This is a genomic window from Pseudoalteromonas sp. T1lg65 (assembly GCF_051930985.1).
In the GTDB taxonomy this organism is placed as follows: Bacteria; Pseudomonadota; Gammaproteobacteria; order Enterobacterales; family Alteromonadaceae; genus Pseudoalteromonas.
In genome coordinates this window covers 1,557,574-1,672,916 of the sequence record NZ_CP196837.1, presented here as the reverse complement: position 1 = coordinate 1,672,916, position 115,343 = coordinate 1,557,574, and the positions used below count along the sequence as shown (strand labels likewise).

110 protein-coding genes (2 of these 110 only partly in view) are annotated in these 115,343 nt (G+C 41.7%); 47 read left to right on the top strand and 63 right to left on the bottom strand.

Annotation, left to right across the window (positions count from 1 at the left end; all coding sequences use genetic code 11):
• From ACSLBF_RS07210 to sdhC, 16 genes are all read right to left on the bottom strand, one after another.
• Positions 1–425, bottom strand: partial view of an alanine/glycine:cation symporter family protein gene (locus ACSLBF_RS07210; protein WP_440055930.1) — the 5' end (the start) only. Its footprint begins 1,009 nt before the window's first position; 425 of the gene's 1,434 nt are visible here — the first part of the coding sequence; it begins with the start codon at positions 423–425; its stop codon lies beyond the left edge, outside the window.
• Positions 426–499: 74 nt separating this feature from the next.
• Entirely contained in the window at positions 500–1,735 is a 1,236-nt protein-coding gene (locus tag ACSLBF_RS07205; protein WP_440055929.1) for a DUF418 domain-containing protein, read from the bottom strand.
• A complete protein-coding gene (locus tag ACSLBF_RS07200; protein WP_440055928.1) occupies positions 1,732–3,066 on the bottom strand; it encodes a M23 family metallopeptidase in 1,335 nt (444 codons plus the stop codon). The genes ACSLBF_RS07205 and ACSLBF_RS07200 overlap by 4 nt, the downstream gene beginning before the upstream one ends.
• Positions 3,063–4,406: a peptidoglycan DD-metalloendopeptidase family protein gene (locus tag ACSLBF_RS07195; protein WP_440055927.1), complete on the bottom strand. Its 1,344-nt coding sequence runs from the start codon at positions 4,404–4,406 to the stop codon at positions 3,063–3,065. Before ACSLBF_RS07195 ends, ACSLBF_RS07200 begins: the two co-directional genes overlap by 4 nt.
• Before the next feature lie 12 nt (positions 4,407–4,418).
• Entirely contained in the window at positions 4,419–4,814 is a 396-nt protein-coding gene (locus tag ACSLBF_RS07190) for a BlaI/MecI/CopY family transcriptional regulator (RefSeq protein ID WP_440055926.1), read from the bottom strand.
• 109 nt (positions 4,815–4,923) lie between these two features.
• Positions 4,924–5,856 (bottom strand): polysaccharide deacetylase family protein, encoded by a 933-nt coding sequence (locus ACSLBF_RS07185; protein WP_440055925.1) that lies wholly within the window; start codon positions 5,854–5,856, stop codon positions 4,924–4,926.
• A gap of 367 nt (positions 5,857–6,223) precedes the next feature.
• Positions 6,224–6,427, bottom strand: a complete 204-nt coding sequence (locus ACSLBF_RS07180; RefSeq protein WP_440055924.1) for a hypothetical protein — start codon at positions 6,425–6,427, stop codon at positions 6,224–6,226.
• 390 nt (positions 6,428–6,817) lie between these two features.
• Positions 6,818–7,444: a hypothetical protein gene (locus tag ACSLBF_RS07175; RefSeq protein WP_440055923.1), complete on the bottom strand. Its 627-nt coding sequence runs from the start codon at positions 7,442–7,444 to the stop codon at positions 6,818–6,820.
• Positions 7,445–8,206: 762 nt separating this feature from the next.
• Positions 8,207–9,079 (bottom strand): succinate--CoA ligase subunit alpha, encoded by an 873-nt coding sequence (gene sucD / locus ACSLBF_RS07170; protein ID WP_440055922.1) that lies wholly within the window; start codon positions 9,077–9,079, stop codon positions 8,207–8,209.
• A complete protein-coding gene (sucC, locus tag ACSLBF_RS07165) occupies positions 9,079–10,245 on the bottom strand; it encodes an ADP-forming succinate--CoA ligase subunit beta (protein WP_440055921.1) in 1,167 nt (388 codons plus the stop codon). Before sucC ends, sucD begins: the two co-directional genes overlap by 1 nt.
• Positions 10,246–10,418: 173 nt before the next feature.
• Positions 10,419–11,909 (bottom strand): 2-oxoglutarate dehydrogenase complex dihydrolipoyllysine-residue succinyltransferase, encoded by a 1,491-nt coding sequence (gene odhB, locus ACSLBF_RS07160; protein WP_440055920.1) that lies wholly within the window; start codon positions 11,907–11,909, stop codon positions 10,419–10,421.
• A gap of 10 nt (positions 11,910–11,919) precedes the next feature.
• Positions 11,920–14,733, bottom strand: coding sequence for a 2-oxoglutarate dehydrogenase E1 component (locus ACSLBF_RS07155; protein WP_440055919.1), 2,814 nt, complete (start codon positions 14,731–14,733; stop codon positions 11,920–11,922).
• Positions 14,734–14,818: 85 nt separating this feature from the next.
• Complete coding sequence (locus ACSLBF_RS07150) at positions 14,819–15,538, bottom strand: succinate dehydrogenase iron-sulfur subunit (RefSeq protein ID WP_440055918.1); 720 nt, start codon at positions 15,536–15,538, stop codon at positions 14,819–14,821.
• Positions 15,539–15,548: 10 nt separating this feature from the next.
• Positions 15,549–17,321 carry a succinate dehydrogenase flavoprotein subunit gene (sdhA, locus tag ACSLBF_RS07145; RefSeq protein WP_440055917.1) on the bottom strand — a complete coding sequence of 591 codons (1,773 nt, stop codon included), beginning with the start codon at positions 17,319–17,321 and terminating at the stop codon, positions 15,549–15,551.
• Positions 17,322–17,669 (bottom strand): succinate dehydrogenase, hydrophobic membrane anchor protein, encoded by a 348-nt coding sequence (sdhD, locus tag ACSLBF_RS07140; RefSeq protein ID WP_440055916.1) that lies wholly within the window; start codon positions 17,667–17,669, stop codon positions 17,322–17,324.
• Positions 17,660–18,037 (bottom strand): succinate dehydrogenase, cytochrome b556 subunit, encoded by a 378-nt coding sequence (gene sdhC, locus ACSLBF_RS07135; protein ID WP_440055915.1) that lies wholly within the window; start codon positions 18,035–18,037, stop codon positions 17,660–17,662. Before sdhC ends, sdhD begins: the two co-directional genes overlap by 10 nt.
• Positions 18,038–18,456: 419 nt before the next feature.
• Here sdhC and ACSLBF_RS07130 point away from each other — a divergent pair, with 419 nt between their 5' ends.
• The 3 genes from ACSLBF_RS07130 to ACSLBF_RS07120 all read left to right on the top strand — a co-directional run bounded on the left by ACSLBF_RS07130 (position 18,457) and on the right by ACSLBF_RS07120 (position 21,482).
• Positions 18,457–19,743, top strand: a complete 1,287-nt coding sequence (locus ACSLBF_RS07130; RefSeq protein WP_440055914.1) for a citrate synthase — start codon at positions 18,457–18,459, stop codon at positions 19,741–19,743.
• Positions 19,744–19,849: 106 nt separating this feature from the next.
• Entirely contained in the window at positions 19,850–21,064 is a 1,215-nt protein-coding gene (locus ACSLBF_RS07125; protein WP_440055913.1) for an aminotransferase class V-fold PLP-dependent enzyme, read from the top strand.
• A gap of 10 nt (positions 21,065–21,074) precedes the next feature.
• Complete coding sequence (locus ACSLBF_RS07120; protein ID WP_440056204.1) at positions 21,075–21,482, top strand: SufE family protein; 408 nt, start codon at positions 21,075–21,077, stop codon at positions 21,480–21,482.
• 117 nt (positions 21,483–21,599) lie between these two features.
• Here the strand turns inward: ACSLBF_RS07120 and ACSLBF_RS07115 are convergent, their stop codons facing one another.
• The 8 genes from ACSLBF_RS07115 to ACSLBF_RS07080 all read right to left on the bottom strand — a co-directional run bounded on the left by ACSLBF_RS07115 (position 21,600) and on the right by ACSLBF_RS07080 (position 29,087).
• Complete coding sequence (locus ACSLBF_RS07115; RefSeq protein ID WP_440055912.1) at positions 21,600–21,764, bottom strand: hypothetical protein; 165 nt, start codon at positions 21,762–21,764, stop codon at positions 21,600–21,602.
• A gap of 109 nt (positions 21,765–21,873) precedes the next feature.
• A complete protein-coding gene (gene tcdA, locus ACSLBF_RS07110) occupies positions 21,874–22,671 on the bottom strand; it encodes a tRNA cyclic N6-threonylcarbamoyladenosine(37) synthase TcdA (RefSeq protein ID WP_440055911.1) in 798 nt (265 codons plus the stop codon).
• Between the two features lies 1 nt (position 22,672).
• A complete protein-coding gene (locus ACSLBF_RS07105) occupies positions 22,673–23,338 on the bottom strand; it encodes a TIGR01621 family pseudouridine synthase (RefSeq protein WP_440055910.1) in 666 nt (221 codons plus the stop codon).
• Complete coding sequence (gene kdsB, locus ACSLBF_RS07100; RefSeq protein ID WP_440055909.1) at positions 23,325–24,086, bottom strand: 3-deoxy-manno-octulosonate cytidylyltransferase; 762 nt, start codon at positions 24,084–24,086, stop codon at positions 23,325–23,327. The genes ACSLBF_RS07105 and kdsB overlap by 14 nt, the downstream gene beginning before the upstream one ends.
• Positions 24,074–24,271, bottom strand: a complete 198-nt coding sequence (locus tag ACSLBF_RS07095) for a Trm112 family protein (RefSeq protein ID WP_440055908.1) — start codon at positions 24,269–24,271, stop codon at positions 24,074–24,076. Before ACSLBF_RS07095 ends, kdsB begins: the two co-directional genes overlap by 13 nt.
• A complete protein-coding gene (lpxK, locus tag ACSLBF_RS07090) occupies positions 24,261–25,244 on the bottom strand; it encodes a tetraacyldisaccharide 4'-kinase (RefSeq protein WP_440055907.1) in 984 nt (327 codons plus the stop codon). Before lpxK ends, ACSLBF_RS07095 begins: the two co-directional genes overlap by 11 nt.
• On the bottom strand, positions 25,245–26,984 hold the full coding sequence (gene msbA / locus ACSLBF_RS07085) for a lipid A export permease/ATP-binding protein MsbA (protein ID WP_440055906.1): 1,740 nt from the start codon (positions 26,982–26,984) through the stop codon (positions 25,245–25,247).
• Positions 26,985–27,047: 63 nt separating this feature from the next.
• Positions 27,048–29,087 (bottom strand): DNA internalization-related competence protein ComEC/Rec2, encoded by a 2,040-nt coding sequence (locus tag ACSLBF_RS07080; RefSeq protein ID WP_440055905.1) that lies wholly within the window; start codon positions 29,085–29,087, stop codon positions 27,048–27,050.
• Between the two features lie 177 nt (positions 29,088–29,264).
• On the opposite strand from ACSLBF_RS07080, the gene ACSLBF_RS07075 reads away from it, so the two are divergent.
• Both ACSLBF_RS07075 and ACSLBF_RS07070 read left to right on the top strand, forming a co-directional pair.
• Positions 29,265–29,774 carry a DUF2062 domain-containing protein gene (locus tag ACSLBF_RS07075; RefSeq protein ID WP_440055904.1) on the top strand — a complete coding sequence of 170 codons (510 nt, stop codon included), beginning with the start codon at positions 29,265–29,267 and terminating at the stop codon, positions 29,772–29,774.
• A gap of 234 nt (positions 29,775–30,008) precedes the next feature.
• Complete coding sequence (locus ACSLBF_RS07070) at positions 30,009–30,482, top strand: acyl-CoA thioesterase (protein WP_440055903.1); 474 nt, start codon at positions 30,009–30,011, stop codon at positions 30,480–30,482.
• A gap of 203 nt (positions 30,483–30,685) precedes the next feature.
• Here ACSLBF_RS07070 and ACSLBF_RS07065 read toward each other — a convergent pair whose 3' ends face one another.
• The 5 genes from ACSLBF_RS07065 to ACSLBF_RS07045 all read right to left on the bottom strand — a co-directional run bounded on the left by ACSLBF_RS07065 (position 30,686) and on the right by ACSLBF_RS07045 (position 39,713).
• Positions 30,686–33,364 (bottom strand): ATP-binding protein, encoded by a 2,679-nt coding sequence (locus ACSLBF_RS07065; RefSeq protein ID WP_440055902.1) that lies wholly within the window; start codon positions 33,362–33,364, stop codon positions 30,686–30,688.
• A 32-nt stretch (positions 33,365–33,396) separates the two neighbouring features.
• Positions 33,397–35,640 (bottom strand): TonB-dependent receptor, encoded by a 2,244-nt coding sequence (locus ACSLBF_RS07060; RefSeq protein ID WP_440055901.1) that lies wholly within the window; start codon positions 35,638–35,640, stop codon positions 33,397–33,399.
• 168 nt (positions 35,641–35,808) lie between these two features.
• A complete protein-coding gene (locus ACSLBF_RS07055; protein WP_440055900.1) occupies positions 35,809–38,049 on the bottom strand; it encodes an NAD(P)-binding protein in 2,241 nt (746 codons plus the stop codon).
• Positions 38,050–38,058: 9 nt separating this feature from the next.
• Positions 38,059–39,018 (bottom strand): acetoacetate decarboxylase, encoded by a 960-nt coding sequence (locus ACSLBF_RS07050; protein ID WP_440055899.1) that lies wholly within the window; start codon positions 39,016–39,018, stop codon positions 38,059–38,061.
• 116 nt (positions 39,019–39,134) lie between these two features.
• Positions 39,135–39,713 carry a dienelactone hydrolase family protein gene (locus ACSLBF_RS07045; RefSeq protein ID WP_440055898.1) on the bottom strand — a complete coding sequence of 193 codons (579 nt, stop codon included), beginning with the start codon at positions 39,711–39,713 and terminating at the stop codon, positions 39,135–39,137.
• A gap of 308 nt (positions 39,714–40,021) precedes the next feature.
• Between ACSLBF_RS07045 and ACSLBF_RS07040 the strand changes: the two genes are divergently transcribed.
• Entirely contained in the window at positions 40,022–40,861 is an 840-nt protein-coding gene (locus ACSLBF_RS07040) for a TIGR02285 family protein (protein ID WP_440055897.1), read from the top strand.
• A gap of 2 nt (positions 40,862–40,863) precedes the next feature.
• On the opposite strand, the gene ACSLBF_RS07035 is transcribed toward ACSLBF_RS07040, so the two are convergent.
• From ACSLBF_RS07035 to ACSLBF_RS07020, 4 genes are all read right to left on the bottom strand, one after another.
• Positions 40,864–41,439 (bottom strand): YceI family protein, encoded by a 576-nt coding sequence (locus ACSLBF_RS07035; RefSeq protein ID WP_440055896.1) that lies wholly within the window; start codon positions 41,437–41,439, stop codon positions 40,864–40,866.
• Positions 41,440–41,441: 2 nt separating this feature from the next.
• Positions 41,442–42,005 (bottom strand): cytochrome b, encoded by a 564-nt coding sequence (locus ACSLBF_RS07030; RefSeq protein ID WP_440055895.1) that lies wholly within the window; start codon positions 42,003–42,005, stop codon positions 41,442–41,444.
• Between the two features lie 207 nt (positions 42,006–42,212).
• Complete coding sequence (gene ccoG, locus ACSLBF_RS07025) at positions 42,213–43,598, bottom strand: cytochrome c oxidase accessory protein CcoG (protein WP_440055894.1); 1,386 nt, start codon at positions 43,596–43,598, stop codon at positions 42,213–42,215.
• 147 nt (positions 43,599–43,745) lie between these two features.
• Entirely contained in the window at positions 43,746–45,170 is a 1,425-nt protein-coding gene (locus tag ACSLBF_RS07020) for a sigma-54 interaction domain-containing protein (RefSeq protein WP_440055893.1), read from the bottom strand.
• 225 nt (positions 45,171–45,395) lie between these two features.
• Between ACSLBF_RS07020 and rsmF the strand changes: the two genes are divergently transcribed.
• Positions 45,396–46,838 carry a 16S rRNA (cytosine(1407)-C(5))-methyltransferase RsmF gene (rsmF, locus tag ACSLBF_RS07015; RefSeq protein WP_440056203.1) on the top strand — a complete coding sequence of 481 codons (1,443 nt, stop codon included), beginning with the start codon at positions 45,396–45,398 and terminating at the stop codon, positions 46,836–46,838.
• A 308-nt stretch (positions 46,839–47,146) separates the two neighbouring features.
• Here rsmF and ACSLBF_RS07010 read toward each other — a convergent pair whose 3' ends face one another.
• Positions 47,147–47,395 (bottom strand): YkgJ family cysteine cluster protein, encoded by a 249-nt coding sequence (locus tag ACSLBF_RS07010; RefSeq protein WP_440055892.1) that lies wholly within the window; start codon positions 47,393–47,395, stop codon positions 47,147–47,149.
• A gap of 254 nt (positions 47,396–47,649) precedes the next feature.
• Between ACSLBF_RS07010 and ACSLBF_RS07005 the strand changes: the two genes are divergently transcribed.
• Both ACSLBF_RS07005 and ACSLBF_RS07000 read left to right on the top strand, forming a co-directional pair.
• Positions 47,650–48,825 (top strand): efflux RND transporter periplasmic adaptor subunit, encoded by a 1,176-nt coding sequence (locus ACSLBF_RS07005; protein ID WP_440055891.1) that lies wholly within the window; start codon positions 47,650–47,652, stop codon positions 48,823–48,825.
• Positions 48,826–48,830: 5 nt separating this feature from the next.
• A complete protein-coding gene (locus ACSLBF_RS07000) occupies positions 48,831–51,986 on the top strand; it encodes an efflux RND transporter permease subunit (RefSeq protein WP_440055890.1) in 3,156 nt (1,051 codons plus the stop codon).
• Positions 51,987–52,445: 459 nt separating this feature from the next.
• On the opposite strand, the gene sohB is transcribed toward ACSLBF_RS07000, so the two are convergent.
• Entirely contained in the window at positions 52,446–53,450 is a 1,005-nt protein-coding gene (gene sohB, locus ACSLBF_RS06995) for a protease SohB (protein WP_440055889.1), read from the bottom strand.
• 269 nt (positions 53,451–53,719) lie between these two features.
• Here sohB and ACSLBF_RS06990 point away from each other — a divergent pair, with 269 nt between their 5' ends.
• Positions 53,720–54,118: a hypothetical protein gene (locus ACSLBF_RS06990; RefSeq protein WP_440055888.1), complete on the top strand. Its 399-nt coding sequence runs from the start codon at positions 53,720–53,722 to the stop codon at positions 54,116–54,118.
• A 216-nt stretch (positions 54,119–54,334) separates the two neighbouring features.
• Here the strand turns inward: ACSLBF_RS06990 and ACSLBF_RS06985 are convergent, their stop codons facing one another.
• Positions 54,335–54,817, bottom strand: coding sequence for an NYN domain-containing protein (locus ACSLBF_RS06985; RefSeq protein WP_440055887.1), 483 nt, complete (start codon positions 54,815–54,817; stop codon positions 54,335–54,337).
• Between the two features lie 215 nt (positions 54,818–55,032).
• Between ACSLBF_RS06985 and ACSLBF_RS06980 the strand changes: the two genes are divergently transcribed.
• The 3 genes from ACSLBF_RS06980 (at position 55,033) to ACSLBF_RS06970 (ending at position 56,682) form a co-directional block, all read left to right on the top strand.
• Positions 55,033–55,242, top strand: coding sequence for a hypothetical protein (locus ACSLBF_RS06980; protein ID WP_440055886.1), 210 nt, complete (start codon positions 55,033–55,035; stop codon positions 55,240–55,242).
• A gap of 32 nt (positions 55,243–55,274) precedes the next feature.
• Positions 55,275–55,871, top strand: coding sequence for a hypothetical protein (locus tag ACSLBF_RS06975; RefSeq protein ID WP_440055885.1), 597 nt, complete (start codon positions 55,275–55,277; stop codon positions 55,869–55,871).
• Between the two features lie 88 nt (positions 55,872–55,959).
• Positions 55,960–56,682, top strand: a complete 723-nt coding sequence (locus tag ACSLBF_RS06970) for a substrate-binding periplasmic protein (RefSeq protein WP_440055884.1) — start codon at positions 55,960–55,962, stop codon at positions 56,680–56,682.
• Positions 56,683–56,692: 10 nt separating this feature from the next.
• On the opposite strand, the gene ACSLBF_RS06965 is transcribed toward ACSLBF_RS06970, so the two are convergent.
• Entirely contained in the window at positions 56,693–57,127 is a 435-nt protein-coding gene (locus ACSLBF_RS06965) for an ATP-binding protein (protein ID WP_440055883.1), read from the bottom strand.
• 267 nt (positions 57,128–57,394) lie between these two features.
• Between ACSLBF_RS06965 and asnS the strand changes: the two genes are divergently transcribed.
• Positions 57,395–58,792, top strand: a complete 1,398-nt coding sequence (asnS, locus tag ACSLBF_RS06960) for an asparagine--tRNA ligase (RefSeq protein ID WP_440055882.1) — start codon at positions 57,395–57,397, stop codon at positions 58,790–58,792.
• 150 nt (positions 58,793–58,942) lie between these two features.
• Here the strand turns inward: asnS and ACSLBF_RS06955 are convergent, their stop codons facing one another.
• Positions 58,943–59,557 carry an FKBP-type peptidyl-prolyl cis-trans isomerase gene (locus tag ACSLBF_RS06955; protein WP_440055881.1) on the bottom strand — a complete coding sequence of 205 codons (615 nt, stop codon included), beginning with the start codon at positions 59,555–59,557 and terminating at the stop codon, positions 58,943–58,945.
• A gap of 186 nt (positions 59,558–59,743) precedes the next feature.
• Positions 59,744–62,005: an acyl-CoA dehydrogenase gene (locus tag ACSLBF_RS06950; protein WP_440055880.1), complete on the bottom strand. Its 2,262-nt coding sequence runs from the start codon at positions 62,003–62,005 to the stop codon at positions 59,744–59,746.
• A gap of 264 nt (positions 62,006–62,269) precedes the next feature.
• On the opposite strand from ACSLBF_RS06950, the gene ACSLBF_RS06945 reads away from it, so the two are divergent.
• The 7 genes from ACSLBF_RS06945 to ACSLBF_RS06915 all read left to right on the top strand — a co-directional run bounded on the left by ACSLBF_RS06945 (position 62,270) and on the right by ACSLBF_RS06915 (position 70,066).
• On the top strand, positions 62,270–64,093 hold the full coding sequence (locus ACSLBF_RS06945; RefSeq protein WP_440055879.1) for a M2 family metallopeptidase: 1,824 nt from the start codon (positions 62,270–62,272) through the stop codon (positions 64,091–64,093).
• A gap of 129 nt (positions 64,094–64,222) precedes the next feature.
• Entirely contained in the window at positions 64,223–65,017 is a 795-nt protein-coding gene (locus tag ACSLBF_RS06940; protein WP_440055878.1) for an alpha/beta fold hydrolase, read from the top strand.
• A gap of 199 nt (positions 65,018–65,216) precedes the next feature.
• The gene (locus ACSLBF_RS06935; protein ID WP_440055877.1) at positions 65,217–66,023 is read left to right on the top strand and encodes an ABC transporter permease subunit; all 807 of its coding nucleotides are present in this window, start codon (positions 65,217–65,219) and stop codon (positions 66,021–66,023) included.
• Entirely contained in the window at positions 66,020–66,913 is an 894-nt protein-coding gene (locus ACSLBF_RS06930; RefSeq protein ID WP_440055876.1) for an ABC transporter ATP-binding protein, read from the top strand. Before ACSLBF_RS06935 ends, ACSLBF_RS06930 begins: the two co-directional genes overlap by 4 nt.
• A 259-nt stretch (positions 66,914–67,172) precedes the next feature.
• The gene (locus ACSLBF_RS06925; protein ID WP_440055875.1) at positions 67,173–67,478 is read left to right on the top strand and encodes a helix-turn-helix domain-containing protein; all 306 of its coding nucleotides are present in this window, start codon (positions 67,173–67,175) and stop codon (positions 67,476–67,478) included.
• Between the two features lie 163 nt (positions 67,479–67,641).
• On the top strand, positions 67,642–68,448 hold the full coding sequence (locus ACSLBF_RS06920) for a hypothetical protein (protein ID WP_440055874.1): 807 nt from the start codon (positions 67,642–67,644) through the stop codon (positions 68,446–68,448).
• A 4-nt stretch (positions 68,449–68,452) separates the two neighbouring features.
• Positions 68,453–70,066, top strand: coding sequence for a S1 family peptidase (locus ACSLBF_RS06915; protein ID WP_440055873.1), 1,614 nt, complete (start codon positions 68,453–68,455; stop codon positions 70,064–70,066).
• 71 nt (positions 70,067–70,137) lie between these two features.
• On the opposite strand, the gene rluB is transcribed toward ACSLBF_RS06915, so the two are convergent.
• The 5 genes from rluB to rnm all read right to left on the bottom strand — a co-directional run bounded on the left by rluB (position 70,138) and on the right by rnm (position 73,931).
• Complete coding sequence (rluB, locus tag ACSLBF_RS06910; protein ID WP_440055872.1) at positions 70,138–71,001, bottom strand: 23S rRNA pseudouridine(2605) synthase RluB; 864 nt, start codon at positions 70,999–71,001, stop codon at positions 70,138–70,140.
• A complete protein-coding gene (gene scpB, locus ACSLBF_RS06905) occupies positions 70,998–71,585 on the bottom strand; it encodes an SMC-Scp complex subunit ScpB (RefSeq protein WP_440055871.1) in 588 nt (195 codons plus the stop codon). Before scpB ends, rluB begins: the two co-directional genes overlap by 4 nt.
• A 62-nt stretch (positions 71,586–71,647) precedes the next feature.
• Positions 71,648–72,457 (bottom strand): segregation and condensation protein A, encoded by an 810-nt coding sequence (locus ACSLBF_RS06900; RefSeq protein WP_440055870.1) that lies wholly within the window; start codon positions 72,455–72,457, stop codon positions 71,648–71,650.
• Between the two features lie 2 nt (positions 72,458–72,459).
• Positions 72,460–73,080: an L-threonylcarbamoyladenylate synthase gene (locus tag ACSLBF_RS06895; RefSeq protein WP_440055869.1), complete on the bottom strand. Its 621-nt coding sequence runs from the start codon at positions 73,078–73,080 to the stop codon at positions 72,460–72,462.
• Positions 73,081–73,085: 5 nt separating this feature from the next.
• Positions 73,086–73,931 (bottom strand): RNase RNM, encoded by an 846-nt coding sequence (gene rnm / locus ACSLBF_RS06890; RefSeq protein WP_440055868.1) that lies wholly within the window; start codon positions 73,929–73,931, stop codon positions 73,086–73,088.
• A 433-nt stretch (positions 73,932–74,364) separates the two neighbouring features.
• Between rnm and ACSLBF_RS06885 the strand changes: the two genes are divergently transcribed.
• The 6 genes from ACSLBF_RS06885 to trpA are packed head-to-tail and all read left to right on the top strand — an operon-like array spanning position 74,365 to position 80,885.
• Positions 74,365–75,939, top strand: a complete 1,575-nt coding sequence (locus ACSLBF_RS06885; protein WP_440055867.1) for an anthranilate synthase component 1 — start codon at positions 74,365–74,367, stop codon at positions 75,937–75,939.
• Positions 75,936–76,517: an aminodeoxychorismate/anthranilate synthase component II gene (locus ACSLBF_RS06880; protein ID WP_440055866.1), complete on the top strand. Its 582-nt coding sequence runs from the start codon at positions 75,936–75,938 to the stop codon at positions 76,515–76,517. The genes ACSLBF_RS06885 and ACSLBF_RS06880 overlap by 4 nt, the downstream gene beginning before the upstream one ends.
• 11 nt (positions 76,518–76,528) lie before the next feature.
• Positions 76,529–77,533, top strand: a complete 1,005-nt coding sequence (trpD, locus tag ACSLBF_RS06875; RefSeq protein WP_440055865.1) for an anthranilate phosphoribosyltransferase — start codon at positions 76,529–76,531, stop codon at positions 77,531–77,533.
• The gene (trpCF, locus tag ACSLBF_RS06870) at positions 77,526–78,890 is read left to right on the top strand and encodes a bifunctional indole-3-glycerol-phosphate synthase TrpC/phosphoribosylanthranilate isomerase TrpF (RefSeq protein ID WP_440055864.1); all 1,365 of its coding nucleotides are present in this window, start codon (positions 77,526–77,528) and stop codon (positions 78,888–78,890) included. The genes trpD and trpCF overlap by 8 nt, the downstream gene beginning before the upstream one ends.
• A 7-nt stretch (positions 78,891–78,897) precedes the next feature.
• Complete coding sequence (gene trpB / locus ACSLBF_RS06865) at positions 78,898–80,082, top strand: tryptophan synthase subunit beta (protein WP_440055863.1); 1,185 nt, start codon at positions 78,898–78,900, stop codon at positions 80,080–80,082.
• The gene (gene trpA / locus ACSLBF_RS06860; protein WP_440055862.1) at positions 80,079–80,885 is read left to right on the top strand and encodes a tryptophan synthase subunit alpha; all 807 of its coding nucleotides are present in this window, start codon (positions 80,079–80,081) and stop codon (positions 80,883–80,885) included. The genes trpB and trpA overlap by 4 nt, the downstream gene beginning before the upstream one ends.
• Positions 80,886–80,986: 101 nt before the next feature.
• On the opposite strand, the gene ACSLBF_RS06855 is transcribed toward trpA, so the two are convergent.
• A complete protein-coding gene (locus tag ACSLBF_RS06855; RefSeq protein ID WP_440055861.1) occupies positions 80,987–81,262 on the bottom strand; it encodes an HU family DNA-binding protein in 276 nt (91 codons plus the stop codon).
• Positions 81,263–81,384: 122 nt separating this feature from the next.
• Between ACSLBF_RS06855 and ACSLBF_RS06850 the strand changes: the two genes are divergently transcribed.
• On the top strand, positions 81,385–81,966 hold the full coding sequence (locus ACSLBF_RS06850; protein ID WP_440055860.1) for an inner membrane-spanning protein YciB: 582 nt from the start codon (positions 81,385–81,387) through the stop codon (positions 81,964–81,966).
• A gap of 66 nt (positions 81,967–82,032) precedes the next feature.
• Positions 82,033–82,674, top strand: a complete 642-nt coding sequence (locus ACSLBF_RS06845) for a lysostaphin resistance A-like protein (RefSeq protein ID WP_440055859.1) — start codon at positions 82,033–82,035, stop codon at positions 82,672–82,674.
• A 28-nt stretch (positions 82,675–82,702) separates the two neighbouring features.
• Here the strand turns inward: ACSLBF_RS06845 and ACSLBF_RS06840 are convergent, their stop codons facing one another.
• Positions 82,703–84,127, bottom strand: a complete 1,425-nt coding sequence (locus ACSLBF_RS06840) for a sodium-dependent transporter (protein WP_440055858.1) — start codon at positions 84,125–84,127, stop codon at positions 82,703–82,705.
• Positions 84,128–84,354: 227 nt separating this feature from the next.
• On the opposite strand from ACSLBF_RS06840, the gene ACSLBF_RS06835 reads away from it, so the two are divergent.
• From ACSLBF_RS06835 to ACSLBF_RS06815, 5 genes are all read left to right on the top strand, one after another.
• Entirely contained in the window at positions 84,355–84,654 is a 300-nt protein-coding gene (locus ACSLBF_RS06835; protein ID WP_440055857.1) for a YciI family protein, read from the top strand.
• A 92-nt stretch (positions 84,655–84,746) separates the two neighbouring features.
• Positions 84,747–84,998, top strand: a complete 252-nt coding sequence (locus ACSLBF_RS06830) for a PepSY domain-containing protein (RefSeq protein ID WP_440055856.1) — start codon at positions 84,747–84,749, stop codon at positions 84,996–84,998.
• A gap of 3 nt (positions 84,999–85,001) precedes the next feature.
• Positions 85,002–85,676: a response regulator transcription factor gene (locus ACSLBF_RS06825; protein WP_440055855.1), complete on the top strand. Its 675-nt coding sequence runs from the start codon at positions 85,002–85,004 to the stop codon at positions 85,674–85,676.
• A complete protein-coding gene (locus ACSLBF_RS06820) occupies positions 85,670–87,004 on the top strand; it encodes an ATP-binding protein (protein ID WP_440055854.1) in 1,335 nt (444 codons plus the stop codon). The genes ACSLBF_RS06825 and ACSLBF_RS06820 overlap by 7 nt, the downstream gene beginning before the upstream one ends.
• Complete coding sequence (locus tag ACSLBF_RS06815; RefSeq protein WP_440055853.1) at positions 86,997–87,431, top strand: hypothetical protein; 435 nt, start codon at positions 86,997–86,999, stop codon at positions 87,429–87,431. The genes ACSLBF_RS06820 and ACSLBF_RS06815 overlap by 8 nt, the downstream gene beginning before the upstream one ends.
• A gap of 20 nt (positions 87,432–87,451) precedes the next feature.
• Here the strand turns inward: ACSLBF_RS06815 and ACSLBF_RS06810 are convergent, their stop codons facing one another.
• Entirely contained in the window at positions 87,452–88,489 is a 1,038-nt protein-coding gene (locus tag ACSLBF_RS06810) for an AI-2E family transporter (protein ID WP_440055852.1), read from the bottom strand.
• Between the two features lie 118 nt (positions 88,490–88,607).
• On the opposite strand from ACSLBF_RS06810, the gene ACSLBF_RS06805 reads away from it, so the two are divergent.
• Complete coding sequence (locus ACSLBF_RS06805; RefSeq protein WP_440056201.1) at positions 88,608–89,519, top strand: TIGR01777 family oxidoreductase; 912 nt, start codon at positions 88,608–88,610, stop codon at positions 89,517–89,519.
• A 3-nt stretch (positions 89,520–89,522) separates the two neighbouring features.
• On the opposite strand, the gene ACSLBF_RS06800 is transcribed toward ACSLBF_RS06805, so the two are convergent.
• Entirely contained in the window at positions 89,523–90,878 is a 1,356-nt protein-coding gene (locus tag ACSLBF_RS06800; RefSeq protein ID WP_440055851.1) for a murein transglycosylase domain-containing protein, read from the bottom strand.
• Positions 90,879–90,916: 38 nt separating this feature from the next.
• Positions 90,917–91,495, bottom strand: coding sequence for a hypothetical protein (locus ACSLBF_RS06795; protein ID WP_440055850.1), 579 nt, complete (start codon positions 91,493–91,495; stop codon positions 90,917–90,919).
• Positions 91,496–91,750: 255 nt separating this feature from the next.
• On the opposite strand from ACSLBF_RS06795, the gene ACSLBF_RS06790 reads away from it, so the two are divergent.
• From ACSLBF_RS06790 to ACSLBF_RS06780, 3 genes are read left to right on the top strand one after another with little or no spacing between them, the layout of a single operon-like run.
• Entirely contained in the window at positions 91,751–92,143 is a 393-nt protein-coding gene (locus ACSLBF_RS06790) for a hypothetical protein (protein ID WP_440055849.1), read from the top strand.
• Positions 92,144–92,153: 10 nt separating this feature from the next.
• Complete coding sequence (locus ACSLBF_RS06785) at positions 92,154–92,771, top strand: penicillin-binding protein activator LpoB (RefSeq protein ID WP_440055848.1); 618 nt, start codon at positions 92,154–92,156, stop codon at positions 92,769–92,771.
• Positions 92,719–93,756, top strand: coding sequence for a hypothetical protein (locus tag ACSLBF_RS06780; protein ID WP_440055847.1), 1,038 nt, complete (start codon positions 92,719–92,721; stop codon positions 93,754–93,756). The genes ACSLBF_RS06785 and ACSLBF_RS06780 overlap by 53 nt, the downstream gene beginning before the upstream one ends.
• Positions 93,757–93,813: 57 nt before the next feature.
• On the opposite strand, the gene ACSLBF_RS06775 is transcribed toward ACSLBF_RS06780, so the two are convergent.
• From ACSLBF_RS06775 to yejK, 3 genes are all read right to left on the bottom strand, one after another.
• Positions 93,814–94,218: a phosphate ABC transporter substrate-binding protein gene (locus ACSLBF_RS06775; protein ID WP_440055846.1), complete on the bottom strand. Its 405-nt coding sequence runs from the start codon at positions 94,216–94,218 to the stop codon at positions 93,814–93,816.
• Between the two features lie 11 nt (positions 94,219–94,229).
• Positions 94,230–95,315 carry a porin gene (locus ACSLBF_RS06770; RefSeq protein ID WP_440055845.1) on the bottom strand — a complete coding sequence of 362 codons (1,086 nt, stop codon included), beginning with the start codon at positions 95,313–95,315 and terminating at the stop codon, positions 94,230–94,232.
• Positions 95,316–95,500: 185 nt separating this feature from the next.
• Complete coding sequence (gene yejK, locus ACSLBF_RS06765; RefSeq protein ID WP_440055844.1) at positions 95,501–96,514, bottom strand: nucleoid-associated protein YejK; 1,014 nt, start codon at positions 96,512–96,514, stop codon at positions 95,501–95,503.
• 64 nt (positions 96,515–96,578) lie between these two features.
• On the opposite strand from yejK, the gene ACSLBF_RS06760 reads away from it, so the two are divergent.
• The 7 genes from ACSLBF_RS06760 to ACSLBF_RS06730 all read left to right on the top strand — a co-directional run bounded on the left by ACSLBF_RS06760 (position 96,579) and on the right by ACSLBF_RS06730 (position 102,747).
• Positions 96,579–96,791 carry a DUF1414 domain-containing protein gene (locus ACSLBF_RS06760; protein ID WP_440055843.1) on the top strand — a complete coding sequence of 71 codons (213 nt, stop codon included), beginning with the start codon at positions 96,579–96,581 and terminating at the stop codon, positions 96,789–96,791.
• 3 nt (positions 96,792–96,794) lie between these two features.
• Positions 96,795–98,294 (top strand): DUF3413 domain-containing protein, encoded by a 1,500-nt coding sequence (locus tag ACSLBF_RS06755; RefSeq protein ID WP_440055842.1) that lies wholly within the window; start codon positions 96,795–96,797, stop codon positions 98,292–98,294.
• A 60-nt stretch (positions 98,295–98,354) separates the two neighbouring features.
• Positions 98,355–98,843, top strand: coding sequence for a DUF4124 domain-containing protein (locus ACSLBF_RS06750; RefSeq protein WP_440055841.1), 489 nt, complete (start codon positions 98,355–98,357; stop codon positions 98,841–98,843).
• Positions 98,844–98,984: 141 nt separating this feature from the next.
• Positions 98,985–100,712 carry a bifunctional isocitrate dehydrogenase kinase/phosphatase gene (gene aceK / locus ACSLBF_RS06745; RefSeq protein WP_440055840.1) on the top strand — a complete coding sequence of 576 codons (1,728 nt, stop codon included), beginning with the start codon at positions 98,985–98,987 and terminating at the stop codon, positions 100,710–100,712.
• 18 nt (positions 100,713–100,730) lie between these two features.
• Complete coding sequence (locus tag ACSLBF_RS06740) at positions 100,731–101,669, top strand: LysR family transcriptional regulator (RefSeq protein ID WP_440055839.1); 939 nt, start codon at positions 100,731–100,733, stop codon at positions 101,667–101,669.
• An 83-nt stretch (positions 101,670–101,752) separates the two neighbouring features.
• Positions 101,753–102,133, top strand: a complete 381-nt coding sequence (locus ACSLBF_RS06735) for a hypothetical protein (protein ID WP_440055838.1) — start codon at positions 101,753–101,755, stop codon at positions 102,131–102,133.
• A gap of 146 nt (positions 102,134–102,279) precedes the next feature.
• Positions 102,280–102,747, top strand: a complete 468-nt coding sequence (locus ACSLBF_RS06730; RefSeq protein WP_440055837.1) for a histidine phosphatase family protein — start codon at positions 102,280–102,282, stop codon at positions 102,745–102,747.
• A 310-nt stretch (positions 102,748–103,057) separates the two neighbouring features.
• Here ACSLBF_RS06730 and mltG read toward each other — a convergent pair whose 3' ends face one another.
• The 9 genes from mltG to yceD all read right to left on the bottom strand — a co-directional run bounded on the left by mltG (position 103,058) and on the right by yceD (position 110,182).
• Positions 103,058–104,044, bottom strand: a complete 987-nt coding sequence (gene mltG, locus ACSLBF_RS06725) for an endolytic transglycosylase MltG (protein ID WP_440055836.1) — start codon at positions 104,042–104,044, stop codon at positions 103,058–103,060.
• Positions 104,041–104,829, bottom strand: coding sequence for an aminodeoxychorismate lyase (gene pabC / locus ACSLBF_RS06720; protein WP_440055835.1), 789 nt, complete (start codon positions 104,827–104,829; stop codon positions 104,041–104,043). The genes mltG and pabC overlap by 4 nt, the downstream gene beginning before the upstream one ends.
• Positions 104,830–104,894: 65 nt before the next feature.
• On the bottom strand, positions 104,895–106,133 hold the full coding sequence (gene fabF, locus ACSLBF_RS06715) for a beta-ketoacyl-ACP synthase II (RefSeq protein ID WP_440055834.1): 1,239 nt from the start codon (positions 106,131–106,133) through the stop codon (positions 104,895–104,897).
• Positions 106,134–106,221: 88 nt separating this feature from the next.
• Positions 106,222–106,458 (bottom strand): acyl carrier protein, encoded by a 237-nt coding sequence (acpP, locus tag ACSLBF_RS06710; protein ID WP_440055833.1) that lies wholly within the window; start codon positions 106,456–106,458, stop codon positions 106,222–106,224.
• A 217-nt stretch (positions 106,459–106,675) separates the two neighbouring features.
• The gene (gene fabG, locus ACSLBF_RS06705) at positions 106,676–107,422 is read right to left on the bottom strand and encodes a 3-oxoacyl-ACP reductase FabG (RefSeq protein WP_440055832.1); all 747 of its coding nucleotides are present in this window, start codon (positions 107,420–107,422) and stop codon (positions 106,676–106,678) included.
• A 13-nt stretch (positions 107,423–107,435) separates the two neighbouring features.
• The gene (fabD, locus tag ACSLBF_RS06700; protein WP_440055831.1) at positions 107,436–108,362 is read right to left on the bottom strand and encodes an ACP S-malonyltransferase; all 927 of its coding nucleotides are present in this window, start codon (positions 108,360–108,362) and stop codon (positions 107,436–107,438) included.
• A 45-nt stretch (positions 108,363–108,407) separates the two neighbouring features.
• Complete coding sequence (gene plsX, locus ACSLBF_RS06695; protein ID WP_440055830.1) at positions 108,408–109,463, bottom strand: phosphate acyltransferase PlsX; 1,056 nt, start codon at positions 109,461–109,463, stop codon at positions 108,408–108,410.
• A 13-nt stretch (positions 109,464–109,476) separates the two neighbouring features.
• Complete coding sequence (gene rpmF, locus ACSLBF_RS06690) at positions 109,477–109,647, bottom strand: 50S ribosomal protein L32 (protein ID WP_010374010.1); 171 nt, start codon at positions 109,645–109,647, stop codon at positions 109,477–109,479.
• Between the two features lie 10 nt (positions 109,648–109,657).
• On the bottom strand, positions 109,658–110,182 hold the full coding sequence (gene yceD / locus ACSLBF_RS06685) for a 23S rRNA accumulation protein YceD (RefSeq protein ID WP_440055829.1): 525 nt from the start codon (positions 110,180–110,182) through the stop codon (positions 109,658–109,660).
• A 120-nt stretch (positions 110,183–110,302) separates the two neighbouring features.
• Here yceD and ACSLBF_RS06680 point away from each other — a divergent pair, with 120 nt between their 5' ends.
• Positions 110,303–110,905, top strand: a complete 603-nt coding sequence (locus tag ACSLBF_RS06680) for a Maf family protein (RefSeq protein ID WP_440055828.1) — start codon at positions 110,303–110,305, stop codon at positions 110,903–110,905.
• Here the strand turns inward: ACSLBF_RS06680 and ACSLBF_RS06675 are convergent.
• Positions 110,855–111,520: an HAD family hydrolase gene (locus tag ACSLBF_RS06675; protein WP_440055827.1), complete on the bottom strand. Its 666-nt coding sequence runs from the start codon at positions 111,518–111,520 to the stop codon at positions 110,855–110,857. The genes ACSLBF_RS06680 and ACSLBF_RS06675 overlap by 51 nt on opposite strands.
• A 1-nt stretch (position 111,521) precedes the next feature.
• Positions 111,522–112,475: a 23S rRNA pseudouridine(955/2504/2580) synthase RluC gene (rluC, locus tag ACSLBF_RS06670; protein WP_440055826.1), complete on the bottom strand. Its 954-nt coding sequence runs from the start codon at positions 112,473–112,475 to the stop codon at positions 111,522–111,524.
• A gap of 598 nt (positions 112,476–113,073) precedes the next feature.
• Here rluC and rne point away from each other — a divergent pair.
• Positions 113,074–115,343, top strand: partial view of a ribonuclease E gene (gene rne, locus ACSLBF_RS06665; RefSeq protein WP_440055825.1) — the 5' portion only. The gene runs 1,084 nt beyond the window's last position; 2,270 of the gene's 3,354 nt are visible here — the first part of the coding sequence; its start codon is at positions 113,074–113,076; its stop codon lies off the right edge, out of view.

The window sequence follows — 115,343 nt, the reverse complement described above, 5'->3', positions numbered from 1 at the left end:
AAACCATTTTGGATGTAATAAGCTGGCCCGCCTCGAAACTCACCATTACGGTCTCTTACTTTGTAAACTTGACCAAGCACACTTTCAGCAAACCCAGTTGCCATGCCTAAAATTGCAATCACCCACATCCAGAATACAGCGCCACTGCCCCCCAGAGAAATTGCCACAGCAACCCCCGCCAGGTTTCCCGTGCCGACGCGTGCAGAAAGTCCAGTACATAATGCTTGGAAAGAGCTGATTTGTTCACTTGTTCCTTGAGTACTGCCCTTCAACAAAGTAAACATGTGCCTAAAGTGGGTGATTTGAATTGCTTTTAAGGTAACTGAAAACCATATTCCAGCGAATAATAAAATATAAATGAGCAACTGCCCGTTACCCCAAAGCAAGTTATTCAATGATGTGACTATTTGCTGAATAAATTCCATTTTGGCTCTCTTATTATTGTTCTGAAGTAACTACCATAATGGCAATACTACAAGACAACAGCAACTTTTCAGTCTTATCGCTCTAATCGTGTCGCTATTACTCGACTAAACGTGCTCAATAGCTTTTCTAACGGTCCCATCGAAAAACGTTTCATCACCAACCAAGAGCAGACTAGCTGCAACGTCATGATAGCGCCGCATATCGGCAACAATTCACTACGACCAATATTGTTGTAGAGCCCATAGACATAAAATACAAATGTCAGCATTACAGACTGAAAAACATAATTACTCAGTGCGGTTTTACCGACATGGCGAATAACGGTTGCAAAGCCAAATGAATGAATATATTTCTGGTACAGTACCGACAGCAACAATACGTATAACGTCGCTTGGATCTCTTTATTAAACCCAGTTATCAGCGCAATAAAATAAGACAAGTTAGGTTCATGTGGCGTGTATGTCCAAGTCGTAAACCTGAAATAGCTCGACGTGACCGATAAAACCAACAACATCACTAACCAAAGTTTAAAAGACTTTACCTTTCGGTAATCGTGGAAAAGCTTTAAATGGAATAACAATGCACCAATCAACATCAGCGACAATGTGGGCCAAAAAATAATACTATAAAAGACCTTACCTCGATGAACTTCGGGTTTCGCGAAATTGTCCTTCCAATGATCTATAAACGTGAGTTGATACTCAGACTCTGTGTGTCTGGGCGCGCGAACTCGGGTTTTTCGTTCCCAAGTCGTCATTGCGTTGTGGTGTATTTCAGTTCGTTCAGCTTCGTCTAGCTTTTTTGCTACAACATATGCTTGATACTGATTATTCGCGTCGTATGTACGAACCAATTTATGAGAGATGCTGAGCACTAAACTAATGCATAGCATCACCAAAATTGCCCTATTTCCCAACATGATAATCGACAAAGCAAAGACGCCAACGGCGGCGTAGTGATAAAGAATATCTCCGCTCCAAATCAAATAAGCGTGTAACACCCCGAGCAAAAACAAGCCAAAAAGCCTGGCTAAATTTACCCTAAGTGCTTGCTCAATACTTGGCTGCTTTGCCACGATAATGCTTAGACTGGCACCAAATAAAATGGCTAATACGCCATAAAACTTACCTTGGAAAATCGAATAGACCCAAAACCGAGTATCAACATCAAGTTCTGTTATAAATCCATATAGATAGTTGCTCCAAGGTCTTGGGTACGCAAAGCTTTCAATGTTGATAACCACAATCGCTAAAATGGCAATACCACGCATAAAGTCCATGGTATGTAGGCGATGATTACAGTTGCTCACAATGCTGTGCCTACAGAGTTTTGATTATGATTGTCCGCTAGCTGTTCTTCATTCTCTTTAGTGAGATATCCGATTATCTGATCTCGCTGCGCTTGAAATGCCAGCAGTTGTTCATTAACTAATTTAATATTTTTTGGCTGTTTCAAGGTTAGCGGATTGATTGCCTTACCATTTTTGTGGACTTCGTAATGCAGATGCCTTGCTTCAGACAATCCCGTATTGCCTAAGTAGCCGATGATGTCACCTTGTTTTACTCGTGCACCGGATTTAATTCCTTTTGCAAAGCCATTCAGGTGCGCATACAAAGTTTGATAGCCTTTCCCATGATCAATCACAATGCGATTACCAAAACTTCCTCCCCACCCTGCTTTAACGACCTTTCCACCTCCGGCTGCCATAATCGGCGTTCCGACGGGCGCACCAAAATCAATTCCTTTATGCATTCTGCTGTAGCCCAATACAGGATGATGTCGTTTACCAAATTTTGACGAGAGCCGCGCACCATTCAGAGGCGTCTTCATCAAGAAGCTTTGTGCCAAAGTACCATCTGCATGGTAAAACGCCGCAACACCATCCGCATCGGAAAATTGATAGAGCTGATACTGAGTATTAGCCGACAATAATGATACATTAAGTAGTTTTAGGGCTTGGCTACTCCTACTCAATATCACGTTTTCTTCTACAACAGTTGCTAGTTGAAATACCAGCTCCAACTTGTCTCCTGGTTGAATTTCTCTCTGAAAATCGACCAAATGAGACAAAGCAATTATCGCTTTGTTAGTAATATCATGAGGTACTGCCGAATTACTTGCTGCAATATAAAAACTTGATTCAATGGTTGTACTGACAGTTTTAACGTCCAGTTTTGTCGTAAGTGGCAATCTGCTGGCTCGCCACTGGTTTTCATCTCGAGTTAATTGCGTTAATTCAGCAAAGCCCGACTCGAACCGTATGATGTTAACTTGGTCATCCTTTAGCTCGATTTCAATTTTTTGCCCAGCTTGTAGGCGCGTTAAAGAAGTCCATTTTTTTACCGCTTGTTCGGCTAACCAACTATCTTTTTGGGTAAACTGATATTCCTCTAACAATGCAGCTAGGCTTTGTCCTTGCTTTAGTTCTACTACTTCTTTGACCACACGTTTTGGTACTTGTAAAACTGACGAAACAGCTTCAACTTGTAGTGAGTTAGCGACATCATCTCGTTCATTTTGTATTGCAGATTGTTTTTCTAAGTCACTAATTGGTTCATTTGCTTCGGTGGCTTTTTCCGGCTGTTTTACACAGCTTAAAAGTGTGCATAGCCCTGCACATAACAGTATTTTTCTAATCATTCTTTTCTCAATAGACTCATCGGGTCTAATCGCTTTTCATTGTGGAGAATTTCTAAATGTAAATGGGGACCTGTCACGCGACCGGACTCACCAACCGTTCCTATTTGTTCGCCATTGAAGACTTTCTGACCTTGCTCTACGAACACTTCATCCAAATGCGCATAAACGCTCTGGTACCCATTTGCATGATTAATCACCACGACATTGCCATAGTTTTCGGGTAGTGTTTGACTATCAGCAACGGCAACTCGACCAGTTTGTATTGCCAGTACAGGATCACCAATATGACCATGGAAATCTGTCCCACCATGGGGTCGATTGTTTCTAAAACTGCTCACATGACCAAAGTTTGCGTTCACCTTGAGTGTTTTCACAGGCACATGCCAACCTGTTTCGGTACTGTAAGCAAGATTACTGATGTAAAACTGAACCAGTAATGAGGTGACTAACGCCGTGCTCATAAATAACTTGCCGACTAGTTGATTTTTATTCCCTATCAAAGTCGACTCTGTTGCGATCATCGAGAATCGTCGTTTGTAATCTGCCAAACTCATTTCACTGGAAGTAAAACTGGTTGTCACTGGGCTTGATTGAGATTGTGCTATGGATCGTTTAAGTGAATTAAGCATCGAACGAACGTAAACAAGAGGATCAAGTTGATGAGTTGCTACCGTGAGCGAATCACAACGATACTCCATTGCCCGCACGAATTGCGCTTCCATTTTAGCGATAAACGGATTAAACCAAGCTAAGATAGTAACTAACCGCCATATAAACACTGCAATATGGTCTTTTTGACGAATATGGGTTAATTCGTGCAAAAGCAACACTTCCTGCTCAGCTTTAGCCAAAGACCGAAAATCTCTAGGAAGATAGATCCTTGGATTTATTAGGCCATAAACAAAGGGAGACAAGTTAAGTGGCAACAAGAACAACTTTGCTGGTGAATTTGTATCATCGACTTTTTCTGCACATGCCAAAAGCGCATGTAACTTAGTTATATTCTTAACCAACTGAGTTACTTTGTGGACAACAACACAAGCATAAAGCGATGCAAGCACTATCAACAAGATGTGTTGCCAATCTATTGTTTGCTGGAGCTGTTGCGGGATAAATTGGCTTTGCAGCAAAACACTTGCTGAGCCTATTTCAAAAAGCTCAGGGATCACATACTGGTTGTAACTCCACTCAAATGGGAGCAGTGGGATAAATGATGCACCTAAAACAACCCACCATAAACACACATTTGTGGGAGATTTCTTAGCAACAGTTTTGCCAATAAGAAACAGTACTGCCGTTAAGCTCTGCCAGATAAGCATGACAATAAAAAAACGTTCCATAAAATTGTCAGCCTAGTTTGTATCTTTATCTTGCTGTTGTTTTTCTAGATCATTCAGTGCTTGCTCCAATTCATCGAGTTCTTCGACATCAATCAATCGACTGTCACTAAACATAGCTACAGGCACAGGCCCATCAACTTCGAGCACCTGTTTTACGAACTCTTGAGCATAAAGTGCCAAGGTGGGCAACTTTGCAACCTCTGCGGTATAGATTTTCTTATTAGCTTGTTTTGTCTCTGACAGTAATCCTTTATCACACATTCGTTCTAAGGTTTTTCGCGTTGACGAATATCCCCAAGAAAAGAACGACTCTAAGTCATCGTGAATATCTCGGGCGCTGCGAGGCTCCCTTTTCCAGAGTAGCTTAAGGATTGTCAGCTCAGTGGCATTGGGTTTTAATTTAGACATAGTTGGAGACCAATCTGCGACATTTGTCACAGACTAACAAAAAGCGAAGTGCGACACAAGTCACACCTTGTTAATATTGGGTATTATTGAGTTGTAAACTTTTGAGATGCTATTCGCTAAATACCTGAGCTTGCTTCAGCTTTAGGTCAATCGCGTCAGTACTTTCCATGCGGTGTCGTAATAGTTTTACATAAACACCATTAGCATGTAGTAATGCAGCTATTCTACCCTGCCCATTAAAGTTAAACTCGGGTGAATAGGATGAAAGGGTCGTATCTGAATAGGCTTCAACGGGTGAGATTATTTTCCACCCTTGGCTTTTAATGTGCGCTACTAAATCGCCAATAAATAAAGCTGCTAGCTCATTTTCATGCAACAGCAATACGTGTTTTACCGGTTTACCAAGATGACGTTCAGCGAGTTGGTCATAAAATCTAATTGCCTCCCAAATGGTGTCGATATACACCGTTTTGAGCTTTTTAAAGTCAATTTTCTTGCCTGCATTGGCCGCAGCTTGCAACCGACCATTGATATACCAATCAAAATTATCGACGGTCACATAACCAATTTTATAACCTAATTCGTTAAAACGATTTAAAACGAATGCTCGCTTTTCCTTGGTCTTGCCATAATGTAAATAAGGGAAACGATGAAATTTGAGAACATTGTCGTAACTCTGTAAAACAAGGTGAGATTGGTAAAAATCCAATAGATAGGATTGCACATCCAATTTATTCAATGACCTGTGCTGATGGCTATGGTTACCAAGGTGATAGCCAGCTTTAGTATAGGCTTGCAAACGCGCAACCTCCTCATCATCACGTATATTGCCAGTCGTAACAAAAAAAAGAGCATCACTAACTTGTTGTGACTGTAATCCTTCAATAATTTTTGCTGTTTTTTCCTTACCAGACATAACTGCACTACCCGCAAGAGGTGCATCATCAAAGGTAATAGCAATTTCTTTTGCTTGAGTACCTAATGCGGCAGAACACAGAGTAAATAGAAATAATACCGTAACTTTCCGAAATTTAGACATCATATTTATTATTGCTCAAGGCCAACGGCACACCCAATATATGCTAGAGTCTTAAAAAAGATCAACTGGTTATACCAATCCTCTTAATTTGTTGATCAATTTTGAGTCGAGAAAAGCTAGTTGATAACACCGCTCTCGCGTCCTGCTAACGCTTAGGTACCTACATCCATTTAGGCAAGGCAAAATTTTTGCTATTTAGTCGCTCTAAATGAGAAATTTTTAACGCAGTTAGCAGCAGGTTTTATCTCTCAAATTGACCAGATATTTAAGCGGATTGGTATTATCTACAGCAGAGGTAAGCTAGGTAATAGGATAGATCTGTATTTGAGAGAACAAGCACCCGAAGGTGCTAATTCTCAAGTGGCGTCACTTATGCAACAGGTCCACACGTGTCACCTAATCCACAAGAATATGCCCAATCAAGCGTCTGCTTAGGGCAAGTATTTAGGTATTTGGTTGGAGTGGTATCTAAGATTGGACCTCTACCACCGACTACTGCAGGCGTTGCATTTTGTGAAAGACTCGCATTCTTAGACAAGTTTTTAATGTTTGATTTATTTAGTTTTAGTTTCATTTGTAATTTCCTTTTCCCCTAACCATTTAGGGCAACACAATAAAATCACAAAAACAAAACACAAAACAACAACAATATTAACACCAACACAAAACATAACAACTGGATAATATTTTTAAACATTATCAGTTCAAAACAAACCCGCTGTTAACATTATGACAATTCGATACCAGCGCCTGACACTCCATAACATATTGAAGTTAAAAGTAAAATAATTTATATAAAGGTATTGAAAATCGGAAGATAGTGTAATTGCAATCTAGACTTTATAAAGTGTTAGAATGCTGGTAAATAAGCTTTTTCTTTGTTTGTTCTGTGTGCGCAACGCAAAATGAATTGCTCAGCCACCTTCAATATAGGCAGCTTAAACGCTGCCTATAGTCAAGTATATTACTTCTGTTCAATTTGTCCCATTGGTGTTAATGGCTGTCCTGAAGGATCGGTTGGCAATTCTATGTCTTTGTAACGTGCCAACGCTTCTTCTGACAATTGCAAGCCGATCTCATCATCATAAGACTCACCTATGCCTTTTTGATAAGAAGCAGTTTGCCGACTAATGCTACAATACCCTTTTCTTTCGAAATAAGCGTTGCCGAAAAACCATAAACTACCGAATGCGCTGTTTTCAACCCATTCATGCCAGTGACCTGCACCAACTTCTAATCTCGCGCTGTCTTTAACCTGAGTAACAAGCTCCCACTCCATACCGTCGTGTCCGCGTTCGTTCCAAAAGTCACCATACATAAAGACTTGATCACCTTCTTTCTCTGCTACACCATTCCAGTTAGGATAGGTATTTGAAACCCAACGATAGACTTCATGTGTGCCATTCATACCTACAAAATAAAAGCATAAACCTTGAGTTGCCCATCTTGCATGTATAGAAGATCTGTCATCATTAAAGGTAATAAACCATTGGTTCCCTTCTTGGGTTAAAGTTGGCTTATATATTTGCGCTTGCACAGACATAGAGGATAAAGCCCCCACCGCCAAGCATACTGATAATAAATGTTTCATAATTACTCTCCTTAATTTGTGTCAAGTAAGCTCCTCCTAGGAGTTCTTGTTTGCACTTGCGTGCGCACTAAGTTTGGTTCAATGACTAGTAAATCAAAGTCGAGTTCAAGAATAATTTATTAGGTACTAAGGATGGTGTAATCATCTTTTTACTATTTAAAACCTACTTAATGGAGTAGTAGGCTAGAAAATAACGCAAATCTATCAAAAAATGTTAGTTGTAGATATAACCCTCTGTTATTGAGACTAGTTATTATCTCGGCAAGATGTGATCTAAAAGCGAACGTTTATAGGTGGGCTGTTTATATCTTTTTATCATACTGAACTTCACTTGAAATATATGAAGCAATGCGTAGTTTTGCGATCGTGCACCATAGATTCCAGTAGCACTACAATTGACGTTTTTCATTACTAATACTGGAAGTAAGATCCTCACAGTGAGTATCACACTTAAACATCTTGATCGATTCTCAACTTAAGGGCAATTCACTTAATGAAGTGATGTATTTTGAGGCAAGAAAAACTTGTCGATAGCACCGCTCTCGCGTCCTGCTACCGCGTAGGTACCTAGGTCCGTGTATGCAAGTCAAGAGTTTCGCTATTTAGTTGTTCTAGATGAGAAATTTTTAACGCTGCTAACGTCAAGTTTAGCTCCTCAAAATGATTATTTATTAATGAGGATTGGTATAAAACCATGTTGACTAAAAATAGCTCAACAAAAAAGGCTCCAGAAGGAGCCTTTTTAGAACCGATAATTCTAGATTACCAGCCTGTTTTCTCTTTTAGTGCAGAACCTATTTCCGCAAGAGAGCGAACTGTTTTAACGCCAGCTGCTTCAAGTGCTGCGAATTTCTCATCAGCTGTACCTTTACCGCCTGCGATAATTGCACCAGCGTGACCCATACGCTTACCTGGAGGAGCTGTAACACCTGCAATGTAAGATACTACAGGCTTAGTTACGTTGTGCTTGATGTACTCAGCCGCTTCTTCTTCAGCATTACCGCCGATCTCACCGATCATAACGATAGCTTCAGTTTGCGGATCGTTCTGGAACATCTCTAGTACGTCGATAAAGTTAGTTCCTGGAATTGGATCACCACCGATACCAACACAGGTAGACTGACCAAAACCTGCATCCGTTGTTTGCTTAACCGCTTCGTAAGTCAAAGTACCAGAACGTGATACGATACCTACTTTACCTGGTAAGTGGATGTGACCTGGCATGATACCGATCTTGGTTTCACCTGGCGTGATAACACCTGGGCAGTTAGGACCGATCATACGAACGCCAGTTTGCTCAAGCTTAACTTTAACATCAACCATATCTAATGTAGGGATGCCTTCAGTGATACATACGATAAGCTCGATACCTGCGTCGATTGCTTCCAAGATAGCATCTTTACAGAACGCTGCTGGTACATAGATAACAGATGCAGTTGCACCTGTTGATTCTACAGCTTCACGTACAGTGTTAAATACAGGTAGACCAAGGTGAGTAGTACCGCCTTTACCAGGAGAAACACCACCAACCATTTGAGTTCCGTACTGGATTGCTTGCTCAGAGTGGAAAGTACCTTGACCACCAGTGAAACCCTGACAGATTACTTTAGTATCTTTATTAATAAGTACAGACATTATTTGCCCTCCGCAGCAGCTACTACTTTCTCAGCAGCGTCAGTAAGTGACTCAGCTGCAATGATGTCAAGACCAGAGTTAGCAAGTACTTCACGACCTAGTTCAGAGTTAGTACCTTCTAAACGTACAACTACTGGCACGTTTACACCAACTTCTTTAACTGCACCGATAATACCTTCTGCGATCATGTCACAACGTACGATACCACCGAAGATGTTTACTAGTACCGCTTTAACATTGTCATCAGAAAGAATGATCTTGAATGCTTCAGCAACACGCTCTTTAGTTGCACCGCCACCTACATCTAGGAAGTTAGCAGGCTTACCACCGTGTAGGTTTACGATGTCCATTGTACCCATCGCAAGACCAGCACCGTTAACCATACAACCAACGTTTCCGTCTAGTGCTACATAGTTAAGCTCGAAGCTTGCTGCGTGAGCTTCACGCGCATCTTCTTGTGAAGGATCGTGGAATTCACGGATTTTAGGCTGACGGAACAACGCGTTACCATCAACACCGATTTTACCGTCTAGACAGTGAAGGTTACCTGCGTCTGTGATTACTAGAGGGTTAATTTCTAGTAGTGCAAAGTCGTGGTTGATAAACATGTTACCAAGACCTAGGAAGATCTTTGTAAATTGCTTGATTTGAGTTGGGTTCAAACCTAGTTTGAAGCCAAGTTCACGACCTTGATAAGCTTGAGGACCTACTAGTGGATCGATCTCAGCTTTGTGAATTAGTTCCGGTGTTTCTTCTGCAACTTGTTCAATTTCTACACCGCCTTCAGTTGATGCCATGAACACGATTTTACGTGAACTACGGTCAACAACAGCACCTAGGTATAGCTCATTTGCAATATCAGTGCAGCTTTCGACTAAGATTTTAGCAACTGGCTGACCTTTTTCGTCAGTTTGGTAAGTAACTAAGTTTTTACCTAACCAGTTTTCAGCGAATGCGCGGATTTCGTCTTTGCTGTCAGCTAGCTTTACGCCACCTGCTTTACCACGGCCACCGGCGTGTACTTGACATTTAACAACCCACTTGTCACCACCGATTTTACCAGCAGCTTCTACTGCTTCTTGAGGTGTATCACAAGCATAGCCTTCTGATACAGGTAGACCATATTCGGCAAAAAGTTGTTTTGCCTGATACTCATGCAAATTCATGATGCTTTATCCAATTTCTTATACTAAAAGAGCTGAATATTTATGCAAATAATCAGCTATCCCAAATTGCGCCCATAGTATAGATCTCAAGAGTTTGGAATTAAACCCCACTAAGACCAAAGGCGCAAAAAAAAAGCTGCATGTCATAATGCAGCTTGTTTTTTAAACTAATATTAAACGTCTAGAAGTAGACGTGTCGGATCTTCCAACAATTCTTTAATAGTCACCAAGAAGCCTACTGACTCTTTACCATCAATTTGACGGTGGTCGTAAGAAAGCGCTAGGTACATCATTGGAAGAATTTCCACTTTACCGTTCACTGCCATTGGGCGATCTTGGATTTTGTGCATACCCAAAATAGATGACTGAGGCAAATTAATGATCGGTGTTGAAAGCAACGAACCAAACACACCACCGTTGGTGATGGTGAAGTTACCACCTGTCATGTCTTCTACGGTTAATTTTCCATCACGGCCTTTGATCGCAAGCTCTTTGATACCCTTTTCAATTTCAGAAACTGAAAGTTTATCACAGTCGCGAAGTACAGGTGTTACTAGACCGCGAGGTGTAGAAACCGCAATACTGACATCAAAGTAGTTGTGATAAACGATATCATCGCCATCAATTGAAGCGTTAACTTCAGGGAAACGCTTAAGCGCTTCAACCACCGCCTTCACGTAGAAAGACATAAAGCCTAAACGGATACCATGACGTTTCTCAAATACTTCTTGGTACTGCTTACGAAGATCCATGATAGGTTTCATGTTTACTTCGTTGAAAGTGGTCAACATTGCTGTTGAGTTCTTTGCTTCAAGCAGACGGTTAGCGATAGTCTTACGGAGACGTGTCATTGGAACACGTTTCTGTGTACGATCACCTACCGGTGCAGCTGGAGTAGACGTTTGTGCAGCAGGCTTAGCAGCAGGGGCTTTCAAGAATGCATCAACATCTTCTTTGGTGATACGACCACCCTTACCAGAACCTTTGATCTTTGAAGCATCTAGGCCCTTTTCAGCGATTAAACGACGAACTGATGGGGTCAGTACATCTGAACTCTCGTCTGATGAAGCTTGCTCAGCAGCAGGTGCAGATGATTCAGCTTTTGCAGCTGCTGGCGCAGCGCCCGCAACTAGCTTACCAATAATTTGTTCACCTAATACTGTGTCACCTTCTGCGTGAATGTGTTCACCCATTACACCATCTTCTGGTGCAACAACTTCAAGTACAACTTTGTCAGTTTCAATATCAACCAAGTTTTGGTCGCGGCTAACCGCTTCACCTGGTTGAACGTGCCAAGTTGCGATAGTAGCATCTGCTACTGATTCAGGAAGTACAGGTACTTTAATGTCCACTTCTTTACCTTCTGATGCTGGCGCCGACGATGGCGCTGCTGATGTTTCATTTGCTTTTGCAGATGCTACAGCGTCTGCTGCTCCCAATAGCGCGATAACTTGCTCGCCTAGAACTGTTGCGCCCTCTTGCTCAGAGATTTCGGTGATAACACCGTCTTCAGGTGCAACCACTTCTAAAACAACTTTATCTGTTTCAATATCAACTAGGTTTTGATCACGAGTAACTTTGTCGCCAACGCTTACATGCCAAGTAGCAACCGTTGCATCCGCAACAGACTCAGGAAGAACAGGAACCTTAATTTCGGTTGTCATCTCTTATTCCTTATTTTTTAATTGTTAAAGCGTCAGCTATTAACGCGTTTTGTTCTTTAGTATGGGTAGACATATAACCGCAAGCAGGCGCTGCTGATGCTTTACGTCCAGCGTAAGTCAAATTGGCTCCTGCCGGAATTGCTTCCCAGAAGTGATGTTGAGAGCAGTACCAAGCACCTTGGTTCTGAGGCTCTTCTTGACACCAAACGAAATCTTTTACGTGCTGATAACGAGCCATAATCTCATCCATCTCTTTGTGTGGGAATGGATATAACTGCTCTACACGCACGATAGCAACGTTATTTAGTTCAAGCTTACGACGTTCTTGTAGAAGTTCGTAATACACTTTACCGCTGCAGAAAACCACACGTTCAACATTTTCTGGATTGATGTCATCAATCTCGTCAATCATGTTGTTGAATACGCCCTCTGAAAGCTCTTCTAAACTAGATATAGCAAGCGGATGACGAAGTAATGATTTTGGTGTCATTACGATCAGCGGACGACGTAGTGGACGCACCGATTGACGACGTAACATTGCGTAAACTTGGGCCGGTGTAGATGGCACACAAACTTGCATATTGTGGTCAGCACACAGCTGTAAGTAACGCTCTAAACGTGCTGAGCTGTGCTCAGGGCCTTGGCCTTCATAACCGTGAGGAAGTAGCAGCGTCAAACCACATAAGCGTCCCCACTTCTGTTCGCCAGAGCTTAGGAATTGGTCAAAAACAACCTGCGCACCATTAGCAAAGTCACCAAACTGCGCTTCCCAAAGTACCAGTGACGTAGGCTCTGCCGTTGCGTAACCGTACTCAAATGCAAGAACCGCTTCTTCAGATAGTACTGAATCGTAAACTTCAAATGCCCCTTGACCTTCGCGAATATTTTGCAATGGTAAGTAGGTTGAAGCATCCGCTTGATTATGAACAACCGCGTGACGGTGGAAGAAAGTACCACGACCAGAGTCTTGACCAGTTAAGCGAATATCTGTGCCTTGGTCAACCAAAGTAGCGTAAGCAAGTGTCTCAGCCATACCCCAATCTAGTGGTTTTTCGCCTTTCGCCATCGCTTTGCGATCATCGTAGATCTTTTTAACTCGGGATTGTGCTTTATGATCTTCAGGATAAGTTGCAATTTTCTCAGCTAAATCTCGAAGCTTTTCGACGGGTACGCTTGCTTCATAAGGCGTATCCCAGTCGTGACCAACATACTTGGACCAATCTGAAGAATGCTTTGTTTCTTTTTGAATTTCATCAACAACACAAAGGCCTTTGTCCAGACCATTTCTGTACTCGTCTGCGATTTGCGAAGCTTGCTCTTCTGTTATAACACCTTGCTTAACCAGCTTTTCTGCGTAAATCAAACGCGGCACAGGATGCTTTTTAATCTTTTGATACATCAACGGTTGTGTTGCGTTTGGTTCGTCGGCTTCGTTATGTCCATGACGGCGATAACACACTAAATCGATTACCACATCACGTTTGAATTTATTTCTGAAATCCAATGCAACTTGCGTTACAAAAGCCACTGCTTCTGGATCATCAGAGTTAACGTGGAAAATTGGTGCCTGAACCATTTTAGCAATGTCAGTACAGTACTCTGTTGAACGAGTATCTTCACGTTTAGAAGTGGTGAAACCAACTTGGTTATTCACAACGATACGGATTGTGCCACCAACACCGTACGCACGTGTTTGTGACAAGTTGAAGGTTTCTTGAACAACGCCCTGACCCGCAATGGCTGAGTCACCATGAATCGTGATAGGTAGTGCTTTAGAACCACTTTGGCAACCTAAACGGTCAAGACGAGCACGTACAGAGCCCATTACCACTGGGTTAACAATCTCAAGATGTGATGGGTTAAACGCCAACGCCATATGAACATTGCCACCTTTGGTAGCAAAGTCGGATGAATAACCCATGTGATATTTAACGTCACCTGAGCCTGCTAGCTCGCCGTATTTACCCGCAAATTCATCAAACAATACTTGCGGATTTTTACCTAAAACATTAACAAGTACGTTTAAACGACCTCGGTGCGCCATCCCAATAACAGCTTCTTGCTGTCCGCTTTCACCTGCGCGGTGAATCAGCTCTCGCAGCATTGGAACTAGTGCGTCACCGCCCTCTAGTGAGAAACGTTTTGCACCAGGGAACTTAGCACCGAGGTATTTCTCTAGACCATCAGCAGCGGTCAGACCTTTAAAAATACGTAGTTTAGTTTCTTTATCAAACTCAGGGTTTGTGAAGGTTGATTCAAGGCGTTGCTGAATCCAACGTTTTTCTTCAGTCGAAGTGATGTGCATGTATTCAGCACCAATAGAACCACAATAGGTTTCTTTCAGTGCCGTGTATAAGTCTTTCAACTTCATGGTATCTTTACCACAAGCGAAAGAACCTACATTAAATTCTTTATCTAGGTCTGAGTCAGTTAGATCATGAAAAGCCAAATCCAATTCACGTACTCGTTCTCTTTCCCATAAACCTAAAGGATCAAGATTGGCGTTTTGGTGGCCTCTGAATCTGAATGCATTTATTAACTGCAGAACTTTTACTTGCTTTGCATCAGCTGCACCTTCAGCTGAAACAATTACTTCTCTGTGTTTGTTTTTAGCAAGTTCGGCAAATTGCGCTCTCACTTCTGAATGTTTAATATCAACATCCACACCATCAACTTTTGGCAGTTGATCAAACACTTCTCGCCATTCTTCTGGCACTGAAGCAGCATCATCAAGATACGCTTCATACAAATCTTCAACATAGGCAACATTGCCGCCATTGAAATGCGAAGATTCTAGCCATGCCTTCATCACACCTTCGTGCATTTATTAGCCCTTTTATCTAGCGCAGAAACTTAAACAAAAACAAGATGGCAAGCGAGCGCTTGCCATCTTAGCTAGTAAGTATGTGTTACACCGAACGGTTTAACAACATTGATTTAATATGTCCAATAGCCTTTGTTGGATTTAGACCTTTTGGACAAACGTTTACACAGTTCATGATACCGTGACAGCGGAATACACTGAACGCATCATCAAGGTCCGCAAGACGTTCTTCTGTAGCAGTATCTCGGCTATCAGCCAAGAAACGATACGCATGAAGAAGACCAGCTGGGCCTACGAACTTATCTGGGTTCCACCAGAATGAAGGACATGACGTTGAACAACAAGCGCATAAAATACACTCGTATAAACCATCCAACTTTTCACGTTCTTCAATAGACTGTAAGCGTTCTTCACCGCCTGTTGGCTTATCATTAATGAGGAACGGCTTTACTTTCTCGTATTGCGTGTAGAACTGGCTCATATCGATAACCAAGTCACGCACAACAGGAAGCCCTGGTAGCGGACGAATTACGATTTTGCCTTTACCACCTTTCTGAAGAGCAGAAATAGGTGTGATACAGGCTAGACCGTTTTTACCATTCATATTAATCCCGTCTGAGCCACACACCCCTTCACGGCATGAGCGACGGAAAGATAAAGATGGGTCCTGTTCTTTCAGCTGCATCAACGCATCAAGAACCATCATGTCACGACCTTCCTCTACTTCTAGAGAATAGTCCTGCATGTGTGGTGCCGCATCTTCATCAGGATTATAACGATAAACAGATAATTCTAAAGTTGCCATCGTTTAGCTCCTAGTATGTACGTGCTTTAGGTGGGAAAGCTTCGCGAGTCTTAGGCGCGTAGTTAACATCACGCTTAGTCATAGACTCAGTTTCTGGGTTGTATATTGAGTGACACAACCAATTCTCATCATCACGATCTGGGTAATCAAAGCGCGAGTGAGCACCACGGCTTTCCGTACGGAAATTCGCTGCAACAGCGGTTGAATAAGCTGTTTCCATCAAGTTGTCTAATTCCAGACACTCGATACGCTGCGTGTTGAATTCTGAAGATTTATCATCAAGACGCGCGTACTGTAAACGTTCGCGAATTTCTTTAAGCTCTTTAAGACCTTCTGCCATCGCGTCACCTTCACGGAATACCGAGAAGTTAAGCTGCATACAACGTTGTAGATCTTTCTTGATCTGAACCGGATCTTCACCTTGGCCTTTAGCTGATGTTTCCCAACGATTAGTACGCGCAAGTGCTGCGTCTACGTTATCTTTGCTTGCTTCTTTAGCAATTTCAGCATCTTTCAAGTAAGTGCCAAGGAAGTTACCCGCTGCACGACCAAACACAACCAGGTCAAGTAGTGAGTTACCACCTAGACGATTTGCACCGTGTACAGATACACACGCGATCTCACCTACTGCGAACAAGCCTTCAACGATCTTCTCGTTGCCTTGGCCGTCTACGTTCAGTACCTGACCGTTTACGTTTGTAGGCACACCACCCATCATATAATGACAGGTTGGGATAACCGGAATTGGCTCTTCAGCAGGATCTACGTGAGCAAATGTTTTAGCTAGGTCACACACACCCGGTAGACGAAGGTTAAGCGTTTCTGCACCTAAGTGGTCAAGCTTGAGCTTGATATGCGGACCCCAAGGACCGTCACAGCCACGGCCTTCGCGGATCTCAGTCATCATTGAACGAGCAACAACGTCACGAGAAGCGAGGTCTTTAGCATTTGGAGCATAGCGCTCCATAAAGCGTTCACCGTCTTTGTTTAGAAGGTAACCACCTTCACCACGACAACCTTCCGTTACCAACACACCAGCGCCTGCGATGCCTGTTGGATGGAACTGCCACATTTCCATGTCTTGCATAGAAATACCTGCGCGAACCGCCATACCGACGCCATCACCTGTATTGATGTGTGCGTTAGTGGTAGATGCATAAATACGACCAGCACCACCAGTTGCAAGTACTACCGCTTTTGATTTGAAATAAGTGATTTCACCAGTTTCAATATCGATAGCAGTCACACCGACAACATCACCATTGTCATTTTTCACTAAATCTAGTGCGTACCATTCTGAAAAAACGTTAGTTTTGTTTTTTACGTTTTGCTGATACAAGCAGTGAAGCAACGCGTGACCTGTACGGTCAGCAGCAGCCGCCGTACGCGCAGCTTGCTCGCCGCCAAAATTCTTTGATTGACCACCGAAAGGACGCTGATAAACACGGCCATTCTCAAAACGAGAGAAAGGAAGACCCATATTTTCAAGTTCAGTGATCGCTTCTGGACCCGTTTTACACATATATTCAATGGCGTCCTGGTCACCGATATAATCAGAACCTTTAACCGTATCGTACATGTGCCATTCCCAGTTATCTTCATGCGAGTTACCAAGCGCTACGGTTATGCCACCTTGCGCTGATACTGTATGAGAACGGGTTGGAAATACTTTTGAAATAAGTGCGCAAGTTTTACCTGACTCAGATATCGCTAGTGCAGCACGCATGCCAGCACCACCGGCCCCAACTACAACTGCGTCGAATTCACGTACGTTATATTTCACTTAAACACCCCACAGAACAAACATGCCAATAGCTACGTAAGCCAAAGCAATTAGGTTTAATACGAAGCCAAGAACAGCACGTAGTGACGAGTTTTTAACGTAGTCGGTTAGAACCTGCCAAAGACCAATTCGTGCGTGAACCATGATGCATACTAAAGTTACGATCGTTGCCGCTTTTACAGCTAGGTTTGAAAACAAACCAGTCCAAGCTTCGTAAGTTAGTTCAGGAGTAATAAGTAAATAGCCAACGATAAAAATCGCATAAGCTAATATAACTAACGCCGTAGTACGTAATGACACGTAATCTTGTACGCCATCACGCTTTAGAGTTGCTTGATTTAAGACCATATCCACACCCCAGCTAAAATTGCAGTAATAACCCAAAGTGCCAGTGCAACTTTTGCACTGTTGTTACCTGATTCTAGTTCTTCCCAGCATCCCATATCTTGGATCATGTGACGGATACCACCAATGATATGGTATGACAATGCAGTCAAAGAGCCCCATGCGATAAATTTCGCAATAAAGCCAGACATCAATTCTTTTACGAATTGGAAGCCTTCAGGAGAAGAAAGAGATTCAGACCATGCCCAAATCACAAAGGTCAAAGCGAAGAAGAAAGCTACACCAGTGATACGGTGTAGAATCGACGCTTTAGCCGTTGCCGGCATTGATATAGTCGTTAGATCTAGATTTACAGGTCTTTGCTTTTTCACAGTTACTTGCCCATCTTTGCCCCACAAGGAGCTCATCTACTTGTTTTTATGAAACCCGGCCGCGCAGTTGGATGCCCAGCCGGCACACTCTAGATAAACCAATTTGGACACCACAACGATCAGTTGAGCGCAAAAAAATGATGTAAAAATAGGTTTACCCACAGACGATACGGTATAAAACCGTTGACAGTATATAAGGCTGAACGTCCTTTTACAATTCTTGTTTAGTTAGAGAAGCTTGCGAATTAGCCAATGGTATAATATTTAAACGCCGCAGAATAATTATTATACATCTATGCATAAATCACAGAAAAATTGACTTTCTACCCAGTTTATAAGTTACAATGATCGGAATTTGCTTAACATTAGTATCACAACATAACAATCAGAATAATTGTTATAAAATAGGAGACAATTAGATGGCAGATAAGAAAGCCACAGTCCATATAGATGGTCACGATCCGATTGAGCTACCAATCTATCAAGGTACCGCTGGTCAAGACGTAGTTGACGTTCGTACCCTAGGAGCTCACGGCCTTTTCACGTATGACCCAGGATTCATGTCAACTGCCTCTTGTGACTCGTCTATCACATACATCGACGGTGCTAAAGGTGTATTACTTCACCGAGGTTACCCGATTGAACAGCTTGCAGAAAAATCAAATTACATCGAGTTATGTTATTTGCTCCTAAATGGAGAACTTCCAAGCGCACAGCAGCTTTCTGAATTTACAGAAGAAATCACTCACAACACAATGCTTCATGAAAAAATTGCGGCATTTTTCCAAGGCTTCAGAGTTGACGCTCACCCAATGGCGATGCTTTGCGGCGTAGTCGGTGCGCTATCTTCTTTCTATCACTCTGATCTTGACATAGCAGACGAAGAACAGCGTATGCGCTGCGCTATTAAGCTAGTTGCGAAGCTGCCAACTATCGCAGCGATGGCGTACAAATACAACGTAGGTCAGCCGTTTGTTTATCCACGTAATGACCTTAGCTATGCAGAAAACTTCCTACACATGATGTTCTCTGTGCCAGCTGAAGATTACGAAGTTAATCCTGTACTTGCCAAAGCAATGGACCGCATCTTCATGCTTCACGCTGACCATGAGCAAAACGCGTCAACTTCAACAGTTCGTCTTGCTGGTTCTTCAGGTGCAAATCCCTATGCTTGTATCGCTGCTGGTATTGCTTCACTTTGGGGCCCAGCGCACGGTGGTGCCAACGAAGCATGTTTGACGATGTTAGAAGAAATCGGCTCAGTTGATCGCATCGATGAATACATTGCTAAAGCCAAAGATAAGAACGACCCATTCCGTTTAATGGGCTTTGGTCATCGCGTATACAAAAACTTCGACCCTCGTGCGACAGTAATGCGTCAAACCTGTCACGAAGTGCTTAAAGAATTAAACATTCAAGACCCGCTTCTAGACGTAGCAATGAGACTTGAGCAAATCGCGCTTGAAGACCCATATTTTGTTGAAAAGAAACTTTATCCGAATGTAGATTTCTACTCAGGTATCATTCTTAAAGCAATTGGTATCCCAACAAGCATGTTCACGGTTATTTTCGCGATGTCTCGTACCGTTGGTTGGATTTCACATTGGAACGAGATGCTGTCTCAGCCTGGCCATAAGATTGGTCGTCCTCGTCAGCTTTATAAAGGCTATACATCTCGCGACTATAAAAGCGAAGGCAACAGATAATTAGCTTTGCTATCTAACGCTAGAGGCCGCAAATTGCGGCCTTTTTATTTTAAATTGCGTAAATTTTCGTTAAAATCGCGATCGCAACAACCCTTGAAGATAACCGATGAACGATATTGCACAACTTCGCAGTGACTTTCCCATTTTTGATGTAGCCGTCGATGGGAACCCTTTGTGTTATTTAGACTCTGCAGCCACCTCACAAAAGCCACAGGCTGTCATAGATGTCATAAAAAATTATTACTCTCAAGAGAATGCAAACGTACATCGTGGTTTACATACATTAAGCCAACGTGCCACACAACGTTACGAAATGGCCAGAGAAACTCTGGCTGAATTCCTGAATGTAACTAGTCGAGAAATCGTGTGGACCAGTGGCGCCACTGAATCATTGAATCTATTAGCATTTGGACTCACAGCTTCCTTCATCGGTAGGGAAGTTATTTTACTTAGTCCTTTTGAACATCATGCGAATATTGTGCCCTGGCAAGAGGCGGCAAAGCGCACTGGTGCGCGCATCGAAATATTACCCATAACTGAGCAAGGTATTTTAGACTTACCCGCTTCGTTGAAAATGATTGAACAACTACGTCCAGCTGTGCTCAGTATCGCTCAAGCTTCTAATACTTTGGGGAATATACATCCCATAGAGCCACTCATAGAAGCGTGTAAAAAATTGGGCACAATCACTGTGATTGACGGCGCGCAGTCACTTTTACATTTGCAACCTGATTTAACCAAATTAGGCTGTGATTTCTTTGTGTTTTCTGCACATAAAGCGTTGGGTCCTACTGGGGTTGGCGGATTATTTGGCCGTTATGAGTTGCTTAATGCACTACCGGTGTATAAAACCGGGGGTGAAATGATCGCTACCGTTCGTTTTTCTGATAGTACATACCGAGATGCACCAGAAAAATTTGAGCCTGGAACACCAAACATCTCGGGTGTAATAGCCTTTTCTGAAGCGATTAAGTACCTGCAAGCAATCGATAAAGTCGCATTGCATCAATACGAACAAAAACTTTATCGCGAACTTCTGCAACAACTCACTGCCATCGACGGAGTCACAGTTCACGGTGATACTAACAATAACATTGGTATTGTGAGTTTCAGCTACAAAAATGAGCACCACTATGATCTTGCTACATTGCTCAATAGCTTCGGTGTCGCTGTGCGTAGCGGCCATCACTGTACTCAACCTTTGATGGCACAGTTAGGGCTAGATGGGACTATTCGAGCTAGTCTTGCCTTTTACAACAATAACCAAGATATAAATAGATTTATTAATGCGTTAGAAGCGTCCATCGACATTTTAGATTAACAACAACATGATGAATATTGAACAAATTAAAGCGAAATTAAACAGCCTGACTGGATGGCAAGCAAAGTACCGAGAAATAATGTTACTTGGTAAGCATCTGCCTGCGTTACCCGAGGCACTAAAAACCGATGATCACCTAGTACAGGGTTGTGAAAGTAAAGTATGGCTTTATTTAGACCTTGATGATTCAATGCAACATCTCGTCATCGTTGCTGACTCGGATACGCGCATTGTTAAAGGGCTACTGGCGGTTATTATTTCGATGTATTCAGGGTTAACACCGAGTCAGGCATCTTCAGTCGATGCTTATGAACAATTTGATGCATTGGGTTTAATATCTCACTTAAGTCCTTCTAGAGGAAATGGTGTCAAAGCCATTGTAGAAAAGATTCAAAGTCACTGCTCTAACCTTTGCTAATTTAGATCCATTTATATGTCGGTGTTTCTAGTTAACGGTTAAATACCTTGTTAACAAGCACTTCTACATTGCCAACATGGAAACTGATAAAGTCCGCGAAGGCGGACTCTGAAGGTTTTAGTTACACCACTTCCAAGAGTAACAAGCATTTCTGTCAGTATCGCAACCTGTAAGTGTATTCGGATACACGCCACCGCCAATCTGATTTGTACGTTCAACTGGCAAGCTAGCTTTGTCATTGCTTAATGTTTTTAACTTTTTTCTATTTAGTTGGATTTTCATAAGTCTTCCTTCTAATAATCACACGAGTTTATTCTCGCGTCACAACCAATAGAACAAAAAACGAACCACCCGTCAACATACTGCTTACAAATACTACATATTCAGAAACTTAAAAATGGTTGAGGTGTTTATCTAAGAACTTCCTAATCGCCTTTGATGCGGCAAAAAAACCAAAACTGCCAGTCACCATGGTGGCAGAGCCAAACCCTGTTGCACAGTCCATATTTTTTCCACCTTCAGCTTGCTGTTTGGCTTTACAAACCGTGCCATCTCCCGATGGGTAAACCAGCTGTTCTGTAGAGTAAACACAATCTACGCCAAACTTACGCTTGGGATTATCGCTAAAATTGTACTGTTTTCTAAGTATATATCGCACTTTTGCCAACAACGGGTCATGGGTTGTTTTTGCGACATCCCCGAATTGAATTTGACTTGGATCGGTTTGGCCACCAGCTCCACCAGTGGTAATGATAGGGATCTTATTACGCTTACAATGCGCTATAAGGGCTGCTTTTTCCTTTACAGCGTCAATGCAGTCGATAACGTAATCAAAATCTTTAATGTACTCTCTGATGTTATCCAACATTAAAAAGTCATCGATGAGTGTGACATTGCAATCTGGGTTTATCGCCAGGCAGCGGGCTTTCATGGCTTCAATTTTTTGTTGGCCCACGCTGTCTGTGACAGCATGTAGTTGACGATTTATATTGGTCACACAAATATCATCCATATCGATCAAAGTCAGTTTACCGACACCACTTCGAACTAACGCCTCTGCAGCCCAACTTCCTACACCACCAATACCAATAACGCAAAAGTGTGCTTTTTCGAGGGCTGACAAAGCTGCCGTGCCATACAAACGCCCGATCCCACCAAACCTTAATGCTTTATCATTTTGCTCTGACATACTACCACTCTAATTGACTCGGCTCGCACCAAGCCTTAAATTCTTCGCTTTCTACTAACTTTTTGAACAAAACGCCGGTGTTTGGCTCCGCTTTCGCTCTAAACTTTTCTCCACACCACACAAACTCAAGGCCATAAGCATGTAAATAGACTCTGTCTGATGTTTCCCCTGCATATGCCTCGTCACCAATAATTGGCGCTCCAAGACTTTTTAATGCAACACGGATTTGATGCGTTTTACCAGAAAACGGTTTTATTATCCACGCTCTAAAGTTGCCACCTATACTTTGCGAATAAAGACGGGTAATAGCAGGATTGAGTCTGCTCTGAAGCAATTTGTAGGTGCCACGACGAGATTTGGCCATATCTCCTTTCACCCAACCTTGCTTCTTTTTAGGTTTGCCTTTAGTCAGCGCGAGATAATACTTGTCGATTTCTCTTGCACTAAAGAGCTGAGTAAATTGCGCGGCGGCCTGAGTGCTTTTTGCAAACAAAATCAAACCAGAAGTAACTTTATCTAAGCGATGTACTGGGAATAACGCATAACCAAGCTGTCTGCTCAGTATGCGAACCAGTCCTTCGCCTTGTTCACTATGAAAGCTGACCCCTTCTGGCTTATATACGACGATGAAATCTTCATGCTCAATGACAATGTCAATTTTTTGCATTTAAAATCTCTTGTACTCGCTGCAAATCTTCTGGCGTATCAACACCGGCATGGACAGGTTTTACCGCTTTAGCTACTTGGATACGGTAACCATGGTATAACACCCGCAATTGCTCAAGCGACTCTTGCAATTCTAAGGGTGATACCGACAAGCTAAGATAGGTTTTAATAAAGCCAGCTCGATAGCCATAAATACCTACATGGCGATTGAAGTTGTTCACTGGGATGGTCAACTTATCCATGTTCATCATACTATCACGCTGAAACGGAATAGTTGCTCTTGAGAAATACAGCGCATTGCCATTGATGTCTGATATCACTTTTACCGCATTGGGATTTAATACTTCTTCAACGTCTTCAATATCGACACTGAGCGTCGCCATCGGTGCATCAGATTGATGAAGCATATTCGCAACTTGCACTATATTGTCTGGCTCAAGCAAAGGTTCATCGCCTTGCACATTAACAATGATAGTATCATCGTCAAGTTCTAACTGCTCGACCACTTCCGCTAAACGTTCGGTGCCTGATTGATGGTGCTCGCTGGTCATTAATACGTTGTGAGTAAATTCACTCGCCGCTTGAAACACTAAATCATGATCTGTGGCAATATAAACCGCTTTTGCACCTGATTGACTGGCCTGTTCAAAAACGTGCTGGATCATAGGCTTGCCAGCAATATCTGCAAGCGGCTTTCCCGGTAGTCTGCTTGATGCATAACGCGCCGGAATAACGACTACGAATTCCACTTTTCAACCTCTTCGAGACTGAGTTCTCTGGCTTCGTTTTCAAGCATCACCGGAATATCATCACGGATGGGGTAAGCTAGCTTGGCTGCGGTGCTGATCAATTCGCTATTTTCTTTGTCATAGCGCAACTTACCTTTGCAAACTGGGCAAGCAATAATTTCTAGAAGCTTAGTGTCAAATGCCATGAATAATCTCTTTATTTTTTAATAACTCTAAAATGGCGTGCTGTAACTCAGCGGTAGGCTCAGCACTCACCTTCAAATAATACCAATTGTCTTTGGCGAAAGCACGGCACTTTACCGCGTCTTTTTCAGTCATAAATACCGACTGAGCATGCCATCGCGCAAAGTCGGATTCGCTATATTTATGATGATCTACAAAATGCGCAGAATTTGTAATTTGGATGCCCTGCTGTGTTAGCGACTGTTCAAATCTTCGCGGATTTCCAATGGCACACACGGCAATACCCTCGCCATCAACTCGTTGCACAGGTTGATCGTTCGAGACCCGGAAAAAACCGTCAACTTTTAATTGATAGGAAAACGCTGATTGGCCGCCGTTATAAACACACAAGTCAACGGTGTTTAATCGCTTTGGTAGTTCTCGCAATGGTCCAGCTGGCAACACGAACCCATTGCCAAAATTTCTTTGTGCATCGACGATACATAGTTCAATGTCTCGTGCCAGCTTATAGTGCTGCAACCCATCATCACTGACAATAATGTCTATATCATCGTTTGCCAATAAATATTCAATACTCGCTTTTCTATCTGAGCCGATAACCACTGAACAATCTAAACGCTGTGCTAACAGGCATGGCTCATCACCACCGACCTGTGGAGAAGTACTTTTTTCCACCAGAAACGGGCTGTGTGGTGGTTTTGCACCATAGCCGCGACTGATAACAGCGACTTTTAACCCCAAGCTTTGCAAATACGGAACCAACCAAAGCACAAAAGGAGTTTTTCCGTTACCACCCACACCTATATTCCCTACGATTATCACAGGAACAGGTGCTCGATAGTTGGATAACACACCAATTTGATATAAGTAGCGCCGAAGCACTGAAATTAGCCAAAAAACTCCACTAAACGGCAACAACAACGCTGTCAGCAAACTTGGTTTACGATACCAAGTTTGTTCGATTCGATTACTCACTTATTGACTACCATATTGCATCTGACAAAGCGCTTGATAAACCCCTTTTTGCTCTATCAATTCTCTGTGCGTACCCGACTCTACAATTTCACCTTTTTCCAACACATAAATACGGTCACAATGTTCTATCGTGGATAATCTGTGAGCAATAATAATGCAGGTTTTATTTTCCATTAATTGCTCCAGCGCATCTTGGATCAACCTTTCAGATTCCGTGTCTAACGCGGATGTTGCTTCATCGAGTATAAGAATTGGCGCATCTTTGACAATCGCTCTGGCGATCGCCAAACGCTGCCTTTGGCCTCCCGAGAGCATCACGCCATTTTCGCCAATTTCGGTATTAAGCCCATCCGGGAGATCTTTAACGAACTCCCAAACATGCGCCTGTTTCGCAACCAGCTCTAACTCTTCAGTAGTTAAAGGCTCTTGACGAGAATACATTATGTTATTAGCAATCGTATCGTTAAACAGAACTACTTGCTGTGACACTATAGAGAACTGCGCGCGTAAATCCTTAAGCTTAAAGTCAGCAATGTTTTGCCCATCTAGCAGAATGTCACCAGAATCAATGTTGTAATACCTTGGTAACAGATGAGATAACGTTGACTTACCCGACCCGCTCCTGCCCACCAAAGCGATACTTTGACCGGCTGGGATCTTAAGATTCATTGATTTAATTACCGGTTCAGCTTTTCCTGGGTATGTAAATGTCAAATCACGAATCGCCAGCTCTCCTTTGGCGCGCATGAGTGGTTTTGTACCTGTGTCTTTCTCTAGCCGTTGATCTAATACTGCAAAAATACTCGTCGCCGCAGAAATACCACGCTGTAAGTCACTGTTGACATTCGCTAATTGCTTTAATGGACGCAACATCATCATCATTGATGTAATCAGAGCCATAAATACACCCGATGATATCTTTTCCGCCATTGAGGGCATTGCGACTATCGCTAAAATGACTGCCATGGCGCTCGCTGCAATAACTTGAATTATTGACACACTCAAAGCCTTTGTAGCATCCATTTTGACACGTTGTTGACGGTTATGATTGTTCACTTGGGCAAACTGATTGATGGTTTTTTCTTGACCACCAAAACCATGGATCACTTTGTGGCCAGACAACATTTGCTCCGAGCTTCGCGTCACCTGCCCCATGGCATTTTGAATATTTTTAGAAATCGTTTTAAAGCGTTTCGAAACCACAGCAACAATGACAGCCACAAGTGGCACGATAACCAGGAAAACCAGAGACAGGCGCCAATTAGCGTTAAACATGTTAAGCAAAAGAAGTAGCACAAATGCGCCTTCTCTGACCATCACCTGTACCGCCCTAGTCACGGCTTGTTGCACTTGTTCTGTTTCAAAGGTGATTTTAGATATTAGCTCACCATTAGCGTGTTTATCGTGAAAGCTTACAGGTAGGAACAGCATATGCTCAAACAGTTGTTGACGAAGTTTGCGAACAACTTGAGAACCCACATAACTCAAACAATATGATGCCATGTAATTAAACAAACCGCGCCCAAGCACCAGCGCAATGACCACAAATGGCGCCATTTGCAGGATTTCTTTATTTCCTGCAGTCAACCCGTCATCAATAAATGGGTCCATCAGTGCGACAAAGGAAGCATCCATCGCGGCATAGCCGATCATGCCAATAACGGAAAATATTGCTGCTAGCTTATATTCTTTTACGTAGCTCAACAATCGTAGATATATTTGTTTATCACTTGGTTGCATTGCCAACCTCTTTAACTTGCTCTGTTGTGTATTGTATCTTTCTATCGCCTAAAACTGAATGAATTATCGTAAAAACCAATACTTTTGAAGACTTTTCGCGGTTTCAACTTGATAACGGTTTTCATATACCTTGATACGAACGTGCCCATCTATGGCCGTATCATAAATTTGGGCATCTATTCGCTGATATCTTTCTACTACTTTTGGGTGTGGAATTAACCAAGGTGAGTAATACGCTCTGGAAAAAACGCTCACTTCGGGGGACACCGCTTGAATAAATGCAGTGGACGAAGAGCTACCACTGCCATGATGTGGAACCAATAGAAAATTGGCTGACAATTGCTGATGATATCTTTCGACTAGCTTGGACTCAGCACTCGCCTCTATATCTCCAGGTAACAGTAAACTAAATCGTCCATCCGAAACTTTGACCACACAAGAATTGTTATTGTCTGAGCCTTGAGGCTGAAGCGGCCAGATAGATTCTAAATGCAAGCCATAAAAGCTTATGCTACGCAGCTGACAACCGTTGAAGAATGCATTGTCGTGAAACTCAGCCAAAGATGACGTCCCTTGAGCGCGAATAAAGTCGTGTAATCCGCCATTGTGGTCACTATCTTGATGACTGATAATTGTATACTTCACAGCTAAGTGATTTCGCTTCATATAAGGTTCAATCACTAGATTATATATGGAATAAGTTGAAAAGAACTTAGCACCAAGATCGTATAAGATTGCCTGCTTTCCCTTACTCACCAGTACAGCACTGCCATGGCCCACATCAAATATGTCGATTTGCCACTGGGGTTCTGGTGTCAGAGCATGATTAATCACACAAGCAACGACAGGCAAAGCACATACTCCCCTACGAAATAACGCAAGTAACAATACAGAGGTGTAAATAGCCAGCACCCACTGATTATTTAGTGATGCCCATGTCACCCAATCCACAGGAAATTGGCTAAATAGAGCAAGTACCCAAGCCAACAATCGATCCATAAAAACCAGTAAATCTAATGAACTTGACGCCATTATCAATAGCATTGCTGGAAATATAATGAAGGTTAACATCGGTATAATTACTATGTTCACTATCAGGCCAATAAGACTAAAACCTGAAAAGTAATAGAGGCTTAAAGGAAGTAAACCGATGCAGAGCAACAATTGTAATTCTGCTAACACAGCGACTTTTGATTTTTTTGGTATGTTATTGCGATGCATCAGATAAGCAAATATGAGCGCTACCGCAATGAATGAAAAATACAATCCGGGGTTAAGAAAGGCGAATGCATCAACAAGAACCAACGATGCTAACGCGTAAATAAGCACATTTATGCCATTTAACTTTGTTCGATATAGATAGCCAATAACAAAAATGCCCGCCATGACTAGTGCACGAAAAGCAGACACACTGAAGCCACAAACATAGACATAAACACCACACGCGACTATTCCAATCATCAGATAAACACGATAATAATGAAGATGTTGGGCTAATCGAATTGGTATGAAAACTAGGACCACCCGACACAACGAAAAACCCAGAAAGAAAATGATTCCGATATGCAGCCCTGATATCGCCAGTAAATGACTTAACCCAAATGCCCTAAATTGCGCCTTGTCATCACTATCAATTTTTGAGGTATCGCCAGTGAGAAGTACATAATACAACCAGCCATAGGTATAGGATGAAACCTTCTTTGTTACATGATTCCGGTATGCGGTTCGCCAGTCATTGTCTGGTTCTATTATTTTAGTTACCTCAAAGTTCCCTTTGTACTTTATTTGTTTTCTATAGGCTCCTAGCTCTGCGTTGTACAAACCTATATTCAATCTTGACCGAAATGGCTTAAGTTTGGCCGTGCCGTTTAATATAGAACCAACTGTTAAATGTTCATGACTGGTGTTTGTATACAATCTTGCGTAAACACGCTTTAGCGAATCAAACTGGTGCTCATTGAGGCGAATTACTTCAACCAACAATGCTGCCCCTGTTACAGCAGGCCTAGCCTGAACGACTTTTGCCACTAAATCTAGTTGCTGCGCACTATTTACATTTATTTGTTCAACTTTATGAAACAACCAGTATTGGGCAACTGTCACCAAAATACCCAAAATAAATCCTGCCAAAATGCTTAAAAAAAGCTTAGAATATCGACCTAACAAACACAGCGTTATGCAGGCTGCCGCTAGCTCCCAACTAAACAGGCAATACACGGTTAGGAAGCTGCCAAAAATAAGCCCGCAACAGAGCAAAATAGAAGTAGATGGTAGCTGCAAATGGCGAAAAAAACGATCCAACGCTTTTTACCCGATCACAACAAAATTAAACAACAGAAGTCTTTAAAGATATTTGGCAGCTTGTTACACGATGCGAATTTATGGCATCTAAATAGACGCTCTGCCAGAGGCGCGTTTTCAGTCGGTTTGTTTTTTGCTTTCATCCCTGTCCCTTTTCAAATGGTCCTAGCTGCAGCGCTTGCAATACCTTTTCGCGTCAATCTACCACTATCAATTGCTTTAGTTTGGATCACCAATCCACTAACCATGCCGCCTATTTTTTATTGCTCATACATGGTCGGTGTTTTCGCTCTGGGTGAAAAGCAGCAACCTTTTCACTTCGAAGCAAGTTGGGATTGGCTTGTCTCTAGCTTAACCACTATTGGTCCAGCCTTTATGCTAGGATCTCTAATTTGCGCCACCGTCGCGTCACTGATTGGCTTTTTTGGTATTGATTACCTTTGGAGACGTTCAGTGAATAAAGCATGGGAGACTAGGAGTAAAAACTAGTTAAGTCCATGTCAAACTATCAACTACACCAACCCAGAAATCGTTCCATCAACGATTTCTTTTGACTATTACGTCACAAATCAACAAAAGAAATTGATGCCTTTAGAATAAAGTTAGCAAAGCTAACTTGTTTGAGGAAATCAATTTGACACTTTGCAGACGGTATTTGTCAGTTTTGTGCAAAACGCGCTTTCTTTCCTATAGTTAAGGTTAAGTGGCTACGAGGAGAGCAAAATGCCCGAGCAATCAATCACATTTAGATTTTTAGCGGAGCCAACCGACGTGAACTTCGGTGGCAAAGTGCACGGTGGTATGGTCATGAAATGGATTGATCAGGCAGGTTACGCCTGTGCCGCAGGGTGGAGTGGAAGTTATTGCGTCACGGTCTCAGTTGCTGGTATGCGTTTTCACCGCCCTATTCTTGTCGGTCAAATTGTCGAAGTTTCAGCTCGAATTGCCCACACAGGAAAGACCAGCATGCAAATATTTATTCAGGTTCGATGTGGCGATCCCAAGACTCAACGATTGGTCGAAACCAACCACTGTATCATTAGTTTTATTGCCATGGATCAAGCTGGCTATCCGGTGCAGGTTCCTCTGTTTAAAGCCAAAACCAACGATGAGAAAAAACTCGAGGCATACGCCATAAAAATGAAAGAAATTGCAATTCAAACTGAGTCACTGTTATCAGAAACACTTGAAACTTAGTTTGCCAATAATGCTATTTGTCCACCGTCTTCGTTGTTTTCACTTCTAATAGCCAGCTATTACAAGTGAAAATGCCTTGATATTGAAAGAAATATCATCTTTGGGTTAGAAGAATCATCCGTTTTAAATATTTACACTTTCAAAACGCTTATCCACAGTCGATGTTACTTAATAAATATGGAGTTATTGTAAATTAAGGTTATCTAAATCTGGCTGACATCACCACATCCCACCTCGATTGTAGTGTCCATGGCGTCTAGTAGTTTTGACAAAAGTTCTTCAAGTCGCTCTAGGTTATCAGACTTTAACTCGTTATCAATTTCGGAAGCAAGACGATGTATTTCGTTGCAGTCAAACATCGCCGCGGTTCCCTTAATTGCATGAATGGACCTAGCCAGAGAGTCGTAATCTTTATATTTAGATTGGTTTTTGACTTGTACTCGCTGTTCTTGTAATCCTGCAATGTACTGCTTTTTCAGTTCCTGAAATTCAGAATCTGGTAAATCAATATCTTGCTCAACCTTAATATGTAAATAACGCGCGATTTTTTGACTAAAAACCGCCCGGTCAATCGGTTTTGACAAATGATCATCAAACCCCAAAGACATGTATCTATCTATCTCATGCTGCATGGTATTTGCAGTTAACGCAATAACTGGTGCCGTACACCCAGTTGCCTGAATAAAGCTTAACGCTTGTTCACCATCCATTACTGGCATCTGAATATCCAGCAAAATTAGGTCATACTCATCATCTAAAACAGCTTGCACAGCCAATTGGCCATTTTCAACTGTAGTGACTGACAACCCCATTCTTTCTAATATACGCTTAATTAGTCTTGCGTTGTCTAGGTTATCTTCAGCGAGCAGTACCTCTCCTTTTAATTCTTTATTCAAGGTCAGATCTGGTTCTGATTGTTCTTGTTTTTGACTGATCTCGGACAAGTCATTTACCCAACTCGTTCTTTCGGTGGTATATAAATTAAGTTTTAACGTAAATGCTGTACCCGAACCCACTTCACTTTCAACTGTGATGTCTCCATCAAGCTTTTGTGCAAGGCTTTTAGAAATGTTTAAACCTAAACCTGTACCACCATATTTTCTCGATATTGAAGAGTCAGCCTGATAAAAAGCGCTGAAAAGCTCTTTTTGTTCATCGGCGGTCATACCAATCCCTGTATCTCTGACGGTAATCAATATTTGTTCATGCTGACAAGCTAGATCAATCGATATCTTGCCCACAGTGGTAAACTTTAAAGCATTAGAGGTTAGATTGAGTAATATTTGTCGTAACCTTGAAGGATCCAGCACAATATAGTCTGGTAAAGGAAAAATATAATTTAATTCAAACTCTAGCCCTTTGTCTCTTATTTGCTTACCAAGTAATGACTCAACATGGGCAATGGCATCAAATAAATTCGATTCTACCAACTCAACTTCTAATCTGTTTGCTTCAATTTTAGACATATCCAAAATGTCGTTTATTAAGCCCAAAACATGACGAGCATTTTGTAAAATTACTGAGATTGCATGGTTGCGTTCGTGCGGTTTGATATCACCCAATATGATGCCGTCCGCGTAGCCAATAATTGAAGTCATCGGTGTTCTGATTTCATGACTCATGTTGGCCAAGAAGCGACTCTTGGCTTCACTTGCGTCTCGGAGTTCTGATGCTGCATGCTCTAATTCAAAAGTTCGTTTAAGTACCTTAGCCTCAAGGTTTTTATTTAGTTCGATATTCTCTTGGTTGGTCAGACGAAATTTATCAGCGACCGCAAATGCCAATAACAATGCGTCTAAAGCGGTACCGATTAGACCATAGAGGTATAGATTGGCTTCCGACTCAGGCAATAGATTCAAATTGGTTAGATTGCCAATCATGTTAGGTATCGCCATCGCTATGTAGGCGAGAACAAAATATCTAGCAGGCTTAAAACCCTCATACCAGCGCATAATACCAATATATAAACCTAAACAAAGCGCACAGCCGGTAACCATTGTTGCCCACACAAAACCGAAACCAGGGAAGATAATACAAAACGGAATACCAATAACACCTATCACACCCAACCAAATTGAGGCTGCTGCCAAATCAGGATGTGTTTCCTTTAACTTTAACAAATGCGTGTAAAATAATGCGTTGCTTAACGGTGCCATCGCAAACCCCAGCCAGTGCAAGTTTGCAGAATAAAATCCGAACAGTTGGTCTGATATATGGAAAAAATGGCTCCATGCGAACACCCAAACCACCGTAAATAAGGCAAAGTAAAGATGAGTGACGTCTTTTGAGCCAATATAAATAAGTAAATTATACACACCTAATATGACACCAACCCCAAAACAGAGGGTCATAATTAAGTTTTCAATGACGACCATCTCTTGGAATGAGTTGAGCGGTTCAATAGTTAGCTTTATTGGTGTATAAAAAAAATCACTCTCGAACAGGGTAATGATGTAGTACGTTTGGTTGTGTTTCAGTTCTAACTGGTTGCCGTAGTGAAAGGCAAACTCATTATTTTGTGTGCCTCCTGAGAATAGCCTAATCACATCATTTTCAGTGTAAACTCTGGATTCAATTCTATTGACGACCGTGTTATACGGATAAAGTACAAACTTCTCAGAGGGTGAAATATTGGTCACTTTGCTAACGACAAAGTAGCGTCCTGAAAATAACGAGCGCTTTTTTAGTGGCTGTTGCTTAACTTTCCAGGATTCAATATCTGACCAGCTTTTAGGAAACTTATGCTTATCTCCTGCTTCATAAAGCTGACCAAAGTGGTGTAAATTTTTATATTGATAAGGTGCCTCTATAACCAAACTCACTTCATCCGCTTGAGCGAAAAATGATAACAACGCCATAAGAAGAGTGAGTAATAGTCGCATAGTTATAATTATACCTTGCTTAACAGCTGAGTCTAAAACTGGTAGCTGAGATCAATACCAACACGGCGGCCTTCGCCTTTAAAATCCTCAAGCATGCCCAAAAACTGGCTTAGGTCGAATTTCAAATGACTATATTCCGTATCGAACAGATTTTTTCCCCAAATATTTACCTTCCAATCATCTTGCTCAACACCAATGTTCGCAAACCAGAGCGTATAACCATCTTGCATTGAAAAAATATTCTCATTTTGGTCAAAGTAGTAATCACTTTGATAGTCAAAGCCTAAACGACTCGTAATTTTTACTTCACTCCACTCAAAGGCATACTTAAATTGTCCACTGATGTTCCAGCGCGAAGTAAACGGCAGTCTGTTGTCGGTTAATTCATTTCCGAGTGGATCGATGAAATCGTCAAAATTGGCTTCGGGTAAGTAGCCCACATCCAAATTAATCATGGATGATTCTGAGACTTGCCATGCAGTCTCTAATTCCATGCCATAAATCGTAGATTCGCCGACATTTTCTAACAGCTGGTATGGTGGCGCTAGCGGTGTTTCAGAAGCTTGATTCATGAAAACTTGCTGATCTTTATACGCGTAATGGAACACGCTAATATTTGTCCTAACACCAAGATCGGCGAAATATAATTTGGCACCTATTTCATTTGCGAATAGCGTTTCTGCGCCGTAACTCGCTTGTTCAGCCTGCTCTTGGCTGGTTAAAAACCCTCCATTATAACCACCACTTTTCGTTCCTTTTGATAAACTGTAATAAATTTTGCGATGGTCACCCAGATTATAATTTAATGCTATTTTTCCAGATATTGCATCGTCATTTTCTGCTCCCTGCACATCATAGGCTTCGAAAAGCACACCATTGAGATCATTACTGCCTTGTTGCATTTTGTTTTGGTATGAAAAAGTATCGTAGGTCACATCTTCATCACTATATCTTAGGCCAATTTCCAGCCTGAGACGCTCGCTGAGTTCTGTTTCGTACTGACTAAATACCGCCAAAGATCTGACCTTGATATCATTATCATAGAAATAGTGGGTAGCTAGCACGCCAAAAGGTGTGCCACGCAGGTCTCGTCCTAAATCATTAAAGTTGTCTTGGTAAATGCGCTCATCTAAATAGAACAATCCAGCAGTGACATAGCTATCGCCAAGATCGCTTTGATATCTCAATTCACTTGTTAGCCTTTCATTTTTCAATCCTAACTGGCCTTCACACAAATTGGCAATACTGCCATCGCAGTTAAAACCATGTAGTCTGTCTAAACGATTAAAGCTCCCCAATAAAACTATTTCAGCTTGCTCATTGAGAGGAACCTCTATTTCCGCCATCGCGCCCTTGTTAATCGTGTGGTGCCGCTGGGTGTTATTCACCTTTAAAGCCCAAAAGTCACTACTGCCATCGTTAAACCCGAAATTATCAAAACACACAACACTTCCTGCAGCAGCAGCGGAACATTTTTCACCAGTAGCTGGATTTGATATTACGCCGATATTACCCACAGGCTGAACTCTGCCAACCCAGTGCCCATATTCAAGCTTTGTGTAGACACTAAACGTGTCATATTCTCCAAAAAAACTCAGCCGAGAATCCGTTTGCTCCATTCCGGCTTCAGGGTATTCATTGGCCAAGTTGTAACTTGTATATTCGTAATTATTGTGGCCTACAGCAAAGCGAACTGCACTGTTATCATTAAGGCTAATATTACTCATCAAGCTAGCCCGAGTTAGGTCATCCGTACCTGCGCCAATACTTATTGATGAAAAGTCGCCCACTTGTGGTCGCGCACTGCGAACAAGAATTGCACCTCCAGTGGTATTACGACCAAATAATGTTCCCTGAGGGCCTTTTAAAATTTCTACTTGCTCAATATCGAATAAATTGACTAATTGATTATTAGCCGAGCCTGCAGCAACCCCATCAATGTAGACCCCAACAGGAGAAGTATTTGCAGTATTGTAGTCAACAAGCCCTACCCCTCTAACATTTATTGCAGGAGGCGTTCCTTCCGCTGCGTTTTGGCTAATTTTTACATTCGCTGCCAGACGTCCTAGTTCAGTTGAGTCTTTAATTGCTGAATTTACTATTTCGTTTTTTGAAATTGTTTTTATCGCTATCGATACTTCATCTACAAGTTGTTTGCGTTTCTGAGCATAAACTTCGATAACTTCTATCTCTTGATCTTGGTTTTCCGCATAAGCCGGAAGTGAAAGGCTTAAGATCATAGAGAGTGGCAAGGTTCTACGCAGCGCTGAGTTCATTGGCATTTCCTTAATCCCGTTTTTTTTCATGCAATTGCATGCCTAGAGTATAGCTTAATTAAAAAGACCCCCAAGAAATTAGGGGGTACTTTTTTATTAGTTCCTCTTTATGGTGATTTGCTAAACAGCCGTTCTAACTGTAAACAGAAACTTCCTAATTCCCTCGGGCTAGCTAAACGGTTCAAACCCGTTCTCACCATCAATATGCTCTGGGTAACCGGTAATTGCACGACTGGTTTGCATTCCAGCCATAACCGCAGCCTCAACACAACCAACATTGACACCGGTTTTTATCCAATCACCAGTGAGATACAAGTTTGTAAACAGGGTTCCGTCGGTTGGTAGCCTGTAATCACTACTGCCGACGGTGCTCAACACATAGCGTTCGCTGGGATCGACATTTACACGCCAGTATTGGTCATCCAATCTCTGCTCTCCCTTCGCGCCTGAATGACTAAATAACACCCCCCAGTCAAACTCATCACCATGGTAGGCCTCTGGCCAGAGTGACTGCATCTCTTTTTTTAGCTTGTGCAAGCTATTTTGTTTAACTTTCATGTTCATACGTTTTGGAAAATCGATATCAGACTGAGGTGGATAGTTATCACAACCAAAAGCACTACAAAAATAGGCAATATTGAGTGGACCGTTTTCTCCCCAGTCCTCTTCTTTAAGCAGATTCCCCATTGAAGCCCAAGTATCAAATGGTTGTGAAAATGAACTCAAAATAGGATGCTCTGTACTACCAGCAAATTCCTGATAGCCCAGTTGTTGGTCAGTTTTGTTCAACCATAATTGCATCGCTTGGGTCGCAACGGTATTGACCAAAGTAGCTTGGCTGTTCAAGGCTGAATCTTTTTGTAACAACTCTGGGCACAAGTGAACCAGTGAAGCCACAGATATACCAAATACCACCAAGTCAAAGTCTTTGCCTTTTTTTAGCTTGTGGCTCGGCAATGGCTTGCCAAAGTGCGACTGATATACCTCAGGCCAGTCACTCCAAAAAGACTCCAGATTAATATTATTGGCCTGCAATAGCGCCTTTTGCTGCTCATCAATCTGAGACCATATTGGTTCACTGGGCCAACATGGTAGGCCTTTCACATCAACAAGTGGATTATACCGTTCGTTATTAAGCGAGACTTGCTCAATCACGGTCATCTCATCGACCACCCAATTTTGTTGCTGATCAAGCTTCGGTGTTAATGCTGAAACTTGATGGAAAAATTTAAACGTGACGCCACGTTTCTCAAGAAGCTCGTAAATAGGAGAAAAAATAATATCTCCCATTCCTGCTTGCATTTTCCACATCACCCCACCACGATAACAAAGCATGATCCTCAACATTGCCAACGAAGCGACGCCAGCTTCAACGTTAGGCTTGCTAAAGTCACCGTCGACAAAACCAAACACTAAATCATAAAATCCTCTGACCGGTGCTGATTCAACACCATACTTTTGATCTGCACCGTTTCTTGCCAGCCACTGCTTGAAATCATATTGATTTAAATAACCAAAACCTCGTGAATGAACTTTATCCCTAACCATGCCAATGGTCATTGCGACAGCTAAGTCAACACACACATAAAGTCGGCGGATAATAGGGTGATCGTCTAACAACTCTGCCACTTCGCTTCTTAACCAACGACGGATCTTCTTAACCAGATACCAAGTGACCAGTCGATCTTTGGTGTTGTCTAAACGCTTGTCAGATTCTCTGACAGTCAAAAAGTTAACAAATTGAGAAACGAGCAATTGTGGGGTAGAAAATACTTCCTGTGCACCGTTGCTAGCGGCATTAAAAAGCGCTTTTGCGTCATCTTCAACATCGTCAAAAAAGTCTTTTACTTCACTCCCCAAGTGAGCTAAGAGTCCCTGATCTCTTTTTTTACGTGTCACCAGTTTTGTCGATTTAGTGGTCTTTGCTACTTCATCTTCTAACTCTTTTATCCACTTATGTAACCACGCCGCCATTAGTCTTAAAATCTGCCAAAAGTGCAGTTCCAACGTCCCATTAGCTGGATTTCCGGGGATCAAAGGAAAATCAATAGCCCAAACTTGCCAGTCATTTTCGACTTGTTCTGTCAAGGCGACCAAACTATGTGGCTTGAAGGCCTGTTGCCATGTATGGATTGGAATACTGCTCGGCCGCTCTAATTGCTCATAGACCTGTTGCAAGGTTTTAAACGAGTTAACATAGGCGCCAAACCAAACATGCAAACCATGCTCTTCAATTCTTTCACCCAACAGCGAATTACGACCGCTCGCGCCTTTTCCTCCTAAGCGCCAACCTTGTTGATACACGGTGATATCATACTTTTCTTGCCAATTATCTTGTTCAGTTAAATAAACCGCTGCGGTCATTGCCGAAACACCGCCACCTAAGATCGCTATTTTCTGCTTAGCCATGATTAATCCTTAACGATTGGTAGAAACTAGCTCTTCAACACCTGCTTGATCAAAGTCCATCTTCACATAATAAGGAAGCTTAACTTCACTCTCTCCCAGTGCGATCCCAAACATTTCTTCTAGAGGAAAGGCATCTAATTGGTTAAGTTGCAGCGTAAAATCTTCTTTTAGAAATCCGACTTTGTGGATCTTTTTGACCTCAGAAGGGGAATGAACGACTGCGGTATACACTGCCTTGTCGGCATTGCCATCAGGAAATTGTTTGAACAAGATTTGATCCATTTGCGGATGGGTAAACCCAGATAAAAACTGCTTTAAAAACTGCTTGTCTATGTTTAAACCTTTGACACTATCAACAAATAATTCAGCAACTTCTTCTCCTATTTCTAACGCTTCTTTAAACCATGATTCTGAATCATCATGCGGCTTTACCGACAGCAATTCGTGCCAGCCCATTTGTATATCAGGATTATAAGTTTTGAAGGTATCTAGGCTAATTGAAAAGTTCAGCGGGTCGGTTCTTTCTTTTGGCATTTCATAGCGACAGAGGTATTTGTTATAACCCCATATTTCTCTGCCGTTGATTAAGGCATTTATATTGTTTACTGCGATAAATGCTGGATACCAGTATAAATGCTGAGCTTTTAAAGTGTTAAGATTTAGCTCTAATACCGGGATCCAAATAATAATATCCGTTTCTTGCATGAAGCCATAATTGCTGAATGGCGCAACTTTAGAAGCGATATTTTCAATGTCCGTAAATGTTAACAGACACCAATCCGTCAGTGCTTTGAAAGTGATCTCAGTGCTTGGCACGGTATTAAGGGTATCGTCAATATAACGCTGAATACTGCCAACATTGCCATTGACAAAAAAACCATACATTTGGGCATTCAACATCCGGCAAGGGGGCTTAGCAATTGGGTTACTTAGGAAGTGCTGGTACAGAGGCATCTCGTTATGCATCATATACTCCTTTAATATGAGAATATACAAATACAGAGTTCTACAGCTACAAACTGCCTGAAACGCCAGATACTTGAGCAAAGAGGGACTATGGTTACGCCTTCTCTTTGCCGGTATGGTTACACCACAGATCCAGAAGTTTCAGAGAGTAAGGACTCCGCTTCTTTTTTACACAGAAACAAATAGTGGCTATATGCATGACTGTCAAAGTTAAGTGAAAAACGATTCATAAAACCGTGCCGATATCTTGTTCGTACGCATTTAACTCCTTTTTTGGCTGCAAGGCGGCTTATTACTTCAGAAACTTCAAAGTGCGGCTCCGATATCGGAAAATAAAGTTCGGTGTCACAAACGGGTTTTTTATTTAACGCATTACGGATCTGACTTGGATAAAAAGCAATAAGTTGCTGAACATCACAAATACGCATACCCGCTAAAGCATTCCATGCTGCTGCTCCACCCGCACTAAAACCTATGACTAAATTCGGGCGTTCCATTTGAATTGCCTTGACTACTTTCTCCTGATACTTTTGATGGCCACACGTGTCTATAAATCGTTGATAATGATACGCTTCATCTACACTAAACTGCTCATGATGATAGGGGGAGATAATTACAGTGTTGCCCGGAAGGCCTTCTGCAAATTCTTTTACGTGTTCAGTACATCCATAAATATCTGTTATTATTAGTGTTTTCATTATTATCCTTGATATTCATCCAATAAGGACCACATTCTTCATGAAACTAGTTCTTGGTGAAGTTTACGGCCACATTTAGCTTCAATAGTGGCTAAGAAGTTGACGATAGCAGGTTATCGTATCAATTAATTTAGTGTACTAGCCTGTTTCAAAACAACGCTCGTATTTACATAAAAAAACAGTGCTTAACATAAAATTAGCACAAAGACCCACACTGTAAACTGCTAAATATTACTTTCAAATTATTCACTGGTAATTACTCAACGGCTGCTAGACTTATAATGATATTGGTCATGAGGTGCAGCAGTTTGCGAATAATTTTTGTACTTTTTATGCTCGCTGCCAGTTTATCGGCAAAAAGCCAACAAATAACTTGGTTAGTATTAGACTTTCCACCTTACTACATTTTGTCTGGTCAATTTGCTGGTCAAGGTCGAGATGAAGCGGTGATAAAACTACTACATGAGTATATGCCGAATTACAAATTTAATTATAAGACATTTCCATCCAGCCGCGCGGTACATGAGCTGGTAAAAACCGATCAGCCCTATTGTATTATTTCACTTCATAAAACCCCAGAGCGTGCCGCGCGAATATTGTATTCTGAACAATATTCAACCATTGGCCTATCAACCTCTGCAGCAATCCGAAAATCAACGATGGATAACAGCAGCGTGCAAAACAATACCATTGTTCTGGGAGAGTTTATTGCCAAAAATCAGCTTATGCTGGGTGTGACAGCTGGGCGCTCATATGGTAATTATCTCGACCAATCGATTGCCGAAATCGCTCAGCAGTTTGTTCAGATAAGACCTGGTAATGATACCCTCGAAGGCTTAACTTTAATGCTGTTAAAGGGCAGAGTCGATGTCATTCTAGGTTACCCTAGCGAGCATCACTATCTAAAACTAAAAATGGATAAAGATGACCTATTATCTCAAGTTCGACTAGCAAATTACACCCAAGTCACACGAGGTTATGTGGGATGTAGCAATAACGCGCAGGGGCAAGAAAACATAGAAGCGCTCAACAAAGCATTAATGAGCGCTCATGAAAATAAGCGCTTCCATGAAATTATGACAAGGTGGTTGCCCGAACATTTACATCCGTTGTTGGCACGTTTGGTCGCCCATCAACCGTCATTCTGATTTTATTTTCGGATCCCTTCGATATGTAATCCGATCGTTACGTGCGTAGACGCAGGGCCTAAGTTGTAATCTATATTGTAATCAGTGAGCTTCAACTGAGTTTCACCTTCAAAACCAACTCGATAACCCCCCCAAGGGTCATTACCTTCACCTACTTTTTTGATATCAAATTCGATGTTTTTCGTTACGCCATTTAATGTGAATGTGCCCTGCACCTTGGCGTTGGTCTCGTCACTAAACGTGATAGCTTTACTTTCAAACGTCGCCGTGGGGTGCTTTTTGACGTTCAAAAAGTCATCGCCTCGCAGATGTTTGTCACGTTCGGCGTGATTAGAATCTATTGAAGCTGTATCTATTGTCACTTTGATACTAGAGTCGTTAGGTTTCTTACTGTCGTAATTAAACTGCCCTTCAAACTGGTTGAATCGGCCATGTAGCCAGCTATAACCCAAGTGCTTAATCTTGAAATTCACAAACGCATGAGCGCCTTTTGTATCGATTTGATATTCTGCAGCGGAAACATCGAAAGTTGCCAGTGCAAGAGCGGAGATACCTGTCGCTAATATAAGGTTTTTCATTTTCAATCCTCTAAGTTTTTATGATTGCGAAAAAGCATACGCTTCAACGTGTTATCTTTATCTAAAAAATGATGTTTCAAAGCGCCTGCGGCATGAATTACAACCAAAATAATTAAGCCCCAAGCAACGTAAAAATGTACTTCTCCCGAAATATCAGACTGATTATCGAACAACGCCCCAGCTCCGGGAATATTAAACCAATCAAACACGCTAATGGCACGTCCATCAGACGTAGAGATCAAGTATCCAGACAAAAATAACGTCAACAGTCCAATGTACAATAACTTGTGTGTAAAAGACGCGGCTCTTTTCTCCCAATTAGCGTGGCTTTCTAAAAGCTCTACTTTCTTGTTGAAAATTTTCCAGATGACTCTAAATACGGTCAGCAATGCCAGTAAAGCACCGATACTCTTGTGAATAAAAAGACCATCTCGATAAAAAGGGTCGTAATAGCTTAGGTCCACCATATAGAGACCCAAGCCAAACAGTCCAAATACCGCTATCGCGCTGAGCCAATGAACCGCGCTACTTATCCAGCCATAACCACTTTTGTTGTCTGTTAGCATAGTTTTACGAATTAGGAATAATTATCAGTTGCAGCAAGGATAGCGCTTAATTGGTAACTTAAAAAGAGCTAAAATAGCGAACCTATGTGCACCTATGCACAGAAGGTTAAAAGTTACCTGCAAATAATAGAGGTTAGAAGTATTGTCAGGAAGATATGACCGTCTACTGCAGCCATATCCTCATTTGAGAAGTTACCAATATCGGGATCAGCGATTTCGATAAAACATTGAGCGCTTAGTGATGAAAACCTCAGGGTGCTGAGATGACTCAACCGCAAACTCAATTTCGGTGGCACGCTCACTCACATCCTTCGAATTTGCAACTATAGTCACAGGTAATTGCAGCATTTCTCCTGCTGCAACGGTTACCTCTGTCGGTGCATCAAGTTTTGCTCCTTGTAGTCCGTTAAAGCTAACCATGTAAGTCATAGAAGATTGTGTTTTATTGATGATATTGAGTGTATAGGTGTTTTCTACGTTGCCCAGGTAGTCAACGCGATACAGCGTGTTTCGATCTCTTAGCACAGACAATTCTAGCGGTGTCCTGTTGAATACCCAAACAATCATAATGACTACAAGCGCTAAACTTAACAGCCCATATCCCAACAACTTTAATGTTAATGGTTTTTGCTTTTTGCCCTGTTGTTGACGCTCGCTTTGATATTTAATCAAGTCTTTTGCGTATCCAAATTTACCCATCGTGTCATTGCAGGCGTCAATACAAAGACCACAGTTAATGCATTCATATTGTAACCCATTGCGTATATCAATTCCTGCTGGACATACCTCAACACATAGGTTGCAATCAACACAATCTCCTAGACCCTGTTGTTTAGGGTCATCTCTTCGCTTTCTTTTACCTCGACTTTCCCCACGTTCACTGTCATAGCTCACCAACAGGGTATTTTTATCAAACATAACCGACTGAAAACGAGAATATGGACATGCAACGGTACACATTTTTTCCCTTAAAAAGCCTGCATTTCCATAAGTGCAAACGGTAAATAAAAAGACCCAAAAACTCAGCAAACCACTCCACTGTAGCTCAAACATTTGCGTGTAAAGGGTCTTAGCTGGTACAAAATAGGCTAAAAATGACGTTGCAGTAAACAACGAAATTAACAGCCAAATGACGTGTTTTGACACTTTTCGGACCAATTTGTTAGCATTCCATTGCGACTTTGCAAGTTTCAAGCGTTGATTTCTCGTGCCCTCTATTCGGTGCTCAACCCAGGTAAACATCAGCATCCATATCGTCTGCGGACAAGTGTAGCCACACCAAACACGGCCCAACCAAGCCGTGATAAAAAAGAGCGTGAACGCTCCTGTCATGAAAACCCACGCCAAAATCATAAAATCTTGCGGTAAAAATAACACTCCAAAGATCCGAAATTGCTGTTTACCGATATCCAGTAACACGGCCTGTTGCTGGTTATACTGAAGCCAAGGAATGGCTATAAATAGCATCATTAATAACCATCCCAATACCCGCCTGACCCTTTGGAATCTTCCCTTTTGTTCACGAATAACAATCGGTTCGTCATGATTATACGGCTTGATGATGAGCTGTTCTTGTTTGATATCAAATTTCATTGCTAGTTGCTTCAAATTACATACGACGAAGCTAAAAGAGCAACTTTCAGGCCAAACTGAAAATTTCTAATCAATTGTTTTTTATATACTTTCTTAAGTTAAAGTTAAGAAAGTCGTGAAATAACGCGAATTGATCGCGCTATTTCGCTAATTCCGATAGATTTTTAGCTTTTTCATTTTTGAACGTAACGTACTCTCTGGCATGCCCAATAAGCTTGCAGCGCCCTTATTTCCGGAAACTCGCCAATTACACTGCTTTAATACTTTTAGGATATGGTGTTTTTGTGCTGTATCTAAGCTCAAGTCTTGATTGTCGGTTATAACATCCATTTCTTTTAAAGAATGATTTGCGTTTAACAACTTGCCTGAACAAAGTATTGCTTCACGCTCTAAGATATTTTGTAATTCACGAATATTGCCCGGCCAATGATAATTATTGAGTTTATTTAGAGCCGATTTAGACAAACCTCGAATTTGCTTTCCAAGCCTTTTGTTTAACTGAGCAAGTATGTTTTGACTCAGTAAAGGAATATCTTCTAATCGCTCTCTTAACGCTGGTACAATGATAGGAAATACGTTTAAGCGATAGAACAGATCCATTCTAAATGTTCCTTGCTCCACCATTTGCCAAAGATCTCTATTGGTTGCAGCGACCACCCTGATATTTACTCGTAGTGCTGTGCTACCACCTACACGCTCAAACTCCCTCTCTTGAAGTACCCGTAAAAGTTTACTTTGTGCGTCAAGAGGGAGCTCTCCTATTTCATCTAAAAATAACGTGCCTGTATCAGCTAATTCAAAGCGTCCTTTCCTTCTATTTATTGCCCCCGTAAAAGCCCCTTTTTCATGACCAAATAGCTCAGATTCAATAAGGGCAGGCGAAAAAGCAGCACAGTTAACTTTGATAAATGGACGTTCTTTTCGCTCACTTAAACGATGAATATTCCTTGCTACTAGCTCTTTACCGGTACCATTTTCCCCTAAGATAAGCACCGAGCTATCTGTTTGGCTGACAAGTTTCAGCTGTGCCAGCATGGTTTTAAAAACTTCACTTTGACCAACTAAACCAGAGTCTTGCCAGTCTTCATTGATTGACTCAAGCAAATAGGCATTTTCATCTTTTAACTGTTCGGTCAGACTCTGAACGCGATTAAGCGCGTCACGTAGCGCAGATTCAGTTCTGTGCTGTTGTGAAATATCGCGAAAAATCGCGATCGCTCCAATAATCACATCGTTTTTATAAATGGGAGTCGAGGTATACTCAACCGGAAACATACTCCCATCTTTGCGCCAAAATACCTCATTACTCACTTGTCGCGCTCGACCATCAAATAGCGTACGATATATTTTGCATTCATCTGCTGGATATTCACTACCGTCTGCGTGACTGTGGTGATGATATTGATGAATTTTTTTACCGAGCAGCTCTTTGGCTTCCCAGCCAGTCATTCTCTCTGCTGCTGGATTCACAAATACGGCATTACCGGACAAGTCAAAACCGTATATTCCCTCTCCAACCGAGTTCAGCAGCAGCTGTGGATCTTGCAAAAATGCTTTGATGACTTCAGACATAGATACACCTCGCGATATTTCGCGTAATTTATCACAATCTAACAAAATTAACTTGGCTATTTTTAGTTGCGCGTTAATTACCTCTACTTGATACGGCGGCAATGACCTCGCAACGGAGCGACTCAATTATGCAGATAAGTGAATACCTTGATAGCCTGGTATCATTTGTGTCGTCAGGCACAAAGCTTTAAACTTACTGAGTTTTTAAGCTTATTGAGTATTAACGTGGATAAATCGACGTACATCCCTGACACCTTTATTGATGATGTTAAAAGCTACCTTCCCGATCATCTTTCAATTAATGACTTTATCGCAAAGTGCCAGTCACCTTTACGACGGGCCGTACGCGTTAATACGCTAAAGATGTCAGTTTCCGGTTTTTTGGAGTATTGCCAACAACACAATTGGCACGCTACCCCTATCCCTTGGTGTGAAGAAGGCTTTTGGCTGACACGACCTGCTGAGGAAGAAAATAGCCTACCGCTTGGAAGTACTGATATTCATCTAAGTGGCTGTATTTACGTACAAGAGGCTAGTTCGATGTTACCTCCTGTTGCTTTAAAGGACGCTATATCAGAACAAGACATTGTGCTCGATATGGCCTCTGCACCTGGCTCGAAAACCTCACAAATAGCGGCGTTGATGGCGAACCAAGGCGTTTTAGTTGCAAACGAGCTGTCCTCATCCCGATTAAAAGCATTAGCAGCTAACCTTAAACGGTTGGGAATTAGAAATGTTGCCCTTTCTCACTTTGATGGCGCAATATTCGGTGATTACATGTTTGAACAGTTTGACTGCATCCTACTTGATGCACCCTGCTCTGGCGAAGGCACCGTCCGAAAGGATCCCAATGCTTTAAAGAACTGGTCTATTCAATCCAACCATGATATTGCCGATGTGCAAAAACAACTTATCACCAGCGCATTCCGGGCGCTAAAGCCTGGAGGAACAATGGTTTACTCCACTTGTACACTGACTCCAGTAGAGAACCAAGATGTATGTGAGCATCTGCTTACTGTTTTTGGTGATGCAGTAGAAACCATCAATCTAGCCAACCTGTTTGATAACGCAGACACAGCAACAACCCCTGAAGGTTACTTGCATGTGTGGCCTCAATATTATGACAGTGAAGGCTTTTTTATCGCTAAATTTAAGAAGCGCAGCAGCGTGCCAGCGAATGACCTAAAGGTTAAAAAGGGTTCATTCCCATTTTCAGCTTTAGACAAAAAGCAACAACAAGTTCTACACGCGCTACTAAAGAAGCAATTCGGTATATCTGAAAATTTACCCGGAAAGTTGATGCAAAGAGATAAAGAAGTTTGGTTGTTTCCCGAGAAAATGGAACAGGTTGAACTAGCAATTAAATATTCTCGGATGGGTATCTTAATTGGTACAACCTTTAATAAAGGTATTCGATTAGCTCATGAGTTTGCTACCACCTTGGGACAGTTAGCCAGTAAAAATTGCTATCCATTAAGTTCCTCACAAGCTCGCGATTATTTCATGGGTAAGGATATTCGATTGGACAAAACAAGCTCGGAATCTGGTGAAGTTATTTTAACACTCTGCGGCACTGGGGTAGGTTTGGGCAAGTGGCAAAAAAACAAAATTAAAAATTCACTACCGAGAGATCTGATCAAAGACGGGGTGTTGATAAGTTGGGTATAACTTGGACATATCCTATATACAACTTATAGACTATTTAATTATATACATATTACACCATTGATTTTAAACAAATAAAATAAAATTTCATTTGTTTGTAAAAAATATGAATATTTAACTACACTTAAATTTACTTTCTACTTCTCCCTACAGTTTTAGAAGGTGTTTAAATTAGCGCACGGCTCACACGAGCCTTTCCCTAAGCCCAGAGCATGGCAGGTATGGTCTGGGCGTTTTTTTGCCCGTAAAAATGAGTTTTATTGCGGTTACAGAGATGACGTGAAAGCGTATTTTGTAAATAGCGGAGATAATTAAGTCAGAAACTCCAGCTCTGTAATGATCTGCATAGCCTGCTCGTTTGTTTCCCCGCAAACATCATCCATCGGTTTGAATGACAAACATACTTTTGGTCGCTCAGGTTTACCAAATAGCTTACAAAGGTTTTCATCATTCAATTGAATACACCTCACTCCAGCGGGTTTTCCTTCAGGCATACCTGGAATAGGTGTCGTAATACTAGGGGCGATACAACACGCACCACAACCGAGTCGGCAGTCCAAGCTTACCTCCAAAATCAAACAACAACAAAAATTAGGCTCATATTTTACCTTATTCTTCTGCCCTGTGACCAATAACAATCCCGAAAGCCACAATTAAATCAGGCATTGCTACAACCTTTTTAGCAATGGTTTCGTCTTACCTTAACAAAGTAATGCTTTGTTACATAATTGGACTTGAATTACACACCTCGACATAACTATTGGCGTATGCTTAAAAGTGTAAATAACCCTCTTAAGATAAGAAGGAATATAACGTGGCTAGTAAAAAACAAATTATCTTACCTTTGGCTGTTCTCACTGTCGGTATTACCGCTGCTGTTGCACTTACAGCAATGAAAGAACCCCCAGAAGAAAAAGTAGAAGAAATCATACATCCTTTGGTAAAAGTCGATCCGATTGAATTATCCCCAATCCGACTTAACGTTTCTTCGTATGGCATTGTGCAACCAAAATACAGTACCGATTTAGTTGCTCAAGTTAGCGGTCAAATCATCGAGCTCTCAGCTCAATTCGTTAAAGGAGGTTTCGTAAAGGAAGGCGAAATCTTGGCTCGTATCGATCCTAACGATTACGAAGCAGCATTAATAGAAGCAGAAGCAAGCCTTGCTCAGGCCAGCTCTGCGTTAGAAATTGAACAAGCACAAGCGCAGGTAGCGAAGGTTGAATGGCAGAGAATTAAAGACGATAGCTCTGAGAAAATTCCTTCAGAACTCTATTTACGTAAACCGCAACTTGCAGAGAAACTTGCGCGTTACCGAGCGGCACAAGCCGCTGTGAAAAGAGCAAAACGTAATCTTGAACGTACCTACATAAAAGCTCCTTACGACGCGATTGTTAAAAACCGAGAGATCAGCCTTGGCAGTGTAGTTAATCCAGGCAACAGCTTTGGCCAGTTGAGTGCTGTTTCTGTCGCTGAAATCCGCCTTCCCGTAGCAGATAAAGAATTGCAGTACCTACCGAATTACGGAAAACATGTTCCCGTTACCTTGAGTGCAGAGGTTGCTGGCCAACAGGTTAGCTGGAAGGGTGAGATAGTTCGCAGCGAAGGCGTTATTGACCAACAAAGCCGTATGACCTATTTGGTTGCGCAAATAGAGCAACCCTATGGTGATACCAATAAACCGCTCCGCTTTGGTGCCTATGCTAACGCCGAAATTCAGGGTAGATTAGTTGAAAATGCAGCGATGATCCCACAACACCTCGTGAAAAATCAGAAAGTTGCAACCTTAGATCGTGACAATAAATTGGTCTATCAACAGTTAAATGTTATCCGTGAATATAACGGCTTTGTTATCGCGGATCAGGGCATAAACAGTGGCCAACAGCTAATCACTTCAGCCCTGGAATATCCCACTGAAGGCATGCAACTGCGTACTGATGATGCTCAGTTAAAAACTGACTCGACTCAATTAGCATTGAAAGAGGAGTAATTATCATGTCGCAACGTGAAACAGGCCTCATCGCTTGGTTTGCACGCAACCCTGTTGCCGCAAACCTGTTAATGCTATTTATTATTATTGGCGGCATTCTGACTGCTTTTTCTATCCGAAAGCAGATGTTTCCTCAATTCGAAAACAATTGGATCAGTGTTCAGGCCGTCTATCCTGGTGCGGCACCTCAAGAAGTGGAAGAAGGGATAACCATTAAAATTGAGGAGTCCATGGAAGGCTTGGAGGGTATCAAACGCCTTATCACCTATTCGAACCGTGGCTTCTCTCAGTCTTGGATCCAAGTGGATGAACAATACGATACGAAGGAAGTATTAGACGAAATCAAAATGCAAGTAGATTCCATCTCTACTTTTCCTTCCGGTATGGAGCGCCCTATTGTTAGGCACAATAAGTTCCAACAAGAAGTAATGTGGATTTCGCTTAATGGCGACTTGTCACAGCATGATTTGAAAGACCTTGGTAACCAAGTTCATGAAGAAATGCTCTCTCTACCGGGCGTTAATATTGTTAACTTTAACAGCGGATTAAATTATGAGATAGGGATTGAAGTTAGTCCGGACAAGTTAAGAGAGTATGGACTGAGCTTTAGAGATATCGCCAACGCTGTGCGAAACTTTTCAGCCAACATGTCAGCTGGACAAATTCGTTCAGAAAATGGTTATATTTCAATGCGTGTTGAAAATCAGGCATACCGTGGCCAAGAGTTTAGAGACTTGCCGTTAATCACCTTACCCGATGGAGCACAAATTAAGCTGGGTGATGTCGCTACCATCAAAGATGAATTTGAAGAAGGTATGCAATACTCTAAATACAACGGCAAGAACTCTTTAGTATTAGAAGTTCGCGCATCTAAAGATCAAGACATTACCAACGTTGCCAATACTGTTAAAAAGTATATCGAGACTAGATCTAAAACCTTACCACAAGGCGTGGAACTTGAGACGTTTATTGATTTAACGTTTTATCTTGATGGCCGTCTTAGCATGATGATTGAAAACATGGTTTGGGGTGGTCTGCTTGTGATGCTGATGCTCGCGATGTTCTTGCGAGTTCGCTTGGCCTTTTGGGTAATGATGGGTCTGCCTGTGTCTTTCTTAGGTGCGTTTCTTTTCATGCCAATGGGCTTCTTAGATGTCACCATTAACTTAGCTTCACTGTTTGCATTTATACTCGTGCTAGGGATTGTGGTAGACGATGCCATTATCGTTGGTGAGTCAGCACATGCTGAAATTGAGAAACATGGCCATTCCCTTGATAATGTTGTTCGCGGGGTTAAGCGCGTCGCAATACCGGCAACTTTCGGTGTACTAACCACAGTCGCAGCGTTTTTACCTCAGACATTAGCAACCGGTCCGGCTGCCGCTTATTCAAAGGCAATCGGTGGTGTCATCATTTTGTGTTTACTATTCTCGCTTGTTGAATCTAAGCTCATTCTACCCGCACATATCGCGGCAATGAAGAACAAGCCAAGTAATCCGAATAACCCATTTCACCGTCTGCGTGAACTGATTGACAATAGTTTAAAAAGCTTCGTAGAAAACAAGTATCGTGGTTTCGTTGCTAAATGTATTCACTACAGATACACCGTAATCGTCGGCTTTTTAACTGTCCTAATCGTCAGTGCTGGCATGTTTGCAGGTGGTTTTATTAAGTTTGTGGCCAACCCAAAAATCCCACATGACTTCCCGCAAATCAGAATCGAAATGAATCTGTCGTCTTCTGAAAATGCAACTTTGGAAACTCTAAAGAAAGTTGAACAGGTGATGTTAGACGTAGAAAAACAGATTGAAGCACAGTACGGTACAAAAATGCTTAAAGACTACATGGTCAGCATGAACGGTCGAACTAATGCACAGATCATGGCTATTTTAGTTGCACCCGATGAGCGCCCAATTGGCACCTTTGAATTGAGTGCGTTGTGGCGAGAAAATATGCCGCCATTACCTGGGGTTAAGTCACTAAACATCCAAGACAGCATCAACAACGGTGGTGGTCGAGATGATGGCGACATTAGTTTTAGACTGGAAGGTAAAAACAAAGATGAATTGAAAGAAGTTGCGACATTACTGAGAGAAAAACTGGCAACTATTTCTGGTGTTGGCGATATTAACGACTCATTGCAAAGTGCAACAGACGAAGTTCAACTAGAACTAAAACCTTTAGCCCATACATTCGGTCTTACTCTTGCTGATGTAGCATCACAAGTTAACTTCAGTTACTACGGATTAGAGGCACAACGCATTCTTAGAGAGGGTGAAGAGATCAAGGTAATGATCCGCTATCCAAAAGAGCAACGAAATTCTATCAGCGATATCCAAGACGTTCGTATTATGACGCCGCAAGGCGCCGAAGTACCGCTAATGGAAGTTGCAGAGATTAAGATTGTTGACGGCGTCAACCGGATCCGTCGAGAAAACTCTAAGCGCACAATTAATGTTTGGGCATCAGTAGACACAAATGCCGCTGAACCATTCAAAATTGCCAAAGAAATTCGTGATGAATATTTACCTAGCTTGTTGAAAAACTACCCTGGTGTACAAAGCTCGGTTGCAGGTCGTGTTCAAGAAGAAATGGATAGCGTGGTAGAACAAATCAGAGACTTAATACTGTCGCTAATTATCATATTTGCGCTACTGGCAGTTCCTCTTCGCTCCTACTCACAACCTATCCTTATCATGTCGGTTATTCCATTTGGTGTCGTTGGCGCGGTACTTGGTCATGCTGTTTTAGGAATGACAATGAGTAGCCTCTCTTTCTTTGGGATCATTGCCGTTGCAGGTGTTGTAGTTAACGACTCTCTGGTAATGGTTGATTTTGTAAACAAAGCAAGAGAACAAGGAATTGCAATTAAAGATGCGGTTGTGGAAGCTGGCTGTAAACGCTTTAGAGCTATTCTGCTAACCTCACTGACAACATTTGTTGGACTGATCCCAATCATTACCGAAACCAGCTTACAAGCACAGTTAGTTATCCCAATGGCTGTCTCTCTGGCCTTCGGTGTGCTATTTGCTACGGTAATCACGTTGGTACTTATCCCATGTCAATACGTGGCACTGGAAGATTTTAAACGTATCGGACGTAAGTGGTTTAAAAAGGATATTCAAACTAAGGAACAGACGTCCGGTCACCAAACCGTTTAAAGACAATATTACTAGCCAATACACAAAAGCTCGGGAATTCCCGAGCTTTTTTTTAATCATACTCGCAATGAATTGATTGCCAACGGTTAGGGTTAGAAGTGTGAATAGCAAGGGATACTGACGGGTTAAGTACCAAGCAATTTTTACGTGCTCACCCTATTGATAAAATTTGTTCGAGCTTTATCTAACAGTCAGTTATGAGCTATGACATCAACCGATAGACGTAAGCGCGGTAGGTCGGCATAAACGAAGCGCCATCCGACATTTTCACCGTTATCATGCAACGGGTGCCATGTCCTACCATTTGATTAGCTTTATCGGAACATTCGAAAATGGCATTTAAGCGACCAGATTTGATCTAGCTATGTTAATCGAGTCTGACAAATCAGGTTAAGACTTATTTTTTATATCTCAGAGACTTGCCACGATTTCCTTTTCACTTATAAGCATTATCAAACATCAATACTTATCTTTCGATAGTTTCGACAATGCTTTTACTGATATGGCTTCTAATGTTGAGGCAATCGCCAACCCAAGTTTTTGTGAAAGGTTTTGTTTTGACTTGAATTTCACGGTATACAGTTGATACGTTTCATTCACTTTAATAATCACATCATCACTGGTTGCAACGGCATCAACCAAACCTAATTCTAATGCTTGGGTGCCAAACCAATGTTCGCCAGTTGCGACAGCAGTTAGGTCTAAGTTAGGTCTATTCTCTGCAACAAAGTCTTTGAATAAACTATGAGTTTGCTCTATCTCTTGCTTGAACTTTTCTCTTCCTTTATCGGTATTTTCCCCAAAAAGAGTGAGCGTTCTTTTATATTCACCAGCTGTAATTTGTTCAAAATCCACATCATTTTTTTTCAACAAACGATTAAAGTTAGGAATCTGAGCGATTACGCCTATCGAACCAATAATCGCAAAAGGCGCGGCAACTATTTTTTCGGCAACACAAGCCATCATATAACCGCCACTAGCAGCAACCTTATCCACACACACCGTTAATGGAATGTTGGCTTGCTTAAATCTGGCTAATTGTGATGCACATAAGCCGTAGCCATGTACAACTCCCCCGCCGCTTTCAACCGTTACTATAACTTGGTCGTGCTGAGGATCAGCAATAGTCAAAACGGCATTAACTTCCTCGCGAAGAGAAGATACTTCGTGGGCATCAATACTACCGTGGAAATGGATTACAAATGCGTTTGGCTTGGGTTCTTTAGCTGACTTACTACTGTCCGCTTTTTTGAGCTTTTTTAGTGCCTTTTTATCCAGCGTTTGTTCTTGAAAGCTTAGTTTTGCTTCATCCAGCTGCTCAGATAGGTCTTCAATCTCCACTTCACCCTTTCTTGATTTCGGCTTTTGAGCAATACCAAGAACCAAGGCTAGACCCAGCGCAATTAAGATTAACAAGGTGAATGCTTTTGCAACAAATAACCCGTATTCGAATAAGAAGGCCAACACTTTCTCCTATAATAAAAAATAACTAATTAGGCTGTGAAGTGTAACCTACAAAGCCAGATGATATCCATAAGATTGCTCAGTGCAACTGCGGTGTTGTGATCGTGAAAAACTGATCTTTCAGCCGAACAGTTGTTTAAAAAAGCGCGTACTTTCAGTTACCCGCCAGAATTAACTTATAAAAGCTAAGGTAGCAAAGTTAGCATTGACAAATAAACAATTTGTTGACATTTTAGATACGGATTAATAAAACCAAAAAGGAAATTTAGATGAAAACTTATGTAGTTTTAGCAGCTCTCGGCTTTACAGCAAGCAGCTTTTCAAGTCAGGCGGCGACTGTAGAATGCTTGATTAGCGGAACACCAACTCCTCAAAGCTGGTCAGCACCATTTTGTTCCAGCCGAACATCTAGTTCAGTCGCATCGGTGGTATTTCGCTTAAATGCTAATAAACCTATTGCACATATTACTTGGAACTATAACCATAGCGGCAGTGGACGTTGGAGCTGTACTGGTGCTCAGTGCCGCTTTGCCAGCTACTCCAATACTCCTAGTGGTAACGCTGAAGCTTGTGCAACACGGGTTTTATATTCTGATGGCACTTGGGAAAATCTAAACTCTTGTGCTTATGGATCATATTATTATGGTTCAGGACCAGTAATAAAGTAGTTCTAAATACTTGCTAAAGATCAGTGCGAATTGCTTAGCAGCTCGCACTAAAATGAGCGCATACACCTTTGTTCATAAGATTTTAAATATTTGTTTTAATAGAACACTTTTTAATCTCTCGACCATATACTCAACGTGCTTCTATTCAAAGAGATAAAAAACCACCATTACTAGTATGATTTCTGGGCAATATTTGAAGTTAGAATATGAGCTTAGTTACCTTTTTTGCTGTAGTAAATTTTGCTCTATCGGGAAAAAGCGTGACGCGCTTTGTAACAATGAGTTAGCAGTTAGCTTCTCAACACTAAATACCCAAGTTTCTACGCCATATTTAGCTGCGACTCTTTGCAGTAGCAAGTCGAAATCACCATCCCCAGAAAGTAAGCACACCACGTCTACTTGCTCAGCCAATTCCATCACATCGAGTGTTATACCAACGTCCCAGTCTCCTTTAGCAGAACCGTCAGAACGCTGAATATAAGGTTTTAACTTAACATTAAAGCCAATGTGCTTTAATGCCGACTGAAATTTATGTTGTTGGTCGTCAACTGGAGCAATAGCATAAGCATTCGCGATAGTAATATCGCCCATGGCGGATATCTGTTGCCATAACTGACGATAATTAAGTTGGCAAGCAAATGCTTGCCGCGTGGTGTAATAGATATTTTGTACATCAACAAAGATGGCTATCTTTTTCATGCTGTTACCCTGCTTGGTTTTTTAGCATGGTACAGGGATGAATGAAAATGCCAACAGCATTAATACATTAATCCAGTGTATTTATTAACTTCTGCCAATGTTCAACTTGCGATTGATTAGACGATCAGTTCTTCAATGCGTCTCAAGCCTCATTATCTACACGATATGGCTATGCGGAAAAAGCCGCTGAACTATCTCCTAATGCTCCACTTACGATGATTGCACTATCGCGAGTTCAGCTCATCAGCCATCAGTATCGTGATGCTGAGCACACCTTGAGAATAGCCGAAAAATCAGCCGAAAAATGGTCACTGCCCAAAGCATATTTAGCAGATGTCTTTTTACATCAAGGCAATACAGCCATGGCCTACTCGTTAGCTAGAGATGCAAAAAAGAACGTGATCCATCCAATCCTCGAGTACTAGCCATTTATCTAAAATGTTTGCGACAGATGAGTATGTATTCATGGTTAGATATAGAGCTTGAAAACTTACCGGAAACCCTCAAAACCAACCCAATCATTGCTTTCGAACGCATTAAGCTTGCGCAGCAGCGACTAGATCACACACGTGCAATTTCGTTAATAAATAGCATGGATCTTGCCATGTCAGACTCGCACTCGGTGAAATTTTTTGCAGCCTTATCCTATCTCGCTTTAGGAGAAAGAACACAAGCCGACAAGCTGTTTTCAGAAGCAGCCACAGCAGAGGGACAATTTCAACTTTCAGCTCAAGTATACACAGCATTATTAAACAACCAGAATTCAACGTTAGTTGAGCTAAAACAAGTCATTAAGCGCCAAAAAGAAGACAATATTTGGCCAGAATTAGCCTTTTTGCAGGGTTTGATTGAGCTCCACTTGGCTAACCACACACGCGCCTTTAAAACACTAGCGGAAGCAATAAAGCTTGGCTTCTCTGATAGTTTTCGATTTAGCAACTTACCAATATCAGTAAACAGCGACGTACAACAACGTATTGAGCAGCTACAAACGAACCTCAATCAACAGAACCAGAGTAAACGGTTAAAACGAACGCCCAAATTCAATCACTAAACAATTAAGCGAGTTGTTTTGGCCTACCCAGGCTAAAACAACCTATAATAATGACAGCAGTTCCATAAAGGCTTTGATATAAAATACGATGAACTACAAGCACTTTTTAGTTTCAATATGCTTGGCACTGACGTTTTGTTCAAAGCCTGCCGCCAATACCACAGCACTCACGCCATTTACCTTATCGACGACGAATGATCCTCGCACTCCATTATATGTGCAAGCCAAAAACGTGCTATCAGAAGCGTTTGAAGAGTTAGGTTATGACTTGTTTATTATCACATTACCCAATAAACGAAGTTTGAGTTGGGCTAATTCCGGCAGAGTAGATGGCGAACTATTCCGAGTTGACTCATTGGACTTAACACAGCTACCTAATTTAGTACAAGTACCTGAACCAATTGCGATTATTGACCAAAGTGTTATTGGTAACTCAGACATCAAAGTAAATGGCTGGAAGAGCATGAAAAACCTTACCATCGCTTATGAACGTGGTACCGCATTTTTAGACAAAAACCAGTCTCGTTTCAAAGGAATAATACTAGTCGATGACTTTGAACAGGCCATTGAGTTAATACTAGCTGGACGTGCGGACATAACCGTAACCAGTAAAGCGACGGCCGAGCGCTTGTTGAAGTTAACAACTAACCAATCGACAACTATCCGTGTCCATACACCTCCATTAGTAGAAATCAGGTTGCATACTTATTTAAACAAAGATCGTCATCCCAATCTCGCTGCTCGGCTTGCTGAAACGCTAAAGCAAATGAAAGCAGATGGTCGTTACCAGCAGTTAACCCAGATACATTGACGGGTATGGCTCACCATTCAAATAAGTGCGCCATTTTCGAAATCGTCTTTAACCCTACGCCATGACTATTACGTTTCGCGTATAGGTGCTGCAAAGATTTATCTTTAATCTCACCAACCACGACCTCTTTAACTTGGTAGCCTAGAGCATGAGCTGCAGTAGCGTAAGCCACAAACTCCCATTTTTTCACATTTGTATTATCTACAATTACTAGCGGAAAACCTTCAGCTAACGCGTTGATAAACCGTGCTAAATTTAAATTGTGATATTCCGACAAACGTTGCTTATCAAAGTAATACTCTCCCAACTCATTGGTGAAATAGTCGTCGGTCGAGCAAATAAAGTATTGTGTTTCATCACCAGCTACCAAATCATCTGCCAATGTTTGCGCATAATGTGACTTCCCAGAGCCTGGTAACCCTCGCAAAATAAAAACTTGTTTCATTAATTCAATCTAGCCATTTGTTTGATGATGCGACATAAGAAATTCAATAAGCGACAATAGTGACATAAATTCAAAAAATGTTCATGTTATTTACCCAGTTAATCCATACCGTTGTCAACGCTTCTTGTGATGTGGCTTTACAGTTAACAGATTTTTCCATTTCGGTGTTTTTTTATTTGCTCATCGCAGGTAATATACGGCTTACATGACTTTAAAGACTCTTAGTCTTATTAAAAACACAAATTAATCATTCATTTTGGAGTAAAGATGAGCCACACAGCGATAACGGAGCTACTAGCAGGCACCGTCGCGGAAGACAGCCAGGTTACTGTAAAGGGCTGGATCCGTACACGACGTGATTCAAAAGCAGGTATTTCATTTCTAGCCGTTCATGACGGTTCTTGTTTTGACCCTATTCAAGCTGTAGTCCCTAATTCGCTAAATAATTATGAAGAAGTGACTCGTTTAACTGCTGGCTGTTCAGTTGCAGTAACTGGGGTGTTAGTCAAGTCTCAAGGTCAAGGTCAATCATTTGAGATCCAAGCAAATAGCGTTGAAGTATTAGGTTGGGTTGAAAATCCAGACACCTATCCAATGGCAGCAAAACGTCATAGCATTGAGTATCTTCGTGAACACGCACACCTTCGCCCACGCACAAACGTGATTGGCGCTGTGACTCGAGTACGTAACTGCCTGTCGCAAGCTATTCATCGTTTTTTCCACGAGCAGGGATATGTTTGGATAAGCACACCTATTATCACTGCCAGTGACTGTGAAGGCGCAGGTGAAATGTTCCGGGTTTCTACATTAGACATGAACAACCTGCCTCGCACCGATAAGGGCGATGTTGACTACTCAGAAGATTTCTTTGGTAAAGAAGCGTTCTTGACGGTTTCTGGACAGTTGAACGGTGAAACATACGCCAGTGCATTGTCAAAAATTTATACGTTTGGCCCGACGTTCCGCGCTGAAAACTCAAACACCTCGCGTCACCTTGCTGAATTCTGGATGGTTGAACCTGAGGTTGCATTCGCAGATCTAAACGATATCGCTGCACTCGCTGAAAGCATGTTGAAATACGTCTTCAAAGCAGTATTAGATGAGCGTCGTGACGATATGGAGTTCTTCGCTCAACGTATTGAAAAAGATGCTATTACCCGTTTAGAGACTTTTATCGAAAAAGACTTTGCACAGGTTGATTATACGGACGCAATTGAAATCCTGAAATCATGTGGCAAACAGTTTGAGTTCCCTGTTGAGTGGGGCGTTGACCTGCAATCAGAGCACGAGCGCTACCTTGCTGAAGTACATTTCAATGCGCCGGTCGTTATCAAAAACTACCCGCGTGATATTAAAGCCTTCTACATGCGCCAAAATGAAGATGGTAAAACCGTTGCTGCAATGGATGTTGTTGCGCCAGGTATCGGCGAAATCATTGGTGGTTCTCAACGTGAAGAGCGTTTAGATGTGCTAGACAAACGTCTTGAAGAAATGGGACTAAACAAAGAAGACTACAGCTGGTATCGCGATCTTCGTCGTTACGGCACGGTTCCGCACTCAGGTTTTGGTCTTGGCTTTGAACGTTTAGTGGCATATGTAACGGGCATGGGTAACGTCCGTGACGTAATTGCCTTCCCACGTACGAAAGGTAGCGCGACTTACTAATAAGGTAAGCTGACAAGAGATAAAAAAACCCAAGCCAGAAGCTTGGGTTTTTTTATTGCTTACGACAACTAAAGCAAACGTAAGCCTATAACACCAATTCACATTAATATCTGATCAACTAATTAAGAAAATTGGTATAAAACGTGTCTATTAAAGAACGTCTAATAGCTCAACATCAAATACTAGCGTTGAGAAAGGTGCAATCGCAGCACCTGCGCCACGCTCACCATAAGCAAGCTCATGAGGTACATATAGACGCCATTTTGAACCAGCAGCCATTAGTTGTAGTGCTTCAGTCCAACCTTTAATTACACCGTTTACAGGGAATTCAGCTGGCTGACCACGATCGTATGAGCTATCGAATACTGTGCCATTAATAAGCGTGCCATGGTAATGTACGCGTACTTTTGAATCTGCTGCTGGTTTTGAACCTTCACCAGTTTCAATTACTTCATACTGTAGGCCTGATTCAGTCACTGTAACTTCAGCGCGTTTAGCGTTTTCTTCAAGGAAAGCAACACCCTCTGCAGCTAGTACTTTCGCTTCTTCTTCACGGCGCTTTTGGATCTCTGCATTGATTTGCTCAAATGCAGCTTGGATCTCAGGGATCTCAACGCGGAAGTTTTCACCAGCGTAAGCGTCTTTCATACCTTCAAATACTGAATTAAGGTTTAAACCTTCAAATGGGTTCGCTTTTAGCTGTTCGCCCATTTGTAGGCCAATACCGTAACTCGCTTTCTCTGCGTCTGTGTTGAATTGAGACATAGTCTTTCCATATTTTCGTTTGTTAAAATGAGGCCTAGAGTCTATCACAATCCAGCTATGCAAGATACCGATGCTACGGAGCAATTACATAGCTGCTTGACGACTTTTATCCTTTTTGATTGATAATTCCCCAGCCTTTTACCTTCGAAAATACCAGCCACTCAAACCCTGATTGATTACTTTAGACTACTTGGCATCGACTTGAATTGCACGCGTAGATAGCTCATCAACTTTACGAATGATCCCAGCCTCTTCGCTATTGATGAGGCTATCTACTTCCGCTAATTTCAGTCTCTCATCCAAGGATTTATCATAGAGTCTTGAACTGTTATCTTTGCTCCACTTTCTATACCTATTTAATAACGACTCGTGTTCTCGTTGCAGTAAAAAAGCCTGCTCTAGTGTTTCAATAGCAGAACCAGGCACCACTGAACACAAGTGCGAAATGCGTTCACGGGCAATTTTATTATCCAAAACTGTTTTACAAACCGCTTGAGCCAATTCATCGCTTGGCGCTTTTATCCAACAGCCAAAAGGAAATGCAATACGCTTGAGCATAAATGCCATTGGAGCAGAAACAAAGTTGTCGCAAAATGAGTACAGCGCCAAACATGCCTGATAGATAGCGTGCTCAACACCATACCTTAGAAGCGGTAACTCTCCACACTGACGACCATCGTCTTCGTATTTCTTTAACGTACACGAAGCCAGATACAAATGACTTAGCACATCACCTAACTTTGCTGATAACATTTCTCGGCGCTTTAAGCTCCCGCCGAGCTTTAACATGGCAAAATCGCTGTAAGTTGCTAATGCTTGGCTTAACCAAGTGAGTTGCCGGTAGTACTGCTCGACCTCCCCCGATACCGGTGCACGTTCAAATCGTGCGCACGTAAGGCCGTTGAAAAAGGCTTTTAATCCGTTGACGCTTGAATGCTGGATATGTTTACACAACACTTCATCGAACTCTTTAAGTGCAACCTGCTGATCTTCTTGTTGCACTATGGCCATTTCTTTCAAAATAAATGGGTGGCATCGTGTTGCTCCTTGTCCAAAGATCATTAGGCTTCGCGTTAAAATATTTGCGCCTTCTACCGTGATTGAAATTGGCATCCCCATATAATTTCGGGCTAAGTAATTGCTTTCCCCCATTTGAATTGCTTTACCGCCGTGAATATCAAAAGCATCATTTAATGCAACGCGTGCATGCTCTGTCAGGTGATATTTTGCAATCGCAGTAATAACTGAGGGACTTTGCTTCATGTCTATCGCTAGTGCAGTTTGCTGTCTTGTTGCTTCGATGAGATAGCTAAAGCCAAATACTCGCGCGAGTGAACTTTGTATCCCTTCAAAAGCCGCAATGGGCACTGAGAACTGACGGCGTACTTGTGCATACGCAGAGGCTGTTCGGCTACTCAAGTGTGCTGTTCCGGCACTCAGCGCGGGTAACGAAATCCCTCTGCCAGCACTTAAGCATGAAACCAGCATGCGCCATCCTTTTCCTATGCCTGACTTTCCACCAATTATCCAATCCAAAGGGATAAACACATCTTTGCCCTGTGTCGTCCCATTCATAAATGACAACCCTAGTGGATCATGACGTGGGCCAACTTCAACGCCATCTCTGGTCGTAGGGATCAGTGCACAAGTGATCCCAAGCTCAATAGAATGACCCAATTTATGCTCGGGATCGTAAACTTTAAACGCCAAGCCAAGCACATCTGCGATCGGTGCTAACGTGATGTAACGCTTTTCCCAAGTCACCGCCAGTCCCAGTTGCTTTTTCCCCTCAAACTCTCGTTCACAAACGATAGCATAATCTTGAATGCTTCCAGCGTCTGATCCTGCCACTGTCGATGTTAACGCGAAGCAAGGGATCACCTGACCTGTCGCCAGTTTTGGTAACCAATGCTGCTGTTGCTCCGCGGTGCCGTAGTGCAATAACAGTTCAGCTGGGCCTAAACTATTTGGTACCATTACAGTGACGGCGGTGGACAAACTCTTACTGGCAATTTTGGCGACAATGGTGGAGTTTGCCTGTGCGCTAAACTCCTTGCCACCATACGACTTAGGAATAATAAACGCGAAAAAGCCCTCTGACTTTAAAAAATCCCATACTTTTTTAGGCAAGTCTTTCTTTTTCGCGATTGATTCTTCATCTAACATTGCAAGCAATTGAGTAACTTTAGTGTCAATAAACGCTTGTTCTTCACCAGAAAGCTTAGGTTTGTCATTCGCCAACCATTTACCCCAGTTAGGCCGTCCTGAAAACAAAGCACCATCCCACCATACGTCGCCCGCTTCCATCGCTTCACGCTCGGTATCAGAAAGCTCGGGTAAAGAAGTTTTAAAATAACGAAATAGCGGGTTAGTTATGAGCTTAAGGCGGATATCTCGCACTCCAAAAACCACCACAATGGCAACAATCACTAGCAATAAGACAGTCATATTTACTCCTTTTAGTTTTTTGAGCACTCAGCTTCTCTAGCCGAACTTCTCAATGCATAGCAAGCAACGATTTGCTTTTAAGTATGGATAAAAAACACTCAACCTCAATATTTAAGTAACCAAAATATAACCATTTTATTTGACCATTTATTCAGCGGGGAAAGTTTGTCGCTATCTGTACATCCTGTTATTATCCAACACTGAACGAGACTGGGTACAAACTCAGCTTTATGAACGATTACAACTACAACAAGTGAACCGAGTATGAAACCACTATTTAAGTTAAGCGTTGGCGCCCTAATTGTCGCTGGTACTTTTGCACTAGGTGCGTGCAAAACCACACAAGAGCCTGCCCCCGCTACATTAACAGAAACCGATGCCATTGCATTTTTAGACAAAGCTGAACAACAGCTCGTAGATTTAGGCAAACGTTCAAGCCGTGCAGCTTGGATATATGCCAATTTCATCACCCACGATACCTCTTCGCTGTCTGCTGATGTAAACCAAGAGTTTACAGAAACTTTAGTTGAATTAGCTAACCAAGCGGCCAAGTTTGATAAACTAACCTTAAGCTACGATACGCGCAGAAAACTAGATAAATTAAAGCAAAACCTGACACTTCCAGCGCCACAAGACGCTAAAAAAACTGAAGCCCTCTCTAAACTGACTGCTGAATTAGATGGTATGTACGGTAAAGGCAAATACTGTAAACAAGATGGGACCTGTTTAAGTCTTGGCGAAATGAGCGCTAAAATGGCGTCAAGTCGCAATTACGAAGAGCTATTAGACATGTGGCAAGGCTGGCGCCAAATCGCCAAACCTATGCGTCCTCTGTACGAAAAGCAAGTTACCCTAACTAATGAAGGTGCAACAGAGCTTGGTTACGCTGATACAGGCGCAATGTGGCGTAGTAAATACGATATGCCAGCTGATGACTTTGCTAAAGAACTTGACCGTATCTGGGGCCAAGTAAAACCGCTTTATGATTCTTTACATTGTCATGTACGTGCCAAATTAGGCGAAAAATACGGTGAAGACAAAGTACCACAAGACAAGCCGATCCCTGCTCACCTTTTAGGTAACATGTGGGCGCAATCTTGGGGTAATATCTACGACCTAGTCGCGCCAGAAAACGCAGATCCGGGTTATGACGTCACTGAGCTACTTGCAAAACACAATTACGATGAAATCAAAATGGTGAAAGGTGCTGAAAAGTTCTTTACATCCATGGGCTTTGCACCACTTCCTGAGACGTTTTGGGAGCGTTCGCTATTTACTAAACCAGCTGATCGTGACGTGCAGTGTCATGCTTCTGCTTGGAACCTAGACGGTAAAGATGATTTGCGCATCAAGATGTGTATCCAGCGCACAGGTGAAGAATTCTCAGTGATCCATCATGAGCTTGGTCACAATTTCTATCAACGCGCTTACAATCAGCAGCCAGTGTATTATCAAGAAAGTGCTAATGACGGCTTCCATGAAGCAATTGGTGATACCATCGCACTCTCTGTAACTCCGGGTTATCTAAAACAAATCGGTTTGTTGGACACGGTACCTGATGAGTCAAAAGACATTGGTCTATTAATGAAGATGGCAATGGACAAAATCGCGTTTATTCCATTTGGTTTACTTGTTGACCAGTGGCGTTGGAAAGTATTTTCTGGCGAGATAAGCCCAGCTGAATACAACCAAGCTTGGTGGGAATTACGTGAGAAGTATCAAGGTGTTGCTGCACCTATCGCCCGTTCTGAGTCAGACTTTGATCCAGGCGCAAAATACCATGTTCCAGGTAATGTTCCTTACACTCGTTACTTCTTAGCACACATTTTACAGTTCCAATTCCACAAGTCATTGTGTGAAATTGCAGGTAACAAAGAGGCAATTCACCGCTGCTCGGTATACAACTCTAAAGAAGCTGGTGAACGTCTAAACGCGATGCTTGAAATGGGGAGTAGTAGACCTTGGCAAGAAGCGTTACAAGAACTAACAGGTAAAAATGAAATGGATGCAACAGCAGTACTGGACTACTTTGCACCACTGAAAAAATACCTAGACGAACAAAACAAAGACCGTAACTGCGGCTGGTAATTTGTTCGTCACTTGGAGGGAGTAAGTCAACTCCCTCTGTCTTTTTTAATCACCACTTTTAATTTTTACGCATCATATTTACATATCCTGCTATGGGCATTGGAGGCCACTTTGTTAGTTCGCGTTTTCATGTTACTGATTTTTTTATTGCCCTATGTTGCTCTAGGTCAACCAAAGCAAGCTCATGTCAATGATACTTCTTTAGAATATATCGACGTTGGCACAGGCAAATACACATTTGTTTTGGAATCAGGAGTTGGAATGGGAGCCAACTACTGGGATAGCTTGATCCCCGTGATATCTCAAATGAAAGCTAGAGTCATTATTTATTCTAGAGCAGGAAATGGTAACTCAAGCAACGCTTCTGACATCTCTTTAGAAAGTTCACTCATTCGCCTAAACGCCCTACTTGAGTCCCTCAATGTCACTGAGAATTTAATTTTAGTTGGACATTCGTTTGGCGCCTTTCACAGTCGAAGCTTCGCTAACCGCTATGCCGACAAAGTGGCAGGCATAGTATTATTAGACCCCAGCCATGAACAATTCCAACAGCAACTCGAAGCATTAAATAAACAAAAAGCAGTCAGTGATAATAAAACACTGAACGAAATGCTAAAAAACCAACCGGAATGGGCAATTCTCCAACAAATTTATAAAGGGGAGGCGTTTTCTCCATCAAACGTCACTCGTACCTTTCCTACCGTGTTAGTCACATCTTCTAAAGTGGCGGAATCCAATTGGTGGATTGGCCATACTAAAGCCGGAAAAAATCTTTGGAGAGCGTTACATCAACAACTTATTTCTAACAACCCAAATTCCATTCATATCGTAACTGACAGCGTTGGACATAACATACCAATTGATGACCCACAGTTGGTTTTACAAGCACTTAGGCTGGTCTTAATATTGATAAATAATGAGTAAACTTAGCCGTTTAGTACGGTGAGACTTTTTCACCCTAGCGCTATAAATGAAGTCGATACACGCAGTTACAATTCCTGAACTTCCTTTTTTAGCGCCTTTAAAGTAGGCTGAAAAACAACAGGGACATATCCATATCATGCAGCTATAACTCACCTAAATAGTGTTTTATTAGCTCGCGATGAATTAAAAGAGAAGTACCATGAACATAAGAAGAATTAATTTACTAGCCGTGTTTGAACTACAACGGCTGTTTGCAACCCGAAGAGGGATCATTTCATTAGTGACCTTTGTGTTGGTTTGGTATGCCATACTCCGCTATGCCGTCGCTGAAGCCGTTGTGTTTGCTTCTGATCCCAATTTTAAAGGCTTTATTGACTCATTTTTGGGGTCGGTAGGCGCTTATGGAATTACCCAGTGGAAAGAAATCGAATTAGCTGTTTATTTGATGTTTTCCATCTTCTTTTTTCCATTGTTTGTGGTGCTTTCTAGCGCGGATCAAACGGTAGAAGATAGAACCAGAGGCACGCTGCGCTTTTTGTCACTTCGAGCGACAAGAGATGAAATTGTGCTCGGTCGTTTTCTGGGGCAAACCCTCAACACATTGCTTCTAATTACATTATCTGCTCTTGGTACTTGGCTATTAATGATAATTAGAGAGCCATCTTTAGCGATACCGGGAGTTGTCAAAGCAATCGCTCTAAGCCTTGAATTAACGCTTATTGTCATGCCTTTTATCGCGTATATGTCGCTTGTTAATAACTTTTCAAACTCAAGTAAAATGAGCATGGTTAACGCGATACTCATTTACCTACTATTTAGCGGTGTCACGGTGTCTATTGCAGACCATGTTCCAGTGGTTATCGAACTACTTCATGTAATGCCAGGATTCCAAATTGATGAGACCGTCCGTTTGAGCAACAATTCTGCCCGATTCGTTATTCCACTTTTACAGACCATTGGCTTTCTGTTGATCAGCACATTATTACTTAGAAGGCGCGCACTATGAGCAGTATTATCAAGGTAAACAACATAGTAAAACGCTATGGCAGTAAAACGGCATTAAACCATGTATCGTTTGAGTTATTCGCGGGCGATCCCATCGCCTTAGTTGGCCCCAATGGCGCAGGTAAAACGACTCTGTTTAGTACATTGTGCGGTTACCTTTTGCCCGATGAAGGTGAAATATCCATTCTCGGGCACAAACCAAACCACCCCGCACTATTTAATAAGCTGGCAGCCCTTCCACAAGATGCACAGCTTGATCCGCGCTTTAGTGTGAGCAAACAACTTGGTTTGTATGGCCAGCTACAGGGGCTATCAAAAAAAGTCGCCCAAAGCGAAGTAAAAAGAGTGCTCGAATTAGTTAATCTATCAGATTGTTATAACGTAAAACCCCATGAATTATCACATGGTATGAGAAAACGGATTTGTATTGCACAAACCCTACTCGCCCAACCGAGTATTATATTGCTTGATGAAGCTACTGCAGGCTTAGATCCGGTTAACGCTAGAGAAATTAGAAACCTAGTGCGCTCGTTAAAAAATGATATTACCTTTATCTTGAGCTCGCACGACTTAGCCGAACTAGACGATTTATGTGATCAAGTCCTTCATCTGGAGCTTGGTGAGTTAAAATCAGTAAACCGTATAGCAGCTTCTGAACTGGCAACTTTGACGCTCAAACTACGTAATCCAGCAACAGAAAATCATGTCAGTGTTTTACAAAATGTATTAGGTGTGAAAGACGTAGTGGTTAACCCCAGTGGTGCTTTGTTGATTCAATATCAAACCAATGCACCTGTTGATTTAGATGTGCTGCAAGCATGTCGAGAACAACACTGGGAATATAAATCTCTGATTAATGGTAAAACATTAGAAGACGAGTTATTTGGATAACCAATCGTTCAAACCAAAGCAGCCGTGAAAATTCACTCCCCTGTTTTTACACGGCTCTCTTAATCGAAATATATCGTTAATTATCAGGCTCAATAGGTGTTTATTGTTGATTTCTTCCTCTAGGCAATTTCTATAACTGTATTATCAATATATATAACTCATTGTTTTATATACTTTGTCGTGTTCTTGTCTGGTAGATGCCGTCGTAACAATAGTTATTTTACGTCACCATATTTATCAGTCAGCGCAAGGAGATTGCATGATTGTTCGAACACTAAGAAAACAAAAAGGGTGGACACAAGACCAGCTAGCTAGTTTTAGTGGTTTAAATGTGCGTACCATTCAGCGAATTGAGCACACAGACAACGCAAGCATAGAGTCTTTAAAGTCCCTCGCTGCTGTCTTTGAAATCTCGACAGATGACCTTCAGCAGGAGTTAAATATGGATAACACAAGCCAGACAGCACACACGACAAACAAAAACGATCAGCATCTAACCGAAAATGAGGATATCAAAATAAGGGATAACGCTATCTGGTTAAATACCAGTAAAAAAGCTGGATAAATACGGGAAGATTAACATTTCTCATACCTTTAATGCGGCTTTTTCTTGACCTAAAACTCGCCAGTATTAATACATATTTTTTACAGATTGATAATGCAAAATACTGAAGTACGTACTAGCCTAACACAGTAAAGGATTAAGGCCCGTTCATAAGGTACCAACTATGAAAATAGCATTTCACCTAGGTCTGACTTTTCTAGCTTTGGCCGTGACTGGATGCGGTTCAGATACAGAACCTAAAATTGAGGGAATATCAAGTTATCTAGAGAAGCTTGGTTATAGCTTTTACAACCCTCCTCGTATTGACCGTGGTCCCGCGTCAGTTTTTAGATTTAAAAAAGCGCATTCTGGCAGTGTTGTAATTTCACCGGTATGTAACAGCTTGTTCCCTGATATTACCATTGAAAGCACCGCAATTTCTATTCCAGCTGAGTCCAGTCGTGAGTCAGTATCTTTCGACATAGGTTTAGAGCTTTTGAGAGGATTATTCAAAAGTCAGCCTAATTTAGGCTTTAATAATAATCAAAATATGGATATAGAAGTAAAGTTTGAAGGAGCGAAGGCCATTTCCATATCAGAAGAGAGCCTATTTAATCTGGATGGAAAAGCAAAAACTATTACGCCTTCTTGTTATTCAGCTCTAAAGAAAATTTCTGAGCGTGGCTCAATTAAAGACGTGTTCATTGTTCAGGAGTCTATTTCAATAGACAAGATGACTTACTCGTTAGACCAACTATTCGGTGCGTCTCTAGAAGCTGCTGCCAAGTTTAAAGGGGCCGTAGATGCAAATGCAGGCATTCAGTATCAAATCAATAAAGATAATAATTTAATTGTTGAATCTCCTAGGTATATCGCTTTTAAAGCATTCGCTATTGATAGCTATGTTGAGACTGGTTTGACAACTTACGGAAGCGTAGTGCTGCAGGCCAGTCCAATCAACGTTACGGAGCAGTTAAAAATAAGGAATTAACGTTATGATTCGATTGTTTTTTTTATGCTTAATATGTGCCTCATTTTATAGTGGAGCCAGTAGTTTCAAATGTGATTTGTACTCTAAAGCTTCTTTAGCTTCTAAATCAGATTTCAAAAATCTGCTAGCAAATTCGGTCTTTCAAATTTTATTGGTTACTAACGATAATCCAAGAACTGAGAAACGTATCGGAACAGCAACATTGATATCAGAAGATGGTTACATGTTAACTGCTAAGCATATCTTTGAGCTGAATAATTATCACTCACAGTCACGCATTATAGCTAGACTGGCAAAAAATGAGAGTGAATTTGTAACTTATAATGTTGAGCTTGTTAAGCCATTCCATAAAACTCTTGATATAGCAATGCTACGCCTTACCGACGTAAGCGAAAATACGGTTGTACCAATCCCAGTTAACTTTAAATCAAAGTTTGGCCGCCATGAGGCCCGGATTATGGGCTATCCAATCGATAGTCAATTACCCAGTTTATCTGAGCTTGGCAACATGTACTCACAAACCAATGACGGTTACGCAAAGGTCACCCAACTTTCTGCATTTAAAGGATACAGCGGCGGCTTGTTGGTCAACACATATGGGTATGGAATGGGAGTATTATCTGGAAAAATGGTAGTTAGAGATGATGGTTCTGTAACTTGGTTAGATATTGATTTCGAAGATAACGGCGCACTAAATGTGGTACCTTTGTGGTCTGTCTTAGACTTTTTTGCAGATATAAAATCCAATAAAATAGATAGCTATTACCATCGAATAATTAGCTCCGATGAATACGTACAAAAATACGAGTTAGAGGACTTTATTAGACGAGATCGGTTTTCTGCCTCCCTACTTGCATTTAAATTGGCTATGGAAAGGGAGAAATTTACTATTGGTGAAGGAAACTTTCTCGACACAGTAGATTTTATAAACTGTTTATTACCATACAATTTAGCTAGTCAAACAATTAACCGCTGGGTTGCCAAAAATTCTTCTATAGCTAATAAAACATTCCGTCATACCTTGAGTAATGCACGTTTGGCGTTCACTAAGATCCAAAACAGCGAAGCACAATTTATAGAAAGTGCTTTAGCCTATTACAAGCAATCTAATGAGATATCTAAAAACTTAAATATTTCAACTGCAACTGCAAACTATATGAGTCTCGAATACTCAATAGTTGCGCACATGGCGAAAAATGAAGGGATGAACCTAACATCAGCAGAGTTGCCACAAACTATTTTAAGTGAACAACTTAAACAAAATAACTATAATCTCGCTATAAATACTGATAACAGAACTGTTGCAGCCTCCTATTCATTGCTTCTTGACGCTGCATCTACCTATTTAAATGAGCAGAGCACAGCGAAAGCCGGTTCGATATTAGCCGAAGCTGCATTTATCACAAGTGGCCAGCGTAACCCGCAAATGAAAGAAAATGCGAAGTATTTAGCCGCAATTTCCTCACCAAACAAAAATACTTGGTTGGTTGAGTTATCAATTAATCAAGGCGAACAGAAAAAAACCGAAGGACTCCCATCTGAAACATTAATACGGCAGTCAATTGAGACGTTGGAGCAGAGCACTAAATCGCTTAATGGAATGGGAGAATCTATGTAAACAGACTACCTTGCTGATAGAAATCTGATAGTCTGTTTACACTAAAAAACGAGAGTTTTCGCGTCAGTAAGTTACTTTCTTCTACTCGGTGTTTTAACCCGCTGGTTATGCTTTTTCACAGCTTTGCGGATTTTGTTGATTTTAGCGCGTTTATCTTTGCGCTTTTCAGGCATCACTGACAGCTTAGTCTGTGTTTCTGAACGTAAACCAACAGACTTTCTTAAGTAATTTACATCTTCAAGGTTAAGCTCTTCCCATCCACCTTGTGGTAGGCGCTTATTCAGTTCAAGCTTGCCGTAGCGAATACGGATCAGGCGAGATACCTCAACGTCTTGTGATTGCCAAAGACGCCTTACTTCACGATTACGCCCTTCAGTGAGCATAACGTTAAACCACTTATTTAAGCCTTCACCACCCATCGGCTTGATTTTTAGGAATTTGGCTGGGCCATCGTCTAATTCAACGCCTTTTGTCAAAGTGCGTAGCGTTTGGTTGGTTACTTCACCAAAAACACGTGCAGAATATTCCCGTTCAACCTCGTATTTGGGGTGCATTAAGCGATTGGCCAGTTCACCATCATTGGTGAACAGTAGTAAGCCTGATGTATTTATATCCAAACGTCCGATAGCAATCCAACGATCGCCGTCCAATTTGGGTAATCTGTCGAATACCGTACGACGACCTTGAGGATCTTTTCGCGTACACAACTCCCCTTCAGGCTTGTGGTACATAAGTACGCGACAAACACGTTCTTCGCGTTGCTCAATTTTTACGATGTGTCCGTCTACCCGGATCACGGCGTTTTCATCAACACGATCGCCAAGTTTAGCCACTTTTCCGTCGACACTAACGCGATTGGAGTCAATATACTTTTCCATTTCACGTCTTGAGCCAACACCAGCGCGGGCTAATACTTTTTGTAACTTTTCATTCATTCAGATGGTTCTCTCACAGAAGGATCATTCAATAACTGATCTATTTTTTCGTCGTGTTGCTCTGGTAAACGCGGTAGTTCACTTAGCCCTGACAACGAAAAGTAATCTAAAAATTGTTTAGTTGTGGCATAAAGCGCAGGCTTTCCTGGCACTTCTTTATACCCAATCACTTTTATCCACTCTCGCTCTTGTAAACTCTTTATAATGTTTGAACTTACCGTTACGCCACGCACTTGCTCAATTTCACCGCGGGTGATCGGCTGGCGATAAGCTATTAGCGCTAACGTTTCCAGTGTTGCGCGCGAGTACTTTGGGGCTTTTTCCTGCCAAAGTTTACTCAGCCAAGGGCTCAAGCTAGCACATGCCTGAAAACGAAACCCTGTACCGACTTCGACTAAGCGAATGCCTCGAGTTTGGTAATGCTCAGAAATGGTATTTAGTGCTGTATCTAAACGGCTAGCTGAAACGTTAATATCGTCTAACACGGTTTCTTTTAAACGCTTCTTCGAAAGCGGCTTATCAGAAACAAAAATAGCGGCTTCGACTAATTCAACGAGCTGTTCATCACTGATCCGTCTTTTCATTTTTGCACTAGTGGATTAAAAGGCTGGAGTATAGCAGAGCTTAGAAGTTAATAATACTGACATCAAGCTAACCCATCATCACATTGTAGACGCAAGTATATCTGGCTCGCAGGCGCAGCCTGAATACAATCAATAAGCTGCTCTTTTATAAGCTCTAACATTGCAATAAATGTAACAACAACACCACTTCTTCCCTCGTCTACAGTAAAGAAGTCTTGCAACAACAACTGCTTTTGACTGTCTTTCAACTTTTGTAGAATAAAGCTCATGCGCTCTCTAGTCGACAAAGCTTCCGCTGAAATATGATGATGTTCAAAGGTTTTAGCACGAGCCATAACATCAGATAGTGCCAGTATTAGTTCTTTTAACTCAATATTAGGAAATAACGGTTCAGGTTCGGCACTGTTATCAACCAACGCCTGCGCAATAAATATATCGCGATCTACGCGTGGAATTTGATCCATGTTTTCAGCAGCTTGCTTAAACTGTTCATATTCTTTTAGTCGGCGAACGAGTTCTGCTCTTGGATCTTCCTCTTCTTCAAGCTCTTCATGCTTGGGCAGCAGCAAACGTGACTTTATTTGTGCCAATAGCGCTGCCATCACCAAATATTCACCAGCAAGCTCTAGCTGCATATCTTTCATCATTTCAACGTATTGAACATATTGTTGTGTGATACTCAAAATAGGTAACTCGAGAATGTCCAACTTATGACGTTTTATCAGATACAACAATAGGTCAAGCGGTCCTTCAAAAGTATCAAGGATCACCTCAAGTGCATCTGGTGGGATATACAAGTCTTCTGGCTTTTCAACGACGGCTTCACCGTTTAAAAAAGCCAGCGGGAGTTTTTGCTGGGCGGCTTCGTTCATGGTTATTCGAATGGCGTCGTGTCACCACAACCACGACGCAGTATCTCAACTTCACCTTCAGAAAGATCAATGACTGTCGTTGCCTGCTCTATTAAATATCCGCCATGGATAATCAAATCGACTTGCTTCTCCAATCGCATACGTATTTCATCAGGATCTGATTCGGTAAATTGCTCACCGGGCAAAATCAAAGAACACGACATTAGCGGTTCACCTAACTCTTCCAGCAGAGCACTGGCGATTGGGTTGTCGGTGACTCGCATACCAATGGTTTTTTTCTTCTCGTTCAGTAATCTGCGGGGCACTTCCTTTGTGCCTTTAAAAATAAAGGTATAAGGCCCTGGAGTGTTGTTTTTGATCATTCTAAAGAGCTGATTATCGACACGAGCATAGGTCGATAATTCTGATAAATCACGACATATCAGTGTAAAGTTATGATGTTTTTCGATACCACGGATACGTTCAATACGTTCTTTTGCTTGTTTGTTTCCCAACGCACAACCGATGGCATAACCGGAATCAGTTGGGAAGACCACTACTCCACCTTGTTCAATAATTTCAACGGCTTGTTTAACAAGTCTTGACTGTGGGTTTTCAGGATGAATGTGAAAAAACTGGCTCATAGTTATTATTCCTCTTGGCCTCCCCAATGCTGCCAAACACCTTGGCAATCTTTGGGTAAATAAAGGTTACGACCTAAATCGACCCATGGCATTGGAAAGTGAAAGTCTGACCCCTGACTTGCTAGCAGGTCAAATTCCCTGCTCAGTTGCCCCAAAAATTGTCTTTCGCTTGGTGGTTGTTGAGGCTGTGCAACTTCCATCGCCTCTCCACCAACCGTTTTAAAAAATCCTAGTAACTTTCGCAGCCACTTGTTAGACATCTTATATCTTGCCGGATGAGCTAAAACACTTACTCCACCAGCGGCATTAATGGCTTTTACTGCGGTTTCAATATCGCACCAATTGCTCGGTACATAACCAGTTTTTCCTCGCGCAAGATACTTTTTAAAGATATTTTGCATATTTTTGGCAACGCCTCGGTTCACCAACGCTTGTGCAAAGTGTGCACGCGTGATTTGTGCGGTGTCCGCTAGCTGTTTGGCTTCTTCGTATATACCTTCATAGCCGCTTTTCGCCAGCCTCGCGCCAATTTCTTTGGCTCGTGCTTCCCGCTTTTGTTGTTGCTCGTTTAATAACTGCGTCAAAACTTCGTTTTCGATATCAATATTCAACCCAACAATATGGATTTCAAAGCTTTCCCAGCGGGTAGAGATTTCTACCCCATTTATTAGGTTCAGCGATAAATTTTGATCTTTGATATATTGCTCAGCGACAGGTAACGCATCGACTGTATCGTGATCGGTAATCGCAAGAATATCTACGGCTTTTTCCGTCGCCCGCTCTAGCAACTCGCTGACACTCAAACGGCCATCGGAAAAAGTGGTATGGCTATGTAGGTCGTACTTAATCAAAATGTATTATCTATCTCTATGAATTTAAGCTGTTTTAAGTATAACACTGTTTAATACTCAGAACCTTAAGTTATTTTTTTGGTTTGCCCTTGACACTTGGACTGAATATAGGGTTTACTGTGTACACATTAGATACATAACGAAATATTCACAAATGAACAAACAAACACAAAAAAACATTTGGTGGTGGCACTCGAACTAAAGCGGGTGTTTTTCGTTATATCTACGATTTTTAAACCCGCGCTACAACGCGGGTTTTTTTATAACTTTTTAAAGGCAAATTATGTACAACAATCAATCAGTAAACACAATTTGGTGGTGGTGGATGCCCTAGCGGGACGGTATTGTTGTGCCTAAACAATAAACCCCCGCACAGTCAATACTTGCGGGGGTTTTTTTATACTTATTTAATTGAAAATTAGGGGAATGAGGTTTGATTTTCAGTCACATAACGACCACACCAGGTGAGGTCACCAGCATCAGGCAGCAGCGCGATTACATTGCTAGTCCACTGTCTTTATATGCCGGATTAAATAAAAACAATTCTCTGCTACTTGAATCAGCGGAAATTGAGTCAAAAGATAATGTCAAAAGCTTAATTTTGGTCGACGCTGCTATCAGGTTCGAATGTAATGGTTCACAGGTGATTGCTCGTGCGTTGTCTAACAACGGCGCACAACTTCTACCATATCTACAGAGTAAGTTGCTTAATTGTGAAACACATCTAGACAATGCGGTACTCACCATCACATATCATGATGTTGCAAACGATATCGATGAGTACAGCAAACTTAAAGCCGACAACGCATTTAGTGCATTACGGACTTGTGTCGATCAAATCAAACGTAACTCAGACACGCCATTTTCGGTATTTCTTGGCGGAGTGTTTGCCTATGATATGGTTGCCAATTTTGAGCACCTACCGAATGTGCCCAATGGTGAAAATGATTGCCCTGACTACGTGTTTTACCTTGCTGAAACCTTGGTCGTCATCGACCACCAACGCAAAACAACCGAGCTCATCGGCAATGTGTTTAATGGCCCAGACGTACACGCTAACTGTTTTGAAATTGGCCGGCAACTTGAAGCACTCAACCTACAATGTGACACCATCCAGCCTTTTAACCTCGAAAAACTCAGCGGTAAACCAACAGTCCAAGTTAACATCTCTGACGAGCAATACTGCCAACATGTCATCCAATTAAAAGAAAACATCGTAAACGGTGATATTTTTCAGGTAGTCCCTTCTCGTACTTTCTCATTGCCCTGCCACAATTCGCTCGCAGCTTATCAGCAATTAAAAGAGCAAAATCCGAGTCCTTATATGTTTTTTATGAAGGATGAACAATTCGAATTATTTGGTGCTTCCCCTGAGTCTGCATTGAAGTACTGTGAACAGACTAATCAAGTTGAGGTGTATCCGATTGCGGGCACGCGCCCACGTGGACGCTTCGCTGATGGACAAATTAACCCTGATTTAGACAGTCGTATTGAACTGGAACTTCGAGACGATAAAAAAGAGCGTGCCGAGCACCTGATGTTGGTCGACTTAGCCAGAAACGACGTGGCACGAATTAGCGTTGCAGGCACTCGCCACGTAAAAGAGCTGCTTAAAGTTGACCGCTATTCGCAAGTAATGCACTTAGTTTCTAGAGTCGTTGGACAGCTAAAACCCGATCTAGATGCCCTTCATGCTTACCAAGCTTGTATGAATATGGGCACTTTAGTTGGTGCACCTAAGGTGAAAGCAGCAGAACTCGTGCGCCATACAGAGCAACAACGTCGAGGAAGTTACGGAGGAGCTGTTGGATATTTGCTCGGTAACGGAGCCATGGACACCTGTATTGTAATCCGCTCTGCATTTGTAAAAAACCAAATCGCCTATGTACAAGCTGGCGCAGGTGTCGTGTATGACTCAGATCCCCAAAGCGAAGCTAACGAAACCAAAGCGAAAGCCATGGCCGTGATCAAAGCTGTACAATCTACTTACCAGGAGTCAAACATATGAGTAAAGTGTACTTTTTAGATAATTTTGACTCTTTTAGCTACAACTTAGTCGATGAGCTCAGTCTGTTAGGAATGGAGATGGTGATTTATCGCAATCACATCAGCGCCAAAGCTATTTACGACAAGATGTGTGCGGAATCTGAACCTGTTATTTTGGTGCTTTCGCCCGGACCTGGCTCTCCTTCTGAGGCGGGTTGTTTATTGGAGCTTATCGAACGTTGCAAAGGCAAATTTCCAATGCTGGGTATTTGTTTAGGTCAACAAGCTTTGACCCAAAGCTATGGCGGAGAAATTGGCCGCGCGGGCGAAACTGTACACGGTAAATCCTCAATCATTGACGCACAACCACATCCCATCTTCAATGGTTTGGGCGAACGTTTTCCGGTTGCTAGATATCATTCACTGATGGCAACCAAAGTACCAGACTGTTTAACCGTGATAGCCAATTACCAAACAATACCCATGGCCATCTATCACCCAATAGATAAAGTGATCGGGTATCAATTTCATCCTGAGTCTATTTTAACGCCTAACGGTGCACAATTGCTTAAGCAAAGCATCGACTACCTCTGCGCATAGGAGCAAAAAGCATGGATACGTTACACACTTTACTAACACAGCAAGACTTAACATTTGAAGAAAGTAATCAGCTATTCAATAGCATAATGCAAGGCAAATTAAGCGAAGTCGAACTAACTGCGGCGTTAATAGCATTAAAATTCAAAGGTGAAACGACGCAAGAAATCGCTGGCGCAGCGCAAGCTATGCGCGATCATGCGGTACTATTTGATAACCAAAACTTAGTGACAGCGGATAGCTGTGGTACCGGTGGCGATGGTACTAACACAATTAATGTAAGCACCACGGCGGCAATAGTTGCCGCAGCTTGTGGTATCAACATGACGAAGCATGGTAATCGCAGTGTCAGCAGCAAATCAGGGTCATCAGATCTACTTACCGCGCTGGGGATCAATATTGATATGACACCAGAAAAAGCCTCAAACTGCCTCGCTAAGTCAGGATTTACATTTTTGTTTGCACCGCACTATCACCAAGGTGTTAAGCATGCGATGCCTGTAAGAACGGCATTAAAAACCAGAACCATTTTTAACGTCTTAGGTCCACTGGCGAATCCAGCTAAGCCGCAGTTGCAACTACTCGGTGTGTATGACCCGAGCTTGGTTCGGCCAATGGCAGAAACTCTAGCAAAACTGGGGACTCGACGTGCCATGGTAGTACATGGCAGTGGCACAGATGAAATTGCGTTACACGGGCCGACTCTGGTCTCAGAGGTAAATAATGGTGTAGTTACCGACTACGAATTAACCCCGCAAGACTTTGGACTAGAAAACTATTCACTTGAATCAATCGCTGGGGATACCCCACAATACAACGCCAGAGCAAGCTTAGCGATTTTAAATGGTGAAGGACAAGCTGCGCATAATGCCGCGATTGCAGCCAACGTTGCTGCACTACTGGTGCTTTCGGACAAAGCCCCAAACCTGAAGGCCGCCACTCAACAGGTTCTTGACGTACTCGCTAACAAACAAGCAATGAATACTTTGGCGCAAATTGTGGAGATTAGTAATGGCTAATGTACTTGAAAAAATTGTCGCCGATAAGGTTCTTGAAATAGAGCAGCGTAAGCAGGCTCAGCCTTTACAAAGTTTTATTAATGAAATTACACCTTCTACACGCGATTTCTACGCAGCATTAGCGGCACCTGGTACACAATACATTTTGGAATGTAAAAAAGCATCGCCTTCCAAAGGATTGATAAGAGCAAGTTTCAACTTAGATGAAATCACTAAAGTGTATTCCAAATATGCAACTTGTATCAGTGTATTAACCGATGAAAAGCATTTTCAAGGTAGCTATGAATATCTTAGTTACGTACGAAGCAAAGTTGAACAGCCGCTGATCTGTAAAGACTTTTTTATTGATGAATACCAAGTTTACTTGGCAAGAAAGCACGGTGGTGATGCTATTTTATTAATGCTCTCTGTGCTAGATGACCAACAGTATCTAAAGCTTGCTTCACTAGCAAAATCGTTGAATATGGCGATATTGACCGAAGTCAGTAACGAGCCTGAAGTTGAACGGGCACTTGCGTTAAATGCTGATATTATCGGGATCAATAATCGTAATTTGCGAGACTTAAGTACAGATCTCGCCACCACAGAAAGACTACGCAAATTGATACCTAACGACCGTGTGGTGATTTCTGAGTCAGGTATTTACACGCATCAAGACGTTAAGCGCCTCGCTCCTATTTGCAATGGCTTTTTAGTGGGTAGCTCACTTATGGCGCAGAGTGACTTAGAAGTAGCCTGTCGAGCATTAATATTGGGAGAAAATAAAGTCTGTGGGCTAACACGAAGTCAAGATGCAGAGGCTGCTTACCAAGCTGGAGCGATTTTCGGAGGACTGATTTTTTACCCCAACTCTCCACGCTATGTAGATATTGACTGTGCTAAGGCAATCATCGATAGCGCACCATTGAAATATGTAGGTGTATTTGTAAATGCACCGATTGAACAAGTATCTGAGTACGCACAAGTCTTAAAACTAAGCGCAGTTCAGCTGCATGGAGATGAAAACCAACAGTATATTGAGTCTTTGCGTCGACTTTTGCCTGTGACATGCCAGATTTGGAAAGCGCAAGGCATTAGCGATCACCTTCCAGCACCTATGCTCGGTGTAGATAAGCACCTTTATGATACCAAAACCAAATCGGGCACTGGTGGTACCGGAATAGCATTTAATTGGGACTTACTGAAAAGCTGCAAGACGACATACATGCTTGCCGGCGGTTTGACCCCTGACAACGTGTCTGAAGCCCTAAAACAAGGGGCACAAGGTTTAGATTTAAATTCTGGCGTAGAGTTAGCGCCAGGCAAAAAATGTGCAGACAAACTCTCTCGCGCATTTACACACATTCGTAATTATTGAGGTGGACATGAATAATTCAGCTTACTTTGGCGACTTTGGCGGCATGTATGTCCCTGAGTTGCTAGTACCGGCGCTTAAACAACTTGAGCAGGAATTTTTAAAGTCACAAAGTGACCCAGAGTTCCAGCAAGAGTTTGAACAACTTTTGAATAACTTTGCGGGTCGCCCAACGCCGTTAACGCTCACGCGAAACTTAGTCAAAAACCCTAAGGTAAAGTTGTACTTAAAGCGTGAAGATCTGTTACATGGTGGAGCACACAAAACTAACCAAGTTTTGGGACAAGCACTGCTGACTAAACGCATGGGGAAAAAAGAAGTGATAGCAGAAACCGGTGCTGGTCAACATGGTGTTGCAACAGCCCTCGCCTGCTCACTGCTTGGATTAAAATGTCGCGTCTACATGGGAGCAAAAGATGTAGAACGCCAACAACCAAATGTTTTTAGAATGCGCTTAATGGGTGCCGAAGTTATCCCTGTTACAGCTGGATCTGGTACCTTAAAGGATGCAGTTAACGAAGCATTACGCGACTGGTCTGCAAATTATAAAACAGCGCATTACTTGCTTGGAACAGCCGCCGGACCTCACCCATTCCCAACCTTAGTGCGCGAATATCAAAAAATGATTGGTGAAGAAGCTAAGCAACAAATACTAAAAGCTGAAGGCCGCCTTCCTGATGCCGTCATTGCTTGTGTCGGCGGCGGCTCAAATGCGATTGGTATGTTTACCGACTTTATCAATGAACCAAATGTTAAACTGATTGGGGTCGAGCCAGCCGGCAAAGGGCTTGACACTCATCACCATGGTGCCACTCTCTGTCGCGGTACCAAAGGTATTCTGCATGGTGCTTACACGTACATCATGCAGACCGAAGATGGTCAAATAGAAGAGTCTTACTCGGTTTCTGCTGGCTTGGACTATCCTGCCGTTGGTCCACAGCATGCCTACTTACATGAAACTGGCCGCGCGCAATACGAGGGTATTACCGATGACGAAGCACTTGATGCCTTCCAAGCTTTGGCTAAAAATGAAGGGATCATTCCCGCATTAGAATCAAGTCATGCATTGGCTTATGCTTTAAAATACGCAGAGCAGCAACAGCAAGAGACCATTTTAGTGGTTAATTTAAGTGGCCGAGGGGATAAAGATTTAGCCCACGTTCACAGCATTCTTTCAGAGCGAGGTCAGGCATGAAACGATATGACAATATGTTCACCAGATTAAATGATGCACAACAAGGTGCCTTTGTACCATTTGTGACGATTGGTGATCCCGATAAAGCCACCAGCATCGAAATCATAAAAAGCCTGATTGATGGTGGTGCTGACGCACTTGAGCTCGGTATTCCATTTTCAGATCCTGTCGCTGATGGTCCAGTGATCCAAGCGGCCAATATTCGTGCATTGGCCAATAACGTTAATACACAGGATTGTTTTGAGATCATCGCAGCAATTCGTGAATATGATCAGAATATTCCTATTGGTTTGCTGATTTACTCAAACCTGATATTTGCGAAAGGCATTGATACGTTCTATCGGCAAGCTAGCGCTGCTGGTGTAGATTCCGTGTTAGTTGCGGACGTCCCATTACATGAGTCAAAGCGATTCAGACAGTCTGCAATGGCACAGCAAATTGCGCCAATTTTTATTGCCACACCTAACGCAGATGACGACACGTTACGTGAGTGTGCAAGCCGAGGTCGGGGCTACACGTATTTACTCTCTCGTTCTGGAGTAACTGGCACAGAAACGAGTGCACAAATGCCTGCAGAGGAAATGATCACTAAGCTGCTTGAGTATCATGCAGCACCTCCAATTCTTGGCTTTGGGATCTCGACACCTGAACATGTAAAATCGGCTATCGCTTCCGGTGCAGCGGGCGCGATCAGTGGTTCTGCTGTCGTCAAAATTATTGAGCAGCACATTAACGACAAGCCAACAATGCTCAGCGCTTTGAAGCAGTTTGTTGAGCAAATGAAAGCGGCAACGCAAAAATAACTGACCACCTGTAACGTACATCAATGAGTGTCATAAAGCGAGAAAGCCTTTCTTATTGATAGGCTCTCGCTTCAATTTAATCAAATGAACAATTGGTTTGACTAGTCGTGTAGCGAATCTTTCAGCGCTTTTGCTGGCTTAAACAACACTTTGTTTTGACCTTCTATTGTAATCGTTTCACCCGTTTGTGGGTTACGCCCCTGCTTAGGAGGATGATAACTCAACGTAAAAGTACCTAAACCGCTTATCTGCACCGGATCCCCCTCAGACAGGCGCTTTTGTGTCAGTTTGAGTATACTATTGAGTGCCGCTTGGGTATCTTTTTTGGTTAATCCACTATTTTCTGCTATTCGTGTAATTAACTGGCTTTTATTCATGCTGTTACCTTTGGGCATATTTCAAAGCGCCGCAGGCTAAGTGGTCCGTATGAAAAAGTCAACATTGATGTTAACGTCATAAGTTGGTAAAAACCGTTAAACAATTCATTTTTGGAAGAAATATGACAGCAATAATAGAGTATTTACCCCTCATCCTATTTTTTGCAGTATATAAATTTGCTGATATTTTTTGGGCGACTGGTGTACTTATTTTGGCATCACTTATCCAAATGACCCACCAATATATCAAACATAAAAAGGTATCAAGACGTCACTGGGTGTTCTTTGCAGTCGCCGTTGTGCTCGGTGGCTTAACCATTGCCTTTCAAGATGAGCATTACATTATGTGGAAAGCAACCATTGTCTACGGATTAACTGGCGCTGCACTATTGGTGTCTAGGTATTTTTTCAATAAGAACTTAGTGAAAAGCGCATTGGAGGGCGTACTAAAACAGGTCGCCGAGAAAGAAAACGCTGAGTTGGCAATCGAGTTACCTGAAAAAGATTGTGATCAACTCAACTTATTCTGGGCTGGATTGTTATTTTTTATCTCAGGACTGAACTTATATATCGCCTACAATTTTTCCTTAGACTTTTGGGTGAATTTCAAAGTCTTTGGTTTTATTACCATCACATTTCTCGCCATCATATATACCTTATTCAAGGTTCATAAATACTTTCCAGAAGACGAAGCCCAAAGCTAACTTAGCTACCAATTTCATTTAAGCTGCTATATTTATCTCAACGATTCTGTTTGAGGAAATAGCAGCTTGAATGCAAGCCAATATCGGTGGTGTGAACTAGTCTTTATTTTCATTGTACTTCCAGTTGTCGCCTATCAGTTTCGCAGTTATTTAAGCAACTGGTTGTTCCCTGCGCTTATTATTTTAACCGCAGTATGTACCCATTTATTACTCACTGATCCACATTTTAAACGCTTTCGCCTTACCAGCCTTGGTCAGTTCTCCTTGGTGAAACGGCGGCTTTTTACTACCTTTTTCGCTGGAGCTATGTTTTCAGCAATGTTTTATGGTCTCGTTAGTCAAGGAAACTGGTTTCGATTGCCGCTAGACTCCCCTCTAGACTGGTTAACTCTACTTATTGCTTATCCGGTTTTGTCGGTTTTACCACAAGAACTGATATTCAGAAGCTACTTTTTCCATCGCTATAAACGGATTTTACCCAGTAAAAATTATCGGGTTATTCTTAGCGCTTTGGTTTTTGCACTCGCGCATTGTGTTTACGACAATTGGGTCGCAATTGCGTTGTCCTTTATTGGTGGCTTGTTGTTTGCGTACACTTATGCACACAGCCGTTCGCTCGCAGTTTGTGTGTTAGAACACAGTCTTTGGGGACTTTGGATGTTTACCGTGGGGATTGGACATTATTTGGATTCAGGTGTGACATTTTAAAAGGGCCGATTAACTCGGCCCTTATTGACTAAATCCCCAAGATACTAAACGCGAAGTATTTAGTCGTTACGGTGTTAATGAATATCACCGCAAGAATTAGAGGGATAAAGGTTGATAATGAGAAGTTTACATACTTCTCCATTGCGCTACCTAAATAGCCTTCAGAGCCTTGCGCTAGTTCTTCACTTAAGCCAGACTTTTTCCAGCGGTAAGTCACAAATAAGCAAAGTAACAGACCGTTCAATGGCAAGATCGTGTCATAAAAGACGTCATACACCAAATCAAAAAAGCTCTTTGACCCACCACCATAATTGATAAAGCTCGTTAACCAATCAATCATACCAAACGACATTGTCGATAAGATGGTAAGTAATCCCGTTGTGAGTGCCAATACAATTAGTGCTTTCTTGCGAGAGATGCACTTTTCATCCATCAATGCAGCCGTTGGTACCTCTACAATTGAGACCAGTGAAGTAATCGCGGCAAAGAATACTAGCAAGAAGAATAAAGACGCCACAATCGATGCGCCCACATAACCTATGTCATCTTGTAATGCCAATAAAAGCTTTGGTAAATAATCGAATATCATCGATACCGATGAGTCAGAGAGCTCTTTTGGATCAGTATTTGGATTGAAGCTAAAGATAGCTGGTAATACCATCAGACCCGCGATAAACGCCACCAAAGAGTCCATGATAGCGACCATTTTCGAGCTGCCAACGATATCATCTTTATTGCTTAAATAAGACGCATAGGTGATCAAGATACCCATACCTAATGAAAGCGAGAAAAAAGCTTGTGACAAGGCACCGTTAAGCACACTCGCGTTCATCTTCGAGAAATCAGGCACTAGATAGTAGCGAACGCCTGCCATTGCATTATCAAGAGTCAGTACATAGGCTACAAGGGCCACCAACATAATGAATAAAGCGGGCATCAGGAACTTAGCCGCTTTTTCGATACCTTCTTTTACACCACCAACCAGAATCAGATTTACAATCGCAGCAACAACAATCATGTAGATAAATACCGATTTATCGTTAATGAACACGCCGAAATAACCAGCTGACGCAAGCAAGTCCAAGTTACCTGTTACAGCTTGTGCTAGAAAACCAAATATCCAAACGGTAATTACCATGTAAAAAACAACGATCATAAACGGCGTTAACACCGCCAAAAATCCCGCAATTGACCACTTTTTGTCGCTGTTAGAAAGCGTTTTGTATGCCCCGTACGGGTCTTTTTGCGCTTTTCGACCTAAAGCCATTTCCGCCATCATGACTGGCAAGCAGATAAATGCAACAAATAGCGCATAGACTATCAAAAAGGCTCCACCACCATTTTTAGTGGCAGAAACAGGAAATCCGACCAAATTACCGATACCCACAGCGGAACCTGCCGCGGCTAAAATAAAACCAAGTCGTGAGCTAAAATGCTCTCGGTTTGCACTCATATTGCAGACAACCTTATTATTATTTTCAAATACCCGAAGGACTCTACCAGCCAATTCAACTATATTTCAAGCTTAAAGGGGTAAACTCCACTAACTTACTGTACATTTACTTTTGCACATAACTCCATTTATCATGGTTGTGCCTATTGGCCCTAAAAGAAAAACACCCTAGAATAACAGACCTTAAGTAATCGTACTAAGTTTCAATTAACAGAGCAGGATCTGAAATGCTTTACATGATTTACTCAACCGACGTGGAAAATTCCTTACAAAAGCGCTTGGCAGCTAGACCTGATCATCTGGCAAGATTGCAACAGCTAAAAGAGCAAAACAGGCTTTTCGCAGCTGGACCTTTGCCAGCCGTTGATTCTAATGATCCGGGTGAGTCTGGGTTCACTGGTTCTTTAGTCATTGCAGAATTTGAAAATTTAGAGGCAGCTCAAGCATGGGCGAACGATGATCCGTATATTAATGCCGGCGTTTATGCCCAGAGTGTAGTGAAACCATACAAGCTGGTTCTACCGTAAAATTCAGCAAAGGTTAATTACAATCTCGTTACCTTTGCCTGTAACAATGAATAACGTCTACTTTTAATCAACTACATATTTCGGAGTTAATAATGCGATTGCTACTTACCCTGCCTGCACTAGTTTTAGTTTTTGCAGTCAGTGGAGCTGACGCCAGTAACCCCAAAAAGGAACAAACTATCTCTAAAAAAGAAGCTGTCGCTTTGGCTTTAGATAAGTATTCCGGAAAAACATTAAAAATATCTGAGCAAGGCGAGAACTTTATCATTAGGATTCTACAATCCGACGGTCGTGTAATTGATTTAAAAGTAAACAAAAAAACAGGCAAAGTGGAGAAGGACTAATTAATGAGAATTCTTGTAATCGAAGATGACTTGCAACTGGCAGATAATTTGCGTAGTGCACTGGAAAAAGAAAAATATAGTGTAGATATTTGCCACGACGGTGAGTCTGGCCTTTTTCATCTTGAAGAGTATCCTCTCGATCTAGCGGTGATAGATTTGGGCTTACCCAAACTGGACGGGATTGAAATTATTAAACGAGCCAGATCCAACGGCGTCTCAATTCCTATTCTAATTTTAACAGCACGTGATCGTTGGCAAGACAAAGTGGAAGGACTTGATGCGGGCGCTGATGATTACCTTACCAAACCATTCCATGTTGAAGAACTCAGTGCACGCTGCAATGCGTTAATCAGACGCAGTGCTGGGCAAGCTAATCCGGAAATTTGTATTGGACCAATTAAGATCCACACTCGTTCTCAGCAAGTCTGGGTCGAGGAGCGGGAGCTCTCTTTGACTGCATATGAATACAAAGTACTTGAGTACCTAATGGTGAACCCACAAAAGGTTATTTCTAAATCAGAATTAACTGAACATATATATGATCAAGACTTTGATTTAGATTCGAATGTTATCGAAGTTTTTGTTTTGCGGTTGCGTAAAAAGCTTGACCCTGAAGGCACACTTAACCCTGTTGAAACTCTAAGAGGTCGTGGTTACAGGTTTAAATCTCAGTGGTAAACAGAGCCCAAATATCTTTAAAAATAAGACAAGGATTTATCCTTGTCTTTGTGCTTATAATAGCGCTGCCAGCGCTCTTCTTTTCAGTTGGTAAAGCGTATTATGCATCTTTGGTTGATGCTACTGAAAAAACGCTTGAAGCTCATCTTTACTCTCTAATTTCTGAGGTCGAATTTGTATCAGATGGCATTGAAATGCCACGCAGTATCCTTGCGCCTGAGCTGAACAGATTGAACTCTGATACATTCGCACTTGTGTACCAAAACGATTCTCTAGTCTGGTATTCTGAGTCAGCTGTAAACCTCTCTATTGATCCTTCTTTTTCAGACACTCAAACAGGCGCCTCAGAGTTTATTCGAGTCGAGTATAATAACGAATTATATTGGCAACTGAGTTTGACTGTGATCTTGGGAAATGCACAGCACTCACAGCAGGCAAGATTTGTTTTGTTGAAAAAAAATGATGCTCTGGTTGAGTTGATGTCGGGGTTTCGTAAAACCCTTGTCAATTGGATGCTGGGTATGGGGATTATTATTGCGCTGTTAATGGCTTTTGGATTTGTTTGGAATGCTCGACCATTACAACGCTTAGACAAAGAAATTAAGCAAATTGAAGCTGGCGAACGAGAACAGATAACCGGTTTATACCCAGTGGAGTTACTGACAATTAAATCAGATCTCAATTTGCTACTTGAGTCTCAAAAACGACAAAAAGAAAGATATAGGGCTTCACTGAGTGATCTCGCCCACGCCCTAAAAACACCGTTAGCGGTGATTAAATCGAGCCCAATGGCAAAAGATGAAGATGTTCAGGAACAACTAGACCGTATTAATGTCATGATTGAACATCAACTCAAACGAGCCGCAACTGGTGCATCCGATACTTGGAAAAAGCAGACTGTGATCAAGCCAACGCTCGATTCAATTCTCAATGCGATGAGTAAAGTCTACGTCGAAAAACACATTCAATTTTCGAAAACGTGTCCAGATGACGTCGCTTTTCTTGGAGATAAAACCGACCTGATGGAAATTCTTGGCAACATTATTGATAATGCATGTAAAGCCTGTGATCATATGGTCGATATAACAGTCACATCAGCTAGTAAAAAACAAATTACTATCGAAGTCGAAGACGATGGCCCCGGAGTCCCAGAAGCTAGTCGAACAGAGTTGCTTACTCGAGGTACTCGCCTAGATACTTACGAAGCAGGACATGGCGTAGGGATGGCAATCGTTGCCGATTTAGTTAAGTCTTACCATGGCCTTATAGATATAGGGACATCCAAACATGGTGGCGCAAAGTTCACAATAGAGTTTAATCATGAATAAAACATTTAAGCTTGCTTCACACGCTTGCCTTTTACTTACGGCGAGTCTTGCCAACGCCAAAATCGAAATTCCCGATGTGACGTTAAAAGACTGCCAACCACCGGAGTCAAATAGACCAGACAAAGCTAAACGCTTCATCATGTGTTTAGATGAAAACATTGATACGCTGGAAAGAAATAGACAAGCTTGGATTAACAAGCTCATACTCGATACTAAAACTTACCAGCAAGAAAGTGGTAACACTGCCCTGCTTCCTATCATCGAACGCGCACTCAAAAACCAAGCTGAATATATGGAAGACAGTTGTCGATGGCGGTATTTGCTGATTATGCCAAATTCAACGAAAGCTGCCACAGCATACAAAGAATGTAAAATTCGATTCATAAAGCAGCACATCTTGGAAATCAAACAAGGCAGTTTTGGGTAGAGCCTCTCTACCCTATTACTCTACTCTTGCGCTATTTTTTCTTGTTGCGAACCGAGCAACGTTGCCAACCATTTACCATCATCACTATTCTCTAACGCAATTTTGGCAACCATGGTAAGTGGCACTGACAACAACATACCGACTGTACCCAACAGCCATCCCCAAAATATCAGCGAAAGAAACACCACCAATGCAGACAAGCCCAACCCTCTGCCCATGTATTTGGGTTCAATTATGTTTCCCATAATGGTGTTTACGCTGACGTAACCAATCACTACAACACCACTTACTATGGGTCCATGAGTGATAAGTGCAAGTAATACTGGTGGTACTGCTGCAATTATAGAACCGATATTGGGAATATAATTAAGGAAGAAGGCTACCACTCCCCATAAAATAAAGTAGTCGATATTCAACGCCCATAAAAACACGGCAATAACGAGGCCCGTTCCTAAAGAAACCACTGTTTTAATCGCTAGATAGTTATTTATCGACTCTAGAAACCGGTCGATTTGCTTCATTTTCATTTCCGGATCATCTAGTGCAAGATGCACCTTGTCACTGATCATCGGCGCTTCAAACAGCATAAACACAACAATAAGAAGAATTAAGAAACCATTCGCCATCACACCACCAAGACTAGTCAAGGTATTTGTCGCAACATTAATTAGACGATTTGGGTCCAGCATGCTAATTACCTGCTGTTTGTCGAGAATAATATTGTAATTCGCGGCCGTATTTACTAACCAAACGAACTTTTCTTGGAGTGCCTCTTTATATTCCGGTAGTTGCTGCGAAAAATCATTAATTGATTGACCAACTAACCCGCCCACACTGGCACCTATCAGCACAACCAGTGCGATTATAATAACAATGGCTACCCCTTTGGGAATTTTAAATCGCGCTAAAAATCGCAACGCTGGATTGCAAATAATGGCGATAAATGCAGCTAAAATAAAGGGCACAACAATATCTGATGCCAGCTTAATTCCACCCAGCACGACAAATAAAGCAGCAAGTACCACTAAGGTTTTATTGATCCCATTTAAAGACGACACGTTACTTTCCTTCTCGCTTTTTGCTTATTCTAAAACAAAGCTTCTATAATGAAAATGTGTGATCTCACTCAGCGTGTATACGTAAACATCTTCTTTCAGTGAATTGGAAACCATTTTAATGAGAATTCTCATCACAGGTGCAACCGGATTAATAGGGAAACGATTAAGTCAATATCTTGCTCATAAGCATAGTGTTATTGCACTTACTCGAAATATCACTAAAGCTTTAAGTACCCTACCAAAAGGAATCGAACCTGTTTCTTGTCTTAATAAAGTGAATTTTAATGAACTTGATGCCATCATTAATTTAGCTGGTGAGCCCATTGCTGAAGGTAGGTGGACTAAAAATAAAAAACAGAAAATTATCAATAGCCGTTTGGAGCTAACACAACAAATATGTAAAAAAATCATTGAATCAGAAACACCCCCTCATACTTTGATTTCTGGAAGTGCGATTGGTTATTACGGCAGGCAACTTCCAGAAACTCAAATTACTGAACGCTTCACGCAGTGCCATCCTGAATTCTCCCATGATGTATGTAAACAGTGGGAACAGATGGCCGAATCAGCTCGCTCCGAGCAGACCAGAGTCTGTTTGCTTCGAACGGGGATCGTTTTAGCAAAGGATGGTGGAGCGCTGAAGCGGATGTTACCGCCATTTAAATGCGGTTTAGGTGGGCCTATCGGATCCGGTAAGCAGATTATGTCTTGGGTGCATTTAGACGATATGGTGCAGTTGATATTGTTTATCCTAAGACATCGTGAAATTGATGGACCAGTTAATGCGACCGCGCCAGAGCCGGTATCAAACGGCACCTTTTCGATAGCACTAGCGAATGCAATATCAAGACCTGCTTTTATCACCACTCCTGGGCCAGTGCTCAAACTAATGTTTGGAGAGATGGCAGATTTACTACTCTATGGACAACAAGTGATCCCTGAAAAATTACTCGATTCCGGTTATCGGTTTAGGTACCCAAATCTCACTGAAGCTTTTCAACAGATCTTCTCAAATCAAAATAGTGGCTAATATTTATTTAGAAGCTTCTGATATGTTGTTTTCAGTGTAAAGTGATTCTCTCGCTAACACCTTTTGCAGATAATGCTTTGTTTCGTCATAAGGCAGCCCAGCTTCTAGCGCAGCCAGCACATTTTGCGGTGATAAGGTGTTGATAACTTTCGACGCTTTAAGGATAGAGCGAGAGTTATCATCATTAAATACCCGAGCAACATTACCAGCCCCAGTATTGTAAGCCGCAATCATACAATATTTCCTGCTTGTCGGGTTTTCAATGTTTCTCAAGTAGCGGCTGTTGAGTATATGTAAATATGCACTTCCCGCTTCGATATTGTTATCGCTTACATAAAGATATGGAGCAGACATTGGCTCGTCCAAATTGTATAAATAACGATTAACATCTACACCTGCGCTAGTTGGCACAATTTGCATTAATCCGTACGCTGGAATATGGGATTTAGCCATGGGGTTAAAATGGCTCTCTGTGTGCATTACGGCTAGAACTAAACTGGCTGGTAGTTCAAAACGTTCACTTTGCGATTGAACTTGGGTTAGATATCTTGCTGCACGCTTTGAGGCTATATTGCCTTTTGGCAGTGAGATAACAACTTCAGTGACAACGGTGGTATCTGGTGGATCTTCCTTCACTAAGTTCTGTGCAGTTGCTAATAGATTTTTAATCCGGTCATTTTTAAGCTTGAGGATAGTCTTCTTTTGCTCAACCGTGTCATTTACTACATGCTCTGCTTCACCACCATCAAGAATAGCGTTGTCAGTGTTTATTTCTAGCACTTTTAGCTGCTGCTCGGTTTGCTGCTCAACTTGTTTTTTTGCTGCTGCTATCGCTTTGGCTCTTTGGTTATTGGTAATCGTACGTGTTACAGCCTTATCTTTAACCGCAATCTTAGGGAGCTCAGAGCCGTTTTCAAACGCCTTCACTACAGAACTATTTGTTAGTAAAAACGCTTTGTAGCGATTTTGTATCTGTTGTTCCGAGATTGGTTGTTCTGCTTCGTGGCGGATACTGATGGTTACAGCATTTGCTGCAAAATCCAGTGCGACTCGAGCTGCAAAATCGTCTGAGTACGCCACAAATTCAGCATTAGATGACGTCTTTATATCACCCCACTGTTGAATTACTTTGGCTCTAAAAGCGTCATATTCTGCGAAGTGCTGCTCTAGATACGCGGCAAAAGCTTTTCTGTGTTCAGATTTGAATCGTTCAAACTCATCTAAATGAGCCTCGTTATTCTCTTCTGCCTGCCATGAAGACATCGCTTTAGAGAGTGACTCAAATAGCTCAGCCTGACTCGCTACAGCAGATGTATGGACCAATAACGCTGAACAAAGCAGTGAAAGTTTTAGCCTCATAATAATGCAATTCCTTAGTAAGGGAACCGAGCAAAAAACTAGTTTGTTAACCTAGCGATTTCTTTTTCTAAATCTTGTTCAGCTTTAAACGCTTTGAACTCTTGATACAAAAACTTTTCATCTTGTGGATCAATCGAGCGCTTACTTTCTTTTACAAGATCTTTAAATAACTCTTTGGTTTGCTCAGGCGACAATGTTACTAAAGCGCAAAAATAATCTTTATTAGAGATATCGACAACATCAGCTTTTAGTACTCGAGAACCACTTAAAGACTGCTTTGTTAATTGCTTCGAAACTGAGCTAAATGTTCCCCCTACAGTGGTCTCATCGTTTGCGTCGGTTCTGTTAGAGAAAGTTTTGTCTAACCCTTCAATACGCGTTTCAATTTGTTGAGCTAATGCTAGACGCGCATTTGCAACCGCCATTTTTTGGTCAATCGAAATATTACCCGAATAACTTACGCAATCTGCAGCGGCAATGCCATCTTCAATGGTTGGGTTGAGTACCCATTCAGGAATATTAACACGCGGACTTGATGCTGCATCATCTTGAGTGGAGCTACACGCTGACAGAATACTGACTATCGCGGCTGAAAAAACTACTTGCTTCATCTTCATAATTTGGGTTCCTTTCGTTCCCTTATTTCTACACTTTAAAACTTAACAAAAAAGAGTGATAGTTACAGTAATAAATTGTAAAAACGATTTTTAACAATTTTACGCTTTCCTTATTCCATCGCAGTATTTAATTTATAAACATATTCAATGGATTATTTTTCGGGCTAGATGTCTAACTTTCAAAAAGTCATCAATTTGTTGCAAGTGTATAAGCTATTTTTTGTTATTTCTTTACTTTTTCTTAGCACCTGCGATATGACCAAGCCCATAAACAAAAGCGTTATTGGCTATTCAACTATTAATGGTGCTGGTTCTGCCACTAAAAAAAGTGAGTCGAGTTACAATCAATTAAACACAGACAAACTATTCTTCCACTCTGAGATGGGCATACACTCTCATCTTCAACATGACGATAGACAGGACAATGCAAGTTTCGAAGACACTAAGCTCCTGATTGAACAAACCTTCACTATCGGTCTAAATGATAAAGCATTTTCACTGTTAATTTGGGTTAGCGGCTGTAAGTTTGCAGGCAAAATTATGCACCAGTTTGTTAATCCATCTCACAGCACCACAGCTTTGATGCATGTGAGATCTTTTTTAAACCAAGGTGCAAGTGTTTCAGCACTCGTACTTACAATGAATTAGGGGTAGCTCTATGAATAGAAACAATTCAGCAATCACGCTCATGCCATTACTTTTGGTATCAGGTCTTGTGATTTCAGGTTGTTCCTCAACAACCAAGGTGCAAAGAATTGATGCCGATCAGGAGATCGCTCTGTCTGATAAATGGAATGCCAAAGACTCGCAGTTGGTTGCTGAAGCGATGGTAAACGATATGTTAACTTTCCCATGGGTTAGAGACCACATGAGTCGAGAAGCAAATAGACCAGCTATCATTATTCAATCTGTGCGCAATAAATCTCACCAGCACATCGCTGTAGACACCTTCCTAAACGATCTTAAACGCGCCATCTTACGTAGCGGCCAAGCAGATTTTGTTGCGAATAGTTTGGTAAGACAAGAAATCAGAGAAGAACGCAAAGACCAAGAGCTTAATTCAAGTCTAGAAACAAGGAATGAGATGGGGCAAGAGCAAGGTGCCGATTATGCACTTTCCGGTGCCATCAACTCATTTGTGGATGAACAAGGTGATAAGCGCGCCACCTTTTATCAAGTGGATTTACACTTAATCGATATGACAACTAACCGCGAGGTGTGGAATGGACAGAAGAAAATTCAAAAGTTGCAAGAACACGGTAGCTACAGTCTCTAAGGTTGTATTGCTGCCGCTTGCTATCTGTGCTTTTCTTGGTGGCTGTAAGACCACCGCAAAGGAAACTGTGGAGGTACAACAAGTACCAAGCTGGTTCACTTCACCTCCAACATCAAGCTATTTAGTTTATGGCGTCGGTGTCGCAAGTCAGCAGTCAGATATCCAGCAATTAAAGCTTTCTGCGCAAGAATCAGCAAGGTTAGCGATTGCAAAGCAACTAAACGTAGAAATAGAGGCTTCAACCACCGTATTACAAAATAAAGACAACAATGTTTTTAGTTATAATGTTGACGAAATACTTTATTCTAAGGTGCCTAAAATCAAGCTTCAAGGCGTTAAAATTGAAGAAGAATATATAAGCCAAGATCAAAAGCATGCTTATGCACTTGCATCTTTTAATCGCACTGAGGCTTTAATGCATACCGAGTTGGAAATAAACAACTTAGACGAGCAGTTATCGAAATATGAACTAAATGCAAACTCTAAATCAGCGTTACTGCATCAAGCTATGCAAGCTAAAACATTGCTTGCAAAGCGCAGCCGACTCAATGAGTATCATAAACAGCTTGGAGGTGGCAGCCTCGCGTTACCAAACAAAGTCCTGGCAAAAAATCGCGAAATTGGAGACTTTTTAGCTTCTTTGACCTTCAATATTGAAACTACTCATTGGGACCAGGAATCAATTAGACACCAACTAGCTCAGTCCTTGTCACGTCAAGGGTTATCCATAGTCAGTACTGAAGATGCTGATTTTAAATTAAGCTTTGAAGTTAATATGGACAAAGTTAGTAAAGAAGGTACACACTATATATTTGCTGACTCTAGTTTAACCGTATTGGAAAAAAACCAAGAAAAGTTACACCTATCTGCACAAATTAAAGCAGCTTCAAGCTATGAGAATATCGCGCACAAAAACGCGGTGGAAAAAACAGCCAAAGCGCTGAGTGACAAATTAACCTTAGCGATAATTAACAACCGTATTTAACAAAAAAGGGGCTAAGCTAGTACCGCTAACCCCCTTCGTATAAATTGCTGTTATATTCTAAAAGGATTTAACCACTTTTACGCTGCCGTCAGCAGCACCTGAAGTGACAAAGCCAATCAGATTTGGATTACTCGCAACCAACTTGATCACTTCTGCGTCATTATTTGCTTCTTTTGGTGGAGTGCCTTTGCCAGTGAACACCAATTTAGACCAATAAGCTTTTAATTGACTCGCTGACTTGTTTAACACCTTCTGGTTAAACTCTTCCGTTACAGCACTTCCTTCCATTTGAGTGATTGGCAATGCTTTTGTTCCATCTGAAAAGGATTTCGATTTACCAATAAATATTTGACGTATTTCGTTTTCATCTAGTGCACTACCGTTGGCAGGATTCACAATCACATCGACAGCTGAAGCACCAAATGAAGTAGCGAAACATGCGCAAAGAATTAACTTTTTCATAATGCTGCCCCTTAAAAGACCATATCAATACCGATTGTGATTGACTCACTATCACCCGCAACAGCTTCGCCAAAAGATTTGTCTTTAACTTTGTCAAACTGTACTTTAAATGCCGCTGATGAGTGAAAATCCCAACGAACACCTATCGAAGTAGTATTGTGTTCTTCGCCATCATCAGCTTCACTTTCGAATTCAGCATAAGAAACGTAAGGTGTTACATTGTCAAATCTATACCCTAACGTGATCATTTTTGTGTCTAGATCACCACCTAAATCTAACCTGTTCAACTCTGACAAAATAAACACGTTGCCCCAATCAGCATTTACAGCCAAGCCATAAAACTTTCCGTCTCGCTCGGTGCTACCAGTTGCATCATCCCAAACAACAACCTCACCCGAACGGAAACGACGATTGGTATATTGCATATGCGTTAGTCGAATTTCCAACCAATCATTACTCGCTTGAATAACCCCACCAAAAATATCTTCCCAAATTTCTTTAGTCGGTTCTTGAAAGAAGAAGTCACTCAGTAACTTGTTTTCCTCATCTTCCTCTTTACCGGTGTATATATTTCCACTTAATGCCCAATCCCCTACACTTCCGCTGTATAACAGATTGATACCGTTGTAGTTGAAAATCTGCCAGGTGTAATTGTCAGCCGGCGCCCTCATCCAAACATAAGCATATCCGACATCATAAAAGTCTGAGTAGTAGAACAGCGGTAAACGTTTCTTACCAGCTTGCACAGTCCAGTTTTCATTGAGCTCGTAGCTTACGTAAGCCCATTCAAATTCTGCGTCAAAATCCTTAGCCCCACGCGCAACTATTTGACCCGTTACGCTCAATCCATCAGACAGGCCCGCCGTGATTTGTAGCCCCATAAGCGTTTCTGGGTCAAATGACACGTCTTCATCATAAACACTTACGATAGGATAGTCGGCGAGAAATGTCGGTTCGGTGATACCAAATTGTGGAACACCAGTACCACTGAGTACCTTACCTGCATTAATGCTCGCAAACCCTGATATGTTAACCTCAGCATGGCTGGTAATACTTGCCAAACACAAGGCGCAACCTAAAACAATTTTTGTCTTCATATGATTCATCCCAATTGCTTGATTATCAAGTACAGCAACACAAGTATAGTTAAAATTGAAAAAATGCTATTAATAGAGCAATAAAAGAAAGGAGAGAAATACTAGGTTTACATTACTGAGGACGAAAGATATAAAAAAAGCAGCGCTAAAAAACGCTGCTCTTTGCAAATTTTATTCGCTAAATACTAGTCTTCCTGACTGTAGTATTTTTCGATTTGATCTTTTAAATTAGGCGGGACACCCTTTATTGTCAATATATCATTATGTGCATCGTAAATGACTCTCTCACCCAAGTGTTTACGCTCAAATCCGACACTGACACCACCGCCCATACCGGAAAATTTCACCATCGCAGATACCGTTTTTTTATCAACCGGAAATGATTCTTCTAACTCATAACCTTGTTGTTGATAAAAGTCTGCAAAAGATGATTCGGATGATTTTGAAAGTGTATCAGACAAAGAGGAAACATTAGCATCTTCACCTGTAGTAATGCAGTCATTGCAATAATTAAATACTTCCTTTCTTAATTCATCCTTTTCTTGCTTATTAAACTGCTGCTCACTTAAATAATCTTCCACCGCATTTAACATCGCAACAGACTGCTGTTTGGGATCGATACCCTCTTCACACCCTAAAAAGTCTAAAAAGAAGTCTGCAACTTTGCGCCCAGCCCTTCCTTTTATAAAAGAAATGTAGCGGTTATCTTCTTCTTGAGTATCCCATGCATCTAAATCAATCCTTGCTGCTAATTGCATTTTTGCTATATCCAGATGCTTAGACGCACTGAGATCTAACTCGCTAGTAATACTGTAATGTTCTTTTATATTGATTAACGCAATCATTATGAAATTACTTGCGACATATTGATAGTGACAAAAAACGAGATAACCTGATTCATTAAATGCGTATTTATTTAATTCTTCTTTCAACACCTCCGCCGCATCTTTAGTCAATTGCCAAAAATTGAGCTCTTGATTACGGTAGCTTTGCATAGCGGATGCAACAATGCTGTTTTTTTCACCACTAAAAGCACAATACCCTTTCCCAGGTTTTGAGTTATACGCATGATGAAGCTGCTCGATAAATACATTCACCTTGTCATTAACCTGCATTTCATCATCTCGAAGGTGTATTTCAGTGTTTTCATCATGTTTGTCCACATAATGAACAACCAGTTTTTTAACCTCAATGCTCATCTTTGTTTTTCGCGCCTCTGGTGTTAAAATATCAAAATTAACATTATCTAAAACGAACTAACTGATGCCGATTCAATCCAAATATTCCGATAACCAAGTAGAAGAAATTGTCGATAAACTAATAAAAGTTTTAAGTGACAATCAGGCAACAGTCGATCTCAGCTTAATGTGTTTGGGCAATTCTATCACGCACATTTTAAAAGAGCATGTTCCAGCAAGCAAAAGACAAGTTGTAGTTGAAAACTTCACCAACGCGCTAATTCAATCATTAAAGTAACTAATGAACCTAACTCCACAAAGTCCCTTCTCTTCAAAAGCCAGTCAGCTATTGAGCTGGGGCCATTGGTTTACTTTTGCAAACATCGGGCTGATTTTGCTGATCAGTTCTGTCTATTTGTTCGCAGATAAAGCTCCATCTACAGCAGTTGGCTGGTTCTACATGGTAATAACATGGCTGAGCCACACCAGCTTTATTGCTTTTTGTGCTTTTGTACTTACGATATTTCCAGTCAGTCTTGTGTTCCCCTACCCTAGGCACATACGAGGCATGGCAGCGGTTGTAGCAACGCTAGGCGTCGGTATGCTAGCTGTAGACGCTGCTGTATATTTTAAATTCGGATACCATATAAACATTGAGTCTTTGCCGGAGATCATGAGCCTGTTTTGGCAAACTGCAGCAAGCAATACCATCATCACACTGCTGTTAGTTATTGCGATAATTTTGGCCGTTTTAATATTCGAATTACTAGCAGGAAACTATGCTTGGCGCCATTTAGAAAAACTTAAGTCATTCCGCTTCCCTCGTTATGCAACAGCTTCAATTGTAACTTGTTTTGCTTTAAGCCATACATTGCATATATGGGCTGACGCTAATGCGTTTTTTGATATCACCAAACAAGATAATGTGCTGCCATTGTCTTATCCAACAACGGCTAAAAAACTCCTTGCTCGCCACGATTTGCTGGATTTAGACCAGTATCAACAAGCACACTCTATCGATGTGAATACTAGTTCAAGACCTGGTTATCAAGCGCCATTTGTCTCTGCTCAATGCCGACCTCAAGCCGAGCCGGTAAATATTTACATTTTTGATGATAGTGCCAGCTTTGCGCATCAAGCCAAACAATTAGACTTCTCAAGTTACCGATTAGAATCGATATTAAGAAGTGGAGATAGCACTGAATCGCTATTCAATCTCTTATACGGTTTACCCAGCTTTTATATGGCTTCAATTGTTGCCAATAGCCAAACACCGGTATGGTCTTTTGGTAACGACTTACTGAATACTCGTAATCTTGATGATTTTTCGTTTATTCAATCATCTGAGGATGCAAGTATTCAAGTTTTTCAAGGAACTCAAACTACGGCGATTGATAAGAAATCTAATTATATTTTGCTTGAACTGAACGATCTTGACGAGGTGATAGTGAAGTCAGCTATGGTCACAAATATTGAACTTTTCTCGGGAAAAGTGGGCCTACTCCAACCAAGTGACATTATATTTACTTTACTAGCATCCCACTTTGGCTGTAAGACATTGGCAACTGAAACGATGATCGCCGCAGACGTCACTACTCGCTCTCATGCAGAGGGAGTTAACTTTATTGACGGTGTTCTCGTCGCCTACAAAAAAGACAAGATCACGTTGGTTAACCAAGATGGAAGCTTTAAGCAAATTTCAGCAAAAGAAGGATTTGTTGTTGATGGCAAGCTTGATGTTCCATTCTTGGTTCAGAATATCAAAGTATTGAAGAAATTCGCTCAACAACCGTCAAAATAGTTTTGTAGTTAACAAATAATCAACTAAATTAATAATACTTATTTATTACAAGGAGAGAGTATGCGCTCATTGTTGGTTATTATGTTGGTCTTTTTTATCACAAGCAGTAAATGTGATGCATCCAATTCTGTAAGATATTATAAATGTACAACCGAACGAGGTTCCGTTTACAGCAAACATCCCTGCCCTGGCAATGCGACCCAATACCAGCTGGTGTATAACGACGCTGGTGATGAAGTTACCGCAGAACAGCAATTGCATTACAAAACTCTGAACAACATAGAAAAGACACAGATCATTCGTAACTTACAACGAGAAATTAGCAAAAAGCGACACGATGTAGCGATGTTGAACCAGAAGCGAGATCGTGCAGAAAGAGAGCAGCAAGCAAAATTAGATAAAGCCAGCAAAGGTAGAGACAGTAAAAAGGTAAATAAAGAGGTTCAACGATCGTTAAAAGCCATAAATAAAGACTATTTCAATCAAAAAAAAGTCATTGATAAGGAAATCGATAAGCTAGAGAAAAAACTAAAGCGCTTTGTCGACTGATACCTCACTGGTATTACCAGATGACATTTTGTCATTTTCCAGATACATTTCATAACTATGTCCAGTCGATACCCTTATTTTCATCTCGTACACTTTATGTAGTTCGAATGGTTAATCGGGTAAAACTAGCGAAATGTCATCATGCATGGTCAAAATATTGCCGATAAAATTTTACAAGGATTTAAAGGTCACTACTCTACCTTTCAGCAGGTTACTAAAAGAGTTCCAGCCGCTTTTGCAAAACAGAATTGGAAGATCGTCGATGAAATTAGTAAACAACGCATCGACCTTTATGATAAGAAAGTCAACGAAACCGTTGAGCAACTTAGAAAAATACTGCCAGGACGACCACAACTAGCGGCAAACATTTGGCATCAAGTTAAGGAATCTTATGCTGAGAGGTTGACTTTCCACCCTCAAGCGGAGTTGGCTGAAACCTTTTATAATTCAGTTTTTTGCCGACTCTTTCATCGAAAATACTATAAAAATGAGTTTATTTTTGTTGAAAGTACGCTAGAAAATAATACCACATTACCTGTAGACACTGAGTATCGAAGTTACTTTCCTGTAGTCCATGGTATCAAACCAACAGTTCGAAAAATATTTTCAGATGTCGAGTTTTTATGTCCATTCGCTGACTTGGAAAATGACATTCGTCTGTTATTAAAAGCATTCTATAAGCAAGCCCCTAACACACATCACCAGCCCCATTTAATGCGCTTTGATATGTTACAGTATCCATTTTACAGAAACAAAGGAGCCTATTTAATTGGGAGGGTCGTTTCGCAGTCTGGTATACAACCCTTTATTATCTCTGTCCTGCACAACCAAAATGGCAAGCTTTATATTGATGCTCTGCTGACCAAAAGCTCACAAATGCGCGTCATTTTTGGATTCGCGCGTGCTTATTTTTTGGTTAACACTAACTCGCCATCCGCTTTAGTGAAATTTCTAAATCAGTTAATGCCCAACAAAACTAAAGCTGAGCTATACAACGCTATTGGCTTTCACAAACAGGGAAAGACAGAATTCTATCGAGAGTTTCTATCACATTTGAACGCTTCAGATGAACAATTTGAAATAGCCAAAGGTACCCCTGGTATGGTGATGATGGTGTTCACATTGCCGTCGTTCCCGTACGTTTTTAAGGTTATTAAAGACGCTTTCCCTGAGAGCAAACCATTCGGGCGCGACACTGTTATTCAACGCTATCAGTTAGTAAAACGTCATGACCGGGTTGGTAGAATGGCTGATACTATTGAATATTCCGATGTGGTTATTCCGCGCAACCGTTTTTCTAATGAACTATACCTACAACTTAGAAAAACCATTGCAACCAGCATGTACGAGGAAGGTGATAACGTAATTATCAAGCATCTGTATATTGAACGTAGAATGATCCCTTTAAATATCTACCTTGCTGAGGTTGATGATGAGACCTGTAGACAAATCATTAAAGACTACGGACAAGCGCTTAAAGAAATGATATCTGTAAATATTTTTCCAGGAGACATGCTGTTAAAAAACTTTGGCGTGAGTAGACATAAGCGCGTCATATTTTACGACTATGACGAAGTGCAGTATCTATCGGACATGAATTTCCGTTCATTACCGACTCAAACTTTGGATGATGTTTATAGCTATGAAGAGGTTTCAGTTGCTCCACAAGACGTCTTTCCAGAACAACTGTGTACTTTTGTACTAACAAACCCTAAACTAAGGTCTATTTTCTTTGAATACCACCCAGAATTGGCCGAAGCACGCTTTTGGCAACAAGCTCAAGATAAGATAAAAAGAGGCTTGGCAAATCACATTTTTCCATATCCTGATGAAAATCGGTTTGCCCGCTCAGATAAGAGTGCAAAATAAAGAACAAAAGGAGCATCCGTGAACATAAGTAAGATCGATTTAAACTTACTCGTCTACTTAGACACCCTATTACGGGAGTGTAATGTTACTCGCGCTGCAAACCAGCTGAGTATTACTCAACCCGCGATGAGTAATGGTTTAAAAAGGTTGCGTACATTATTTAATGACCCCATTTTGGTTCGAACCAGCGAAGGAATGGTACCAACAGAACGAGCGATAGAGCTTCAGCCTGTGATCCGGGGTATTCTGATGACGTTAGAGGAAACGCTTGCCCCAAATAGAGAGTTCGAAGCAAGTCAAAGTAAACGCGTCTTTCGTATTATGGCTAGTGATTATGCTGCAAGTACGCTGGCTCCGAAATTGCTGACTAAACTTCACGAAGAAGCACCCGATACGACGCTGGATATTTTGACTCCCAGCGACGTCACTTTCCATGATGTTGAAAATGGTAAAGTCGATATGGCTATTAACCGTTTCGAAAATTTACCTCAGTCTTTCCATCACAAGCGGATCTGGAAAGATAGTTTCTGCTGTCTCGTCAAAACCGACAATCCTATCATCGAAAATTTTAATCTGGATGCTTATTTAAAGGCCCGTCATATTTGGGTAAGTAAGACAGGCTTTGGTGTTGGTGTAGGCATGGACCCTGCTGATGTGCAAAAACTTGGGTGGGTTGATGAGGCACTGGCCCATTTCGGTAAGCACAGAAACATTGCTACGTTTACTCGCAATTACCACGTTGCAATTCATCTCGCCAAAGAACAAAATTTAATTGCCACTTTACCCTCAAAAGCTGCCAACATTTATCATGATGATCCCAGTTTAACCATTTTAGATCCACCGTTCCCTATTCCACCGTTTGAACTGGACATGATCTGGAGTCCCCTACTACATCGAGATGCTAGCCACATTTGGTTGCGGCAAAAAATAGCAGAGGTTGCGGACCTACTCACCTGACCTTAATACTTATCCAACTATCGGAGTGCCCATTTTTTTACTACCATTCTATTAATCCTTGCAATTACGTGAATGGTAGAGAAATGAGAAAGTTTTCTTATCGATGTACCGTTGATCACCAACAAAAGCTAGTTCACGCTTTTGCTGTTGGGGACTGTGAAGAGCAAGATATCGTTTCAATGTACAAAAATTTAGCGTTAACACTTCGTGAAAATCAATTATCTGATATCGTTTTGGATGTGTCTGAGTTAACCCTCACCTATGAACATGTAAATGTGCTTCATGTGTTAAAGTCTATCACTAAAATTATCGAAAATATGACTGTTGCACGCGTGGTATCCCCTACCGACTTCAAAAGCGGCTTAATTGAAGCCTATGCTCAAAAACATTCACTAAGGATGCAAAATTTCGACAGTTATCGAGATGCACTAGCCTGGATAAAAGAAGAAAAAGTAAGCAAGTAGTTCTTCTTTGTGGGCAGAGTTAATGCGGCTTGCTTTTCCCTCCTCTAACAGGTTCACCAATTTGCTTAACAAATTGATGAACTATTTACGCAATTGATATGATACATTAGATGAAATAAATAATATTATTAAAGAGTTAGGATACAATGAGATTACTATTTTTATTGCTTGCCGTTGTCACGTTACCTACCTTTGCGTTACCCGATGAAGTTATACTATTTCGCCATGCTGAAAAACAAGCAGGTAAGAATCCTCATTTAACTGTAGCAGGGAGACAAAGAGCACAGCGCTTAGCAACAATGTTATTAGCTAAAAAACCACAACACCTATATAGCACCGACTTTAACCGAACACGTGAAACAATAGCCCCGTTAGCAAAGCTATCGAATAAACAAGTGACGATTTACGACTATAAAGATCTGCAAGGGTTTGCTGAGCAAGTTAAGTCTCTATCTGGTGTGGTCATTATTGCCGGTCACAGTAATACAACACCTACTCTAGTTAAATTACTTGCCGATGAGAAAGTCTCAATGACTGAAAATGACTTTAGTGACGTGTTCCTTGTGTCATATAAAGACCAAAGCAATGAGCTTACCAGACTATCATCTGACTAAGTAATACCAATCCGCTTAATTAGTTAATCAATTTTGAGTCGAGAAAAGCGAGTTGATAACACCGCTATCGGCAAGGTACCTATATCCGTGTAGGCACCGCTCTCGCGTCCTTCTACCGCTAAGGTACCTACTTCCGTGTAGGCAAGGCGAAAATTTGCTATTTAGTTGTTCTAAATGAGAAATTTATAACGCTGTTAGCAGCAGGTTTTATCTCTCAAATTGCTCAGATATTTGAGCTGATTGGTATAACCTTATATATTTGAGTTAAGTCGCTTTATTGGGGCTAAAAAACAGCCCCAAACTTGGATACTTACGACCCCCCGCCCTTATTTAATAAGTACTTTTTTACTGCTTTGTTGTGTTCTGACAAAGTGCTAGAAAAGTAGTGTCCGCCATCCCCTGACGCGACAAAGTAGTAGTAGTCCGTTGTTTCTGGATTTAATGCAGCATTGATTGCATCTTTAGAAGGCATCGCTATTGGAGTGGGTGTTAAGCCATTAATTTTATAGGTATTGTACCGAGTGTGAGTATTTATATCCCGTCGTTTAATGTCACCATCAAAACTAGGACCAATTCCATAGATTATCGTTGGGTCCGTTTGCAATCGCATACCTTTTCGTAAACGATTAATAAAAACTGATGACACGGTTTTTCTCTCTGAAGGCTTACCTGTTTCTTTCTCAATAATGGATGCCAAAATTAGCGCTTCATATGGAGAGTTTAAAGGTAATCCTTGTTGGCGCTGCTGCCACTCAGTTGATAATACTAGCTGCATCTTCTTATACGCTCTGGCTAGTAGTTCTGAAGCTTTTTCTCTGCCATGGTAATGATAAGTGTCCGGATAAAACCAACCTTCGGCTGACTCATATGGAATAGCTAGCTGCGCCACAATATCTTCAATATCATTTATTAAGTATGGGCTACTCTTCAGTTTATCCAAAACGTCCCAAATCGCCTCACCCTCAATAATAGTGAAGCTAAAACTGTGCTGCTTACCTTGTCTTATGGCGGCAATAACCTCTAATACAGTTAACCCTTTGACATCGTATACACCAGTCTGTAACGAAAATAGCTCTGGTGAAAACTTCGAATAAATTAAGTAAGGATAACAATTCTTTATATAATTGCTTTGTTGCCAGTTTCGACATAACTTAGCAAAAGAGCTACCTGCGTCAATAACCAGAAAATCACCATCGAAATGGAATTTTTCCTTTTTCAAATCATCAATTTTTGTGTCTAACCAAAGTGCGAACACAACAAAAAAGGTCAAAAATAATACAAAAAGCTTCTTTATCAATTCGCATTCCTCAAATGTTTACTCTTTAAGGCGAGGCTATTAGTAATATCAAAATAACGACTCGCTAACCGTTTAACTGGCACGAGCCCCATCAAACTATTACACAAAAACAGCGCATCCACTCCAAGTAGGGCTTCAAAGTTAATCGTCGTGTCTTGAATGTTGACTGAATTTCTTAGTGCTTGGAGGTAGACACCATTGATCCCTGCACTTGATAAGTCTGGCGTATAGATATTGCCATTTTCAAAATAAATGATGTTTGCAGCAGAAGCTTCTACAACCTGTCCATTTGCATCACAAACTACCACGTCATCGCATTGCATCGACACGGCATCTTGTTTAATTAATACCTGTTCAAGTCGATTTAACGTTTTCAAGCCGGCAAGAATTGGCTGATTTGCAAGCTGGATGTTACTTAATTCCAATTCAATCCCATACCTGCGCCAATGCTCATAATGGCTTGGGAACGATGACCGACTAACATTGATATTCACTTGAGCATCTTCCGGTGGTGCATATCCTCGTCCGCCTTCACCACGAGTGACAATCACTTTAACCACGGCGCTGTCTTGGTCTTTAGCCAACGCTTTCACTTCACACTCTATCGCCTGCATAGGTAGTGTTGGGAAGCCCAGCCGTTGCTGACATTCTTCTAATCGCTGACGATGCAAATGCCACAATTCAATTTTTCCATTCGTCACACAGACTGTGGTAAAAAAACCGTCTCCGTAACATAGGCCTCTATCGTTAAAATTAAACTGAGTGCGAATCGAAAATGCCATCATTTACCTCACAAAAAAGCCCGGCGATGCCAGGCTTTTGTCAATCTTGATATCAGCTTACTGCATTGCTAGATTTTTTTGAATAGCAATGAGCCGTTTGTGCCACCAAAACCAAATGAGTTACATAGCGTATACTCCAGTTTTGCATCGCGCGCTGTGTGTGGAACGTAATCTAAGTCACAACCGACATCAGGATTATCTAAATTTATTGTAGGCGTCACTTTTTGATCTTCTAGCGCTAAAATCGAGATGATGGACTCTACGGAACCAGCCGCACCCAGTAAGTGCCCCATCATTGATTTCGACGAACTGACCATGACTTTATTGGCCGAGCTGCCGAAAACAGATTTAACGGCTTGCGTTTCTGCAATGTCACCAGCTCCCGTTGAAGTACCGTGAGCATTAACATAACCTACTTGTTCCGGATTAACGCCTGCATCTTTAAGTGCATTGCTCATCGCCAGCGCAGCACCCGCACCATCCTCAGGTGGAGATGTCATATGGTATGCGTCGCCACTCATACCAAAACCAACAAGCTCTGCATAAATTTTTGCCCCACGAGCTTTAGCATGCTCATACTCTTCCAATACAATCACACCAGCACCATCGGCCAGAACAAAGCCATCACGATCCTTATCCCATGGACGTGAAGCAGCTTGTGGGTCATCATTGCGTGTTGAGAGTGCCCTCGCAGCACTAAAGCCACCCATACCTATTGGAGTAGATGCTTTTTCTGCACCACCTGCAACCATTGCATCAGCGTCACCATAGGCAATCATTCTCGCTGCATGACCAATATTGTGGAGGCCAGTAGTACAGGCGGTCACGATAGAAATATTCGGCCCACGTAAGCCATGCATTATGGACATGTGACCTGAAATCATGTTGATTATGGTTGACGGTACGTAAAACGGAGAAAGCTTCCTTGGACCACTGTTAAGTAGTTTGATGTGGTTTTCTTCTATTAACGTTAGACCACCGATACCTGAGCCGATCGCTACACCGATTCTCGCTGCATTTTCTTCTGTCACTTCCAGACCAGAATCCTTGAGCGCCTGAACACCTGCTGCAACGCCATACTGGATAAAAATATCCATCTTCTTAGCGTCTTTTTTCGAGATATATTCTTCAACGTCAAAATCGTTAACTAAACCCGCAAATTTAGTTCCAAAATTTTCAGTATCAAAATGGGTGATATTACGAATGCCACTTCGGCCTTCTAATAAGCCCTGCCAGGTTGATTGAACATCATTACCCAGCGGCGTCAACATACCTAAGCCAGTTACTACGACTCGACGTTTAGCCACGGTGTCCTCCAATAAGGCATTATTAAATTAAAAAAGAGGGAGTTTGAAAGAATAAGGGCAGCGAGTGCTGCCCTTAAGAGAATATTAATTATTCAGCGTGAGCAGTAACGTAGTCGATAGCTGCTTGAACAGTTGTGATCTTCTCTGCTTCTTCATCAGGGATCTCAGTGTCGAACTCTTCCTCTAGCGCCATTACAAGCTCAACAGTGTCTAGCGAGTCAGCACCTAGGTCATCAACGAATGATGCTTCAGCTTTTACTTCTTCTTCTTTAACACCTAGTTGTTCAACAATAATTTTCTTTACGCGTTCTTGGATGTCGCTCATTCTTCTTTCCTTTATTTAAACGCTGTTGCGTTATTTTTTCAGATTGCGGCGCAGTTTACGACGCATCATACTGTGTTTCAAGGACTGACCTACACTTTTTTGCTCTGGTCAAACCTGTTATATAAATTTGCTTCTTTTTATCGCCTATTTTCAAGACAATTTCAAGCTAGTTGGCTACAAGATCATAAAAAATTCAATTCTTTTATGAATCAAGTGGCTACACCATGTACATCGCACCATTTACGTGCAGTGTTTCACCCGATACGTACGCAGCAGCGTCAGACGCAAGATACACTACAGCAGCTGCAATTTCTTCTGGTTGGCCTAGGCGTCCAGCAGGCACATTGGCTAGCGTAGCCGCTTTTTGCTCTTCTGTTAACTCATCGGTCATGTCAGTTTGAATAAAACCTGGAGCAACTGTGTTAACCGTAATACCGCGAGAAGCGACTTCACGAGCAAGTGACTTAGTAAAACCAATCACGCCAGCCTTTGCTGCCGCATAGTTTGCTTGACCTGCGTTACCCATCGTTCCTACAACAGAACCAATGTTAATAATCCGTCCTGATTTTTTCTTCATCATTGGACGTAAAACAGCTTTTGACAGGCGAAATATTGACGTTAAGTTGGTATCAATAATGTCATCCCACTCTTGGTCTTTCATGCGCATTAACAGGTTATCACGAGTAATTCCTGCGTTATTTACCAACACATCGATATCACCAAGATCCGCTTTGATTGCGTCTAATGTTGCAGCAACTGAATCGGCGTCGGTCACGTTAAGTGCATAGCCCTTGCCATTGTCACCCAAATATTCAGAAATTCGATCCGCACCAGATTCACTGGTAGCTGTGCCGGCCACTTTTGCACCTTGGGCAACCAAAGCGTTTGCGATTGCTTTACCAATTCCGCGGCTTGCACCTGTTACTAGGACAACCTTGCCCTCTAAAGAAAACAAATTATTCATTTTATTCCCATTATTATTCAGCTGCTTCAATCGAAGCTAAATCATTCACTGACACACACTTTACTGAGCGGTCAATACGTTTAACTAGGCCAGAAATTACTTTACCTGGTCCAAACTCAAAGGTTTTTGTAATTTCTTCTTTCGCAATGGCTTGAACCGTCTCAGTCCATCTGACCGGGCTATATAGCTGGCGTACAAGCGCATCTTTAATTGCAGACTGTTCAGTCTGAATAGCCACATCAACGTTATTAATAACATCATATTTAGGCGTGCCAAAAGTCAACTTTTCAAGGTCAGCAGCAAGTTTCTCAGCCGCTGGTTTCATTAATTGACAATGCGAAGGAACGCTTACAGCCAGTGGCATGACCTTTCTAGCTCCTGCTTCTGTACACGCGGCAGAAGCTCTTTCAACAGCTTCGACATGGCCCGCGATAACCACTTGGCCAGGAGAATTAAAGTTAACTGGAGATACCACATCTCCTTGCGCTGATTCTGCACAGGCTTTAATTATAATGTCGTCATCAAGACCAATTACTGCTGCCATTGACCCGGTACCTGCTGGCACAGCTTCTTGCATATAAAGGCCACGCTTTTCCACGAGCTTTACCGCATCGCTTAGTGACAATACTTCAGCGCAAACTAAAGCTGAGTATTCACCCAAGCTGTGCCCAGCCATCATAACATCGGCTTCGATACCTTTTTCAAGCCAAGCTCTAAATATCGCTACGCTAGCAGTTAATAGCGCAGGCTGAGTAATGTGAGTTTTGTTCAGTTCTTCATTCGGGTCATTCAAAACCACATCGGCTAAATCGTAACCTAATGCAGCAGAAGCTTCCGCAAACGTTTGCTTTACCACTTCTGAAGAGGATAATAGGTCAGATAACATGCCAACACTTTGTGAACCTTGACCTGGGAAGAATATTGCTATTTTTTGTGACATAGTGTGCCTTAACTTTTTGTTTCTCACCCAGCAAACTTACCGTAACTACTCTTCCGGTGTAAGACTGGGGGTATGCTTGTTTGTTGTTTGTGTTTGCAAGAACACTGATTGAATTTTTTCTGGGATCCGTCTTTCTACCTCTTGAACCGCTTCATCAATCGCGGCCAAAAATGCCTTCTTTGTTGCATTTCCATGGCTCTTTACAACAATGCCGCGCAATCCTACCAGACTTGCGCCGTTATACTGGTCGGGGTTCACCCTTCTATACAATTTTTTTATAACGGGTCGGAGTAAAAATGCCAATACTTTATAAAAAAAGTGTTTTTTCAATGCTTTTGAAAACTTATGCATAATCAGCTTTGCAATGCCTTCGCAGGTCTTTAGTGCTACATTGCCCACAAAACCTTCACATACTATCACGTCAGCTTTGCCTGAAAACATATCACTGCCTTCGCAAAAGCCCTGATAATTTAACTCTGGAGCTTGTTGCATAAGCTTTGCTGCTTGTTTTATGCCATCGTGACCTTTAATTTCTTCAGAACCGATGTTCAATAAACAAACTCGTGGCTTTTCTATTCCTAGAGCTTCTCCGGCTACCACCGAACCCATAACGCCAAATTGAAATAACGTTTCAGGATCGCAGTGCACATTTGCACCTAGGTCTAGCAGGTAAACAGGTTGTTTTTTTTCTGTCGGGACAGCTGAAATGAGTGCTGGTCGTTTAATACCCGGAAGCATTTTTAACACGTAATGCGCCATGAAAAACAAAGCACCGGTGTTGCCTGAACTAACACAAGCTTGGGCTTCACCAGATTTGACTAAATCCAGTGCGATTCTCATGGAAGACTGTTTCTTATTTCTTAATGCTGAAGCTGGATCGCAACTATTGGTAACGACTTCTTTGCAATGCTTAATAATAAGTTGGGGATGATCAAGCATTTTTGCTTTAATAAGTGCTTGTTCTATGACTTGCTGATTACCGCAAAGAATTAATGTGAGATGAGGGTGTTTTAATACCGCAGCGATTGCAGCCGGTATTGATGAACGGGGGCCATAATCGCCCCCCATCATATCTAACGCTATGGTTAGATTAGTTAGCATAAAGCAACTCTAATTACTTAGAAATTACTTTAACGCCTTTATAGTAACCGTCAGCAGTTACGTGGTGGCGACGATGAGTCTCACCAGAAACTTGATCAACAGTTAGAGCTGGTCCACTGATCGCATCGTGTGAACGACGCATGCCACGACGTGCGCGTGACTTTTTGCTTTTTTGTACCGCCATTAGCCTTCTCCTAAGAATCTTTCTTAAGTTGTTTCAAAATTTCAAATGGATTTGGTTTTTCTTCTTCTGCTGCTATTTCTCCAAAGCTCAATGGCTTTTCAGAATAGGAGCATTGCGCTTCATCATGAGATGGAATAATCGGAATAGCCAGTAGGAGTTCATCTTCAACAAGCTGTTGGAGATGGATCTCACCTTCTTCATCCAATTCTACCACATCATAGCACTCTGGAAGTTCATCCGACTCTGCACCTAATCCGACTGGCGAATACGCAAAGTCTTGTTCCAAATCCAAACCTAATTCATCATTGCAACGCTGACATAACACAGTAAGGTGCGCAGAGATTTTACCTCTGACAACAACTAAACCTTGTTGGTCTGTGTCGCAATGAACAGTTACCGCTATCTCACTACTTTGATCTTGCACAACTTGCTGTAAACGAGAAAGTTCTTCAAGCTTTACAACGCCGTCATAACTAGCACGTCGTTGTGCTGCTCTGCATGGATCAAGAGTGATGGGAATTTTCACCTTTTGCATAGGGGCTGCATCATATAGATAGTTGTAGTGTTAGTCAAAGCAAAAATACATATTCCCTTTGTTTTTCGCCTCATTGCGCTTTATCCTTTAGCACAAATTAACTTGTGAGACTTCAGTTACATGAAACTGCCCCTTATTCTAGCCTCAAGTTCGCCATTTAGGCAGTCAATTTTAAACAAATTAAATCTACCCTTTAGTTCTTTTTCGCCAGATATTGACGAATCTCAACTAGAAGGTGAACCACCATCAGAGTTAGTTGCGAGATTAAGCATCGAAAAGGCCAAAGCAGCACAGTTACATTATAAAGAAGGACTGGTCATTGGCTCGGACCAAGTTGCTATTTTTAACGATAAAATATTAGGTAAACCACATAACAAAGAAAACGCCATAGCGCAGCTCAGTGCTTTTAGTGGTCACAAAGTCACGTTTTTAACCGGTTTAACGCTTTATCAACTTTCAACCGGTGCTTCTCTAACCTCTGTTGTGCCCTTTAGCGTCTATTTTAGAAAACTCACAGAACAGCAGATCAGTAACTACTGCGACGCTGAGCAGCCTTATCAATGCGCAGGTAGCTTTAAAAGTGAAGGATTAGGCATTTGTTTATTTGAAAAGCTTGAAGGTGAAGACCCCAATACCTTGATAGGTCTTCCCTTAATAGAGCTTACTAAAATGCTAGCGCATTTCGGTATCGATGTATTGGCTGAACAACACGTCAGTAAGTGATAGGTAATCATCGCAAATATGACGTGCACTGGTTGTTTCAAATACACTACGATCAGCTACCCCTAACGTGATCCCAATTGCTGGCATCGAAGCGTTATATGCCAGCTCCATATCTATAGTGGTATCACCTATCATTACCGCTTTATCGGAGCGGATACTTAGCAATTGCATGATCTGTTGCAGCATGTCGGGGTGTGGTTTGGATTTCGCTTCACAAGCGGTGCGCGTAACATCAAAGTAATGTGTTAATCCACTCTCAGCCATTAACCTGTCCAAACCAGTCCGGCTTTTACCCGTTGCAACGGCTAATTTCACCCCTTGATCTTGCAATCTGCCGAGTAATCTTTCTACTCCCTCAAACAAGGGGGTTTCCGTATCATCTTCATTTGTATAGATATATTTATATGCCTCTACCAAAGCTTGAGTTTGAGAGGGACAATCTCCAAACAATGTCATCACCGCTCGGTCTAATGATAAGCCAATGATACTTTTTGCGGCATCATCAGTTACTGGATTAGCTCCGCAGTATTTTGCAGCTTTGTGAATGGTGTTTACTATTTTTGGCACAGAGTTCATTATTGTACCGTCCCAATCGAATATGACACACTCCGTCATGTTAATTCCCTCTAAGTGTCTTTAAACAATTCTCTAACGCGTTATCTAACGGCGCTTCAACATGTAATGTGGTTTCATTTTTAGGGTGTATAAAACGTAGCTCTTTGGCATGTAAAAATAAGCGTCCTAATCCTTGTTGTCGCATTGATGCGTCGAAAACCTGATCACCATATTTATCATCACAAGCAATTGGATGACCTTTACACTGGGTGTGGACTCGTATTTGATGTGTTCTTCCCGTAACCGGGGAAGCCTGAACAAGTGTCGCTGCATCAAATCGCTCAAGTACTCTAAAGCGGGTATGGGAAGGTTTTCCTTGCTCATGATCAACACGAACAACTCGCTCGCCAGACTGCAAGGTATTTTTGCGAAGAGGTTCCGTGACATTTTTGTTTTTGGCGTCCCATTGCCCTGCTACAAGTGCCCAGTAATTCTTTTCCATGGTTTTTTCTCGAAGTTGCTCATGTAACCCCTTCAAAATGGATCTTCGCTTGGAAATCAATAAACAACCCGAAGTATCTCGGTCGAGTCGGTGAACCAATTCAAGTCCTTTTTCATCAGGGCGTAACGCTCGTAATGCTTCGATAAGTCCATAGCTTAACCCGCTCCCGCCGTGCACCGCCATGCCAGCAGGCTTATTTATTACTATCAGATACTTATCTTCAAAAAGAATTGCATCTTCTAGATTTGCTACCTTATCTAAATTTTTTGGTACAAATTCCGCTTTTTCGGCAACTCTCACAGGTGGAATGCGAATTTCGTCGTTAATTTGCAACTTATAAACGGGTTTCACACGCTTTTTATTAACACGAACTTCACCCTTTCTTAGAATTTTATAAACGGCGCTTTTTGGCACTCCCTTTAAATGAGTCACCAAGAAGTTATCAATTCTTTGACCTTCTTGATCTTCACTAACGGTTACAAAGCTAACTTTTAACGCGGGTTTTTCTGACATTGCCTAATCACTGATTTGAGTAATAATTTAGTTGCTATCTCGACGGTATTAGTGGGATAATCAGGCCGCAAATTTTTGCGAGATGCTTTTTATCGCAAAGTAATGTCGTGATGCACATCTTGGATGGCAGATCATACAGATTAAGAGCTAAGATTTCCAAAGCTTTTATCTGCATCTAAGCTTATACACGTGCGAACAACCGATGCGAAGCGCGTAATATTTCGTTTAACGGTTGAACACGATTGATAAATAACTAAAAAGCAAAAAATTAAATTTGTCTGATACGTTATCCGTGGTTGCAGAAATACCCGTGCAAAGGCCGCAACACGTGAACGGAACAATCAACCAGTAAACGCGAAAAGCGCGCGAAATACGTAACATACGATTCGCCTCAGGTTGAAGCCGAATTAGCGTAATTAAAAGTGACTGTTACCTAAGCGGAAAGTTAGTACGCCTAGTTAACGCGGTAGCTGTAGCGCTGTTCCTATTCTCCCCAGTCGTGAGACTGTATCAAAATAAATGGAACATCCGTGGCGTAAATTACTGCCACCATCAACGACGTGTCAGGCCGGTAATAAATTAAGTAGAGAATTAAAATATGAAACGTATGCTGATCAATGCAACGCAGCAAGAAGAAATGCGCGTAGCACTGGTTGACGGCCAACGACTATACGATCTAGATATCGAAAGCCCTGGTCATGAACAGAAAAAAGCCAATATATATAAAGGTAAAATTACCCGTATAGAACCCTCACTTGAAGCCGCCTTTGTTGATTACGGTGCTGAACGTCATGGTTTCCTTCCGCTAAAAGAAATTGCTAAAACTTACTTTCCAGACGGATATACTTTTAATGGCCGTCCTAACATCAAAGATGTTATCAAGGAAGGTCAAGAAGTTATCGTGCAAGTTGATAAAGAAGAGCGCGGTCAAAAAGGTGCAGCGTTAACTACCTTTATCAGTGTTGCTGGTAGTTACCTGGTATTAATGCCAAATAATCCTCGAGCAGGTGGTATTTCTCGCCGCATCGAAGGAGACGAACGCATTGAATTAAAAGAAGCGCTTAGCCGACTTAATGTACCAAAAGGCATGGGCCTAATTGTTCGTACCGCTGGTGTTGGCAAGTCATTTGAAGAGCTGGAATACGATCTAAAGGCTTTGCTAGTACATTGGGATGCAATAAAAAATGCAGCCGACAGTGGCAAAGCACCGTTTTTGATCCACCAAGAAAGCAACGTTATTTTCCGAGCTATCCGAGACTATCTACGTCGCGATATCGGTGAAATCCTAATCGACAAACAGCGCGTTTTTGACGAGGCCAAAGCACACATTGAACGCTTCCGTCCAGATTTTATTAATCGCGTTAAGTTATATCAAAATGATGTACCTTTGTTCACGCATTATCAGATTGAAAGTCAGATAGAATCTGCGTTCCAAAGAGAAGTTAGACTACCTTCAGGTGGTTCAATCGTTATTGATCCAACAGAAGCATTGACGTCTATCGATATCAACTCTTCAAAAGCCACTAAAGGTGGTGATATCGAAGAAACCGCGCTTAATACCAATCTAGAAGCTGCTGATGAAATTGCTCGTCAACTACGTCTTCGTGACCTAGGTGGACTGATTGTCATCGATTTTATCGATATGACACCTCCTCGTCACCAGCGTGAAGTTGAGAATCGTTTAAAAGATGCGGTCAGAGCCGATCGTGCTCGAGTGCAAATTGGCAAGATCTCTCGCTTTGGTCTGTTAGAAATGTCACGCCAACGCTTAAGACCTTCTCTTGGTGAAGCGAGTCAACATACTTGCCCCCGCTGTGATGGACAAGGCACGATTCGTTCAAATGAATCTATTGCATTGTCTATTTTGCGTTTGATCGAAGAAGAAGCCATTAAAGACAATACAGCACAAGTCAATGCACAGGTTCCGGTTGCGGTTGGTGCCTACTTGTTGAATGAAAAACGTCGTGCAGTACAACGAATTGAAAAGCGTCACGACTGCCACGTGATGATCATCCCTAATCAGCACATGGAAACACCACACTACGAAGTGTTACGCTTGCGCAGTGATGAAACCATGGAAGCTGCAAGCTATGAACAAGTAAAAGCGCCTGAGCAAGTATCGATCGAAACAGTCAAGTCGGCTGCAATTGTCAAAGAAGAGCCTGTGTTAAAAGGTGTGGTGATGCCAGAAACACCAGCCCCAGCGCAAGCGCCAGTTGTAGCATCAAAACCAAAACCGAAAGCGGCGCAACAAAAGGCCAAACCGAGTTTACTAACTCGTCTAAGCAACTGGTTAAAGGCTTTATTTAGTTCAGAAGAAGAACCTAAAGAAGCACCGAAACAAACGCGTAGTGAAGGTGGTAATAAGGACTCGCGTCGCCGTAACAATAACAGACGTCGTAACAATAACCGTCGTCGTAACGAAAACCGTGACGAAAAAGCTGCTGACTCAAATCTTGAGCAACAAGCTGATAAAGAGCAAAGCACAGATAATAGAAAGCGCCGTCGCCCTAACAAGAAACGTCAAGGTCAAGATAAGCAAGAGAAAGTAGTTAAGCAAACTAGTGACTTGCAAGACAACGAACAAAATGAAACGCAACAAAAAGAAACGCCGGTAAAACCGCGTAGACAAAGACGAAACCTGCGCAAAAAGGTCCGAGTAGCAAGCGATGAGCAAGCAACACAAACTCAATCGCAAGTTGGCGAAACTGCCGCACTAGTTAGTCCGGTAGAAGCCGTAACTAACGAAGTCGCAGAAAAACCAAGCGCAACAACTGAGCAAACAGAAGTTCAGGCTACTAAGCCAGAGCAAAGTGTTCATTTTGACAGCGACATCAAACCAAAGGCAGCGGTTGAAGCTCAAAGTAA

Coding starts and splice junctions, on each gene's coding strand:
- ccoG (WP_440055894.1), bottom strand. CDS start 43,598: ATGAAATTTGATATCAAACAAGAACAGCTCATCATCAAGCCGTATAAT.
- ACSLBF_RS06825 (WP_440055855.1), top strand. CDS start 85,002: ATGAGAATTCTTGTAATCGAAGATGACTTGCAACTGGCAGATAATTTG.
- ACSLBF_RS06855 (WP_440055861.1), bottom strand. CDS start 81,262: ATGAATAAAAGCCAGTTAATTACACGAATAGCAGAAAATAGTGGATTA.
- ACSLBF_RS06680 (WP_440055828.1), top strand. CDS start 110,303: ATGAAACTGCCCCTTATTCTAGCCTCAAGTTCGCCATTTAGGCAGTCA.
- asnS (WP_440055882.1), top strand. CDS start 57,395: ATGAGCCACACAGCGATAACGGAGCTACTAGCAGGCACCGTCGCGGAA.
- msbA (WP_440055906.1), bottom strand. CDS start 26,984: ATGCAACCAAGTGATAAACAAATATATCTACGATTGTTGAGCTACGTA.
- odhB (WP_440055920.1), bottom strand. CDS start 11,909: ATGACAACCGAAATTAAGGTTCCTGTTCTTCCTGAGTCTGTTGCGGAT.
- ACSLBF_RS06755 (WP_440055842.1), top strand. CDS start 96,795: ATGAACCTAACTCCACAAAGTCCCTTCTCTTCAAAAGCCAGTCAGCTA.
- aceK (WP_440055840.1), top strand. CDS start 98,985: ATGCATGGTCAAAATATTGCCGATAAAATTTTACAAGGATTTAAAGGT.
- ACSLBF_RS07035 (WP_440055896.1), bottom strand. CDS start 41,439: ATGAAAAACCTTATATTAGCGACAGGTATCTCCGCTCTTGCACTGGCA.
- ACSLBF_RS06925 (WP_440055875.1), top strand. CDS start 67,173: ATGATTGTTCGAACACTAAGAAAACAAAAAGGGTGGACACAAGACCAG.
- ACSLBF_RS07045 (WP_440055898.1), bottom strand. CDS start 39,713: ATGAAAACACTAATAATAACAGATATTTATGGATGTACTGAACACGTA.
- ACSLBF_RS07020 (WP_440055893.1), bottom strand. CDS start 45,170: ATGTCTGAAGTCATCAAAGCATTTTTGCAAGATCCACAGCTGCTGCTG.
- ACSLBF_RS06760 (WP_440055843.1), top strand. CDS start 96,579: ATGCCGATTCAATCCAAATATTCCGATAACCAAGTAGAAGAAATTGTC.
- ACSLBF_RS06950 (WP_440055880.1), bottom strand. CDS start 62,005: ATGACTGTCTTATTGCTAGTGATTGTTGCCATTGTGGTGGTTTTTGGA.
- ACSLBF_RS06965 (WP_440055883.1), bottom strand. CDS start 57,127: ATGAAACAAGTTTTTATTTTGCGAGGGTTACCAGGCTCTGGGAAGTCA.
- ACSLBF_RS06730 (WP_440055837.1), top strand. CDS start 102,280: ATGAGATTACTATTTTTATTGCTTGCCGTTGTCACGTTACCTACCTTT.
- sucC (WP_440055921.1), bottom strand. CDS start 10,245: ATGAATTTGCATGAGTATCAGGCAAAACAACTTTTTGCCGAATATGGT.
- ACSLBF_RS06795 (WP_440055850.1), bottom strand. CDS start 91,495: ATGAAGATGAAGCAAGTAGTTTTTTCAGCCGCGATAGTCAGTATTCTG.
- ACSLBF_RS06790 (WP_440055849.1), top strand. CDS start 91,751: ATGACCAAGCCCATAAACAAAAGCGTTATTGGCTATTCAACTATTAAT.
- trpA (WP_440055862.1), top strand. CDS start 80,079: ATGAAACGATATGACAATATGTTCACCAGATTAAATGATGCACAACAA.
- ACSLBF_RS06835 (WP_440055857.1), top strand. CDS start 84,355: ATGCTTTACATGATTTACTCAACCGACGTGGAAAATTCCTTACAAAAG.
- ACSLBF_RS06850 (WP_440055860.1), top strand. CDS start 81,385: ATGACAGCAATAATAGAGTATTTACCCCTCATCCTATTTTTTGCAGTA.
- trpB (WP_440055863.1), top strand. CDS start 78,898: ATGAATAATTCAGCTTACTTTGGCGACTTTGGCGGCATGTATGTCCCT.
- ACSLBF_RS07095 (WP_440055908.1), bottom strand. CDS start 24,271: ATGGCATTTGACACTAAGCTTCTAGAAATTATTGCTTGCCCAGTTTGC.
- ACSLBF_RS07190 (WP_440055926.1), bottom strand. CDS start 4,814: ATGTCTAAATTAAAACCCAATGCCACTGAGCTGACAATCCTTAAGCTA.
- ACSLBF_RS07030 (WP_440055895.1), bottom strand. CDS start 42,005: ATGCTAACAGACAACAAAAGTGGTTATGGCTGGATAAGTAGCGCGGTT.
- ACSLBF_RS07115 (WP_440055912.1), bottom strand. CDS start 21,764: ATGAAAATCCAACTAAATAGAAAAAAGTTAAAAACATTAAGCAATGAC.
- ACSLBF_RS07070 (WP_440055903.1), top strand. CDS start 30,009: ATGCCCGAGCAATCAATCACATTTAGATTTTTAGCGGAGCCAACCGAC.
- trpCF (WP_440055864.1), top strand. CDS start 77,526: ATGGCTAATGTACTTGAAAAAATTGTCGCCGATAAGGTTCTTGAAATA.
- ACSLBF_RS06815 (WP_440055853.1), top strand. CDS start 86,997: ATGAATAAAACATTTAAGCTTGCTTCACACGCTTGCCTTTTACTTACG.
- ACSLBF_RS06920 (WP_440055874.1), top strand. CDS start 67,642: ATGAAAATAGCATTTCACCTAGGTCTGACTTTTCTAGCTTTGGCCGTG.
- ACSLBF_RS06780 (WP_440055847.1), top strand. CDS start 92,719: ATGGACAGAAGAAAATTCAAAAGTTGCAAGAACACGGTAGCTACAGTC.
- ACSLBF_RS07180 (WP_440055924.1), bottom strand. CDS start 6,427: ATGAAACTAAAACTAAATAAATCAAACATTAAAAACTTGTCTAAGAAT.
- ACSLBF_RS07065 (WP_440055902.1), bottom strand. CDS start 33,364: ATGCGACTATTACTCACTCTTCTTATGGCGTTGTTATCATTTTTCGCT.
- ACSLBF_RS06945 (WP_440055879.1), top strand. CDS start 62,270: ATGAAACCACTATTTAAGTTAAGCGTTGGCGCCCTAATTGTCGCTGGT.
- ACSLBF_RS06735 (WP_440055838.1), top strand. CDS start 101,753: ATGAGAAAGTTTTCTTATCGATGTACCGTTGATCACCAACAAAAGCTA.
- fabG (WP_440055832.1), bottom strand. CDS start 107,422: ATGAATAATTTGTTTTCTTTAGAGGGCAAGGTTGTCCTAGTAACAGGT.
- yejK (WP_440055844.1), bottom strand. CDS start 96,514: ATGAGCATTGAGGTTAAAAAACTGGTTGTTCATTATGTGGACAAACAT.
- ACSLBF_RS06980 (WP_440055886.1), top strand. CDS start 55,033: ATGATTGCACTATCGCGAGTTCAGCTCATCAGCCATCAGTATCGTGAT.
- ACSLBF_RS07185 (WP_440055925.1), bottom strand. CDS start 5,856: ATGATGTCTAAATTTCGGAAAGTTACGGTATTATTTCTATTTACTCTG.
- ACSLBF_RS07155 (WP_440055919.1), bottom strand. CDS start 14,733: ATGCACGAAGGTGTGATGAAGGCATGGCTAGAATCTTCGCATTTCAAT.
- ACSLBF_RS06935 (WP_440055877.1), top strand. CDS start 65,217: ATGAACATAAGAAGAATTAATTTACTAGCCGTGTTTGAACTACAACGG.
- scpB (WP_440055871.1), bottom strand. CDS start 71,585: ATGAAAAGACGGATCAGTGATGAACAGCTCGTTGAATTAGTCGAAGCC.
- ACSLBF_RS07060 (WP_440055901.1), bottom strand. CDS start 35,640: ATGAACTCAGCGCTGCGTAGAACCTTGCCACTCTCTATGATCTTAAGC.
- ACSLBF_RS06895 (WP_440055869.1), bottom strand. CDS start 73,080: ATGAGCCAGTTTTTTCACATTCATCCTGAAAACCCACAGTCAAGACTT.
- ACSLBF_RS06970 (WP_440055884.1), top strand. CDS start 55,960: ATGAACTACAAGCACTTTTTAGTTTCAATATGCTTGGCACTGACGTTT.
- ACSLBF_RS06975 (WP_440055885.1), top strand. CDS start 55,275: ATGTATTCATGGTTAGATATAGAGCTTGAAAACTTACCGGAAACCCTC.
- sdhD (WP_440055916.1), bottom strand. CDS start 17,669: ATGGTCTTAAATCAAGCAACTCTAAAGCGTGATGGCGTACAAGATTAC.
- ACSLBF_RS07105 (WP_440055910.1), bottom strand. CDS start 23,338: ATGCAAAAAATTGACATTGTCATTGAGCATGAAGATTTCATCGTCGTA.
- ACSLBF_RS07200 (WP_440055928.1), bottom strand. CDS start 3,066: ATGATTAGAAAAATACTGTTATGTGCAGGGCTATGCACACTTTTAAGC.
- tcdA (WP_440055911.1), bottom strand. CDS start 22,671: ATGTCAGAGCAAAATGATAAAGCATTAAGGTTTGGTGGGATCGGGCGT.
- rluB (WP_440055872.1), bottom strand. CDS start 71,001: ATGAATGAAAAGTTACAAAAAGTATTAGCCCGCGCTGGTGTTGGCTCA.
- ACSLBF_RS06675 (WP_440055827.1), bottom strand. CDS start 111,520: ATGACGGAGTGTGTCATATTCGATTGGGACGGTACAATAATGAACTCT.
- ACSLBF_RS06770 (WP_440055845.1), bottom strand. CDS start 95,315: ATGAAGACAAAAATTGTTTTAGGTTGCGCCTTGTGTTTGGCAAGTATT.
- ACSLBF_RS07050 (WP_440055899.1), bottom strand. CDS start 39,018: ATGATGCATAACGAGATGCCTCTGTACCAGCACTTCCTAAGTAACCCA.
- ACSLBF_RS06915 (WP_440055873.1), top strand. CDS start 68,453: ATGATTCGATTGTTTTTTTTATGCTTAATATGTGCCTCATTTTATAGT.
- acpP (WP_440055833.1), bottom strand. CDS start 106,458: ATGAGCGACATCCAAGAACGCGTAAAGAAAATTATTGTTGAACAACTA.
- ACSLBF_RS06940 (WP_440055878.1), top strand. CDS start 64,223: ATGTTACTGATTTTTTTATTGCCCTATGTTGCTCTAGGTCAACCAAAG.
- rpmF (WP_010374010.1), bottom strand. CDS start 109,647: ATGGCGGTACAAAAAAGCAAAAAGTCACGCGCACGTCGTGGCATGCGT.
- ACSLBF_RS06785 (WP_440055848.1), top strand. CDS start 92,154: ATGAATAGAAACAATTCAGCAATCACGCTCATGCCATTACTTTTGGTA.
- pabC (WP_440055835.1), bottom strand. CDS start 104,829: ATGATGGCATTTTCGATTCGCACTCAGTTTAATTTTAACGATAGAGGC.
- ACSLBF_RS06800 (WP_440055851.1), bottom strand. CDS start 90,878: ATGAGGCTAAAACTTTCACTGCTTTGTTCAGCGTTATTGGTCCATACA.
- sucD (WP_440055922.1), bottom strand. CDS start 9,079: ATGTCTGTACTTATTAATAAAGATACTAAAGTAATCTGTCAGGGTTTC.
- ACSLBF_RS06840 (WP_440055858.1), bottom strand. CDS start 84,127: ATGAGTGCAAACCGAGAGCATTTTAGCTCACGACTTGGTTTTATTTTA.
- trpD (WP_440055865.1), top strand. CDS start 76,529: ATGGATACGTTACACACTTTACTAACACAGCAAGACTTAACATTTGAA.
- ACSLBF_RS07125 (WP_440055913.1), top strand. CDS start 19,850: ATGAACGATATTGCACAACTTCGCAGTGACTTTCCCATTTTTGATGTA.
- ACSLBF_RS06900 (WP_440055870.1), bottom strand. CDS start 72,457: ATGAACGAAGCCGCCCAGCAAAAACTCCCGCTGGCTTTTTTAAACGGT.
- ACSLBF_RS06750 (WP_440055841.1), top strand. CDS start 98,355: ATGCGCTCATTGTTGGTTATTATGTTGGTCTTTTTTATCACAAGCAGT.
- ACSLBF_RS06985 (WP_440055887.1), bottom strand. CDS start 54,817: ATGAAAAAGATAGCCATCTTTGTTGATGTACAAAATATCTATTACACC.
- ACSLBF_RS07175 (WP_440055923.1), bottom strand. CDS start 7,444: ATGAAACATTTATTATCAGTATGCTTGGCGGTGGGGGCTTTATCCTCT.
- rluC (WP_440055826.1), bottom strand. CDS start 112,475: ATGTCAGAAAAACCCGCGTTAAAAGTTAGCTTTGTAACCGTTAGTGAA.
- ACSLBF_RS07150 (WP_440055918.1), bottom strand. CDS start 15,538: ATGGCAACTTTAGAATTATCTGTTTATCGTTATAATCCTGATGAAGAT.
- fabD (WP_440055831.1), bottom strand. CDS start 108,362: ATGTCACAAAAAATAGCAATATTCTTCCCAGGTCAAGGTTCACAAAGT.
- plsX (WP_440055830.1), bottom strand. CDS start 109,463: ATGCTAACTAATCTAACCATAGCGTTAGATATGATGGGGGGCGATTAT.
- yceD (WP_440055829.1), bottom strand. CDS start 110,182: ATGCAAAAGGTGAAAATTCCCATCACTCTTGATCCATGCAGAGCAGCA.
- ACSLBF_RS06955 (WP_440055881.1), bottom strand. CDS start 59,557: ATGTCTCAATTCAACACAGACGCAGAGAAAGCGAGTTACGGTATTGGC.
- ACSLBF_RS07130 (WP_440055914.1), top strand. CDS start 18,457: ATGGCAGATAAGAAAGCCACAGTCCATATAGATGGTCACGATCCGATT.
- ACSLBF_RS07195 (WP_440055927.1), bottom strand. CDS start 4,406: ATGGAACGTTTTTTTATTGTCATGCTTATCTGGCAGAGCTTAACGGCA.
- ACSLBF_RS06775 (WP_440055846.1), bottom strand. CDS start 94,218: ATGAAAAAGTTAATTCTTTGCGCATGTTTCGCTACTTCATTTGGTGCT.
- ACSLBF_RS06880 (WP_440055866.1), top strand. CDS start 75,936: ATGAGTAAAGTGTACTTTTTAGATAATTTTGACTCTTTTAGCTACAAC.
- ACSLBF_RS06805 (WP_440056201.1), top strand. CDS start 88,608: ATGAGAATTCTCATCACAGGTGCAACCGGATTAATAGGGAAACGATTA.
- ACSLBF_RS07120 (WP_440056204.1), top strand. CDS start 21,075: ATGAATATTGAACAAATTAAAGCGAAATTAAACAGCCTGACTGGATGG.
- ACSLBF_RS06990 (WP_440055888.1), top strand. CDS start 53,720: ATGAAAACTTATGTAGTTTTAGCAGCTCTCGGCTTTACAGCAAGCAGC.
- ACSLBF_RS07055 (WP_440055900.1), bottom strand. CDS start 38,049: ATGGCTAAGCAGAAAATAGCGATCTTAGGTGGCGGTGTTTCGGCAATG.
- ACSLBF_RS06930 (WP_440055876.1), top strand. CDS start 66,020: ATGAGCAGTATTATCAAGGTAAACAACATAGTAAAACGCTATGGCAGT.
- ACSLBF_RS07000 (WP_440055890.1), top strand. CDS start 48,831: ATGTCGCAACGTGAAACAGGCCTCATCGCTTGGTTTGCACGCAACCCT.
- ACSLBF_RS07075 (WP_440055904.1), top strand. CDS start 29,265: ATGGCGAAAAAAACGATCCAACGCTTTTTACCCGATCACAACAAAATT.
- ACSLBF_RS06830 (WP_440055856.1), top strand. CDS start 84,747: ATGCGATTGCTACTTACCCTGCCTGCACTAGTTTTAGTTTTTGCAGTC.